The sequence below is a fragment of the Carboxylicivirga agarovorans genome, assembly GCF_050589845.1.
In the GTDB taxonomy this organism is placed as follows: Bacteria; Bacteroidota; Bacteroidia; order Bacteroidales; family Marinilabiliaceae; genus Carboxylicivirga; species Carboxylicivirga agarovorans.
Genome location: NZ_JBNGPA010000019.1, coordinates 1 through 115,343, shown reverse-complemented (window position 1 = coordinate 115,343; position 115,343 = coordinate 1). Strand labels below are relative to the sequence as shown.

The window sequence follows — 115,343 nt, the reverse complement described above, 5'->3', positions numbered from 1 at the left end:
ATTATCGTATCCCTTGTGTATCATACACTAAAGATACTAAATATAATTATACATATGAAATATTAAGGCGGTTTAATTTATTGAACTATAGTGCATTAACTAATTGCATTAGTCAAATATGTGTTTAACAATAATGCGTATAAAGAGTAGCTTTTTGTAAGGAGGAGAGCTGATTTACATGATGCATAGATCTATACGTTTTTAAAACTTCTTTTCGAACACAATTGGGCTCTGCCTTAAATTCAATTTAAAGGATAGACGACCATAGTTTGCAATTACCACAAAACACAGCAAAGGCAAAATAAATGAAGCATTTACTGCTGGTAAATACCCCACGCTTTCAAGGTCGATTATCATCGCCTGCAGCACAGGCATTATAGCGCCACCTACAATAGCCATTATAAGACCAGCTGAACCCATGCTAGTATCTTTACCAACGTTACCCAAGGCTATACCATAAATTGTTGGGAACATTAATGACATGAATATTGATGTTGCCACCAAGAAATATAAACCAGGAAAACCAACAATAAATATTGCCCCAGCTGTTGTTACAATACCTCCTAAAGCAAACCACATCAATAATTTACTTGCATTAACATATTTCAAAATCAGGGTACTTGCCAAACGACTCGCGATAAAAAGACCCATGGCCCACATATTGTGGTACTGACCAGATTCTTTTGATAAGCCAAGGTTTTCAGCGTATTGAATGATAAATGTCCAACACATAATTTGGGCAGCCACATAAGCAACCTGAGCGATCACACCATTTCGGTATACCTTGTTTTTAAGCAAACGTTTTATTGACTGCCAGGGGTGTAATTCCTTCTGATGAGCGGTATCCGGCATTTTAGCAACTGCGATGATCACTAACATTATTAATACAACAATACCCAATACCACATAAGGATCGCGAATAACGGCCAAGTCGTGCAGGCGATCAGCAGCCTTGGTCATTTCATCTAAAGTAGTAAACTCTACCCCATGCTTATCTGCCTCCAAATTTGCCAACACAACTTTTGCTGCCACAATCATTCCAATAAATGATCCCATCGGGTTAAAGGATTGTGCCAGGTTTAGTCGTCGCGTCGCTGTACTGGCAGAACCTATGGAAAGTATAAACGGATTAGCTGTGGTTTCTAAGAAGGCCAGACCAAAAGTTAATATATACAAGGAGCCTACAAAGAAGCCAAACATTTGATATTCGGCTGCCGGGTAAAATAATAATGCTCCGGTAGCATATAAACCCAGCCCTAATAATATTCCTTTTTTATAGCTATACTTTTGCGCAAACAATGCTGCCGGTATAGCCATGGTTGCGTAACCGCCATAAAAAGCAAATTGAATAAGAGTTGCTTTGGTATGTGTCAACTCCATTACCGTTTTAAAAGCTGCCACCATCGGGTTGGTAATGTCATTGGCAAATCCCCATAAGGCAAATAAACTTGTTATAAGGATAAAGGGAACCAGGTATTTTTTTTCAACTATTTTTGGATTTTTAGTCATGTTCAGGTTATTAATAATTAACTCACAGGCGTTACTCCTTTTTTGAGTATAATATTTCCATATTTGGCTGTTTTGCCGGTCATTACCACGGCAAATGCATTGCGGGCTTTTTCATAGAATTCAAATCGGCCAATACGTTCAATGGGCGCTATGTCAGGATTGGTTTTACGGATGGCTTTCAAGTACGCTTCTTCCACCGCCGGATCTAACTGATCGCCCTCAACCGCAGCCATCATTGTCAAAGGAGCAGGCACATAGGCATCCAACTCAAACAATGGCAAAACAGCTTCCAACAGATCGGCTACCTTAAGGCCGTCTGCCCTTATTACCCTTTCATTAAGACTTTCGCCCGGGAAGTGGGCATCTGCGAAAATTATCTCGTCTCCGTGTCCCATTCGTGCCATAGCCTCAAGCAGCTGAGGACTTATAAGTGGTGATATTCCTTTTAACATCTCTGATCATTCTTTTTTAACATACTTGACTGTTACATCTTCTTATTTGCAAGATACTTTTTATAAATTGATTCATAAATAATTGTTTTGCCTGAAGGGTAATTCACTTTTTTATTATAGTTGATGTGATCAAACACATTGAAAGTCATCTGACTGATGATTTAAGTAACCCTCAACTGGCTGAAGATGCCAATATGGCTACCAATGCCTTTACCCGACTATTTGCCCGGGAAACCTGCTTGCCACCTCAGAAATATGTCAAAAAGAAACACATTGACAAAGCCTGCATCCTGCTTCACCACTCAACATTATCAATAGAAGAAATAGCAACGGCCTGTGGTTTTGCCGACCGTTATCATTTTACACACATCTTTAGCCAGGTTACCGCATACTCGCCAGCTAAATACAAGAAAGATTTCAGGATCAAATAAGGAAGCTGAGTGTGGTTTATTACTAAGCTCTGAACAGGAGTAACAAAGCTTATGCATACATTGCAATATTCAGTACGTAAGGAGCAAATCTTCCGTACGTAAAGAAAAAAAATTCCGTACCTAAGGAAAATTATTTCCTTGCGTATGGAATTTTCATAGCCTGAGGCACGCGAACACAACCCAGCCTAAACACTCAATACCAGCTAATTACCAACTCATCCGTTTAGCTGTACAACATTACACGCCCTGGTTCTTTAGAACCTTATTTAGAATCAGCTTTAACCAGGTGGTTTTTGTGGCATAGTGGTACTTGGCATAAAGCAAATAGAACAGCAGAAAGAGGTTGAATATATAATTAAAATATAACGGAATGTGATAAATGCCTGTAACAATATCTCCGTACAAGATATAGGTCAATGTGAATACTTCACCCAGGAACCAAAGCCACAGAAACAACTCACTTAAATCATCAGATTTCTTAGTTCTGTAGGTATGTATCGCTTGAGGAAGGGCGCAAACAGCAAATAAAATACTGCCCAGCCAACCAATCATTTCATTATAAACCATTGACCTTTATTTCTTGTTATCGTTCTGCTTAAACGATCGCGAAAATAAGCTAATGTGTTGAATTAATTTCCTTTTATTACGATTTTCTGCACGCTCGCAATTATCATTTTCTCTTTGAAAATATTGACTGACATTCACAGCTTAGCTCAACTATGCGTACCTTACAAAGACCAACAATCTAGAGTGGTATAGAAAAAAAACAGAGACTCACCAGGTAAACCAACTGCAAGGTCTTTAATTGACATTCGTAACACTTTTAAGGTATTCAATTGGCGACAAGCGATCTTGCTAGATTTTATACACAAAACTAAACAGGTAAAACTGATTCAATGTGGGGCTATAGGATTCAGAAATGGAGAATTCATCCACGCTTCTTCTTAATTCATCCTGGTTATTGGTCATGTCATAGGCTGTGAGTATGATCTCTCCCTTATTACTTTTAAAGAGCTTTGAACTGATGGCCAGGTTGAGGTTCAGGCGGCTGTTGCTGTCTAAGTTGCCCGAGGCGCCTGTATAGTTATAGTTGGTATTGGTTTTAAAAATAAACTTCCTGTAAAAATTATAATACAGGTTGAGCCCACTGCTTTGTGTAAAGTAGTTGGATTGAGAACTGGCACCGCCACGGTTATCAACCATTGAATAATTGCTGGATGTGCGGATGGTAAAATCAATCTTTTCACTGATATTGGAACTTAACACAAAGCTTTGGGTCAGGTTTAAGCGCTTGGAATGATCCACTACCCCATTGATAAGGTTTGGCATACGGGTATAATTGGTAGCTGTGCTAATATTAAGTTTAGACTTCAGTTTATTAACCGGCAGCCCTGCTGTAAAATTGAGTCCCAGGCGATAATTACCATCAAGGTTAACCGGTTGGCTAAATTGTCCGCCGGCAGGCAAAAAGTATTCCTCCAGGACAACTGTATCGTTTTGCGCCACCACACGGTTTTGTGCGACCATATCATTGGTTAGACTGGCATTGAAATTCAAGGAGGTAAAGAGGCCTTTCTCAGGGTTTGAGCGACGCATGGATACCTTGGCCCGGTGTTGGCTCGATGATTTCAGCTTAGGGTTACCTGTGGAAATATTTAAGGGGTTACTGATATCGACCACATCCTGCAGGCTTCGCAAGGAGGGGTTACGGCTCGACATGCCATAACTGGCCTGCCAATTGATCTTCTTACTCTGTTTAAAGGAATATTTAAGCTGCGGTTCGATAAAGCGAAAGGTTTCCTTGAGTTGCTCTGTTTCAGGGAAGACCTCTTCACTTTGCAGGGTATTTTGCGAGAGTGACAGCCCCAGGTAAAGCTTTGTCTTCTCTCCCCCCGTTTTAAAAGCCAGGCGTGCCCGCTGTGATGTACTGATATTGTTGAAATCACTTGACGTTAAGCTATCTAAGCGACTGTAGCTCTCTGTATCTTCGTCGTATTCGAAGCTTTGCTTTTGCGATTGCCCATTGCGCTGGCTAATGGTGTAACCAATATTTACATGGCTGTATTCGCCTATTGCATGGTTATAGGTCAGACCGGCATTTATAGTATTGCCTTCACCCTTGCTCCTGGACTGCTGGTTGATGGCCTGCACCTGTTCTCCGTCACTATTGATGGTCTCTGACCATTGGGTGCCCAGACCTGTATTCTCAGATACATTAGCCCTGACATTGGCCGATAAGGCACTGCCTTTTTCATTTAAGCGATGAATCAGATTGACCTGTCCGCCAAAGCTGTTTGATTCACCCGCATTAGTATTGACACCGGTGTTCTTATTCAGTAAGGTACCATCCATGTAGGTCTCAGCTGTGCTAAGACCTTTACTCTCCGTTGTATTTTGAGCCATATTGGCCGATACGCTGATTTTAAAGACCTCACTGGCCTCTTTAGACCAGCTCAGTCCGGCATTATGCCCTTTGTTATCGCTGTTGCTGCGGCGCTCGTTACTGTTATATTGACCGGCAAGTGCACCGGCCACATATTCGCGTGAATTACTGCTGTAGTTCTCGCTTTGGTTATTGGTAAAATTATAGCGTGCATTAATATCATGCCGGCCTGTATAGCCATAATTAGTCCCCAGCCGGGTCTGTTGAATGTCATTACCCGATATGGTCCCCCCGGCACCTCCCCGGTTGATCTTCACCGGAGCATTCACATTGTTATGGCGACCATTCAGGTTAAAGCGGTGCGTCTCACTGTAGCGGTTGAGTTTACCCTCACCCACATAGCGGTCGTCTTTACCGTAACCGGCAGCTACTTCGCCCACCAGCATGGAATTCTTTTGGTTTTTGGTAATGATATTGATCGTTTGCCCGCCATTCATATCTTCAAAGCCCGAGTACTTAGCCTCATCGCTTTTGTACTGGAACACATCAATCTTTTTGATCATATCGGGTGGGATATTTTCCAGTGCCTCTTTCACATTATTGCCAAAAAAGCGTTTACCATCCACCAATATTTCTTTAATGGTATCACCCATGGCCATCATCTTATCACCATCGGTATAAAAACCCGGCATCTTCAACAAAAGATCGCTGGTGGTGGCATCCAGGCTTACTTTGTAGGCTTCGGGGTTATAAACGAGGGTATCGCCCCGTTGAAAGGTGGGTGCCAGGTTACTTACCACCTGTATTTCATCCAGCATCTCATGGTCTTCAATTAAGATGATGGTTGGCAGTTGCAGAACTGAATCCTTTACTTCGATGGTCTTCTTATAGGGTCTGAAACCCATAAAAGATACCTGCAAAGCATGGGTTCCGTGTGTCACCTCCAGGTTATACAAACCATCCATGGAAGTAATGGTACCCTGGGGTGGCAGCGAATCATTGAGGGCTTGTAACAATACTGTAGCTCCGGGTAAGGGCAAACGCTCTTTGGCATCGATTACCAAGCCACTGACCTGAGATGATTGGGCCATGGTCATTTGCCAGGTGAGTACCAGGCTCAATATGGTGATGATTCGCTTCATTTTTGATGTATTTAAATTGAAATGACAAGCGGCACTTCCTTTGAAGTGCCGCTCGTTCACAACCTAACCAAACTTTAGTTTGAATAACCAACTATTTGCATTTCCGGCGACAAACTAAAGTTATACTCAAACCAAAATCTATCTTTTTATCACTTTCGTGTACTGTACCATTTCAGCTCCGCTTAAGAACTGAACCACATACATACCTGCCGGTAAGTCATCAGTTGAAACAGTAGCCTCTGTACCTCTTAATTCAACAGTACGTACCACAGCACCAGTGATGCTGTAAATAACCGCACGGTCAACATCTTGTGTATTGCTGAAAGTCAATGACCTTGTAAATGGATTTGGTGAAACAGTCACAATTTGTGCTGGTTCTGCCATTTCGTCTTCAATATCAGTAGCTGTTTCATCATAATAATAAGACCATGCAGTACCTACTCCTGTATAAATTGCATTATCTGCTTTTTCTCCAACTAATAAATAGTCTCCATCTAAAGCAACGCTATACCCAAAATGGTTACTTGCTGCTAAAGTTGGAGAAACTAGCTTCCATGTTTCAGTATTGGAAGCTAACCAGCCTCCAACAGGCTCTTCGAATATATATACAGATCCTGCTTGTGTAGTTCCATTTTCAGTTGACCAGTGGTCGCCGATGACAATTCTACCTGATGAGGCATCAATGGCTTTATCTCCAAATGCAGCGGGTGTATTTGATGCAGATGGTTTAAAAACAATATTGCTAACGATCTCACCAGTCCAACCACCTACAGGCATTTCAAACAGGTATACTTCTTGTTTGTCATTGCTAAGGAGTATTTGCTCCCCTTCCAATTCAAGACCTTGACCTAAGTAAACATTGTGAGCCTCAGGGGTAGGTCCTGCTAACACGGCTGATTCAGAAGAATTAGCAGTTGACCATGAAACATCTGACTTTGTAAACACAAATCCTGCTCCAGATCTTACCCAATTATCTACTGTATTTTCAATACTATGTCTAGCAGACGCTGCGACTATAACGTTGCCTTCTATTTCAACTCCATAGCGACCTAGCTCTTCACCTGCAGCTACTGGCGTATGGTATAATTCATTTACCTGAGTCCATGCATTACTTTCTTTCTCAAAAACATAGATAGCTCCATTATCTGTATACTCTGTGGTTTCAATAGTAATGTGCTTATCATATGCAGCAACAGCTATTGCTATTCCATCGGTAGCTACCTGAACACCGAATTGGTCATTGGCAGCACCATTGCTTGCAGTTAAAATAGCTGTTTCATTAGCATTGGACCAAGTACCATTTTTTTCATATACAAAGGCTGCACCCACTTTATCACCCGAAGCGTTTACATAAGAGGAAGCACCAACAACAATAACATCACCCTTAATAGCAACAGAATTACCAAAACCATAATTACCAGCAGCAGCAGCACTAGGTGTAAGGGCGGCAATCTTAGCCCAGTCATCTCCAGTTCGTTCCAGTACATAAACCGTTTCTGGATTTCCAGGTGCACCTACAACTGCAAATGAGCCATCGATATCCATTGAATAACCATAGTTTTCATTCATATTGGTAATGGTAACATCTGATATGGCACTAGCAGTTGGTGTATTATTATCGACCCATGTACCGGTTCCTGGTTTAGCATATGAAAATGTTTTTCCAATCTTTAGAACACCCGAATCATCTGTATCATCAAAGTCAGGAGCACCAACTACAATGGTATTACCATCAAATCCAGTAGAAGCACCAAATTTAGCCGTTGAAGCTAATCCATCAACAGACAAAGTCGCACTTACTGTTTCATGTGAAGTTGTCCAGGCACCATCAACTGGTCCCTCAAAAATATAAGCAGAATTTAAAGAGGAAACACCAACAACCACAACATCTCCTTTAACATCAAATTTTGTCGCAAATTTTTGTCCAGAAACAGGCGTAGGAGCAGTTAGAATGGCTGTTTCATAAGTATATTTATCCGTTTCGCTGGTAGCATCATTAAATACAGCATCAGTTCCATAAACTAGGATAGCTCCCTCATTATCTGTACCATCAAGTGGATTTGGATCTATGTTATAATTCATAGCTCCCACATAAATGACACCATTTGAAATCGCAACAAACGACCCCAGATTATTATAGTCATCAATAACTGTATTCCGTAAAATATGATTGGCACCTGCCATATCAGTCCACGTGTCACCAGTACGTTTGAAAACAAATGCTTCACCAGCCTTTCCTTCTGTTGCTCCGTCTACAGTCACATTTGACCTTTGCGCTCCCACAACAATAATATCGTCTTCAATGGCTACCGCTGAACCAAATTGACTTGTAACTGAACTCGTTTCAGTCAAAGTTACTGGCACGATAGACGTCGATGCCCATGAATCAGATACGCTCTTTTGATAAACAGATACCGCACCATTTTGATTCTGCCAAGCACCTTGTGCACCAATAACTAAAACTTCATCTGTTAATGCTACGGAAGATCCAAAGTAATTGTTATTAGTATTTTTAAACACTACTGTTGCTTCAGCCATATCAGACCATTCTGCACCTTGCTTTTCATAAATTAGCACCGCACCAGCATTGGAATTCATTGCCATATCCGCAATAGCAATAACATCTCCGTTAATTGCTACAGCATTTGCAAAACCGGAGCTGCTTGGCGTTTCAGAAGTGGATAACTGTGCAATAGTTGACCATACCCCCGATTCGTACTTTTGTACATATACTTCTTTTAAAGCAGTAACCACTACAGCGTAGTTACCGTCAACAGCAATAGCAGTACCAAATTTTGTATTTACTACAGGTATTGCTGTATCCCAGGTATCAGGTACAGTGTTACCATTATCAACCCAGCCCTGAGCATTTACGCCGGCAAAAGTAGCCAGCATCATTAATAAGATTAGTAGATTTCTTTTCATAATTTAATATTTAAATATTTCTAATACCCCGGCCGGCCCATTGCCAGCCGGGGATCTATTTAGTTCACATAAGGTTCAATTGAATTGATCAGGTAAGTATAATGCTGTGTGGCTTTCGTGTCAAGACCTGGCTTTTTAACGGCCTTGGTCAGTAATTTATAAGCCTTGTTTAACTGTGCCATAAATACCACGCGCATTTCAATCTTATCAAAGGTATCGCCTACACTACCCAGTGCCATGGCGTATCGTTCCTCTTCCTTGAATAAGCCTGCTGAACAGGATGAGCACGAACAGGTTGATGTATTATTTACATCAGCGAACCATGCTGTTTCTTCATCAATGGACGCGAAAGACTTTTTGCCTGCTTTTTTACTACCACCATTGTTAAAATTACCATAGGATAATATGCTGCGCAGATAGAAATTCTGAAGCGTTCTGTCGGTCTGCGTTAATGTTTTATTATTGTTAAGGGTTGATTCCCAAACATAGCCAAAGATATCATCCATGTATTCTTCCATTGAATAGCCATCGTCATTATAGCGGTTGGCTACCCATACACGCTGACTCATATAAATGGTTTTATCGATAATTGCACGTTGCTGGTATTGCACTGGATCTTCAGCACCCGGCTTTTTCAGATTCAAAATATCCTTTGGCATCAGCCACGACTCCATTTCACGAACCTGCTTGTAAAGAAATGCCAGAGCCTCTTTTTGCTTTTCCTTACTAACTGTAATGGTCTCTGTTTTGTTATCGCCATAAACAGGATCATACAGGTTTAAACCACCAATGAGCGGGTATATATGCCCAATGTATGTATTGTATTGAGCGCAAAGAAAACGATAACGGTAGTGTACCGGTCTGTAATTTTCATTTTCAACGGCTGTCCACTCCAACAGGTTATCCATGATCACCTTAAGGTTCTCAATGCCATATTCAGACGATTTAACCAGGTCATTACCCAGGTCACCATCCTGAGCGGCCGGATCGGTAATAAGCCCTACCTGCTTCATTTCCTGCGGACCGTGAATGTAGAATGGATCATCATTCTTCTCAGTGATCCAGCCATTGATAATATGGTATTGCTCCTTCCATGTTGTTTTTTCAAGTATTGGCTGATAAGCCCACTTAATGGATTCAATATCATATTTACCCATTACCGGTGGTACCATATCAACACCCTCATCACCAGGCTGTGCCACGTAGTTATAGCGTGTATAATCCATGATTGAAGCTGTAATACCATTCTCAGCTGTATAAGATGCCGAGCGCAAAGAATCGGTAGGAATGGCATATGAGCCCCTGAAGTTATGCATCAACCCAAGTGTATGACCTATTTCATGGGCGGCGATATTTCGAATTAATTCACCTAATACTTCTTCGCTGTATTCTTTCTTACGTGCTTCGGGATCAACCGCTGCCGTCATGGCAAAACGCATATCTTTAGCCAGCTTTAAGATCATATGACTAAAATAAACCTGTGCTCCAAGCATCTCACCAGTACGTGGATCGGCCCAGCTGGCACCCATGGCATTTCCTACGATTGAGGGTATGTAAGTAAAGCAGTTTTTATTAACGTCTGAAGGACTAAAGTCAGGATCATTCTTTGGATAGTCTTTTACAACCATTACATCTTTAAAGCCTATGTTTTCAAAGGCCACATTCCAATCCAGAATACCCAGTTTGATATACTTTTTCCAACTTTCAGGAAAAGCATCATCCACATACCATACAATTTGTTTTTCAGGAGTGACCAGTTCACCTTTCTTATAGTTTGCCTGATCCTCTTCATTAACTGTTAATCTCCATTTATTAACATATGCATACTGTAAGGGTCCTTCCTGATCTGTATCGCTGTATAAGCCTTGCTTTGAATAAAAGTAATTCATCCTGCGGTCGTAAATACGTCTTTCCATAGGCTCTTCAGGCAATAACGTGATATTGCGTTGCATAAAGGCCGTGACAGGTTGCTTGTTCGCATTGGTGAATCCAAAGCGACATTCAACTGCAATATTGGACTCAAAAGATCTAAACTCAACGATCTTTGATAATTTAGCATTAGGCGACAGCGAACCGACCGGTTTTTGATTCCACAGTGCTTTCTTAGGCATACCCATTGGCGCAGCTGTTGAAAGCATAAATTTAGACACCTCTATCAAATATGAATTGTCTTTTTCGTTAGTGGCCGCAATCGGGAACACTTCAATCGTAGCATCTGAAAAGTTATTATTGAAGCCCTTAGCAATAGAATTTGACTCATCTGCAGTGAAATCCAACTGAATCTCATTCATAAAGATATTATCGTCTTCCTTTTGAAAACGGATTCGTCGAAGCAAAGTCATCTGACCAATTCGACCAACTTTATCATTACTGAGCTTATTGAGGTGTGATGTAAATAACAGATCCTTACCCAGTAAATCTTCTGTGATTTCAAAGTATAGCTTTGAATCTACTTTGTGCATTTGGATAAGACCTTCAGATGAACTCACTGCATCTTTAAGGGTCTTCTCGTAGCTACTTGTTTTTTCATCTTTTGACTTTTCATCCTTTTCTTCTGCGAGATTATTAGCATTAGCTGCCAACATTCCAACTGTAAGGAAGATCAATATTAATATCTTATTAACCATTTTCTTTGTATTATTTTAGTTGCCTTTCGTTTTCCTCTGCAATAATGAAACAGCTTCATCTGATTTTAGGGGTACACTGATTGTTTATTTTTTTTTATCAATTATTCTCTAATTGAAGTAAACCGTCATTTAAAGTCTTATTTCAAAAGACTTCATCACGTTTTTTTTTTAACACATTAATATCACCTTGTTATCTGCCACATACAGAAACAAAGCATTGGTAAGAACAGGAAAACGAAGACAGTTTAATTCAGTACACTTTATTTGCGATACTCTCTAAATAATATATATCAGTGAGCGTTTATATTACAATATTAATGATGCGTTTTTCAGCTCACTCAACTAACCCCATCGTATAAAAGCTCTTTGCTTTTTAATGAATAACTGTTCAAGAAAATAATCGTCGCTATTTTCATTCAGCCAGGAGCAGATGTCCTGGCTGGATTATCATTTTATATGCCCTCAAGCTTATTTAAATAACTTTTCAATACCTCAGGCTTATCCGCTCTTAGCATATGAGCATCATATATTCTTCCATTGGGATCTAAAAGAATAAAGCGCGGTTGTGCCAATACCTCAAAAAACGTATCAAAATCTTTGTTTCGACCAATGTACCACTGTTCACCGTGTATATTGATCTTCTCCAAATAATTTGTAAATTGACCAAACTTCATATCCGTATTCAAACCCAAAAATACAATGTTCTTATCCTTGTATTCCTCATTCAGCTTTTCCAGATATGGGAATTGTTCTATACACTTGCTACACCAGGTAGCCCATAGATCGATGTAAACATATTGACCGCTGAATTCGCTAAATCGTCTTGTATTTCCATTAACATCCGTTAGTTTAAATTCAGGCACCTCACTCCCTTTCGATATTTTTTTAAAAGCATTAAACTTCGTCTTGAATTTATCCAATAAGGCTTGATCATCTACATAATCATTAAATAATTTAAATAGTTCACCCCCTTTGTCGATTCCGTTGTACTGGATATAAGTTTCAATGGCTGCATACATAAAATGCTGCTTGATGAAAGTATCCTGTATATTGTCATTCAACCACTTTAGTTTTACCTTTGTACCTTCATACCATTCATATGATCGATAACCGGGCTCATCCTGTTCATATAATAGGTTTATTGCTCTATCCACAACTGATAAAACGTTTGTAAAGCGCATGCTTGCCACACTTTGTTCACGCACAAAACGCAAGATTTCAGCTATCTCGTTGTCAGACTTCACTTTCTTGTTCCTGATATATTTTAGTATCGCTCCATTCCATCTTTTATAGTCGTCGTTTTGTTTGATCAGGGAAGCAGCTTTCTTCAATTCAGTTTGAGAATCAACCAACTTGCCATAGGTATCTTTCGAACGCTTATACTCCAATAGAAATTCGGCGTAAGGCAATTGATAGCTTTCTGAGGCAATATCCCATTTAATGCGTTCATTTATAAAAGTATTCACCTTTGATTGATCACCTTCAAAAATAATATCACGACGATTCTCCAGGTTTATTTTAACAGAGCTACCAGGCTCTAAATAGATGTCCTGTTGGATACCTCCTACCTCAACCTTTGCAAAACAGGGCTCTTTGATCACATCCAGTTCTGCAACTGCGATACCTGTTGTGTCTTTATATAAATCAAAGCGTTGATTAAGTACATTAACATATATGCGGCTCTTATCTTCCCCAACATTAATTTCAACTGTTGTTATTTTTGGTGCATTATTGCAACTGTATAGTCCTATAAGTGCAATTAGCAGGACGAGTATATTTAATTTTTTCATGTGACTTTTTTTATTTTTTAATGGTTGTCTCCTGCCCGATGCAGGTAATAATAAGTAAACAAAGACTAGCTGTAAACCTCAGAATTCCATCCAATTCAGATGTGTAAGCTTATAGTAAAGTCCACGACAATAACAAGCTACTATACATTGCAGACTTTGCTATGAATATCTTTATCTATACAAACTCAGTCTTTGCTTAAATACCTTCCAGTTGATCCAAATAGCTTGTAATTTCATCCATTTGATCGGCTCTTGGCATATAAGGATCGTATATTTTACCTTCGCGGTCCAGCAGAATAAAACGCGGTTGACCAACGATGTTAAAGAACTCGTTAAACTCATCATTCTGTCCTACATACCATTGCTCTCCATGTACATTTTTCCTTTTGACGTAGTCAGACATTATGGCATGTGTTTTATCATTATTGAGACCAACAAACGCAATATTATTGCTCTTATATTTCTCCTTAAGATCCTCTAAATGTGGAAATTGCTCCACACACTTACCACACCATGTAGCCCATAAATCAATATAGATATATTTACCCTTAAACTCATTAAAATTTCTTGGTTCACAATTCACATCAAGGTATTTGAAGTCGGGGCAAACTCTTCCTTTTTGAATTTTATTTAACTCATCAAACACTGCATTAAACTTAACGAGATACACTTGTTTAGTAACTGTTTCACGATAATACTTATAAAATTCTTCCCCTTTATCAACGCCATTATAAGTCAGGTAGGTAGAGATAATACTGTGTGCAAAGTGTTGCTTTATGTCATTATCAGTAATGTTCTTATCCAGCCAATTAAGTTTACTTTCAGTGCCTTCATCCCATTTAAGGTCTTTTACCGATTTTGGCATACCATCCTGCTCTAACAGTAAAATTCCTCTGTTGATAGCATCCATTGATTGTCTATAGTTAAATGCTGCTGCATTTTGCTCTTGTAAAAACTGAAGAACAAAGGCCTTCTCCTCCTTCGACATAGCCTTTTTTCTACTTTTATACTTGATTATAGCTACACGCCATATCACATACCTACGCTCCTGTATCAAAACCGGTGCAGCGTCATTTAATTCCGGTTTTGAGGCAATTACATTTGCATAGCCTTTTATCGCCTTATCAAAAGCTTTCTTAAAATCAGCCAGGGAAGCATCATAATCCTCTGGATTGATACCCATTGGCACGCGCTCTAAAAGGAAGCTGTTCACTTCTGCCTGATCTCCTTCGTAACTAAATTCTCTCTTCTCAGAGATATTAACTATGATATGATCTCCAGGCTCAATATAGATGACCTTATCGCGAGAACCCAGGTGCACAGAAGCCAAACATGGTTCTGTGATAAGATCGAGACTTGCTATGGCTATGCCATTTGCATCTTTTTCCAGATCAATGCTTGTATTTAAAATCTGGATTTGTAACAGACCTTTATTTTCACCGGCACGAACCTCGATTAGGGTTTGCTTTGGTGCCATGTTACAGCTATAGATTCCAAAAACAGCCAGTAACAATACTACTATTTTTATGTTTTTCATTTTTCTAATGTTTGATTGTGTAATAACCAAGGACTACAATAGAGTCTTGAACAGGTCCTTTAGCTTTGGATCAGATGGACGTGGTGCATTTGAATCCACTATATTTCCATCGGCATCAATTAAGATAAAGCGTGGAATGGATTTGGAATCATAGGCTTGAGGAAAATCCCTGTTACCATCAAAATTCAATTGAACACCACCCATCTTTTGGCTTTCCAACATCTTTTTCCAGGCCTTCTTGTCTTTATCCAATGAGATGCTGACAAAGACAATATTTTCACCTTCCAACTCGTGCTCCAGGGCTTTGATATATGGTATCTCTGCACAGCAAGGGCCACACCAGGTTGCCCATAGGTCTATGTATACAGCTTTACCTTTAAAGTCATTTAAGCTTATCATATTACCATCCACATCCGGATAGTTGAAAACTGGTGAAGGCTGCCCCTTGCCCAATCGTGATTTTTCGTCAACCAATGCAGCAAACTTTTCTTTTAAGGCTTCATCGGTCACCTTTTCATTATAAAATTCAATAAGTTCCGCCCCATTGCTCACACTATAGTTTTGAATATAGTCGCTGGCAAAATAGTCGATCATGCCATTGATCAGTTTTTCATTGGTAAAATGCTCGGTCACATAATGAACGCTTTGAACTACATTATTATGCACATCAACTTCTTTCCCATTGGTGGCGAATATTTTAGAAGAAGCAATGGCCATGGTTTTGTATTCATCTAAGAAGCAAAACTTCTCATTGGACTGTAAATTACCAAGCATGTAATCCTCCATGTGAGAAGTATAGACCATTTCAGGATTCTTATACTTTAAGTATTTATTAAAAGCCAAAAAATTCCACAGTGCAGTAAAACGAATGCGCTGTGATTCTACCACTGTAAAGACCTTAGTGAAATTCATGGCTTCTAATTCGGCAGTGCGCTCAGCAATATAAGCATCTAATCCCTCTGTGAACTCCTGTTCTGTAAATTCATAATAATTTTTAAATCGATAATGAGGGCGGGCATTTAGATAAGTATTTATTTCAGCATTATCACCCTCAGCCATAAGCCTTGTGCTTGGCTCCTTTGATGTTGCTGCCTTGAAATTTGGTTTAACAGTCATTACATCACCCGGGGTAATAAATAATTCACGGGAACGATTCTTGATTTTAACCTGCACGTAATTAGGGTAAGCAACAGCGTGTAATGTTACAGAAAGCGCGCCTTGTTCATTTTCCTCAAACATGTATTCGTCACCCTGATATACAATGCAGGCCTGTTCTGTTCCACATTCACTGGGGTCTAAAGTAATGCTAACATCAGCCGCTCTGTGGCATGCACATAAAAGCGGCAATAGTAGTACAATTAAATATTTAACTGTCTTCATTGGATTAGTTTTTTAGCAGATTTTCTAGTAAAGTGCGCGTTTTAGGATCGGATGGTCTTGTGCACTTTGCATCAATTATCTCCCCGTTCTTACCGATCAATACAAAATGAGGAATACCCTTTACATTAAGAAATTGAGCAAACTCTTTGTCGCCTCCATCAATCAGGTGAATACCTTTTAAATTATCGCCCAGCACCTTCTTTTTCCATTTGTCCATATTCTCATCAGACGAAATGCTGACAAACACGATATCCTGTCCATGAAACTCCTTCTCCAGCTCCTGCACATAGGGGATTTCCTTCACACACGGCGTACACCAGGTGGCCCACATATCGATGTACACATATTTACCTTCGAAGTCAGACAATGACACTTTGTTACCATTGATGTCGTCATAGCTGAAACTATGGGATTTCATTCCAGGCTCCAGATGTTCCCAGCTGGCGTATAAGGCCTTCAACTTATCAATTTCCGTTGGGTTGGTCATCTTAGATAGGGCCTTATCAATAATTGGTTTCATTCCATTGATACCACAATACTTGACATGTCTATGGATAGAATTGTTGACCATAACGTCCTTTCCACCATCCTTTTCAACAAGACGAAAGCTTAAATTAACAATTTGCTCACACCAGTCCAGGACAGTATCACCCTCTTTCCATGTTCTGCCTGCCAGAAACTCCAAGGCTCCTTTGGCATATGATTGATAAGTTGAGTTCATTACTCCTTTCTGACTCAACATTTCTTCGATAAAGCGAATGCCTGGGGAATCGTCGCTCAATTCTTTTGCATTTGGCAGAGTCTTCAGCCAGTTTAAGAACTTGATAGCACCCAGGTAGGTAAAATACGTTTCCTGATTAGTGGTGAAAACGTCATCCAGATTCTGTTTTTCCAGCCCGGCTATATTTATTTCAAACGTTTCTTTTACTTTGGCAATTGCGACAGTTTCACTATCTGTTTTTAACAATTCTACCCTGACTACCTCCCGGGTATTTAAATAATTAGCGTATTCGGCATTATCACCAGTATGAGTGGCACCGTCTTTCGAAATATTTATGACCTGTGCACTGCCTTCATTGACATAGGCATAATTCATTGAACGTCCTTCCGGGTAACGCACTAAAAATGGTGTTTCCAATTGTGTAATGTCCAGTGTAAATTCATTGTTCTCATTAAACTCCACCTTGATCTTCTCTTGTCCTGCCATAATGAAAGGTATGCTCACACCCTCGCCATTCTTAACTATTTTAAAGGAAGTTGGCTGAGAACTACATGCAGCACCTACCATTACCATTAAGGCAAGGATGATGACTTTATTTATTTGGGTTTGTAAAACACTCATATTATGTCTTTTATTTAAGTTTATTTTGTTTTGTAGAATACATTCGTTGGCTTATAGGCAATGCCGTCATATTGTTCGACCAATTGCATACTTTGGATATCATAGACATACAAACAGCCTGACATTTCGCCCAAGGCAGGGTTATTAACTCCTAAATACATTAAAGAATAATCGTCACTGTATTCCAGGCAGGTGATTTCTAATCCGGCGTCCAAGTCAATAACTGAATCATCTGGCATCGGCAAAGGTTCCTCTGCATTTTCAGTGGCATACCACTGGTACACTTTATTGTCATTGAAGTAATAGACGCGGTTATATTTTAAGTTATACTTTAGATCAGTATTTTCATCAATACTTAACGCCTCTGTCTGCTCATAGGTATAATAACCATTAATTTTGGACATATAACTGTATTGCAGCATAATGACATATACCTGGCTGCTATTGGCACCTTTGCCACGGCCAACTACAAATAAGTTATCATAACTCCCACCTGTATCCTTGCATACCATGTTTACAATATCAATACCCGCGTTTCCAAACAGGGCTCCAGAATTATTATATCCGGTATAACCAGATTCGGCAAGGTAATAGACCACATCATTTTCAGTATCGGCAGCATACAGTCGACAGTAATATGCCGGTTCCTTTTCCTGGCCAAAGAATATATTGTATTCATGTCCATGCACAATGGAGTAGTTAACGCTACTTTCGAGACGCACTGTTTCGAAAACCTCATTAAAACTGCTCGAATAACCATAAACTCTTCCATCAGATGACAGTATATAATTGTCATTCCACTGTCGATCGCCTATTGCTCCGTCTCTTATGTGCTCACGGCCTACCATTTTAAGGGGTGAGAATCCAGCGAACATGTTCGCATAGGCCTGTTCGTCAATAACCGTTAGGGTGCGACTATCGAGCATCCATATTGTACCGTTATCCCTGGTAGTGATACTGATACGTTCATCGGTAAAATCCATGTCTACCGCCTCTGATAAGGTATAAGCTGAATTAATTCTTGAGAAAACACCGGTTTCAAAAGCAGATTCCAATCCTTCCTCTTCCTCTTCAGGTGTCAATGTTTTGAGAAAAGACAAATCAGATTTACCTTGCTCATTGGTACTTAACACAATAAGTCCTTCCTGATAGGGTGTTACAACATTAACGGTATAGTTCTGTATGATACCTCCATCATTGTTGGTAATCTTTAAACGGATATGATGCGTACCTAAACCGATGAACTGGTAATTCAGCACCGCTTCTTCACTAATGACCTCCAACACATCATTATCTAACAGAGCCCACTCAAAGGTAAGCACCTGATCACCGAAGGTCTGGCTTGCCTGGGGATCAATGGTAACATAATCACCTATTCCAATATTAAATTCTGTTTTATCAGCATTCATTTCGATTAACGGCACTTCCTTATCAGCGAAGGTGGTATCGTCTTTAAAACAACCTGATATGATCAGGTTGATTCCGAATACAAACACTAATTGTTTTCCTATATTTTTAATCGTTTTCATTGATGTCATAATTGAATGATTAATCATTGGTGCAAAACAAAACTGTGCACTCATTAATTATCCCATGTATCCGGATGAGGAACCTCAATACCTTCGGTAGGATTATCCTGGTAGTATTGATAAAGATCAAGGAATACATAGTTTACAAATACTTTTTTATAGAACTTATAAAAAGGTTCCCCTGGATATATGTAATCACCATCAATATTATCCTCATCGATGTAATAGCCATAATCGCGGATTATGTCTGCATAAATGGCTGGAACTTTGTTTTCCATGGCACGGAATAATTCAAAGAATTTACCGAGCAAAGCAGGTGAATAGGGTCCAAAAATCCGTTCGGTCCAGAAATCGGGTTGCCCCACCAAGCCATAGAACGAAACCTTTAAAGTATCACTCATCATTGGACGGAAATACTCGTTTTCTTCAAGAATCAAAACCAAATTATAAATGGTATCGATCTCCTCCTGTCCGGGTGGCACCATAAAGCTAAGAGGTAATAGTGATTGAACCTGTCCCTCGGACATTATTGCTTCCCCAATGGTATAATTCAAGCCTTCCACCGCGGTTGATAAATCCTGATCAATACGAAATTGAATAGAGCGTTTTACAGACTTGGGCGTACCCAGAATTTGCAGAGGCAATGGAAAATCAAGAACAGTGCCTCCTTCAGGGCCAAATGTCGCATAAAGGCTATCGGGCATTTCTTCATCTAATGTATCAAAGTACACACCATCTTTCTGATTCACATCATAAAACTGTAAATCCTGTTCACAAGCCATGAATAACAAAGCGCTTGCCATTAATAGCCCCACAAAGGGTTGAAATATTTTGTGTCGTATCATGTTTAAACAATTAATAGTTATTAGCTATAAACCAATTACTTATTTAACGATAGAATAACTCTTCAAATGGAATTGGTAAAGTATAAATAGCATCGCCATTCACTTCACCAATGGGACTATTTATTAATTGATCATCGCGCTTCATGCTGAACCAATTGAGCCCTTCACCTATAAATTCTTTGGCATATTCAGTTTTGATGTCCTCCAGGCTCACATTCTGAACGGGCTCCATGTCGGCAAATTTTGTTAAACCGCGCGCTTCCAGTAAAGTATCAAAGTAGATCCTGGCCTGTTCGGGCTTGCTTTCAACTAAAGCCTCAGCCGCAATGAGTAACATTTCAGGATAGCGTAACATACTCAAACCCAGGTTAGGATAAGCCGGTAAATCCAGCTCATCATTGGACAGGTTACGATTCACCATCTTTTTTAACTGCACTTGTGATTCTGCAGGCTGAAACCAGGCGTCATTACGCACATCTTCAGCGATATATTGATCTTTAATGCCAGACTGCACAAACAAGCTGTTTGCTCCAAGATAGGTGGCACTAATATTTCTTTTAGAATAGATACCCCAGATACTTTCTGTACCATTTATACGACCAGCTACCAGGTCTTCCATTTCAAGGGGTGTGCTGACCAAAGAGAACTTACCTGAATTGATAACCTTTTCAGCATATAACAAGGCCTTATCCATGTCACCTTTCATCCAATATACCCTTGCCAAAGTGGCCTGAGCAGCATATAAATTAAAATGTGTTTCCCGGGCATACTGAAAACCTTCGCCACTGATAACAGATGCATCACGTGGGAAATCCACAAATATTTCTGCATCGTACTGTAACAGTTGTTCAGCTTCCAGTAAATCGCCTATTACTTTTTCGTATACCTCTTCTACCGGGTAGAACGGAATTTGATTGAGTGTATAATTTTCGGCATATGGTATGCCCTGGTTTTTCAATTCAGAAGCGGAATTGATGTGCACAGCGAAAAGACGCAACAGATCAAAGTGTATAAATGCACGTACGCCCAGGGCCTCGCCACGAACCAGATCATAATTGACATCATTAAACTCTGCATCGGCATTGTCTAAGATACTATTAACCTGTCCCAGCAAGGTATATGCATCAGACCACACCTTTAGTAACTGGCTTTGCACTCCTGCATCGGTGGAATACTCATAGGACATGAATTTTTCATATTCACCCCCAAACTCATAATACTGAGCCAATACATCTGGTACCACCTGCAGAAAACTTCCATATAAGAAAGGCTCATCCAACTGTGAATAAATACCGTACATGGCATCTTCAAAGCCTTCTACATCCTGAAATAATTCTTCGGCTGCGATCTCTGACTTTGGTGTTATATCCAATATGTCCTCACATGATGTGAACACCAGTACCGACACTAATATGATATATATATTTAACTTCATAATAATCTGTATTAAAATGTTGGACTAAAGGTGAAATCAAAGCTTCGGGCAAACGGGTAAGTCGTTCCTCGCTCGAACTTAACCGTTGAAAAACGGGCGATATCATTTAAACCAAAACCGAGGCGTAATTTCTTAAAGCCTATTTTGCTTAGAGCACCAGGCTTAAAATCATAGGCCAGATTGATCCTGGAGATATAGAGTTCATTCTTTGTTTGTACATACCTCGACGTATGATATTTTACATTATTGAACTCAGGAATACCTCTAAAGGCAGTCACATCTCCTGGTTGTTTCCAGCGCTCACTATAGGCGCGTCTGTCAACATTTTGACGGGGATCCACATATTCAACCTTATTGGCCAAAGTCACATTGTATATCTCTCCGCCAAAAGTATAAGAAGTAGCCACCATCAAGGTGAAACCTTTTAATTTAAAATTAGAAGTCATGGCACCTCTTAACAAAGGGTTAGTGTCGCCATAGGCTACTTTGTCCTGAGGATCATAATTAAAGGTGTAATCCCCATTTCGTGTTATAAATATTTCTTTCCCGGTGGCCGGATCAATACCTGCTGACATTACTGTATAAATGGCCGAGCTTGATTCTCCTTCATTGTAAAGGACAGCTGGCGCATCATCTCCGGTTGAGCTGGCGTTGGCACTCTCGTTCTGGCTGCGAAGGGCATCACTTATTTTGGTAATGGTATTGCCATTGTAGCCCCCATTAAAGGTTAATCGCCAGTTAACATCTTTTTTCCTGATAAGAACAGCAGACAGGGAGTATTCATAGCCCCAGTTCTTCATTTCACCCAGGTTAGTTTTGGCATTACGAATACCATTGGATGGTGGCAGACTTAAGGCGATCAACATATCCTTGGTGTGCTGTTCGTAATAATTGAACTGCAGCTCCAGACGATTCTTAAACAAAGAAGCGTTCATACCCACGTTGTAATCGTAAGTCGTTTGCCACGTCAGATCAGGATTCCCAAGTGTAATAGGGAGTGAACCCAGACTATAATGATAACTGTAACGGTTATTGTATTCATAGGTCGTTAATGACATATAGGATGGGAAGTTGACGCTACCTGTTACCCCCATTGATACGCGAAAACGCAGGAGATTGACCCATGACACATTGAACCAGTTCTCGTTATGCACATTATAACCACCACCAACAGACCAGAATGGTGCATAGCGGTTGTTTTTTCCAAATTGAGAAGAGCCACTCACCCTATAATTCACATCTGCAAAGTAGCGGTTGCGGAAACTGTAGTTCAAATTACCAAACCAACCTATGGTCACATCCTTGCTATCCTCTCCAACAGGTTGTCCTCCCTCGGGATATTCAGAAGCGAAACCTATATCATTCAAACGATCTTTGGCAAATCCTACACCCACAACTCCAAATCCGCGATCTGAATTAGAATTATAATTGGCACCTCCACGTATTGATAGAATGGTACCCTTTGAGCCAAACCTGAAATTATAGTTACCAACGATCTGACCTCCTATGGTAGTTGATTCACCACCACTGATCGAATAGCGACCTCTTGGCTCCCCATAGGCCTGATCCAGAAAAACAACTGAGTTGGGTGATGTAAAACTATCGCTTCGGGAATCGCCTACAGTATAATTAATATTACCTGTTACGAAGAAGTTTTTATTAACTGTCCATCGTCCCGCCAGGGAGTTTTGTATATTCTTACTTTTTGATTTTCCAAAAGAACTGGTGTTCATGGCATCATACAAAGGATTGATCATCTCACCCTGCATTTCACCATTGTCATAAAAATAGATGTAGGGCTCATACTCCCCCTGCTCATTGGTAAAGGGCGTATAGGGATTCATCTGCACATAGTTTGAAAACCGGCCATAAGGCGACTCCTTACTATTGGTCTGCATAATGTTGGTTCGCCAGTTCAGACTTAACTTTTCGCTTAAGCGGTAATTGAAGTTAAAACCCAAACCGTAATTGTAACGGTAGTCACCTTTCATCACCCCGTATTGCTGATTAAAGTTACCATTAATACCGTAAAACATTTTTTCGCCACCACCTGTAACAGCAAGGGAATGAGTAAATGAATAGGAATTACGAATGGGCTGGGCCATCCAGTCATAATCACCACCTTTTCGAACAGTCTGCAGCTTATTCAGGTAAGTCTGATCGTATCGTCCATCCTCTGAATCATATAAACCCGCCAGACGCTCAAACTCAAGCTTCTCTTCAGCATTGGTAAAATCAAAGGAAGTTAAGTCGGCAAATTGCATTTTAGGCACAAAATTGTATCGCGCCCTTACCTCCTTGGCAGTTACCTTTTTGCGTTGAATAACAATGACTCCGTTGGCGGCGCGCTCACCATATAAAGCGGTTGCAGATGCATCTTTTAATATATCGGCCCGCTCAATGTCATTGATATCCATATCGTATAATTGCTGCATGCTGGCCTCTACCCCGTCAATCACAATTAATGGAGCATTTAAGCCTTGTTCTCCATCGGTAGCCAGTGAAGTGGTACCACGAATAACCAATTCAGGAATATGGTTTGGGTTAGAACCCATGGCCGGTTGCTCAACCATATACATACCAGGTGTTAAGGTCGTTAAAGCATCAAACACATTCGTATTGGACACTTCCAGCAGATCCTCACTCTTTATACTTGTTACAGAACCTGTGTTACTGCTTTTGCTTTGCTCAAAAAAACCATTGACCACCACCTCGTCCAGGCCCTCGTTCTTCATTTCAAGGTAGATGGTCACCTTTTTCGAAAATTCAGTAATATCTACTTCTTTGGTGTTATAACCGATAAAGGAAAAAACAATTTTTGTGGCCGAACCTGATACCGGTATTTCAAAATTACCATCAAAATCACTGATCCCACCGCCAAAGGTCCCTTTAGCATATATATTAACTCCCGGTATTACCTCATTTGTTAAGGCATCCAGAACAGTTCCTTTAATTGTCACCTTACCAGGTTCTTGCTTTTCTTCCTGTGAAATGATAACATAGTTATCTTCAAACTTAAAAGCTAAAGACTGATTACTTAAGGCCATATCGAGAACCGCCTGCACTGTCTTATTCTCTACATTTAAAGTAACAGGCTTTGTATCGCTTAACAGATCATCATTATATACAAAGTACACACCTGTTTGCTCCTTTATAGATTGAAAGATGTTTTTAAGCAATTCATTTTCGACGCTTAATGTTACTTTCTTTTCCCACGCATTCTGGGCAGAGACATGACAAACTAAAAACAAACTGCATAATATAATTGCAATCGCTTTTTGTTTGTATGAATTTGACCTTGAGGAAAAATTTAACAATTTTCTCAACTTCATAATTTATACAATAGATTTTATTTCAATGAAAAATAGCTTGAACTATCTTATTAATTCAATCGCGTTTGACCGTAATTTCAGAACCTGAAACTTCAAAATAAACACCGCAGGTTCGCTCTATTCTGCTTAATATTACCTCGATATCATCCTTACTTTCAACAGCTCCGGTAAAACGAAGTTCTTTAAGTACCACATAATCATAGTTAACAGACACATCGTACCATCGTGACAATTTTCTAAGGATGTAATCCAGCCTTTGATTATCGAATTCAAACATCCCTTTGGTCCAGCTAACATAGTATTCAGGATCAACCTTTTGACTGACAATATGTTTATCAGCATCATAAATAAGTGACTGATCACCAGGCGCCATCACTATAGCATCCTTATTATTAGTGACTTTCACAACTCCCCCCACCAGTGTAACAGCACTAAAGTCATCATCATAATAATCAGATATATTAAACTCTGTTCCCAACACTTCCACTACACCTTTGGATGTATAAACCTTAAACGGACTCGCCTCATTTTTGGCTACTTCAAAATAACCCTCTCCGTACAAATGAACTTCGCGTGATTCTTTGCCGAATTGCACCGGAAATTTCAATGAACTCTTTGAATTTAACCAAACCTGCGTTCCATCGGCTAAAACAATACTATAGCGACTGCCCACCGGTACCTTAAGTGTATTGTAAATCAATTCTTCTGCACTGCTTTCGGTATTGTTATAGGCCAATACATCACCTTTTCGGTTTTCAATTTTAACACCGTTGCGTTCTGTAATGGTATCTTGCTGCAACTCATTAATATCAACCTGGGTACCATCGGCTAAAGTCAACAGAACTGTTTCTTTCTGATCTTCAAGGACTTCAACTTTTGAAGTTAGCTCAGATTGACCTGCTTCATTTTTATTCAATAAAACGATCGCCGTGGTTACCAATATAGGTAAAGCAATTGCCGCGGCGTATTTGACGAATTGAAGCGGGTAAAAGCGACGAATCCTGGTCTTTAATTTAGGCTCAATATGTTCCCATTGAGATTGTGCATCATATTGACCGTACCTGTCGAATGACTTTTGAATGTTATCTTCATCAACGATCTCATCATACAGTTTCTGATTTGCTTCAGGCCCGGCAAGCCACTCAGAGAATTCATCAACTTCTTTCTCCGTAGCTTTTCCCGATTGATTTCTACCAATCAGTTTGCCAATTTTTAACGCTTCTATTATCTCAATATTTCTCATCTCTGTTAATAAAACAGCCTTAAAACATTTTTAGGGGACACCTAATTTTAAATTATTTTGCCTTTTTATGATGACACCCTTATTTACCTCCTCATAATCAGCCTTTATTAATTTGAATAATAAGGAGACCTTTCTCTATATTATTCAAAAAACATGTTCTGTCAGGTTATCTGTTTTTTCATAGATGCTTAGTGCTTTTATACGTAGTAATTAATTACAGGTTCTTAGTAATTACTTCATATAAAAATGCGGTAATCTCTATTTTTCAAATGTGGTTTACCACAATAAACTCACACTAACAATATGATTATACAGACATTACATTATTATTAACAGTTAGGTTGTGTTGATTCCCAAGCCCCGCTTCTTGATCAGTCAACTATATATTTAAGAAACTTACGATCATGCGAATATCTTTCAATCTTGAGCGTAGGATTTTATATGCTCTCTTTTTATGCGTTTTAACGGTTTCAGCTCCTATTTCCAGCTGACTTGCTATTTCATCATTTTTTAAACCCTGAAGACTTAGATAGAGCACCTGTTTTGCTTTATTTCCGAGTTTTTCAATCTCCTCATAAAGCTCGGTATGAACTTCTTCTTTGATAATTTTATCGAGGAAAAACTCATGCGAATTCACCTCTTTTAACTTCGTATCAACATGCTTTAGTTTAACCAGCCGATGTTTTATATGATTGATACTCTGATTTCTTATTGTGCTGTATAAGAAACCTTTGATCATTTCAACCGAAGAGAATTGGTCATATCTCTCCCAATACTTAATAAAAGCTTCCTGAACTATGTCATCCAATATGTCAGAACTAAGCTCAAAATTATCGGCAAACGAGCGAAATTGCGCATAGTATTTTAAGTAAAATACCTTAAAAGCTTTTTTATTCCCTTTTTGTATTTCCCCAATGATATGTGATTCATTGTATTGACTCATCAATAAAATCAGATTACTTCCCTTATTACATCCAATGCTTAACTTATAAGCCGCAAATTAGACAAAATATCAATTAAAAAGAATTTATAATTGACTTTTGATCTTTATAATAAACCACAAAACTCTGATTTTATTACATTTACATTTTAATATTTTAAATCTAATACATCCTCTGATATTACATCGCAACAAGGAATAATTACAAATAAGCTGCCTGATGCCCAACTCCTCTTCCTTCAAACCATGAAACAAAGGCACTTTTACTTAGCCTTCAAAAAACGTAGCTATCCACAGTTCGCACTATCAATTACACACTTATTTAAGCTCTTTTTCAGACATCCTTTTACATAAGTATACTACTTGCACTTACTATGTAAAACGACCATCGCTTAGCCAGCCTGTTCGATTCATATTATATTACAGGGCAATAGTGCTTAATGTCGAATAGCTCAAGCCCGTTTGGGTGTTTTCCAATTCAAGTTGATACAAGCCATCATCGCCAATGGCGATTAAGGTATTACCCCTGATAATTACATCAAAAGCCTCTATATTGATCGAGTTAATCAATTTAGATTCATTAGGATCGCTTATATCAAATATTTTGACCTCATCATCACAAACGATCAGGTAATTGCCATAAAGCCCAAGACCTTTGGGTGAGATAAGGTTTCTTGAACTGACTAGAACAGGTTCTGTTATTTTACTGATATCATATATTTCGAGCAGATTAATATTATTACCACACATGGTGTTACTGTGCAGGGTAACAAAAGCATGTGTATCATTGGCAATTACAGGGTCACATGCTGTAAAATGCTGAACGCCCGATAGCATCTCAGGAAATTCGGGGTTCGACAGGCTGTATATAAACATGCCATTGCGCGAACCGATGTATAAGTAATCCTTAAAACTGAACAGTGTTTCGATATTGAATCCTACCGGTACTTTATTGACCAACACCGGTTCTTCAACTTTAGATACGCTAAATACATTTAGATCAAACTCATCAACAACATATAAATACTCCCCTTTCAGGGTGAAGGTCGCCAAAGAACCTCCCTGACCATCAGTATTTGAGCTATCGGGATTACTGCTATCTTCTGAACATGAAAGAACTGTTAAGGCAATACATATCGTTATAATTACTTGCTTCATCATGACTACTTTTTAGGAATCCATTTAACAACAACACCAGCTTCCGGAATATCATACGCCACAAATCCATCAGGGGATCTTAACTCCGGGAATGTGTTTTCAATGCGCTTTGTAATCTTGATCGCTTCACTAGCCAGATCAAACTGAATGGCTACCAGATCGGTTGCCTGGTTGATATACATGACATTATTGCGAATGGCCAGATCACTTGCTCCGGGCACCTGAAGAAAAAACATCTTTTCAGGATGTTTAGGGTCTGAATTATCAAATATGTGAAAACCTTCACGTTCTTCACCAACAAACAACAGGTCTCCGATGACATAGATCTTACCGGAATTAGAGATACCCTGCGGCGTTCTTAACTGAATGAACTGGTCAAGCTCTGATTTGAATAAATAAACCGGCTCATAATCACTGCCGTTTTTATAATCCTCTTCTTCAAAGCAAAACAAACAGCAGCCCTGAAAGACAATACAACTTAACAGAAAAAATACGCAATGTTTCAACATAGTTAGCCACTATTTTTATAACAACTTAATATAAAACAAACTACAATCACACTACTAAAATGAATATTAATTATATATTAAACAACCACTTTAGTAATTCTTTTCTTGTTCATCTGTTTATTGAAACCCGGAAATAGTATAAACTTAAACCTGTTCTTGGTTGATTAACTATCCCCTTTCTTTCCGCATGCTTGCCTTAATGGATTCACGATGCTGTTCCCCCCAGTAATACAACGCTTTTATTACGGGGGTAACAGATTTACCATATTCTGTGATTTGATACCTGACTGTTACAGGTCGTGTTTCCGACACCTGGCGAGTGACCATCAAGTTGATCTCCAATTCCTTTAATTCTTTCGACAACATCTTAGGAGTAATACCCTTAACATTATCCTGGAGTTGCTTGAAACCACACTCCTCATAATAAATCAACACACTGATTATTTGAATTTTCCATTTACCTTTCAGCACATCCAATGCATCTTGTACAGGTAATAATTTCTCCAGGCATTCCTTTGGTGTCTTGTTCTCTTTCTGCATAGCCAGTCTTTTCAAGAGGTATACTTTTGTATAGCGCTATATTTTGTATATCTGCTTTCAAAAGTAAATGACCCTCTTTAGATTTGCAAGCATATCAGACAAAAATTAAATGCAATGAAGACAATAACAAAATTAACAACTCCCGAATCTGCTTTTACTAAGCTTAAAGATTATCCATTTTCTGCAAATTATATGGATCTGGATGGTTTGCGCATGCATTACCTGGATGAAGGACAGGGCAACAGAAAAACCATTTTCCTGCTTCACGGGCAGCCATCGTGGAGCTACCTCTATCGTCATATGATTCCTCTTTTAGTTAAAGCGGATTACAGGGTCATAGCTCCCGACCTGATAGGCTTCGGAAAATCAGATAAACCGGTCGATCCTATGGAACATACCTTCACGGCCCATGTCGGTTGGATGGAACAATTTATTAACAAACTGGGCATCAAACATGCTGCAGCTTTTATGCAGGACTGGGGTGGCATGATAGGCATGCGTGTACTGGCTCGTCAGCCAGAGTGGTTAGACCGTTTGGTTGTGGCCAACACCGCACTGGCCGAAGCAAAAGGAATGGAAAGACTGGTTTTACCCAATGTTCTTAAATTACTGGCTGCCATCAGTGGTAAGCCTTCTGTGGAGAAATTTGAAAAGAAGCAAAACTATGGTAATTGGGCCGGATATTTTAAACATGCCCACAAGCTGGACATTGGCAAAATGATGCAAGTACTTACCACAAAAGAGTTATCACCTGATGAAATGGCTGCTTATAATGCTCCGTTTCCAGACAAAGAGTATTATGCCGGTCCTCGTCGCATGCCACAGATCGTTGCATCTGATCTGTCAGAGGTATTGAAAGATTGGAAAAGCCTGAAGAAATGGGATAAACCCGTGCTGACTTTATTCAGTGATAAAGACCCCTTTCTTGCTGGTCAAGGATATGATACTCTTCTGCAAACCAATTTCACAGGTGCGCAAAACCAACCTCACATTACAGTGACTGATGCTTCACATTTTCTGCAGGAAGACCAATCTGTCATGTTAGCAGGCAAGGTCATTGACTGGTTAGATCAGACCAATTTTTAATTATACAACTTTTTGAAAACCATTTATAAATTAAAATCATGAAAATATTAGTAGTAGGAGGAACCGGAATCATAGGTCGTGAAATTGTTGACTTGTTAAGTAAAGATCACGAAGTAATTGCAATAGGTCGAAATGGTGGAGACTACCAGGTCAATATTGAGGATATGAGCTCCATTGATAAAATGTTTGAGGATCTTAAAGATGTCGATGGTATCATATCTGCCGCCGGAGACGCGAATCTGGTACCACTTGCCCAACTCACGGAAAAAGACCTGGATCTGGCCATTAATAGCAAACTGAAAGGACAGATCAACTTAATAAGAGCGGCTTTGAATCACGTGAAAGAAAATGGCTTTATCACCGTAACAACCGGCATGGCTGTTTTCTCACCCTTCCCCGGTTCCTCAGCTATCACCATGGCGTGTGCCGGTTTGGAAGGCTTTGTTAAGGTTGTTGAGTTAGAGAAAGAGAGAAACATTCGGATCAATGTGGTACGTCCCGCCCTGGTAACAGAATCTGCTGAATTGTTTGGTTTAAGCATGCCCAATACTGTTTCTGCCTCAGATACCGCTAAAGTTTACAAGATAGTGACTGAATCGGAAGCTTCTGGTCAGATGATATTTGTTCCGGAATGTTTAAACAGTATCGAAGAGAAGTAGCAGTTTATTTCTCTGGTTGACATGCCTGACATTTCAAAATAAAGAGGATGTCCAAAATGTAGGATATTGCTCGCAAAGAACGCAAACAAAGAAAAACGCAGAGCACGCAAGGTGTTGAAAAATAACATCATATACTTTGTTGTCTTGGCGTAATTCTTAGCGGCCTTAGCGTGAACCTATAAATTTGGACACCCTCTTCGTGTATTCGCATTTATTCTTAATAAATGATGATCTATTATTCTCAAGGAGATTGCTTGAGAAATATTTGGGTTGATTTTCTGAAACTAAGTGCATTTGGGTAATATGGCATCTCAAATTCATTGACAAAGCCCACTGAGTAATTTGGTTTTTCAGGTCGTTATTTCTCAATGGATATTTTCAACGCCCCTACCAACTTTCAATGTTTAACTCAATACTATTTTTCCTTATGTATCATTTACTAAAAAGATGACATCTACCGTCTTCACATGCCGTTCATCCAAGTTCCACCCCGGAGGTAAAAAGGATTAAATAGGATGAAGCTTTTTGATGTGCTGCCACTTTTACCAATAGCATTCCCATTCATATCACCGGCAGAATCTTTCATCGTCACCAATAAACAGTTCATTTTTTTTAGTTCCTATGTCACCCCAAAGAGGAAAAATGACGTCTTGCATTCAGCAATCATTAAATAAAATGAATATCAACAACATATAAAACCAAGATCATGAAACAAAACCATTGGAATGCATTAATCGGATTATTTCTTTTTATTGGGCTATCTGCAATACTTAAGTTTTACTTTAAATCCTCAAATGCCCTTATTCTTTTTACAGCAGTAATGGGTCTGCTTGCAGGTCTTACAAGAATTATAGTGTTTGGTTATAGTAATCCACCGGTTTGGTTATACCGGATTCGCCATTTCTTTTTGGGGATTTTTAGCGGGACATTCATTGGCATTGTACTTTTCGGAATGGATTCCATTGAGGAAAACACCTTTATAATTCATGACTTATTAAAATACATTATAGTTGGTATAGCAATAGGCGGATTGTTTACCAGTTCTATGCTGATCAATAAATTCATCCGATTAAAAAGTCAAAAGGGCATCCTTCAGGCTAAAAGAACGCTATTAAAGGATTTTGCCCAACTGACAAGTCATAATGGGAAAAGCGTTTATGGACAACTAATTCTAACCAATGACCATTTAACGTTCATAGCAAAAAAAGAAACCTTTTTAGAGAAAGATATCAGAGCAATCAGTCCGGATATTAATAAGATGAAATTCACTGCAGTACCAAACGGTTTCAGAATTGAAGAAGATAACATTTTACTGAAAGTTCCCTTCCCCTATTATTGGCTAAAGATAATTGACAAAAGACAAAAGTTAATATGCTTACACGGTGGTTGATAACTCTATCCTGCATTTCATTGACGCATGAACTGTTTGTTAGTTTCTTTTGGGCAAATGAGTAAGCAAGAAGTGTACTATTAATAATTACCACAACATGGTATGCAGGCATACCAAGGCATGGTATGTATGCTTACCAAGGCATGGTCATTAAACCAGCAGTTTGTTCATGGTCATAAAGTGGTCGCATATGCCTGCAACAGAGATGAGAGATCGTAGACCGGGGATGAAAAAGAGAAGTGAGTATTGAGACGCCGGTCACAATGCGTTGTGCACTACTGAGAGCAATTCACTTGCTTACAATACAAGCTCCTTTATTAACTCTTTCAATGCCCTTTCACTGCAAGGCAGCTCTATTCCTTCGGCAAGCCGTATCATTTTATCGTTACGTGAAAACCCGCTTACATGAACCTTGTTGATCAAATAGCTTCGATGACTTCTTAAAAACTTTCCAGCACATAACTTCTTCTCAAATCTATTGAGTGGTTTGCTGGCAACAAGAACCTCGCCATTTAGCAAATGCACCTTACAATAGCTACGATCGGCCTGTAAATACAAGATATCTTTCGGCTCAACCAATCGATACTGCCCTTTGGCCAATAACAGGTCTAATTTCTTAAAGTAACAAACTTGGTTTCCTTGCTTACATTCTTTTATCACGACAGCTAATTTCAAATTAAAAAAGGTGAAGGTTAGGTTGGGTTAGGTTTGGTTAAAAGCCACTGTTCTTTTTACAAACCCAAGGTGCTTAGTATCCCAATCATACTAAATGGATCGCCTGTTGGGTCCAGAACAGGATCTTCTTCGTCATTCTGGGTTTCGTCATTCTGAGTTTGCGTAGTGCTTGTTGTTCCATCGTTTTTGTTTGATGTCTCTTCTGCATGAACTTGCAAACCTGCACTTACCAGCAAAAACATTAAGGCAATAAAAAGACGCCCTAAACGCAATGTCTTCATATGTGTGTTCATTAACAATTAAAATGAACCACAAAAGAATAGCTTGATCTATGGGAATATCCATAAGTACCGTGGCAAACAACGTGGCATTTACCATCTCACTCAATATCTGATCTTTACAGCTACAGCCCTAACTTAGCCATAAGTCCTTCTTTCGGTGAATCGCTGCTTGAGAATCCTGATTTATAAAACGAAAATTCAGGGTACAGCTATCTTTTTTCTTAGTTTTGTATGCTAATTCACAACAACTGGTATTAAGGAAATTTACAACAAGTTTGAGAGGCTGAAGGATGAGAATAGCATTTTGTATAGTACCACTATTATTTATTTATTCGTTTTTAGAGTTATCGGCACAAAATACCATCGCCGAAAAAATTTCTGATATAGAAAGACTGCTTTACTACTATCCCAAACAGGCTGAAAAGAAGCTTTTGAAACTCAACCAACATTTATCGCTTAATGAAAAAAGCCAATATAAGAATGATATTCAACTCCTTGAGGCTTTTCTATTTTACCAGCAAGGAGAGCCTGATTCAGCTCTTATCACCATACAACAAACCTTAAGCCGATTTATCACTGACAATAACATCGAAGGGCAGGCAAAATGTCATTTGATAATGGCTTGGGTATCTGAAGGGTTAGGCTATTGGGATCAGGCAATCATCAATTACTACAAATGCACTGATCTGTTAAACAACCAATCAAGTATTTATACCGGTATTGCCAATATTGGAGTTGCCAGGTGCAACCGTTATTCCAGGAGAGATTACACGAAAACATTAACTAAAGGCATTCAACAACTAAAGGAAAAAGGGAGTTACCCACATCAGCTTTTCGCTGATTTCTCCTATTGGTCAATCCTGCAGCCAAACCATTCTGAGACCATTGGTAAACTGGAAAACATAGCCAACAAATACCTTGAATTAAACCTTAATAACAAAGCTGCCAATTCGTACAGAGGCATTGCCTATATTCTAAAACAAAGAGGGCAGATCGATTCAGCTGAAGTATACGTCGACAAAGGCTTATCCATATTAAATGACAGCAGTTATCCCGGTATAAGTAAAATGCCGGTGCTATTACAATTCAAAGGGACCTTGCGCTATATGAAAAAAGATTATCACAATGCAGAGCAATACCTTTACCAATCAATAGCTGCCTATGATAAGTACAATATAGATGAAAGAAAGCACTACCCCTATTTGCTTCTTTGCAGGATTGACACAATCAATAACAATTATCAGCTCGCTTTTGAGCATTTAAGCAAAGCCACTAAATATCAAAACCGAGCCATTTCCAAACAAAAACAACGCTTAGCGCTGGTACTGGAAATATCAGCTGAAGTAGACAATTTAAAGGCTGACATTAAAGACCTGAAATGGCAACGCACCATTGTAACTCTAATTGCAATCATTGGTTTTCTTCTTTTTACTTTATTGGTTTATTACCTCATCAACCTGTATAAAAAACGTCAAAGAAGAATCCGCGCCAAAAACAGGGAGCTTCATAACCTTATTGTGGGTATGAACGAAAAAATCCTATTACAAAAACGCCTTGGGGTCAATACCGAAACAATACCTGCCGGTAACATCACTATACAAACATTATCCGATCATTTCGACATTTGCTACCATGAAACGTACCAGACACTACTTACTGATTACCCTCAACTTTCAAGAGCCGATAGTCGTTATGCCTTAATGTTTTCACTGGGGATGTCTACCGATGCCATCTGTCAGATTCAGAGCGTTCAGAAATCAACCGTACGCAAAGCAAAATTCAGGATCAGAGAAAAGCTTGACCTTGATGCAACAACTGACCTGGAGCAATTCTTTAAACCAGCCTTTGAAAAAAGCATGGCATTCTACCAGGATGCATCAGACAATGGAATACCATTCTAAAGCATAAAAAAATTCCTGTTCTGTCAATAAGCAGAACAGGAATACTATACATGATATAAGGTGTGGGAAACACTTTATCAGCTTACTCTTCCATAATTATCTATCCATCTTTCTTTACATTACAACCCTTAGGCGTATATGCCTCAGTGTGTACCGTCAACAGATCTTCTTCCTCAGCTTTCCGGCTATACTCATTAATATTAAAATGAGCATGAATATGCGTTGCTCCTTTCTTAATGGCATGCGATCTGTGAACAACATCTTGCACTCTCTCCTGTAATATACCCTCTCCTATATAGACAGCATCCCAACCAGTAGGTGTTCGTCTCGCAAAAATATAATTGCCTCTTGCACCAGCGGGAAATATTACATCCAAATCAAATATCTCAAATTCATATTGTTTACCATATGCTCCGGGCCAACTAATTATCTTCTTCTCCATGCCGGTACTTATTTCATTAAACTGAACCGTGAAAATACAAGTCAAAGACGGAGTATCATAAGTCAATTAACCGACATTTGAATGAGATTGACAAAATAACCTCCCAACAAAGAGGTATTATTTCCAAATCCTATAAATTCACTTCCGTTAACAGAAGGGTATGCCATGTCATGAAACGCCAGCAACAATCATCATGCAATTACCCAATAATTAGGTCACACATCCTGCTGCCACTCCAAGTCAGGTTTCAGCTTTCAGACAGATGGAATGACATAAATTCATCTTATGCAGTTACTCTTTAATACATCATAATTGATTAATTATTTCTTCGTTGTTAATCCAATTTTAATCGAATGAACATTAAACGAACATTGAACGAACATTGAACGAACATTGAAGGAACATTGAAGGAACATTGAAGGAACATCGAGCTAAATTAAAGCATGTTCAACATTAATTATACGACCCTGTATAAAACCTCATTACGCCAAAACCTTATAAGGTGTATTTGGTGAACATGTATTGCCGCATTTAGATACAAACCATATATTGAGTAAGATCAGCCTATGTTTTTGCCGAATTAAGGAGTTTTATATCTCAATTAAAATTCGTTTTAATTCATTATTTTTTCCCTTTTGTGTAGGCTTTGATCAACAACTTGGATTTTCCCTGTAATTTAATGGTTCAAATCCAAATTGATAGAAGATGCAATCTAAAGCTGTAACTATTTGCGCATGTACATCGCGTACATTTATGGATAAAAAAAAGGTGGTCAGTTTAGCTGCTACTTTAAGGAACAATGGCTACCAGGTTAATATCAAAGATGACCTATGCCGTCTCGTTGCCGACGATCCCGATCAAATTACAAAGGCCAAAGAAGGTACCATTATCGCCTGTCATACCAGGGTTGTTAATAATCACATGAACTGGCTGGGTATCACACCCGGTAACATTATTGAAGCCAGGAAGAATAGTACTGAAGAAATATTATCGGAATTCGGATTGGAGGAAGACACAAGTTCTCAAATGACCGATGACATAAATAAAGAAATAGAAGCCCTCCCCTTATCTAAAGATCAGGACGCCTGGTACCCCGTGCTCGACAAATCAAAATGCACCGAATGCGGCAAATGCCATGATTTCTGCTTGTTTGGTGTTTACACAGTCGTAAACAAACAAGTTAAAGTCACTAATCCACACAACTGCAAAAATAATTGTCCGGCATGCGCACGCATGTGCCCGAGTCAGGCTATTATATTTCCCAAATACGACAAATCACCAATTAACGGGGGTACAGAAATAGAGGAAGTATTCAGCGAAGAAGTCAAGGCTGAAATGTACCAGAAGCGTTTACAGTATCGCTTACAACAAAACAGGAATCGTTTTTCGATGCTTAAAAGAGATAAATCCTAATGACAGTAAGAGAATATACGGCCAATTTCAAAACCATGCTGCGTGTGCCAATGGAGGTATCGCCCCGGCTGGTCTGGAAAATCCTATACAATTTTGCCTGGCGTAACCTCAGTAACATGCGGCAATTTGAAAAGCGACAGGCAAAAGGAGAGCCTTTTTTTCCCGCCTTTGTGATGATTTCAGTAACAGAAAGCTGCAACCTTACATGCAGTGGTTGCTGGGTATCGGCAGGTGGTAAAAAATCACTTAGCAAAGAACAGTTGGACGGCATCATAACAGAAAGTAAAAAACGTGGCTCCTACTTCTTTGGTATCTTAGGTGGTGAACCCTTATTGTACAAAGGCTTGTTCGACATCATTGAGAAACATTCCGACTGCTATTTTCAGCTCTTTACCAATGGTATGCTCATCACCGATGAAGTTGCTACACGTATGAAAAAGCTTGGTAACATCACCCCGCTTATCAGTATAGAGGGTCTGAAAGAAGAAAGTGAAAAACGCAGGGGAAGTGATGATGTTTACGATCGATCACTTGCAGGTGTAAGGGCCTGTAAAAAAGCCAGGTTAATGTTTGGTGCCGCTGCCAGTATATGCAGGGACAATTACGATGATCTTGTCAATAGAAAATACATTGACTTACTGGCTAAGGAAGGCGTGCATTACCTGTGGTACTACATTTACCGTCCGGTTGGTGCAAATCCAAATCCTGACAACGCCCTTAACGAAGATCAGATTCTTGATCTGCGTAAATTCATAGTGAAACAACGCCGGGATGCCCCTCTTTTTCTTATCGACACCTACTGGGATGCCCAGGGTAAAGCACTTTGTCCGGCAGCCACAGGTATGAGCCACCATATTTCACCAGGTGGAGCAGTGGAATTTTGTCCCCCCATTCAAATGGCCCGGGATTTCATTAATGCAGACGGTAGTAATCTACGTACCTTATTCGAAGAATCAGAGTTTCTGGCAGGATTAAGACAGTTGACAGTTGACGGTTCCAGGGGATGCATCCTTTTGGAAGATCCTCACAAACTGGCAGCTTTTGTCGAACAAAATAAAGCACAGGATTCCTCATCACGACAAACGGTGCTGCAGGAGTACAGAAGCATGACACCGGTAGCCGGCCACGATTTGCAAGGCCGTGAAATACCTGAAGAGAATGTATTATATAAGATCATGAAGAAAAAATACTTCTTTGGTTTTGGCGCATATGGTTAAAAGAGCTAGGCAGAATGGAAAAGACGCGATTTAAATACGAAATTCCGGGCACGAAGGAAGAACGTCTGGTATTACGAAATGCCATCCGTACGTTTGTGAATAAGCAAAACCTGACACCGCCTGTTTCAATGGATCTGCTTTCAGACATGGCACTGCAGCTGATCAGCGAAAGACAACTTAATGAGGCAGCAAAAGGTTGGCTAATGGTGGAACTGCATAACGCCGTATGGTTCGATACGGTCGCTTCCATTCCGCATAACAAGCGCATCTTGCTACTTCCGAAATGCCTGAGCAATTCAACATCCTGCAAGGCAGACATTGATGAGCTTGGCCTGCTTTGCAACTTATGCTCGCAGTGTAACATTCCCGATCTGCAAACACGCGCCGAAGAATTGGGGATGATGAGTCTGGTGGCCGAAGGTTTTACATCAGTGGTTGGCCTGGTTGAAAGTGGTGTTGTCGATGCGGTGATTGGCGTCAGTTGCCTGGATTCACTGGAGAAAGCGTTTCCGCTGTTGATCAACAATGCCGTACCGGGATTAGCCATTCCCCTGAATGAAGAAGGGTGCAAGGACACTACGGTAGACGAAAACTACGTGAACCATATCATGGAAATGAAGTCAGAACAGACCGCCAGCCTGCTCAATTATGACCTTCTTAAGTCGACCATCAAAACCTGGTTTCAACCCGAAAACCTGAGTCAGGTTCTTTCGCCGCTTGATGACCAGACATCTGTTATTGCCCGGCAGTGGATGGGTGGTGACGGAAAACGCTGGCGTCCGTACCTGCTGGCAGCCACTTACATGGCCCTGAGCGGAAAAAACGAAATACCGGAAAAAGTAAAGCGTGCGGCCATCGCCATCGAGTGCTTTCACAAAGCCTCACTGGTGCATGATGATATAGAGGACGAAGACATGATACGCTATGGCAAGGAAACAGTCAATGCCACACATGGTGTTCCAATTGCCATTAATGTGGGTGACATGTACCTGGGTGAAGGTTATCGCCTCCTTGCTCAATGTGACCACATGGGCTTAATAAAGGTGGCCTCTGATGCACACATCGCCCTGTGCAAGGGACAAGGTATGGAATTGGAATGGAGTAAAGAACCACAGCCTTTAAGCATGGATTATATACTCGACATTTTTAAACACAAGACGGTGCCGGCCTTTGAAGTATCACTGTTAATAGGTTCGCTTTGTGTTGATGACCATGAAAAAACACGTCAGGTACTTAGCCGATACTCCAATGCATTGGGTATTGCCTACCAGCTAAAGGATGACATTGAGGATTTCGATACAGACGACCCTCTGGTCATCCGTCCTTCAGCGGTTATTGCTGCCATTTGCGAAGATACCAATGATGAACTGCTTGTACATTCCTTGCTGCACACCGAAGATCTGAAAGGTTTTCTAAGTTCAGCTGATCATGTACACCTGCTCGAACATGCCATTTCACGTGTTCAGGCAATGGTTGACAGCTATCGCAAAGAAGCACTGGCAGCCCTGAACGAGATAACAAATACAGAACTAAAACGTCTGCTCTTCAGAGTTACAGGGCGCATTTTAAAATAATATGCAGAGTATTTCAGCCAACATATTGGATACACTAAAGTCAGGCAAGGATCAACTTGGAAGTGAAGCCATTGATCACTTATCTGCATTCGTGCAATCTCAATTGCTGCAGGATCACTCATTCATGAATAAAAGCGGTGAATCAGACCTGTACTATACTTCGTTTGGCTGGATGTTATGCCTGGTGCTGGGAATTCATCTGGACACAGATAAAATGACAGGGTATCTGTCGTGCCAGCATGAACACGATCTGGATTTAATACACTATGCAGCCTTTAAAAGGTGTGAACTAATACTTTACATGCACAAAAAAGGTCGTGCATTAACCTGGTTGAAAACCCGAAGTAAACAACACGTAAAGGACCTGAATGATTTTAAGCAAGTGCCGCACCAGGACACCAGGGCCCCTTATACGCAGTTTATCTGGACTTCTTTATTGGAAGATACCGGCAATAAACTTACGGAGAAAAGCAAAATTGAAAAGGACCTGGAGCAATACCGCCATGAAACAGGAGGTTTCATGAATGTCTCAGATGGTCATACCGCTACAACCAATGCCACCACAGCGGCTTTAGCTGTATTAGGGCAGATAAGCCAGGTGAAGCAAGAGAAAGCAATCTCCTACCTCAATTCGATGCAGGATGCCACAGGCGGATATAAAGCTGCGCCTTCGGCACCAGTACCCGATTTGTTATCAACTGCCACCGCGCTGTTTGCATTAAAGTCCTGCAATGAAAAGCCCGACTACCCCGCACTTGAATTCATTGAAGCCCATTGGGCAGAATCCGGTGGTTTTATCGCCACCTTGCTGGATGAGAAAAGCGATGTGGAATATTGTTTTTACGGACTATTAGCCTTAGGCTCTGCCTTATCAATTAGTTAAAAAAGACAAGATGCAGGAAGAGAAAATACATACGATGATTGATTACCTGAGCGGAGAGCTGCTTGACAAACGCCCGGAAGACGGCAGTTTGTGGAGTGGTTACCTGTCGTCCAGTGCGATTTCGACATCGGTTGCTGTATTTGCTCTTTTTATGTCTGACAAGGATAAATACCAGTCACACATTGTAAATGGTGTGGCCTGGTTAAAAAAGACCATGCTTGAAGACGGCTCCTGGGGTGATAGTCCGGAGAGTCCCTCGAACATGACCGCCACACTGCTGACCTTTGCCACCTTAAGCGCTGTGGGTGAAATGCCCGATCAAACAAAAGCATTTCTGACCAATAATTTTGGTGGCATCAGTGATACCCATATTATCGAAGGTGTATTGAAGTATTACGGAAAAGACCTCACCTTTTCCGCCCCCATACTAGTTATGTGTGCACTGGCCGGAGTTATTTCTTCCTGGAAAAACATTCCGCAATTACCATTTGAGCTGTCGGTTCTGCCGCAGAAACTATTTCGCTTCCTACGTCTGCCGGTAGTGAGTTATGCCATACCGGCATTAATAGCCGTGGGCATTCTTCGCTATAAAAAAGGAAATAAAAACCTGCTGAGGGAACAATTTATACAAGGGTCCTTAAAAGTACTGAGCAGGCTTCAGCCGGAACATGGCGGCTTTTTGGAGGCAGCTCCACTGACCAGCTTTGTTTCCATGTGCATGTGTGGGGCCGGATACAGTGATCACAAAGCAGTGCAAAAAGGCATCGGCTTCCTGACCGACACTGTGCGTGAAGACGGCTCCTGGCCAATTGACACCAACCTGGCGGCCTGGGTCACTTCACTAAGCGTGAGGGCAATGGGTGAAAATATCCCCGACCCCTTACACCTCGCCAATGAAATTAAGCAGAACGCCTTTAAATATCAGCACCCCTTTACTGGTGCAAAAGAAGGTGGCTGGGGATGGACCAACCTGCCGGGCGCGGCACCCGATGCTGATGATACCTCCGGCGCCCTGGTAGCACTGCACGCTTTGTGCAATGGTGAGAGTAGTGCGGAGATTGAAAAAGGCCTTGAGTGGCTGCTATCCCTGCAAAATGCTGATGGCGGCATACCGACTTTCTGTAAGGGCTGGGGTAAGTTGCCCTTCGACCGGAGCAGTCCGGATATTACAGCACATGCCCTGTTGGCCTTTAGTTTGTGGCGTGATCACTTACCTGATGCGCTAAAAAGGAAATGTGACAATAGCGCCGCGCGGATGTTACGCTGGATGAAAAAGGAACAAAGTGCTGAGGGTTGCTGGTACCCGCTTTGGTTTGGCGACCAGGATGCTCAGGATGAACGCTCGCCGGTATATGGTACCGCATTATCTGTGGAATATCTTTCCGGCTATGACCATCCGCTTGCACAAGAAATGGTTGCTAAAGGGGCATCATTCCTTTTAAGTGCCCAAAATGCAGATGGTGGATGGGGCGGTGCCACGGGTGTGCGCTCAAAGGTCACACTCACTGCCAGGGCGTTAAGTGCCTTAAGCACAATAGACAATGTAGAAGAGAGCATACTGAATAATGCTTTCGACTTTCTATATTCAAAATATGAATCAAAGGATATTCTGAAACCGGAGCCAATAGGACTGTACTTTGCAAGGCTTTGGTATTCTGAAGACATGTACAATATCACCTTTGTTTTGAATGCATTGAATGCTTACAAGCAGAAATTATCACAGACAAAAATAATGGATTTAACTAACAAAAACTTACTCAGATGAGACATGGACTAATCGCATGCATGTTACTGATTGTATTTGGTTTGAATGCACAGGACAATATTCAGTGGCGCGGTAGCGACCGAACAGGTATCTATCAGGAAAAAGGATTACTAAAGGAATGGCCTGCCAACGGCCCTGAATTGAAATGGCACTTTGACGGACTGGGAGAAGGACATTCTTCAGTTGCCATTGATGACAATAAGATTTACCTGACCGGTATGATTGAAGAAACCGGTTATTTATATGTACTTGATCTGTCCGGAAAACTTTTAAATAAGGTAGAGTATGGCAAAGAATGGTCAAAGAACTATGTTGGACCACGCGGAACTGTTACAATCAATGAAGGCAGGCTGTATATTATGAGTGGTCTTGGAGAATTGTTCTGCTTCAAACAAAAAGACCTTAGCCTGATCTGGAAGAAGAATGTTTTGGATGAATATGAAGCTTCAAACATCACCTGGGGAATTAATGAAGCACCGCTGATCGTGGACGATATGGTGATAGCCACACCGGGTGGTGAAAAAAATAACCTGATTGCTTTAAACAAAAAAACCGGTAAAACAGTCTGGACCACTCCCGGCGAAGGCGACCTGTCGGCATATTGTTCACCTATGTACATTGAGGAACATGGAATTATCGTGACCATGACCGCTAACCATATCATTGGTGTTGATGCCAAATCAGGCGTGAAATTATGGTCATACGAGCAGACCAATCGTTGGTCGGTTCACGCTAACACACCAATATACAGCAACAACATGTTACTATGTACCAGTGGTTATGGTAAAGGTTCGGTGATGCTGAAACTGACTGCAGGTGGCAAGGCTGTAGAAAAGGTATGGTTCGCAGAAAAGTTAGACAATCGCATGGGCGCCATGGTTAAAATTGGTGATTATGCCTACGGATCAGGCGACAAAAACCGCTATTGGTATTGTGTGGACTGGAATACAGGAGAGATCAAATACGAAGCCAAAGGCATGGCCATGGGTAACATCATCTATAACGATGGCTTGCTTTATATGTACACCGATCGTGGTGAAATGGTGCTGGCCAGAGAAAATCCCGAAAAGCTGGATGTCATAAGCCGCTTCAATATCACCATGGGTACCGCTCAACACTGGGCTCACCCTGTTATTTATAATGGATTATTATACGTTCGTCATGGCGACACTTTAATGGCCTATAACCTTAAGTAAACGTGAAGCAAAACAAGATCATCCAAATCATTACGCTGTCAACCGTATTACTATATGCAGGTCTGATTCTTGGGTGGCACCTGATGCCACCCAAAACAGACTTCAGCATACAGGCACCTGGCGCTGATAACCGTCCTGAAGGACTTACACGCTCAGCCAACGATGTGAAGATCGGTGAATTTTTCATGCGTTATGAGGAGGCAGCTTCCTCCCTCACAGGAAAATGGACAAGCTTTAGAGGCTCATCCAATACGAATATCATTGAAACACCGGAAACCATTAATGGGGCTGCTGGTGACTATCCTGAAATGTGGCGGGTAGAGACTGGCGAAGGTCATGCCTCACCGGTCATATACAACGGGAAAGTGTATTTCCTGGATTACGATGAACAGTTGAGCTCTGATGCTTTGCGCTGTTTTGACCTGGATACGGGTAAGGAGCTCTGGCGTCGATGGTACCGCGTTCCCATTAAGCGTAACCACGGTTTTTCAAGATCGATACCGGTTATTACGGATGACTACATTATCACTATCGGACCGGAAGGACATGTGATGTGCTGCGATCCGGAAAGCGGTGATATGCTCTGGTCAGTAGATATGCAAAAAGAATACGAAACGGAAGTGCCGTTTTGGTATACCGGGCAATGTCCGTTGGTGGATGGAGATGTTTTGATACTGGCACCTGCAGGCAAAAAAGCCTTAATGACCGGACTGGATTGCCGAAGCGGTGAAACACTTTGGACAACAGAAAATACACCTGCATATAAAATGTCGCATTCATCCGTTATGCCAATGACTTTAAGCGGTGTAAAGACATATGTATATGTGGGTATAGGTGGCATCTGCGGTGTATCTGCTGAAGGTGAAAATCAAGGTAGCCTGCTATGGCACACCAATCAATGGCAACCTTCGGTGGTGGCGCCCTCGCCCGTGCAGGTGGCGAAGAACCGTTTTTTCATGACGGCCGGGTATGGTTCGGGAGGTGTACTTCTCGAAGTGAATAAAGCCGGTGGTAACTGGAGTACGAAGGTACTGGATCAATACAAGCCCAATAAGGGTTTATCAAGTGAGCAGCAGTCGCCCATATTCTATGACAATATGCTTATCAGTGTCATGCCCAAAGATGGTGGACGTCTCAGAGGAAAGCTGGTTTGCTATTCACCTGATGATCTGCATACGCCCATATGGACTTCTGCCGCTGATGAAAAGTTCGGACTTGGTCCCTACCTCATTATCAACAAGCGCCTCTTTGCCTTTAAGGATGACGGCGAACTGTATGTATATGACATTGAGGGCAAAGGAATGACCCTTTTGAAGAAACAACGCATCATGGACGGACGGGATGCCTGGGGACCTATGGCTTATGCCGACGGGATGCTGATTATACGTGATGCACACACCATTGTATGCCTTAAAATCATTTAATTATGGACAAATCAATAAAGGTGGCTGTCAACATTGTGATATTCCTGATTGTGGTTGGGTTTATCATCTATGTGCTGCGACCAGGTGGTGATGAGAAGCAAGTACTGATACAAAACCCTGCAACGCAAACATTTGAAAGTGACTACCAACTGCGGGCCAGCATTGATTTAAAGGATAGCGTAGTGGCTTTCGAGTTACACGGAACACGTCTCTATGTGGCCGGTAAAGAATCTGTCAGCATCTATAATTTGCCTGGTGAACAGGTGTCATCGTTTAAGATTAAAGCCAATGTGAGGGATATTGCCATCAGTCATAAAAGTCTGTTTGTTCTCTACCCTGCCTGCATCGAAAACTATTCGCTGAATGGCGATTCCCTGAATGCGTGGGATGCCTGCAGTGAGTTATCTGATTACTCCTCATTTACAATAGCGGATGATTTCGTATTTGTTAGTGATGTAGGCCATAAGAACATCTGCAAATACACACGAGAGGGTAATTTTGTGCAGTTCATTGAGAGCCCGGATAAATTTATTACCCCAAGTCATTTCTTTGACATCACCCACAAAAACGACACTATTTATTGTGCCAACCCGGGGAGGCATCGTGTGGAATCCTATACCCTGAACGGGGAGTTTATTGCCGCTTTTGGACGTGCCGGAAGCGATGCCGGTGCTTTTGCCGGTTGCTGTAATCCGTCCTATATCCATTTCGACAAACAAGGGCGCCTGCTCACTTCTGAGAAAGGGAATCCACGGATCAGTCACTATGATCAGTCCGGCACCTTTAACCAGGTTCTGCTTGATCAGAGCATGCTGGGAGGAGGTCACCTCCCCTATCAGATTAAAACCCTGGGCAACAAACTGGTGACGGCGGCAAATCGTCAGATTAAGGTCTTTGAGCTAAAGAATAAATAAACCATGCATACAAGAAAAATAAGCAGACAAAAGTTTTTTCAACTCAGCGGTACTCTTCTGGCAGGTGCAGGCATCATAGGTACAAGTGCTTACCTTTTGCTCAACAGAGGCCAGGAAGGGGTTCAGTGCTCGAGCACTCCAGCCGATGCTAAATGCGACAAATGCAAAGTTAAAAACTGTCCTTTGCGTAAGGGACTGACAATTTAAAGGAAATGAAAAAAGAGACCACACATAAAAGCCCGATTGAACGCCGGAAATTTGTAAGGATGCTCGGATCAGCCGTAGCCGGCGGCACCATACTGGCTACCACGGGTGTCCTGTTCTCAAAATTCAGAACCGGCGAAGAAACACATTACTGGCAGATTGATCCTCAGAAATGCACACACTGTGGGAAATGTGAAACGGATTGCGTGCTGACAATATCGGCTGTAAAGTGCTTTCACGCCAATAAAATATGTGGCTATTGCGATTTATGCGGTGGCTATTACCGTTCCAATGTCAAGGACCTGAATACCGCTGCAGAAAATATGATGTGTCCCACCGGTGCCATTCAGCGCAAATTTGTGGAAGACCCCTACTTCGAGTATAAAATTGATGAGGACTTGTGTAATGGATGTGCAAAATGTGTAAAAGGCTGCACCTCATTTGGCAACGGCTCTCTATACCTGCAAATAAAACGCGACCTGTGCGTCGATTGTAATGAATGTCAGATCGCAAAGGTTTGTCCATCCAACGCCATCACAAGGGTACCACTCGCACAAGCATATAAACTGAAAGGATAAATGAAGCGAATAAACACCATATTAGTTACTCTGCTCCTCGCCGCCATATCAGGCGCGCAGAATCTGAACCGGTTCCCAAAACCGGATTTCGAATCGGGTTATCAATACCCGGATACGCATTATGCTCTGCCCAATGAACAACTGTGGCTCTTCATCGACATCTTCCTGTTAGTAGCGCTTATGAGCTTTGTGGCCTGGGCCATACTAAAAAAACAAAGGCGTAAGCCAATTATCTGGGTATCCGTTATATCGGTCGCCTATTTTGGCTTTTTTCGCAGCGGGTGCGTATGTAGCATCGGATCCATCCAGAATGTGGCATTGGCCTTTGCTGATTCCTCTTATATAATTCCCGTTTCGGTATTCCTGTTTTTTATTCTGCCCATTGCCTTCGCCTTCTTATTTGGGCGTGTATTTTGTGCAGGTGTATGTCCCTTCGGGGCTTTGCAGGAGTTGGTAAACATACGCAACTACAGGCTGTCTAAATCAGTCACGGCCGTACTTGGGGTCATCCCATGGTTATACCTGATTTTCGCCATCTTATATGCCGTAACACGTACCAGTTTCATCATCTGCCTTTACGATCCCTTTATTGGCATATTCAGGTTAGGTGGTGACTTTGGGTTGATTGTGTTCGGATCACTGCTCTTGATTGCATCCATATTCACAGGCCGCCCTTTCTGTCGCTTCCTGTGCCCCTATGGCGCATTGCTGAGCTTATTCTCAAAAGTATCGATCTGGAAGATTCAGATCACGAAGAAAGAGTGTATCAATTGTGATCTGTGCCACAATGCCTGTCCTGTTGATGCCATTAGAAGCCCTTATGAAAACAAGGTGAAAGAAGAGCGCATGCAGGGCGTTAAACGCCTGTTGATGTATTTTCTTTTCCTGCCACTGATCGTAGCTACTTCGGCATATGTATTACGCCAATTCAGCCCGGAACTTAGCAAATCACATAAAGACCTGAAGCTTTACGAGATGGTCATGGAACAGGAACGTGATCCGCAGGATATGATATCCGTTGAGCTGGAGGCCTTTTACATTGACGGCGGTAACGTCGAAGCACTTGAGGAAAAGGTAAACGCAGTGAAGCAGGAGTTTAAATTTTTCGGGACCATCGCCGGTGCTTTAATCGGGCTGGTACTCGGATTAACCCTCATCAATTTATCATTAAAGCGTTCCAGAAAAACATACGAAATAGAACATGGTGATTGCGTAGCATGTGGAAGATGCTTCAGCTATTGTCCGCAAAATGACTTCCTGAATCTCAAATACACAGGTAAATGAAACAGAAAATCTACAGAAATATAGCCATTGTATCGGCCATTTTTATTATTACCCTGGCAATCATGCTGATCACAAATTATTTCCAGGTTAAAGAAGTATCGCCACTGCAATCGCAGGTAGTGGAGACTTTAAAACAACTAAATGATCAGAATGCCGGTAATACCGAGTTGCAGGAGCAGATCCGACAGCTCGATCTGATGGCGCGTAAGGCCTATTTTATCAGCATGGATCACCTGATGAACGGCGTGTATCTCCTGTTGGGTATGCTGGCCGTGTTCATTGTATGTACACGCCAGTATTATACACATTTTAAGGACGTGCCGGATAAAGAGCTGGATCCGATCGATGAGTGGGCGGTAAAGAGCAAGGCTCGCCAATATGTCAATTACGGCGCTGCGGGCGTGGTAGTGGTGGCTGTGGTGTTTATCATCTTCAGCATGCCATTTATGAAAAAGGCATCTCCGGATCCTAAGGAAGAAATGGTGGCTCAGGTTGTTGAAGCAGAGAGTTCCGAGAAACAAGAAGTAATTGAGCCTGCAGAAGGTGTTGAATCTGCCGCGGAAAATGAAAGCACTATCACTGAACAAACAGGTGATGTAAACGAAGAAGTAGTGAATGCCACTGACGAAATAAGCAGTGATGCAAACGATGTGAGTGCACCGGCAGATGAAGCTAAGGTGGCTGACCTTGCATCCGGCACAGTATCGACTAAAGAACGTCCTGCTTCGGACCAGAAAGCCACAGAAGAAACTGTGAAGACAGAAGAAGCTGAAACTACAGAGGCAGAGAAAGCTGTGCCTATCAATAAAATCAACAGCCCTGCTTTCAGGGGTAACAAGTCAAGTGGCATCTCAAGGGCCAAAAACCTGCCGATGAAATGGGACCTGGCCAATGGCACTAACATCGCGTGGCAGACAAAAATTAACGGGAAAGGTCAGAGTTCACCGGTCATATACGGTAATAAGATATTCATCACCTGTGGTGACGAAAAAGCCCGTGAGTTATTCTGTTACGATCTGAATACTGGCGAAAACCTGTGGACCTATAATGTCACAGGCATACCCGGATCGCCCGCCCAGGTTCCTGAAACGACAGATGATACCGGATTGGCGTCTGCCAGTGTAGCCACCAATGGCCAGCAGGTTTGTGCAGTTTTCGGCACAGGCGACCTGGTTTGTACTGATATGGAGGGTAATAAACTTTGGGCCAAAAACCTGGGGGTGCCCGATAACCACTATGGCTATGCCTCTTCACTGCTGATATACGATAACAAACTGTTTATCCAGTACGACAATAACAACGTCCAGAAGGTAATGGCCCTTAACCCGGCTACCGGGGATGTGATCTGGAGCAAAAACCGTAAAGAAAGAATTACCTGGAGTTCGCCAATGATTGCCGATGTCAATGGAAGTCCTCAACTGGTTCTAATGGGCAATCCCGGCATTACGGGTTATAATCCTTCTACCGGCGATGAGCTGTGGCGCGTGGAATGCCTGATGGGTGAAGTGGGTGCCAGTGCCTGCAGCATGGATGGTGTAATATTTGGCGCCAGTGAATATGCCAAAATGGTGGCCATCAATGGTAACGATGGCTCCGTATTGTGGGAATCAATGGACTACCTGCCGGAAGTGGCAAGTCCCGTGGCCAACAAAACCAACATATACATCGCAACAAGCTATGGTGTTGTAGCCTCTTTTGATCCAAAAACCGGTGAACTGAAGAAAGAACACGAAACCAATGGAGAGTTCTACTCCTCACCTATTCTCGCAGAAGGAAAAATATACATCATCAGTAACGACGGCACCATGCACATTTTCAAAGCTGATGATGAATTTGCCCTGCTTGATTCATTCGCCACGGGTGAAAACACATACGCCACACCAGCATTCACCGATGGGCGTATAGTGGTAAGAACGGACAATAGTATTTACTGTGTAAAGGTCAACTAGCATGAGTCAATGTACGTGTGAAAATAACGACCAACTGAGTCACGACGAAGTGATGGCTAAAATGGATACCATCATTGATCGCGTTGGTACCTCGCGCAAGGTGATTATTCCCTTATTGCAGGCCATACAGGATGAATTCAATTACCTGCCCGGTGAAGCGATTGAACGGATATATGAAAAAACGGAGATTGACCGGGCACAGCTTATCAGCGTCTCCACCTTTTATTCCCAGTTCCGTCATATTCCTTATGGCAAACACCTGATCAAGGTATGTGCCGGAACAGCTTGCCATGTTAAAGGCGCCAATAATGTATACGATTCATTTGTCAGGGAATTAAAAATAAAGGCTGACAGCATCACCACGGATGACGAGCTTTTCTCCATTGAGAAGGTAGCCTGCCTAGGCTGTTGCACGCTTGCTCCAGTGGTTCAGATTGATGATAAGATATACGGGCATGTGGCACCCGGGAAAGTAGGCGAGGTTATTTCGGAGTTTATAGAAACCACAGAAGCCAAAGCAGAAAAGACCGGCAAGGTAAAAGAATACAAGGTATCCGGTGAAGTGCGTCTGGGCATGGGTTCCTGCTGCCAGGCCAGCGGTTCCTCAGATATTTACAATGAGCTTGTTAAAAAATCAAATGAACTGGGCATCAAAGTGGATATTAAATCCGTGGGCTGTGTGGGTGTTTGTAACCAGGTGCCCTTGATCGATGTGGTGCTTGAAGATGGCTCTGTGAAACGCTACCCCAATGTGCTTGCTTCGGAAATTAAAGAGATCCTGCACCACCACTTTAAATCGGGCAGCCTGTTCAAGCGTGTCAAAAACAGCATTATCAACCGGGTGGATACCTACCATACCGATACTACGTGGGACAATGTGGTGTGGAAATCTGAAACGGAACGTACAGGACTGATAGACAGTTTTCTGTCAGAACAAAAGCACATTTCCACTGAGGGCTATGGTTTTCTTGCGCCGTTAGACCTGGATGAATACATTCACCACCAAGGCTTTGAGTCACTCAAAAAAGTAATCTCTGAAAACAAGCCGCACCAGGTTGTTCAGGATGTCCTGACAAGTGGTATTCGTGGCCGTGGAGGTGGAGGTTTTCGGACTGGCGAAAAAATGAAGATTGTGGCCTCCTCCGATAAAGAGGATAAATACCTGATATGCAATGGTGACGAAGGTGATCCGGGAGCCTTTATGGATCGGATGATTTTGGAATCCTATCCCTATCGTGTGATTGAAGGCATGGTGATAGAAGCCTTTGCCACAGGGGCCAACAGGGGCATCTTTTATATCCGTGCTGAGTATCCGCTGGCTGTTCAGCGCATCAATCGTGCATTGGAACTCTGCCAGGAGCGAAACCTGGTCGGCAGGAACATTCTCGGCAGTGATTTTTCTTTTGAAATTACTGTCTTTGAAGGAGCCGGAGCCTTTGTATGTGGCGAAGAAACCGCATTAATCGCTTCCATTGAAGGCGACAGAGGTTTCCCCAAACAAAAACCACCATTCCCGGCCGTTGAGGGCCTGAATGGCATGCCCACTCTTGTTAATAATGTTGAAACGCTCAGCCAGATCCCCTACATAATCAGAAACGGAGCGGTCCAATACGCTGAAACAGGTACCGAGAACAGTAAAGGCACCAAAGTATTTGCCCTGGCAGGTAAAATTAAAAACGGCGGTTTGATCGAAGTACCAATGGGCATCAGCCTTAACCAGATCATTGAAGAGATTGGCGGAGGTGTGGAAGGTGGTGAGAAACTGAAAGCTGTTCAGATTGGCGGCCCGTCCGGCGGTTGTATCCCTGCCCACCTCTGTGATGTACCAGTGGACTTTGACTCATTCAACCAAATGGGTGCCATGATGGGCTCCGGCGGTTTGGTGGTATTGAGCGAAAGCGACTGCATGGTGGATGTGGCACGCTATTTTTTAAGTTTTACCTGTGAGGAATCATGTGGCAAATGTACTTTCTGCCGTGTGGGTATTCGTCGCATGCTCGACATACTGGATCGCATCTGCAGTGGCACAGCCAAAATGGAAGAAATTGACAAGCTGGAAGAACTGGCACTGAATGTTAAGAAATCATCGCTTTGTGGCCTTGGAAAGACAGCACCTAACCCGGTGCTGACCACCTTAAAGTATTTCCGTGAAGAATACGAGGAACACATCAACGGCCTTTGTAAAACCGGTAAGTGCAAGGATATGATGCAGTTTGTCATTACCGATGATTGCACCGGTTGTACAAAATGTGCCAAGGCCTGTCCGGTGGATGCCATTGCCTATGAACCATATGAGGTGCACAATATCGATCAGGAAGCCTGTGTAAAATGCGGCTTGTGCGTTGACGAATGTGAATTCAACACCATTATTAAAATGCCGGTTAAAGAAGAAGTGTATGCAAATAACAATTAATAATAAAATCATAGAAGTACAGTCTCAGGATACCTTGCTGGAGATAGCACGGCGCGAAGGATTCGAGATACCGTCTCTCTGCTGGTCGAAAGACGCGAAGCATAAATCATCGTGCATGGTATGTGCGGTAAAGGATTTGTCGCGCGGCCAGATCATTCCGTCGTGTACGAGCAAACCGGTGGAAGGCATGCAAATTGATACACAAAGTAAAGAGGTGCTGCAGGTTCGCAGCATGTCACTGGAGCTTTTGCTTAGCGACCACCGGGCCGATTGTGAAGCTCCCTGCTCCCTGGTGTGCCCGGCTAAACTGGACATAGAGCAGATGCTTGATTACTATGATAAGGGACAAAAGGAAAAGGCATATGGCCTGATCAAGCATGCTTTTGACCTGCCCAAACTGGCCTGTGAAGCCTGTAAAGCACCCTGTGAGAAAGCATGCAGAAGAGGGAACATTGATGCTCCTGTGCCGATTCGTGAGATAATTAAGGAATTAACTGAGGTAGTTGATGGTGCTATTGTGGATGAAATTGAAAATGTGGCGATCGATAAAAAACTGTTTCAATCACGCCTGGGTCGTTTCAGTGACAGGGAAAAAATACGATTAAAGGACACGGTTTCTACACTTTCCAATTGTCTGCATTGTGCCTGTGCAGGTAAATCTGATTGCCAGTTAAGAACCCATGCGACAGCTCATAAAATTAAACGCCCCGGCTATGATATGAGCAGTGAGTTGCAGGTGATGTTAAAAACAAAGGTGAACGACACGATGTATTTTGAGCCATCCAAATGCATCCGTTGCGGCCTTTGTGTTTACAATAGTGACAATGGCTTTACCTTTAAACACCGTGGTTTTGAGATGGAGGTAGAACTGCCTGAAGAGAATAAGAAAAACATCCGCGTTGAGCTGGCTTCGCTATGCCCGACCGGTGCGCTGTATATAGTGGAGAATTAAAACTGAGTAATATGAACCGTTTAATCTGTATCGGACTGATCCTGATCACTTTCCTGGCCTGTAAGCACCAGCCCGAAGGTGAGGCATCGGTGGATGACCTGAACTGGAAACTCTTCAGAGGTAATCCCCGATTGAATGGATATGTGGAGAAATACCTGCCGGAAAAACCTGCGTTACTATGGACATACAAGGGTGGTAAACGAACAGTTTCATCTCCGGTAATTGATAATGGCACCACCTACTGGTGCGACCGGAAAGGACAGATCAACGGAGTGGATATCAACGGCAAGCTGAGCTTCTCCTATGCCTTGAATACCCCGGTGGAAGCTACTCCAATGATCCATGATTCGATCTTATACATCGGTCGTATCGACGGCTATTTAACGGCGCTGTCACTGGCTGATAAAGATACGGTATGGAACTATGAAACACTTGGGCAGATCTCAGCCTCGCCCAACATGGCCCGGTTTAAGAATAAGTCAAACATATGCTTTGGCAGCTACGACAATTATTTCTATTGCCTGGATCACGAAAACGGTCAGCTTATCAATAAATTTGAATCGGGTTACTACATTAACGGAGCTGCTGCAGTGAAAGGCAAGCATGTCCTGTTTGGAGGCTGTGATGCCTGGTTGCGAATAATGAATTGCCAGACAGGAATCCCCAGTGACTCACTGCTGCTGGATGCTTACCTTCCCACCTCACCGGCCATCATGGGCAAATACGCCTACGTAGGTGATTATACCGGAAATGTTTATGAAATTATACTGTCGGATGGTAAGATCGAAGGATCCAAAAAGATCAGAGAACCAGAGACGGATAACGAATCTTTTGTGTCCATACCTGCCGTAAGTTGTAAAAGTGTTTATGTATACGCGGGTGATCGTCACCTCTTATCCATCGATAGGGAAACGGGTAAAACCAATTTCAAGTACATGCTGAAAGGTAATGTGGGTGATAGTGCCCCGGTGGTTTGCCGCAATAAACTGATTGTTTGCACCAAAGATGGTATTGTATCAATCCTGGATAATAAAACAGGTGAACTCCTTTGGGAATATGACACCGGGGAACAGATCGTGGCTTCACCTGCCGTCATATCTGATCATTTTATGATATTAACCACCAAAGGCACACTATTTTGCTTTGGTGCACAATAAAAAGACCTTAAGACAATGAGCATATTAAAATTAACCAAGATATATAAAAGCTACCAGGACGGTGACAGCAGTCTAAATGAGGTTTTGAAAGGCCTGGACCTGGAAGTGAACAAAGGTGACTTCACAGCAGTAAAAGGCGCCTCCGGCTCCGGGAAAACGACTTTGCTTTCTATTCTGGGCACCCTGCTGAAGGCTGATAAAGGGTCATATATACTGGATGGTCAGGAGATAAACCCTCACACCGACCTGCATAAGCTGCGCAATGAGAAAATCGGCTTTGTATTTCAGGATCATCGCCTACTGCCCCAGTATTCAGCAATTGAGAATATCCTCCTGCCTGTATTGGCCTATCAATCAGAAGCACCGCAATCCTATATTGACTATGCCAGGACACTTATGAAGCTCACACGTATTGAGCAAGTAGCCAACCAATACCCTGCCCATCTTTCGGGCGGTGAATCGAGCCGGGTAGCTGTTTGCCGTGCTTTAATTATGAAACCGGCAATTCTGCTGGCAGACGAGCCCACCGGACAGCTGGACATGGAAAATGCCCTTAACATAGTGGCCTTATTGTCTGAAATCAACCAGACACTGAATACCACCATCCTGATGGTAACGCATTCGGAAGAAATGGCTAAATCAGCTAAACAGATTGTCACACTTAAAAACGGAATACTAAATTGAAAACCAGTGAGCTCATAAAAAAGAATATCGGTTTCTTTGCCCGTTATTTTAAACTGGTGGGTTTGGCCGTGCTTATATCAGTGGCAGTGATAGCCGGAAGTCTGGTTACAGGCGATTCAGTGCGGAGCAGTCTTCTAAATCAGGTCTCTGAACGTCTGGGTGATACAGAAACAGTGATCTTTGCCAACAATAGTTACCTGGAAGCATCTTTTACCCAAGACCCCGTATTTAATTCATCTGCCAGGGGCATCCTGATAAGCAATGGATTTATCGCGCGAAACGGAACACTTATTCCGGTAATGGTATGGGGAGTGGATGATCTGAACCTGGATAAAGGCCAGGCATTGATCAACCCGGCCTTAGCAGACGAGGTCAAGGTAAACCTGGATGAATCGCTGGTGCTGCGTTTACCTGCATCAGGGCTTGTACCATCGGGCTCCTTATTTGTAACAGACACGTATACCACAAGTTTGAGGCTTGAGTATAAAGGTATCCTTGAAACAGAGTCGGGTGGGAATATCAGTTTACTCAATGAGCAGCGACTCCCGCTCAATATCTTTGTGAACCGCCATGAGTTGGCAAGAACGATGGAAGTGCCCGGAAAGGTCAACCTCATCATGTCGGAAAAATTAATCGAAACGGAAGAAATCAATGCTGCCTGGCACCATGAGCTGTCAGGACTATCAGTACACGCAGAAAAGGGATATACCGAATTAAGTTCAGACCGGGTGTTTTTACAATACGAGGTATTGGAGGCACTTAGCGAGACCAACTCCGAAATCAACCGGTTGTATTCATACCTGAGCAATTCCATCAGCCTGGATGGGAAATCTATCCCCTACTCTTTTGTCACAGCGATGGATCAATACCAGGGACAAAAGTTGCAGTCTGATGAAGTGATCTTATCGGATTATTCAGCAAAACGATTAAACGCGGATGTGGGCGATGAAGTCACTATCAGTTTTTTTACTTCCAGGGATTTTAAAACACTGGTGAGCGATTCGTTACTTTTAAAGATCAGGCAGATTGTACCCCTTACTGATTTGTTAAAGGATAGCACTTTAAGCGCTGACTTTCCTGGCATTTCAGATGTGGAATCCTGTACAGCCTGGGACAGCGACCTGCCCATTGATATGGACCTGGTTACCGAAGAGGATGAAAAGTACTGGGAGCTTTACCACTCAACGCCAAAAGCTATTTTACCCTACGAGGCTGTTGAAGATTTATGGGGCAATACCTATGGTTATGCCACGGGCGTTCGAATCAATGGAGAAACACCTGATCTATCAGCCCTGGATGCCGCTATGTTTGGTGTACAAGTGGTTCATCCGAGGGAGTCAGGTATTTATGCAGCCAGTAATGGTGTTGATTTCGCCGGCTTATTTTTAGCACTGGGCTTCTTCATTATCGTCGGGGCCGTTCTGCTCATGATAGTGCCATTGTCTGAAATGATATTCAAGCGAAAACCAGAACTTGAATTATTGCAAGCTCTTGGCTACACAACCAAACGCATACGCTACCTCCTATGGATGGAAACGGCGCCGGTGACTGTGTTTTCTTCCATCATCGGTGTTCTGACAGGTTTATTATACACCACTCTTATCATCTGGCTTTTAAATACATTCTGGTCCGGTGCAACCCATACAAGCGGCCTTTCTGTCTATTCAAATGTATTTACCCTTGTAATGGCCTTTGCTGTTGGCATTGTCCTCTCGCTGTTCGTGTTACGCCGTGTTATTTCCAGACACCTAAAAGAAAAGGTATCTGCAGCCAAAACCCAGGCTTCATCCTTAAGGATTAAAAAAACACTGTTGATCCTTGTGTTTGCAATGACTTTAGCCGTTGCCGTTTACAACCTGTTCTTCGTAAGTTCAGTTGCACTCTTCGCTCTAACAGGAGTCATGCTGATGCTCACATTTGCTTTATGGGGTGAATATCACATTTGTAAAAAAGGTGGGGCAACAAGTAAGGGTTTTAAACAGAAGAAGCTGACCTGGCGAACGCTTATGGCCAACAAAAAACAAGCTGTGCTATCGTACCTTTCACTGGCCATCGGTGTATTTATTGTATTCTCTGTGGGTCTAAACCGGCAGGACTTTAACAAGCCATCAAAGCTTACCCAGGCTACCGGAGGTTATGACCTATGGTGTGAAAGCTCAATTCCGGTGTACCATAACATGAATACGACAGAAGGTAAAGAAAAACTGAATTTATCAGGCTTGTCCGGTAATCCTGAAGTTCTCCAGTGCCTCCGATACAAGTCCGATGAAGCCAGCTGCCTGAACCTGAATAAAGTGAGTACCCCCACGGTATTGGGAGTCGATATGCATCAGTTGTTTGAAAGTGAGCTTGGCCTTGGCAGTAACATGTATGAGACGGATAAAGACGGACTGTTAAAACACTTATTACAGGCAAACAATAATGTATACCCCATATTGGTTGATGCTACTGTACTGCAATGGAGCTTGGTTAAAAGCCTGGGCGATACCATATATTACACAGGTAATAATGGTCAGAAAGTGGCCGCTCAACTTGTGGGCACCTTGCCAAATACCATATTCCAGGGACATGTTTTGATGGATAAAGCGCTCTTTTCCCAGATCTGGCCGGATATTACCGGAAGTGAAGTCTTTCTCTTAAACACACAGCAGGATGCTATCAGTCAAACTAAAACAACCCTGTCGCAGGCTATGTATGAGTATGGCGTAAGGATCAATACAACCAATGAAAGGCTGGCGGAATTTAATACAGTTACCGATACCTATCTTACGATCTTCATGACATTAGGTGGGATTGGGCTGTTAATTGGTATCATGGGCTTCATAATCGTTATCCGTAAAAACCTGAATGTGCGGCAGCACGAAATTGAAATGTACGCCCGACTGGGTTTCAGTAAACAAAAAACTGAAGCCATACTATACCGTGAGAATATCCCTGTGCCCCTTTATGCTATAGTGACGGGATTGATCAGTGCCGTGATCAGTATTGGCAGCAATTACACCAATGTCAGCCTAGCAGTCTGGATGACAGCCCTGATACTGACAGGTCTGTTTATGCTCTTAACGCTTATATTCATAAGTCGTGTGGTTAAACATGAAGTTCAACGAAATTACAAGTAATATGAAGGTTGTCTTTATTATTCCGGGAGTTGGTGATTCGTTTTATTGCGGCAATTGCATGCGCGATAACCTGCATGCTTCCGCCCTGCAAAAAAAGGGACATGAGGTGATCGTTATTCCTCTGTACCTGCCCCTGAACAAGCATGCTTTTCATACGAAAAGTCCGATCTTCTTCCCGGCTACAACCTATTACCTCGCACAGAAATTATTCAAACGTATCTCCATGCCGAAGTGGCTGGAGCGATTCACAGGATCAGATTCCATGCTCAAAATGGCTTCTTCCATGTCGGGTACCACTTCGACCAAAGGCATGGAGGGGATGACCCTGTCGATGATACATGGTGAAGACCCGGTGTTTCAAAAAGAAGTAGAGCGTTTGATCACCTGGTTAAGCCAGGATGAAAAACCGCATATAATTCATTTGTCAAGCTCCTTACTCATTGGCATTGCTAAAGCGATCAAAGAAAAGATGGACACGCCTGTGGTTTGCTCACTGCAGGATGAGGAGGTGTGGATTGACAGTATGAAAGAAAAGTACGCGCGCCTGGCCTGGGATAGCATTAATAAGAACCTTCGTTTTGTAGATCGCCTGGTAACGACCAGTAAATTCTACAAGGGCATAGCAGAAGAAAGGTTGCCTGACGCCATAGATATTGAAGTAGCCTACCCGGGCATTAACCTCAGTAAATACAACGAATCAGAAGCCATCGGAGGCAAGGTGATCGGCTATTATTACCGCCTGAACCAGGAGAACGGACTCGATATTCTGGCCAGGGCTTTTGTAAGCCTGAAAAGGAAAAACAGCATACCAGGTCTCAGACTTAAGATCGGCGGCGGTTACACTGATCACGACAAGAAATTTGTGAAAGAGGTAAGGCAAATTCTGGCACCGGTGATGCGTGATGTGGAATTCCTGGATGATTATTCGATGGCCGATCATTCCACGTTTTACAGTTCTATCTCGCTTATCTCTGTACCCCTTACTTTTGATGAAGGTGTGGGCTTATACCTGTGTGAAGCCTTTGCCTCAGGTGTGCCTGCCGTGGCTCCTGCTACCGGCTCATTTCCTGAGATCATTGGAGAAGCAGGTCAGCTGTATCACCCCAACACTCCGGAGAAACTTTCTGATGCTTTGGAAAAGTTGCTTAGTGATGAAACACTTTATAAAAAGGCTGCACTTAAAGCAAAAGAGAAGGCCAGTGAGGTTTACAACGACCATATACTGGCCGGCAGACTACATGAAATCTACAAACAAACCTTTAATAATGATTAATTACAGACACTATGGAAACGCTTAACAAACTTAAGTTTACCCTTTTAGCATTGATGCTTTACTGCCTGGCACTGCCATCTGCAGAAGCACAAGAACAGCACGGCTGGCGGGGACCTGATCGTGACGGTTCCTATCCGGATACTGAATTATTGAAAGAGTGGGCTGCAGAAGGCCCTGAGTTAGTATGGGAAACCCTTGATGCCGGCAAAGGCTGGTCAAGCCCGGTTTTTGTAGGGGATCGTTTGTACCTGACCGGAATGAATGAAGATGAAAGCAAAGAGATTTTCTCAGCCTATACCACTAAAGGTGAAAAGATCTACTCCATTGAATACGGGAACGCATGGAACAAATCATACCCTGACACCAGGACCACACCTACCATTGTTGGTAAAAAAGCCTATGTTGTCAGTGGCATGGGAGAAGTGGTTTGCATCGACATAAAAAAAGGGGACATCGACTGGACAGTTGATGGAAGAGAGCAATTTGAAGTAAAAACAGGTCCCTGGGGTACTTCTGAATCTCCACTGTTTACTGATAATAAGGTGATCTTTTGCCCGGGAGGAGACCAAACGGCAATGGTGGCCTTAAATGCAAAAGACGGAGCGTTGATCTGGAAGAGCAAATCCATAGGTGAATTAAGCAGCTATGTTTCTCCTCTTCTGATCAATTACAATGGCATGATGCAAATAATAGGTATGTCGGGAGAAAGCATATTTGGCGTTGATCCTGAAACCGGTGAAATGCAATGGACATTTAGCGACTGGGGTGAAGATTTTGCGTTTAAGAACGCTGGTAAAATAGCATGTAACACCCCGCTTTTTAAAGATGGTAAACTATTCTTCTGTAATGGTTATGATCTTAATGCTTATATGTTGCAATTGGCCGAAGATGGAAAGTCAGTAACAAAACTATGGAAGAACTCAGATTTAGACACACACCACGGCGGATACGTATTGGTTGATGGCACCATTTACGGATCAAACTGGATCAACAACTCGAAAGGTAATTGGGTTGCCATAGATTGGAATACCGGTGATACCAAATACGATACAGCCTGGGAAGGAAAAGGGAAAGGTTCTATTATAACAGCTGACAATATGCTCTACTGTTATGATGAAAAAAGAGGCTTTGTTGGGCTGGTGCCCGCCACTCCTGAAAAATTTGATGTGATCAGTGAGTTCAAGATCACCAAAGGTGAAGGCCCTTTTTGGGCACACCCTGTTATTAACGAAGGAATTTTATATATCCGCCATGGCAATGCCCTGATGGCCTATTCAATACGTAAATAAAAAAAAAGCTATGAATCTACTAAAAACAAACATTATAGCTATTATCGTTTGCTGCATAAGTATTCAAACTACAGATGCACAAGACCAATATGGCTGGCGCGGTCCGAACCGCGATGGTGTCTATCCGGATACGGAATTACTAAAAGAGTGGTCTGCTGAAGGCCCCGAATTACTATGGGAAACACTGGATGCCGGTAAAGGCTGGTCAAGTCCGGTTATTGTAGGTGACCGTTTGTTCCTGACCGGAATGAATGAAGATGAGACCAAAGAGATCTTCTCGGCCTATACAATTGAAGGTGAAAAAATCTACTCCATTGAATACGGAAATCCCTGGAATAAATCCTACCCCGATACCAGGACCACCCCCACCATTGTGGGTAAAAAGGCCTATGTTATCAGTGGCATGGGTGAAGTGGTATGCATCGACACCAAAAAAGGGGACATCGACTGGAAAGTGGATGGAGTAACTGAATACGGGGCTAAACCAAACCGCTTTGGTATTGCAGAAGCACCACTTGTGCATGACGACAAGGTCATCTTCAGTCCGGGTGGTGAGCAGGCTGCCATGATCGCCCTTAACCGCAAGAACGGTAAGCTGATCTGGAAGAGTGAAGCACTTACCGGAACCACCAACTATGTATCACCTTTATTGATCGAATACAAAGGCATTCAACAAATCATTGGCTTCGTAGGAGTAAGCATTTTTGGTGTGAACCCGGAAACCGGCGAAATGATGTGGTCGTTTGAAGATTGGGGGCTGAACAGTAAAACCAGGGGTCCGGGAAAAACTGCCACCAATACGCCCTTGTACAAAAATGGTCAGATCTTCTATTGCAATGGCTATAACCTGAACGCCTATAAACTGCAATTAAGTGATGACTGTAAGTCGGTAAGCAAACTTTGGGAAAATACTGATCTTGATACCCATCACGGTGGATTTGTGATGGTTGATGAAACCATTTACGGCTCTAACTGGCTGAGTAATGCCACAGGCAACTGGGTGGCTGTTGACTGGAACAGTGGTGAAACACAATACGAAACCACCTGGGAAGGAAAAAGCAAGGGTTCCATTATTACGGCTGACGGCATGCTGTATTGCCTGGATGAGAAAAGAGGATTTGTGGGACTGGTGCCGGCTACTCCTGAGAAATTCGAGGTGAAGAGTGAATTTAAGATCACCAAAGGAGAAGGACCCTTCTGGGCCCACCCGGTTATTCATAACGGCATTTTATACATCCGCCATGGCAATGCTTTAATGGCCTATTCAATACGCTAGCTAAATATAAAACTATGAACAGACTTAAAATAAACCTTATAGCAATTATTGTTTGCTGTTTAAGCATTCAAACCACACATGCACAAGACCAACACGGCTGGCGCGGCCCTAACCGTGACGGGATCTATCCGGACACAGACCTTCTTAAAGAGTGGGGAAGCGAAGGCCCGAAACTACTCTGGGAATCGATGGATGCCGGTAAAGGCTGGTCCAGTCCGGTTATTGCAGACGGGCGCCTGTACATCACGGGTATGAATGAGGACGAAACAAAGGAGATCTTTTCGGCCTATACCTTAGAGGGTGAAAAGATTTACGAAGTAGAATACGGTAATCCTTGGAACAAATCATACCCTGATACCCGAACCACACCAACTATTGTGGGCAACAAAGCCTATGTTGTCAGCGGACTGTGTGAAGTGGTATGCATCGGCACTAAGAAAGGGGACATCCTTTGGAGCGTCGACGGGAAGGAAATCTACGGTGCCAAACCACACCGCTTTGGATTTGCCGAATCCCCACTGGTTTATAAAGACAAAGTAATCTTCTGCCCGGGTGGTCAGCAAGCCTCCATGGTGGCTCTCAACCGTAAAAACGGCGAACTGATATGGCAATGCGACACCGTGGGAACGACCACTAACTATGCCTCTACTTTATTAATCGAACACAATGGCAGCAAACAGATCATCGGCATCGTGGGTGGCAGCATCTTTGGTGTGAATCCGGACAATGGTGAAATGATATGGTCTTATGAAGAATGGTCGGAACATGGCGCTTCAGCTGAATTCGGAAAAGGAGCCTGCAACACACCTGTATTCATTAACGGACAGATATTTTTCAGTAACGGTTACGACCTGAATGCCTATAAGCTACAGTTAAGTGATGACGGCAAATCGGTGAGTAAGCTATGGCAAAACAACGATCTGGATACACAACAAGGCGGCTATGTTGTCGTAGAAGGTACCATTTACGGATCAAACTGGCTAAGCAATGCCAAAGGTAACTGGGTGGCCGTTGACTGGGAAAGTGGTGAAACCAGGTATGAAACCACCTGGGAAGGAAAAAGTAAAGGCACAATCATTAGTGCCGACAACATGCTGTACTGCTTCGATGATAAGAAGGGCTATGTTGGTCTTGTCGCTGCAAATCCTGAAAAATTCGAAGTGATCAGTGAATTTAAAATAACCAAAGGTGAAGGGCCTTTCTGGGCACATCCGACCATTCACAACGGTATTTTATATATTCGCCACGGTAACGCCCTGATGGCTTATTCAATCCATAATTAAATAAACATTAAGCGTCTTCCAACTATGAACTTTTTACAAAAATACAGTCCTTATAAACTGATCCTGATCAGTCTGCTTGGAGCACTGCTCATCACCTACCCCAACATTACACAGCTTCCCTGGAAGCTGAGTTACCTGGAAGGGATAGAACGTGCCAAGCATATCAATTTCTCGATCATTCGCTTTGTATTTTTCACGATTCTGGCTGGTATTCTCTTTCATATTAACCTGAAAAAGATACCTACCTCCATATTTAGAAGACGCTTAATGCTAAACATGGCCATTTGCGTTGTGGCCTATCTAAGCTATGTGCTGATCTCTTATTCTTATTGTACTTTCGTAGATTGCTTTGGAAGCATCCTTATTTTCCAATTCTTTTTCATCTGCCTCATGGCTGCCTTTATCGGCCATGTTTATCACATGAATAAAGATCAGCGCCAAAAAGAACAGGAGATCGAGCAATTAAAGATTGAGAATCTGGAAAGCCGCTGCAATGCCTTATCCAATCAGATCAATCCACACTTCTTCTTTAATTCACTGAATAGTGTCACGGCCCTGGTACGTAAAGGAAATGATGAGAAAACAATTGAGTTTGTGAATAAGCTCTCAGACATGTTCAGGTACATATTAAACAGTGAGAATAAAGGGCTTGTAACATTGGGAGAAGAACTGGAATTTGTGGCCTCATTCCGCTATTTAATGGAAGTTCGCTTTGCGAATAAGCTTGATTTTCAAATTGATATAAAAGAAGATCAAAGGGGTTTAAAGCTGCCTAGCTTATCCATTTTACCGCTTATTGATAATGTGGTTGCACATAATACGATTGATAGCGAACACAAAATGGAAGTTATGATCAGGTTGAATGAAAACGATGAGTTGGAGATCCACAATCCAATATTCCCAAAACTCTCACCTGATAAAACCAACGGCACCGGCCTTAAAAACCTGGAGAACCGCTTTCAGATCATGATGAATAAAAAGATAAGGGTAAATGATGATGGTCAGACATTTATTGTAATTTTACCTTTAAAGCAGTAAAGAATGAAAGTACTAATTGTGGAGGATGAAACGGTAGCCTTTGAAAACCTCTCAGGGATACTAAAAAGCATTGATTCATCCATTGAAATTCTTGGCAATACAGAAAGCATCAGGCAAACCATCACCTGGTTGAATACCAGGGAGGCTCCTGATTTGATCATGATGGATATACACCTGTCAGACGGCAATGCTTTTACCATTTTCCAGCATATAACCATTGAAATACCAATCATCTTTACCACTGCTTATGATGATTATGCCATTGATGCGTTTAAAGTAAACAGCATTGATTATTTGCTGAAGCCTATCAAGGTGGTGGAGCTTGCACGTGCCATTGAAAAGTTTAAAAAATTAAGCCCTGGTGATGAACTAAAATATCTGAGCAATCAACAGGAGCTTACACCGCCCAATACCTATATAGGAAAGATGCTGGTCCGCGATAATAATAAGCTGATTCCAATTGATATTAGTGAAGTAAGTTGCTTTTATACCACGGATAAGGTGACCGAGATCTACCTGAATAACGGGGTTCATTACCCCTATTCAAAAACCCTGGAACAGATTCTTCATGATCTCAATCCCAAAGACTTCATAAGGGCCAATAAGCAATACATTCTGTCGCGTGACAGTATTGAAGAAATGCTGATTCGCTATGATAACCGCCTACAGGTGCAACTTAAAATAGAGACTCCTGAAAAAATCTTTGTCAGTAAAAATAAGTCGGCTGAGTTTAAGAGTTGGTTTACACAGCTTATATAGTTATTGACTATATGAGAAGAGAGGGGTGGTTACTTGCCGATACAGAATTTTCTAAATACTGATATTTAATTATTTACAGCGTTTGCGTTGTAAATGTTGTGTAAATAATATTAGTCAGTGATTTTCGCTAGAAACACTGCTATTACGGCATAATATGGTAATTCTCACTTTCTTTTAAAGCTTTAGCAATTTTAGAAAAAACAGAGGGTATTTGCAATGCTTATTCTTCTTATGAGTGGCTAATTCTATCATCAAAAGAACTATATGAAAAGTTGTAAAAATTGTAAATGATAATTTTAGAATTACTGAATGGGTTATCATCTGTGTTAATTTAGCCGGTTATTTATCCAAACGTGGATTTGATGAAACTGATTATTCTTACCAATAAACTTCTTTAAAGAGCTAAATGTTATCTACATATATTTTATAAGAAAAGGTCACTGCACTTTTACCTGCAGCAACCTTTCTAACATGTATTAAATCCGGGTAATTTTAATCTTGTACAAAATCAGCCTCAAACAGGTAATTTAAGCCCATATTAATGCTAATAAATGGATGAAAGTTAAATTGCTCAATTTCGAATACGTTGTATTTTAAACCAGACTGTTCAGCATATTGAAAGAGCTGTTCAAAATCGGTTTTACCACTTTTGCTTAACTCGGCATCATCTTTAGTATGCCATGAAAAAAAGCGACCAGGATATTTCTCAAAATAGTCAATCGCATTCTGCTTAGCTTCTCTTATCCAATACAAGTCTACTTGAAAGCTGACAAATTGTGGATTTGTATTCTGCAGCAAATAATCATAGATAACATGACCGTCAACCCTTCCAAACTCTTCGGTATGATTATGAATGGCGAATTGTATATCTTTTGCGGCACACAACTCTCCAATAGTATTGTAATAATCACATAAACGTTTTAAATCATATTCACTTTTTAATTCATGCACTCTGTTGTTTGAAGTGGTGATAAACTCCACTCCAGCCTCTTGATGTTTATTAATACAATTCTGCCACCATTCCATAGTTGCATTCATCTCTTTTACAGGAGGCAAATCTTTAAACACCATTGAGCCTTTAAACTGCAGTCCACATTCCTCAACCAGATTCTTAAAAGCCAGAGGGCTCATTCCATAAAAGCCATTACCATCAAAAACAAAGGTTTCAACATAGCTAAAGCCCATCCTGCCTAGAATATTTAACGTTTCTTTTAGATTCTCAAGCATTAGTTCACGCACAGAAACGAGCTGAATACCAATTTCTTTGATGGGATTATTTTGCTTGATGTACTTTATTTCCCAATCATGAGTCGATGTATCCAAAGCTTTGCCTTTCAGTATTACTTCGGTTGGATTTATAAAGTTAAAGTCAACTTCCATTATAGGCTTACCATCTATGTTTTTATCCAACATTGTTAAACGATGACGATTTTGAAACTTCCCTTTACCAATAAAGCTTTGTCCTTCGTCATTTTGTCCCAAAGCAATTATTTGTTCAGACACAGTATCATAGACCAGCAACTCCGACAAAATACCTTGCTTCTGCCCATCTTTTATTGAAAAAACATCAACTTGCATTGCTTTAGCATCCATGTGCGGCTTAGCAATGACTTCAATACAGTTGTGTTCATCAATCATGTCGCTATTAACAGACGCGGTGCTTAACCATCGGCCATAATACTGACTCAACCAAGCTTGTTGTTCGGGCATCAATTCCTGAGACATTACATCTAAAGTTGAGCTAAATACTAACACTAAAATAACGAAGCAACGAATACTATCGAGTACCTTCAATCGTGATAATTTTTCCATCTTTATCATATTCCAATTCAACTACTTTCATGCTGCGCAACCAAGTTTTTCCTCCCGATGGCACACAATCGTGATGAAATAAGTACCACTTGCCTTTGAATTCGCAAATTGAGTGATGCGTAGTCCAACCAACCACTGGCGTAAGAATAACTCCCTGGTAAGTATAAGGACCATACAAGTTATCACTTACTGCATAGCATAACTTGTGCGTATTTCCGGTTGAGTAAGAGAAGTAGAACTTTCCATTGTACTTGTGCACCCACGAAGCTTCAAAGAAACGACGATCGTGATCGCCCGCTTTCAATGGTTCCCCGTTTTCATCCAGAATCAATAAGTCTTTTGGCTCTTCGGCAAATTCCAGCATATCAACGCTTAGTCGGGCAATTTTCGGGCAAAGCGACGGTTCATTATCAGCAGGTTCACCACCACATTCAATTGCCTTATTATCTCGATAGCGCTGTAGCTGTCCGCCCCAAATACCTCCCCACAATATGTAATGCTCCTTTTCTTCACTTTGATACACGCATGGGTCAATACTATAACTTCCCATCATCGGGTGCTTCATAGGAATAAACGGCCCTTCTGGCTTGGCGCTTACAGCAACGCCAATATGAAACACATCATTTTTATCCTTCGCTGAAAAATAGAGATAGTATTTTCCATTTTTATGTGCAACATCAGAGTCCCACATCTGGCGGCTCGCCCATGGCACATCGTCTACATCCAAAATGACGCCATGGTCGGTAACTTCGCCTGTGATATCATTCATAGAATAAGCATGGTAATCACGCATATTAAAATGGTCGCCATTATCATTTTCGGCTACGCCACTTTCAAAGTCATGTGATGGATAAATGAATAATTTCCCGTCAAATACATGTGCCGATGGGTCGGCTGTGTATAAATCCTCTACTAAGTATCTTGGTGTCTTCATTCTCTTCTAATAATTCGTTATCTCTTTAATTTTATTAAAAAAAGCACGTTTTCGTTCCGAGGATATTGTCCAATTTACAGGCACGCTCTGAAAGCCATTTTCAAAACTTTCCCCCTGATGGCGGTAATCGAAATACCCCCACGATGCATAACTTTCAACTGCGGCTTTTAAATTGTAATTATCCTGGTCAAAACCAAAATGGTCGTCTTCATTAAAAACAATTGGTTGCCCTGAATACTCAGGCATATTCTTCACTTTATTCACCATATATGTAATGCCTTCAGGCTTTTCAACCGCATTACCATGTAGCAAGATATAATCAGACTGTTTCACAACTCGTGAATGTGGGATTACTCCACCACTGAAGCTTGCAGAACACAATAAACCATGTTTCTGTACACGTGCTATTAATTCCACTATTCGTTCAGGTTTCAATATCTCGTGATCATAAAAAATATCGCACTCATTGGCCACTTCAATAAGCACATTGCGATAATTGTTATTACTTATCCAGCAGGCAATTTCATCCACTGCTTGAATTACAGCCTGCTCATCCATTAAATATTCATCTTGGCCAAAGTAAAACAGGCCTAAAATAACGACCATATCCAGCCGTTTAGCTTCATCCATTATTAAGGCCAGGCGCTGTGTATACGCCTCATCTAAAGAACCATCGGGATTAAAGGCTGAGTTAATCCAACCCTTATTACCATAACCAAGCGGACTACCGCCTTGCAGATTTAAGGTAAACGACAATAGACCGTGTTTTTTCCAGTCCTCCATGGCCGCGACAAATTCTCTTGTATTTCTTTGTGCATCCCATTGTTTGGTATCCGGATAGATGAAACTCTCGAGAGTAGCAGGATTTAAATCATCGAAAATTCCCTGTACCATTCTCGAATTAAAGAGCAAGCCTTCAATCTGATGCCCGTTCCACGATACGCCCTTGTAAGTTGGTTCGCTATTAAAATAGAATTGGTTTCCTTCAATGCTCACCCCTTTCTGTGTTGACGATAAGCAAGACAGTAATGATAATCCAATAATTAAGGTTAATAGATAAAATACTTTCATCGATTTACTTTTGGGATTGGGCAGTTTTTATAACTGCGTCAAAAGCTGGTTTAACTTCATTATTTCTGTCAAACAATAATGGATAATCCGTACGTCCTTGAATAGGCCAGTAGTTGCGCCATGTTTGGTCATCGTTGACGCCCCAAAAAGTGATGCGACTAATCTTGTCACTTTGGCGCTTGTATATTTCAAAAAGGTTCTGATAGTAACTGGCTAATTGCGTTTGAACAGAATCAGGCAAAGCAGTCACATATGGGTTGTATTCAGGCTTCATGGCATAGTTCTGGCTCACTTCGGCTGTTAACTCTTCTGTAGGAAAAGGCAGAACGGATACGTCCAATTCGGTAATCATCACTTTTAATCCATTGTCAGAAAATGAATTGATGCTAGCTTCTATTTCGTCAAAAATATCCATGTGCAAACCATAATGTGCCTGCATACCAATACCATCAATTCGAATACCTTTGTTTTTTAAAGTTTTTGCCAACTTGATAGCTCCCTGGCTTTTTTCTAGCTTATACATGTTGTAGTCGTTGTAATACAACTCAGCATCTGGGTCGGCTTCGTTAGCAAACTGAAAAGCCAATTCGATAAATTCTTCGCCAATGATTTTGTAATATGGACTTTGGCGAAAACTACCATCTTCCAATAATGCCTCATTAACCACATCCCAACCGTGTACTCGTCCTTTGTAACGTCCTACAACCGTATGAATATGTGTTCTCATGCGCTCTATTAAAGTATCACGAGCGACAGGCGCTCCGTTTTCATCGACAAACATCCAAGGAGCAGTTTGCGAATGCCAAATCAGAGTGTGCCCCACCATAAATGCATTGCTTTTTGCCGCCAATTCAACAATCTGGTCGGCCAGACGAAAATCGAATTCGCCTTCATTGGGCTGTAGCACTTCGCTTTTCATGCAGTTTTCTGCTACTATGGAATTGAAATGGTGCTGCACGATGTTTAGTGCTACAGTATCTTTTCCTTCGGTTTGCGGAGAATTCAGCGCCGTCCCCATCATAAACCGTCCTTTGAAAGCGTCTGCGAGTGACGGTGCTAATGCTTCCTTTTTTGCTTTTGGTTGACAAGCAATTAACAAACTAAAAAGTATTGCGTATGTAAATAGTTTCATTGGTTTTATTATTTGTTTTTAAGATGCTCTGCGAGCTTTTAAATCATTTTCGATGGTTACTTCCATCTTCTTATTTATCTCGTAGAAGAACAAGCAAGCCATGCCAATTAAAAAGGTAATGGTTGGAAAAACACTTACCGATAGCTTTATACCACTAACTGTTGTAGAAGATTGTGTAATCAACTGTTCATCGTAGCCATATGCTGCCAAAATTCCGGCAACCAACGAGCCACCAATACTTAACCCGGCTTTTAAGCCAAATATCATGGCCGAAAAAATGATGGCCGTTGCTCTTCTATTGTTTTTCCACTCCGAATAATCAGCCACATCGGCAATCATCGCCCACAGCAATGGAATGGTGATGCCATAGAAAAAACCATGCAGTATTTGACTGATAAATGCCATAGCTACCCCCTCGGGTGGAAAAAACCAGAAGACAAGCACACACAATGTTGCTACAAGCAAAGCTGCTCCAAATACATCGCGCTTACCAAAGCGGTCGGCCAAAGGTTTTGAAAAACCAATACCTAGAATCATAAATATGATGCCACCTGCATTAAACAAGCTAAAGGCAGAAGTTACCGCATCATCGGGCCAATCAAATCCGGGAAGGGATGCTTTTAAATTGGCTATCATGGGCGTAAATCGAATCGTCTCAAGAAAGGCTGATAAGTGAGCCTCGCTCATGTAATTATCGAAATAATAAACATACATGCCACCTTTGAGAGCCAGCGTAATGAAGATAAAAATAGTCAAGACTAGCATGGCAATCCATGGTTTGTTCTTAAACAAATCCTTTAAATCTTCTTTTATCGACGATTTTTGTTCTTCGGATGGTGTTATTCGCTCCTTTGTTGTTAAAAACGTGATTAAAAAGAAAATAACACCAACAATTGAGAAGGTCGTCATCACACGTTCAAAACCCAATGTTTTATCACCATCGCCAAAAATTAAGACCAAAGGCAAAAGCAGTCCCTGAATGGTAAACTGCGCTACCATTACCGCTACAAAACGGTAGGATGAAATACTGTTTCGTTCAGCCATGTCGCCTGTGATAACGCCACTTAATGTGGCATAAGGCAAGTTGTTGGCCGAATAAATAAGTACCAGTAAAATATAAGTTACCAAGGCATAAATAATTTTACCAGACGGACTAAATTGAGGTGTACTAAAAGCCAAAATGGCGAATGCCCCAAAAGGAATGGCAGTCCATAAAATCCACGGTCGAAACTTGCCCCAGCGCGTATTTGTGCGGTCGGCAATGGCTCCCATAATCGGATTAAAAAAAGCACCAATCATTCCGCCTGCAAAAATGATGGCTGAAGCACTGGCAGGTGGAATTTTGTAGACATCGGTATAGAAAAATGCCAGAAATGTCATCAGCGTCTGAAAAATCAAGTTAGCTGCCAGGTCGCCCAAGCTATAACCAATTTTTTCGATGACTGATATTTTATTGTTTGTGTTCATGTTGTGAGTTTCAAGATAGAAGACCTAATATTCAATAATAATTACAGGATGTAATAAATAACCTTGTTCAATTCGTCTATTTCATCAGCCCTTCTAAAAAACCGTAATAAGCATCCTTTTCGTCGAAATTGCTATCATAAAGTAGAGGCCAGTCAATGTGTCCCCAGAAATCGAGTAACCACGACTCATTGTCTTTCATGCCCCAAATGGTTAAAGCATACTTGTTGTCATTTGGAATAGCCGTATAAACTTCAGCTATTTCTTTATATTTGGCTTTTAGTTCCAAAGACCGAGCAGAACTAAGCGATGTTAAATCATTATTTGGATTAGCGCGAATATCTAACTCTGAAAAATGCAATTTTAGTTTGCGATCCACCACTTTTTGAGCGGCAGCCTCAATATCGCTACGATCTGGCCAGTTATACGATATGTGCATTTGAAAGCCAAGACCGTTTATCGGCACATTACCTGTAGTTAAACCATCAATCATATTTAATACAGCTGTGAGTTTATTTCCGTTGTCGCATAGGTTGTAATCGTTGTAAAACAACAGAACATCTTCATCAGCTTCGCGTGCCCATTTAAAACACTTAGCAATGTAATCGGCTCCCATGCGCTGGTAAAAAACACTGTTGCGATAATCGCCTGAACCATCTTCAATGGCTTCATTAACCACATCCCATGATTTTACTTTGCCTTTATAACGCGTAACGACCGTTTTCACGTAGTCTTCAAGCATCGCTTCAAACTCGGCATCGGTACCTGTGTAGTTTTCAATCCAATCAGGTGTAGAATTATGCCAAATTAAGGCATGGCCGTGCAGATTCAGATTGTTGGTAACCGCAAAATCAACAATCGCATCAGAGCGTGTCCAATCGTAGGCTCCTTCATACGGATACATAATGTTCATCTTCATTTCGTATTCGGCCGTGATGCTACTATACTCACGATTTAAAATTTCTTTGTGTGTGCCAGTCATGCGGTTCGATTGCACCACATTTCCAATAAAAAAGCTTTGAGCAGCTTCTTTCAATGGAACATCTTCCGGAATGGTTGTTCTAGTAGTTATGGTCATTGAATTGGCAGAAAGAGTTTCACCATTCACAGCCCTTACGCGATAAAAATAATCGGTATTAGCATCTAAACTACTTACTTCTAATTTTACGTCACTAACACTTTTAGCCTCGAAGCCGTCGACAAAAGAACTGAAGTTATTGGCTGTTGAAACATCAATCTGATAAGACTTTGCATTGGCTACGCCTACCCATTTAGCCGTAAAAGAGTTTTGCGTAATATCGGTTGCATTTAAAGCCAATGGCGCATCCAACGTTGGTGCAGTGGCATCGCCCGAACCACAGGCCAATGTCACCATGGCTATTAAAATCAGCAGTAGAATATTGTTAAGTTGTTTCATTGCAGGAAGTTTTCAAAAGAAATGAGAGAAGAGAGGTGAAAATTGAGCAACTTATTTAATACTCTACTCTCACTACTCTCCTCTTTTAATCTAAATTTTAGTAATACCCATGGAATCGCATGTTATCAACTCGGATAACAGTAGGCGCAACGCCTGTCCAATTTGGAATAGCTAATTTGATTTTAGAGATATCCTGAAGTCCCATATCGTGACTGGCAGAACCGCCTCCATAGCCAGATACGAAATCGTATGTGCTGAATTCAAGTGTTACCCACTTGCCTACTTCATCGGCGGTAAATTGGTGCGATAAAGCCCAAACGGTGATGCCATCATCAATCTGGATTTCCAAAGCAGCACCTTCAGACTGAACGCAGTAAGCTTCACAAACGAAGATTACATCAGCCGTATTGGTTTCGGCAATACCAGGATTAGCACCGCTACTTGGCTCGGCATTACCCCAACCATTGGCCGTAGAACCATCCCAGGTAATCTCTACATAGTTGCCACTGTAACCATCTACATCGCTGAACTTAGCAGGAATGATTGACATATCACCATTTGACCACCAATCATTTATTGGATATAAACCTCCTCCATCAAAATCATTAACCAAATACACATTATAACCAATGTCAACATCTAAATGTGCAGATACACTACCAATATTAGTTGTCACAACAACTTCAGCAGGCTCAGCTTTTTCAGGAACATGCATCAAAATTTCGGTTGATGATAATTGCTCATACTCTACCGATTCGCCATCGAAAGTCACGTCTTCTAATCCCTGAAACCAAAGACCATTAATTACAGTCGTTTCTCCTGCTTTAGGACGTGCTGGCTCAAAAATTCGAATGACAGGCTCTGGCTGAAGAATTTCAAAAGGCTGAGTTACTTCAACACCATTTTTATTTGTAAAAACAATGTTCTGATTTCCCATTTTGCTTCCTAAATCTTCCTTCCAGGGCACATTAAACATCACAGCCACCGATGAATTTAGTACAGGATTAAAAACTACCTCAACCGTGTCATCAGCAGTTGCAAAGCCAATGCTTTTCATTTTATCCAATTGCACACCTTCGGCAATTATTAAATCATTCGGAAAGCCTTGCGAAGGCCCAGTCACATCTTCATTAGTCGAGTTAATAACTGAGAACTCCGGGTTGAAGGTTTCCTCGTCATCACACGATGTTGTCGTAACTATTAAACTTGCTACAAGCGCTACGACTATATTGTATTTTAAAAATCGTTTCATAATTAATGTGTTAGTACCAAGATGTAAGCATCAAGTACGAAGATTATTTATAACTCACTAATAACCTTAGGTCTAGCATCTTGAGTCTTTTATTAATTAAATTCATAAGCCACCGGCTCTTCCTTCAACAATGGATTGATATCAGTTTCAACCTGTGGTAATGGTAATAAGAAGTCGCTCTCAGAGGGAACAACAAAGCGTCCGCCACCTTCGCTACCACCTTCCGGGTCTTCACGGTCGGCCAAATAAGCACGGTCGGTATTTGAAAGAATATCAATGGCTTTGCTTCTGTCAATACGCGCTAAATCGTACCAGCGGTCGCCACTTTCAATTGGAAGCTCCATACGACGCTCTTGCAAGATATCGTCCAAAGTAATTACATCTTTAGCTTCCAAACCAGCTCTTTCACGCACATCATTAAAGTCGCCAAGTGCCGTCGCATCGGTTGTAGATGCCGATGTACCTAAAATAGCTTCGGCTCTGATTAATAATACTTCTGCGTAACGCAAGATGTGCGTATTTACATCGGTATTCATAAAGTTAACCGTTGGCCACTCTTCTGCAGAACCAACCACATACTTGCGATAGCCAGCGTAGTTGTTAGTCATGGCATTCTCAACTAGAAAGCCACCTTCTTTGGTCACCAACTCTGGATAAAAATTACCTTTCTCCATAATGGTTGGCATACGACGTAAATCGCCATCCTCATAAGCACGAATAAAGTCATTTGAAGGAATAAATGTTCCCCAACCATCGCCAGTTGCTGTTAATTTACCAGCGGCAGCTAAATAAGCTTGGTGCGTATTGGTGTAATACCAGTGTTCGCCTTGTGGAGGTGATACCCATTGCAATTCAAAAATGGATTCTTTATTATTATCGCAGGTAACGCCACCTTTAGGTTGGAAGTTATCCGAATAGTTAGGCATTAGAGAATATACCCCACTTCCAATCACTTTATCAGCACGTAATTTAGCATTGGCATAGTCTTTACGTGTTAAATAAACTTCGGCAAGCATACCATTAGCAGCTCCTTTAGTTGCTCGTCCGGCTTGCGACTCAGGCCATGCTAAAGGCAATAACTCAGCTGCTTCGGCTAAATCGCGTTCGATTAAGGTGTATACATCCTCTACACGATGACGATAAACGGGCACATCAGTACCATATTGGTTGATATCTTCCAAAATTGGCACTGGTCCCCAGGTACGCACCAAGTAATAATAAGCCACCGCCCGCATAAACAAACCTTCTCCTCGAGACCATTCTTTAGCCTGGTCACTAACTTGAGGGCCAACTTTATTTTCCACGATGTCCAATAAACTATTGGCATATGCAACAACCGAATATAAGGATTGATACCCTTCGGTCAAGAACTGATTAGCCGAGAAAACAGCAAATTTGTTAAACTGAACGATATCGGCATAGTCACCAGAAGTATTACCTGCATACACATCCATGCAAAGGATAAACTTCTCGTTGAAATAGAACCATGGACGATTATAAAGTGCTGCTCCTCCTGTATATAGCTGCTCGTCGTTGTTGTAGTAATTATCGATGGTTAATCGGTCTTCTGGCGTGATTTCAAGGAAATCATCGGAACATCCGGCCATGAAGCCCAATAAAACTAATATTCCTAATATTTTATATAAGTTCATATCTATGATTTTTTCAATTTACAAGTCCTTAAAAATCAAGTTTCAAACCAAATGTGTACGTGCGAGGTACCGGATAACGTCCGTTATCAACACCCGATAACATGGCATTGTTACTGTGTCCACCAATATCCGGGTCGTAGCCGCTATAGTCGGTGAATGTGTACAAGTTCTGAACGGTGAAATAAGCACGAACGTTAGTAAATATACCAGTGCGTTCCAATAATCCTTTTGGCACTGTGTAGCCTAATGTTACATTCTGAATGCGAACAAATGAACCATCTTCAACATAGCGGTCTGATACACGGGCATTGGCATTTGGGTCACCCGACACGTAACGCGGCATGTCAGTATCTGTATTGGTTGGTGTCCATCGGTCGGCTACTTTTACTGACTGGTTTGCATATGAATCAGTCATACCTTCGGTTACTTTGCGTGTCCAGTTAAGTATATCATTACCATATGAGCCATAGAAGGTAAATGCGAAATCCCAGTTTTTATAGTTGAGATTATTGCTCAAACTAAAGGTAAAATCAGGATTAGGGTCACCAATAATTGTACGGTCATCGTCGTTAATAACACCATCGTTATTAATGTCTTTGAACTTATAATCACCCAACCAGGTTCCATTGTGTTCGTCTATTGTTCCTTGCGATGGTGCACTGTTCAACTCATCTTCACTCTGGAAGATACCATCAACCACATAGCCGTAGAACTGACCAACAGGATTTCCAACAGAAGTTTGGGTAACTGTTTGGTTAAACTGAATAATCTGTGTAATGGTCGAATTTTCATCAGCTAACTCAGTTACTTCATTTTTGTAAGTTGAAGCCACTAAGCTTGATGTCCAACGAAAATCTTGTTTATCGATATTAACCGTATTCAATGTAAAGTCGATACCTTTATTTGTCATCTCTCCTAAGTTGACTGTCGGAGGGCTTAGTGCTTCGCGACCATAGTAGTAAGGCATTGGCAGTACAAACAGGAAGTCTTTTGATTTCTTAATGTAGAAATCAGCATCCATGTTGATACGATTATTAATAAAGCCCAATTCAATACCAACGTTAGTTGATGTTGTGGTTTCCCATTTTACATCAGGATTGGCAATATTACCTGGCAAGAAAGCAGGTCCATAAGCCGAAGTAATCGTATTTAAAGCCTGACCATATGTATATGGCGATATATTTTGGTTACCTACTTCTCCGTATCCTGCACGTAGCTTCACCCAGTCCAAAGTTCCCTTTAATGATTCCATAAACGGCTCTTCACTTACAACCCAACCTCCAGAGAATGAAGGGAAGTATCCCCACTTATTATTCGGACCGAAATTAGATGAAGCATCGGCACGGAAAGTAGCCGTTAGCAAGTACTTATTGTTGAAGCCATAGTTGGCACGTGCAAAAGCAGATTGCATAGCCCATTGATTTTGCATACTGGTTGCGCCTGCAGTTTCTGAATCTCCAAGCGCTAAGGCTGTTAGTTCATTTTGGATAAAACCACCACGGCTAGCTTGTATTTGTTCCCATGTTGAATGTTGTGCTTCGTGACCAGCCATAACAGTCAGGTTGTGTAAACCAAACATCTTGGTATAAGTCAGATAGTTTTTCACAATCCAATAGAAACTATGCGTATTATATTTGAACGAAGTACCAGTATCATTTACCTGGTCTCCAATTTCATAAGATGGATTAAACGAAGACATTTTATTGAAGTTAAAGTCATAACCCAGCTCAGTGCGTAGTTTTAAGTCTTTAAAGAAATCTATTTCAGCATAAACGGTTCCTATCAACTTATTCCGTTCTAATTGCGATGAACGAATCGTTGACCAGGCTACCGGGTTATAACCGCCACCTGAACCAACGTTATCTTCAGCACTTGGTCCACCCCAACTTCCATCTGAGTAATAAACTGGCACCTCAGGTGATTGACGAAGAGCGCCCATAATAACGCCATCTTCAGAATCATTATATGCAATGTTTTCTTTTGAATTACTGGCTGTCAAAGTATTTCCAAATTTGAACCAGTCATTTACTTTATGCTCCATGTTTAAGCGCAACGAGAAACGTTCATAATCGGTATTGATTAAGATACCTTGTTGGTCGTAATAACCCAATGACGTATAAACTGTTGTTTTATCGTTACCTCCTGATACAGAAAGCTGGTGACTGGTTACCGGAGCAATACGGAAGATTTCTTCTTGCCAATCGGTACCGTTGCCAAGCAATTCAGGACGTAAGAATGAGTCTTTAGGCTTTTGGCCATTTTGCACCGAAATTTCGTTAACATACTGCGCATATTCAGGCAGATTCATAACGTCTAAGTACTTAGTTAACTCTTGTACACCATAGTAACCATCATAAGTCACTTTTGATTGACCCTTTTTACCGCTTTTGGTTGTAATTAAGATGACACCATTAGAAGCACGAGAACCATAAATAGCCGCAGCTGAAGCATCTTTTAACACTTCAATTGAAACAATATCAGAGGGGTTAATTGTAGAAAGTGCACTAACTTTAGTCTGGCCGCTTTCGCCTCCCATTGTACTAAAGCTAAAGCTATCGTTGTTTGAGTTACCATCTAAAGGCACACCATCAACTACGTACAGCGGTTCGTTACTGCCTGTTAATGAGGTAATACCACGCACTCGAACTGAGATGCCTCCACCTGGCGCACCTGAGTTTTGTGAAATACTTACACCTGAGACTTTTCCTTGCAAGGCCTGGTCAATTGAAACGACCGCTTTATCTTGCAGTTCTTCTGCCTTTACAGAGCTTACAGCACCGGTCAAGTCGCGAGCTTTAGTTGTTCCATAACCAACTACCACCACTTCATCTAAGTCTTGGAAATCTTCTTGAAGAACTACATCAATTGTAGTTTGGCCGCTTATATCAATCGTTTGTGATACAAAACCAATAAAGCTAAAGTGTAATTGACCATCAGCAGGCACATCCATTGTATAAGTACCATTACCAGCCGAAATTGTTCCAATAGTTGTACCTGGAATAGAAACATTTACACCTGGCATTGGCGCACCATTTGCTTCCGATATTGTTCCGCTTACTTTTATATTTTGTGCAAATACACTGATTTGTAAGCAAGCCAAAAAGGATAGCAAAACTGCTTTTTTAAATACTTGATTCCTTTCTTTCATAAAAATTTGATTTGTTATTAGACTGTTCTTGTTTTGATGAGTTTTCACTCGTTCCTGTTTGTTAATTAGAGCTTAACTGCTTCTTGTCATTTGATTTAGTTTAGTAATTAGTTTTCAATTAAATAAGGTTCATTATTTATCAGATTTACTTGTACATTTCCTTGTGCCAATTGCTTTTGTTCAATTGCTTTTTCATTTGCCTGCTGCCCGCCAACAGATATGTTTACTTGCCCTTGAAGGAGTTCATACTTCATCTCATCGTTTAGAATGGCAATGTCTTTAGGCGATAGTTGAAAGTTGACATATTGGCTTTCACCAGCATTTAGGTGAATGCGCTGAAAACCTTTTAAGCTTCTAATGGCCTTCTTCCCTTCATAATCGGGATGAGAAACATATAGCTGAACGACTTCATCACTATCAAACTTGCCTGAATTGCTTACTTTAACTGACACATCCAGATTTTCGCCACCTGAGATGCTCGACTGCATTATCAATTCAGAATATTCGAAACTTGTGTAACTCAAGCCGTAGCCAAATGGATAAAGTGGCTCACCTGTAAAGTAACGATAGGTTCTGTTATCCATGCGGTAGTCATCAAATGATGGCAGCTGATTAACCGATTTATAAAAAGTTAATGGCAAACGTCCTGATGGGTTGTAATCGCCAAAAATAACATCGGCGATAGCTTGTCCACCTGCTTGTCCAGGGTACCAGGCTTCTATAATGGCTGGCAGATTTTCTGCTTCCCAATTAAATGCTAAAGCGCTTCCGTTAAGTAGCACCAATACAGTAGGCTTACCTAATGCATGAATGGCTTTAATCAGCTCTTTCTGAGTTTGTGGGAGTTGAATATGGTCGCGGTCGCCACCGGAAAAGCCATCAACTTTCACCTTCATTTCCTCGCCTTCAAGCAACGGACTTAAACCCATGCACATTACCACCAAATCAGATTGAGCAGCTAATTCCAAAGCTTCCTTTTTTAAGTTTTTGTTTGGCATTTCCCACAATAGATGCGCACTGGCATATTCTGTTCGCGTTTGAAAGTACTCAACACATACTTCGTAAGTTTTGTCTTTCTCAAACTGTAAGAATTCATATTGTTTCTGTGGATGATGTTCGTTTTTATAACTAATCAATTCTTCACCGTTCACCATTAATTTCACAAACGGGAATCCTTCAATTCCAATCGCATATTTTCCACTTAAAGGCGCTTTTATAAAACCACTCCAACGGACACTAAATGTATCAACATCAACACTGCTATCCGGCGATTGATTCCACCACTTAAAATCAATTTGCTTATCTATTCGACTCAGAACAGGCTCACCTTTACAACTGTCATTATTAAAATATTCAGCTTTTAATCCATTTGTCTTAAGCTCATTATCTGCAAATAAAGCTTCTGTAGGAATCGCTGTTAATAACGGTAAGCCTTCAGCCAAGTGACAACCAGCAGCGTAATTGACCTGGGCATTGGGCAACTTGTTTTTAATACCGGCAAATGGTGTTATTGGATTAGATGCATATCCGTGGTAATTCCCTAACAAAACATCTACATCATTGGCATTTGGACCGATAACAGCCACATTTTTTACTTCTTTTGAAAACGGAAGTGTTTGTTGCTTGTTTTCGAGTAAAACCATTGACTGACGTGCTGCATTTAGTGCCAATTCCTGATGTTTGTGTGAGTTTACCACCTCATATGGAATAGATGCAAAGGGTACATCCTTTTCATCGTCGAACATACCCAATTTCATACGAGCTAATAAAAGGCGTTTCAACGATACATCTATTTCTTTTTCAGTGATGTATCCCAACTTTACAGCCTCAGTAAGTGCTGGATAAGAATCTCCACAATTTAAATCAGTTCCGGCTTTAACGGCAATAGCAGCAGCTTCAGCTTTAGTATTCACTACCTCGTGGGCATTTTGCTCGTAGAAATCTCGAACGGCCCAACAATCTGAAACAATGTAACCATCAAACCCCCAATTATCGCGAAGAAGATTTGACAGCTCAACGCTACCACAACAAGGTTCACCTTTGTAGCGATTATACGCACACATAACTGAATAAACATTAGCTTCATCAACTGCCATTTTAAACTGAGGCGCATACGTTTCAATAAAATCGTATGAAGATGGAGTCACATCAAAGCTATGGCGAGAAACCTCGGGGCCACTGTGAACAGCGAAGTGTTTGGCAGTTGCAATTAATTTGTAATATTTGGAATCATTCCCTTGTAGACCTTTTATATACGATACACCAAGTTTACCTGATAAGAATGGATCTTCACCATAGGTTTCCATTCCTCGCCCCCAACGTGGATCACGGAAGATGTTAATGTTAGGCGTCCAAAACGTTAATCCCTGATAAATACCTCTCTTGTTTTGCCTTACAAAATCATGATGCTTGGCGCGAGCTTCATCAGAAACTGCATTGGCAATATTAAACATAGCGCTGTCATTCCACATTGCAGCCATTCCTATAGCCTGTGGGAATACTGTAGAAATTCCAGCTCGTCCAACGCCATGTAAGCATTCGTTCCACCAATTGTATTCAGGAATATTTAAATGAGGAATGGCTTTGGAAGTATAGCTCAGTTGTGAAACCTTTTCTTCTAATGTCATTCTTGAAACCAAATCATTGACGCGTTCCTCAAAAGACAATGAAGTATCCTTATAAGCATCTTGCTTTTTACATTGTGAAAAACCTAAGAGTATTAAAAATAAAAATGCGGCTACAAAAGTGCTTTTTGAAAGTGGTATTTTATTCAACATAGATAGATGGATTTTGACCTTTAAAACTTGTTGAACAAATGTATAAGCGAATGATTTTTTCTCTGTTTTTAGGCGTTACGCAAACTTTAAAACTCGTTACATCGCTTTCATATTCGTTACATATCTTTTATTTGTGGTAACATATCATCCTATTGTTAAATGTTTTAGATTTTTCACAACTCCAATTCACTCAATTTTCCTATTTTCGAAAATATAACTGAAACAAGTCTGAAATGCTCCAATATATTAAGCCACTTTTGCTAACGACACTTCTCTGTATTTCATTAAAAATAGACGCCCAGAACAAGCGTTTTTTTGATTATAACGAAGGCCTTTCAAATAGCTTAATTAATAAAGTATATCAAGACCAGTTGGGATTTATTTGGGTGGCTACCGAAGATGGTTTAAATCGATTCGATGGCATTCACTTCAAAACATTCACGCAAAAAAGCAACCAACTTAAAGCCAATTATATTACTACCATTACAGAATCTAAAGATGGTACATTGTGGTTTGGATTAATTAATGGACTGGTAAAATACAGTCATTCAACCGATACATTTGAGGAGATAAAAGTTTACGTTAACGACAAACAAGTTCATCCGTTTGTATCAGGATTGACCGAGTCAAGCAATGGAGATATTTGGGTGTCAACCTTTGGTTATGGCTTGGTTCGAATAGATAAAATCACCGGTCGTGCCAGGTACTCAACGAAACTGAACAAGCAATTCTGCAGTATTCATATCAGGGCTTTGTTTCAAGATAGTGAAGGCTTACTTTGGTTAGGTTCGGATAGTGAAGGCGTAGATATTTACAATCCGCATAGCGGAGAAATTAAAAACTATTCTTATAGCTCAGGTAGCACCATTCAGCTGCCATTTAATGATATTGCAACAATATGTGAAGATAACAACGGCCATATTTATTTGGGAAGTTTAAAAAGTGGGCTGTGCATGATAAACAAAGCTGATTCGTCGGTTATCCAAATTCAACCTCAAAAAAAGGGCGAAGCAGCATTACCTGTCAAAGATTTATTTTTAGACTCAAAAAACCGTTTATGGATAGGAACAGATGGTTCAGGTCTTAAGCGGCTTAATACAAGTACAAAGCAATTAGAAGATTATTCACCACCGAGTTCTTCATTTGATTTTTCGAAAAGTAAAATTCATTCTATCATTGAAGACCGAATGAGAAATATTTGGGTGGGAATTTTCCAAAAAGGTTTGTTTCTTTTTCCAGAATCCCAAGAACTATTTAACAACTATGGCTATAAGGCTTTTGGTGAAAACAGCATTGGCTCTAGCTCAATTACCGCTATATCGGGCGATAAAAATATAATCTGGATTGGTACTGATGGCGATGGATTGTACAGATACAATAAAGAAGAAAAGAGTGTGGAGCATATTCCTTTAAAGGACCAAGCAGTAAATAAAAAAGGAAATAGTGTTTTCAGCTTTAACAATTCGGATGCTGATTATTTATGGATAGGTACCTACTCTAACGGACTAATTCGTTACCACAAGAAAAGTGGTGCGGCCAAACATTACAGGCACAATCCAGACAACCCCAATAGCTTACCTGCTGATATTATTACGAGTATTAAAAACGGCGCTAACAATAATTATTGGTTGTCAACCTACGGCGCTGGTGTTATTCAATTTGACCCTATTTCAGAGCAATTTAATAAACTTCCTCTACCTGATTCGATTAACAACTTAATTCCCAAATGGGTTAATGATGTATATATCGATGAACAACGTAACTTCTGGATTGGCTCATTTGATGGCTTGTGGCACATCAACACAAAAAAGCAAGAGATTACAATTTACGACATCGACAGTGGTCATATGCCGAGCAATGTCGTGTATTGTATTAGAACAGATTACTGGGGCAACATGTGGGTTGGGACCTATGAAGGATTAGTGAGAATAGATACGGCCACTAAGACTTTTACAACTTTAGATGAACACAATGGCTTGGCTAGCGAAGTTATTTGTGCCATTGAAGAAGATGAATTTCATCAGATATGGTTGAGTACTCATGAAGGTTTGAGTCGTTACAACCCTGTTAACAATGTATTCACCAACTACTATGCATCTGATGGATTGCAGTCGAACGAATTTTCGCGAAACGCTGTTTATAAAACTGCCGATAATAGGATTTTATTTGGCGGAATAAACGGGATAACTGAAATAAGAAAGGATTACAATAGTTTCTCGCGTAATGCGCCAGAAGTCATGTTAACAAATTTTTCTAAGTTTAATCAAGAAATAAAATTGGGCGATGCCTCAGGTAAGCACCAGATACTTAATAAACCAATCGTTCTAGCAGATACGATACATCTAGTTGAACGCGACAATGTGTTTTCTATTAACTTCACTTCAAAGCAATTGGCCAATCAATCACGAATTAGTTACGAATATAAAATAGAAGGCTTTGATAATGGTTGGAATCAAAGTTTACCATCAAACCGAACGGCTACATATACCAACTTACCACACGGAACATATATTTTTAAAGTGCGAGGAATTGATAAGGATAAGTTCTCAGAACCTCGCGAATTAACCATTATCATTCATCCACCTTGGTACAAAACAGTGTGGGCCAAAACACTTTGGTTCATCCTATCGGTTGTGCTTGTTTACATTGTGGTGCAAATGTATAAAGAGAAGTTCAGGCGCATAGAGGTAGAAAAGCTCAATGAAAAGAAAATGCAATTCTTCATTAATATTTCGCACGAGATTCGTACGCCATTAAGCTTAATTATTGATCCACTTGATAAGTTACTATCACTGAAGGTTGATGCCGAAACCAAACGCCTGTATAGCATAATGCAGCAAAACTCTAACCGCATTTTTCGACTAATTAACCAATTACTCGATATTCGCAAAATTGATAAAGGCCAAATGTTAGTTAAGTATCAAAAAACCAACCTTTATGAGTTAATTAATGAAGTTGCCTCTTCATATCAATACATGGCTTCGAGTCGGAATATTGAGTTTAACTTTGAAACGACAAACAAAGACCTTGAGGTATGGATTGACCCTCTTAATTTTGAGAAGGTGGTCATAAACCTATTATCCAATGCCTTTAAGTTTACGCCGCAAGGAGGTAAAATTGATGTTAAAATGTATCTGATTGACAAAGAATCAGCGGCTAACAAATGGGTTGAAATTACAGTAACTGATAATGGTATTGGTATAAAAAAGGCTGATCTTGAACGCATTTTCGAACGCTTTTACCAGGTAGAATCTTCTGAAACACGCAATAAAACAGGTACCGGAATTGGCCTGCATCTTTCCCGTTCACTAGTAGAACTGCACAAAGGTTACCTATATGCAGAAAATGCTTATGAAGGTCCGGGTTCTAAATTTGTTATTCAGTTACCATTAGGCAATAAACACCTGCCTGTTAATGATTTGGTAATTGATGCAAACAGATTACCTGCGCCAGTTAGCATTCAAAGAGGTAAGCCAGATTTTATTGAAAAGAAAAAAATCGATAAACCAGCCAATACTAACATTCGCATTATGATTGTTGAAGATGAACTGGAAATTCGTAATTATCTCATTGATGAATTATCCGCCAAATATAAGGTAAGTGCATATGAGAATGGACAATTGGCATTGGCTGAAGTGATGAATGACCAACCTGACATAATCATTAGCGACATAATGATGCCAGTGATGGATGGAATTACATTTTGCAAACGTGTTAAAAACAATATAGAAACCAGTCACATTCCTCTCATCTTACTAACGGCACTATCAAAAGAAGAAGACAAGGCAGAAGGAATTGAAACAGGTGCAGATATGTATTTGGTTAAGCCCTTTAACACTTCTTTTTTGCACAAATCGATTTCTAACCTTCTTGAAAACAGGCGAAAAGTAGCTGCTAAACTCGAAAACACTGCTGAAAAATATAGTGTGGAACCTATTGAGATAAAATCGCACGATGAATTGATGCTGCAAAAAGTAATGTCAATAATCAAAGATAATCTGTCGAATACCGAATTGAATGTGGAAATGTTGGCTGATGGTGTTGGCATTAGCCGTGTTCATATGCACCGCAAACTGAAAGAACTCACCAATCAATCGGCACGTGACTTAATCAAAAACATTCGCATGAAACAAGCAGCCTACATACTGGTCAATAAAAAAATGAATATCAGCGAAGTTGCTTATGCAGTTGGCTATTCGAGTCTTTCTCACTTTTCAACAAGCTTTAAAGGCTACTATGGAGTTTCCCCTAAAGAGTATGTTGAGAAGCAAAGTTGCAAATAAAGTATATTATCCAATTTATAAAAAAGTGATTTAGCGATACTTTACTGTCTTATCCATCAAACTGATTTCTGATAGGTAACCATGCATAACCGATTTTCATAACTGTTTCTTATAATGTCAAACGTGAAACTATTTTTTAAGACGAGTTTATATGACTGTCAAAGGCAATGCGGATTATGGAAGAGAAATTAGCCTCCCTAAGCGGTGGTTCTGAAAACTAATCTAATGAATCAGTTTAAAAATATTCCCTAAGAAAACATCATCAAACTACACAACCCCCTTTCATTCTATTGATTAACAATTTCACAAACTAAACAAACACCTCTTTACCCTCTGATTATCATTTACTTAACATCACTTACCGATACAGAATTTTCTAAACTCTGATTAGCAATCCCTTACAGCGTTTGCGTTGTAAATATTGCGTAAAGAATGGAAATCCGTGTTTTTTACTAGAATCATTGCTATTAAAGCTTTATGTGGCAATTCTCACCAACTTTTAAGGTTTTAACAATTTTAGAAAAAACAGAGGGTATTTGCAATGCTTTTTCTTCTTATGAGTGACTAATTCTATCATCAAAAGAACTAGATGAAAAGTTGTAAAAAGTGTAAATAATAATTTAACAATTTCTGAATGGATTGTCATCTGTGTTAATTTAGCCAGTTATATATCCAAACGTGGATTTTGTGGGACTTTTTGACGATCAGAATTATGTAGTACACTTATATGGTGCACTTATATTTAAGCAATATTAAACAAATTTAATCAGCTATTTAACTATTTTGTATCTATTCAAAATACCAATGTGATATTATCTATCTACATTTGATAACACAGAACTTAGTGGGGATCTTATTGAACAGAAAATAGTTTAGCAAATAATTGATGCATTATAAAATAAAAACTCCTGGTTGAATACTCAACCAGGAGTTTTATTGATTACATTCATGCCCAAATTCTATTTACAACTTATACAATCACTTTACCATCATCATCAAACTTCAATTTGATTTTATTATCACCGAGTTTCAATATTGTCAAATAATAACTTTGTTTCTTATTATCTATAACATACTGTACCTGTGAAACTTCTGCATCTTCATAATGATCCATGATATACTCCATTGCAGCATCAGGTAAGTCTATTTCATCAACCATTGTTGCGGTTTTTAACCATTTTCCTGCTTTTGAGAAATAGGCAAGTCGCTTTGTTTCATATGTAAATTGAGCCTGATAGGTATCATTCTTCAATTTCCAAACCACTTTACCAGCATCAGGGTATTTGGCTTCAAAAGCGTCTAAAATGTTATCAGGCACATTAATACCCTGTCCAAAAACCACACAAAGAGTAAAAAGCAACGGAAGAAGTACGATTAGTTTTTTCATTTTATTCAAGTTTAAAGTTTTAATAATACCTATTAGACCATGACAATTCCCGTTGGTCACATCGATGATGCCATTATCGTATACGCTTCTTGATATTAGCCTAAAAAGCCATAAAGATATTTAAGCCGATTAACAGGAATTTATCTGTCAGTCAATCTCTGAAAACTGAACATACATATTGTGCTTAATCCAGAATTTCATACCTTAATGATGTTTAATTGCTTAAGTATATGTTTTTATTATCTGCTAATATTGACCCTGTCGTATCCAAATTTGTGCTTTTATCGGCTATCATTATCATTGTTGGTTTTGTGCTACGTTTGATTAAGCAGCCTTCCATAGTAACCTATATGGTTGTTGGGGTGATGGTTGGCCCCTTAGGGTTTGGTGTTATAACTGATGAGATTTTAATAACCAATCTTGGTTCCCTGGGTTTGGTTTTATTATTATTCTTTATCGGTATGGAGATTCACTTGCCAAATTTAATCGCTAGCTGGCGGGTGTCGATACTTGGAACAGCATTACAGGTAATTATTAGTATAGCTATCATATGGGCATTAGGAAGCTATCTTAACTGGAAAATGAACCAGATTATAATGATTGGTTTTGTGATCAGTCTAAGCAGTACGGCTGTTATTCTTAAACTTTTGCAAGAACAGGATCAGTTGCAAACAAAACTTGGTCAGAATGTTTTAGGCATTCTATTGGCGCAAGATATTTTGATTGTTCCAATGTTAATTATTCTTGGTTATTTAGGAGGTAAGCAACCCACATCAATTGAATCAATTAAACAGATTACTGGTGGCATTATAATCATTAGCATCATCATTTATATTCTAAAGAATAAAGAAATCAGGCTGCCTTTTAGAAAGACCATTGCAAAAGATCACGAAATGCAGGTATTCGTAGCTTTTACACTTTGTTTCGGTTTTGCATTGTTTACTGCTTACCTGGAGTTATCGGCTGCCTTGGGTGCATTTGTTGGCGGCATTGTTTTATCATCTGCCAAATCAACCCAATGGGTGCACGATAGTTTGTCTGCTTTTAAAGTGTTTTTTGTGGCCCTGTTTTTTGTCTCCATTGGTATGCTCATTGACCTTCAGTTTATACATAACAATTTACTCACCATTGGTATTTTAGTGACATTGGTTCTTATTGTTAATAGTGGTATTAATGCTTTGGTGATGAAACCCTTTTCAGAGAATTGGAAAACAAGCATCTATGCCGGTGCCATGCTTTCTCAGATTGGTGAATTTAGTTTTATCTTAGGTCTAATTGGTTATCAGTCGGGTATCATTCACGACTATGCCTATCAGATTATTATTAGCACCATTAGCCTTACACTCTTGCTAAGTCCGCTTTGGATCAGCGTTGTTAAAAGGCTCCTGTTTCGTAGCTAAAACTCACATGATGGTTGTGACCATTGAGAGGGATTTTAGTCTAATTAGAAACAAACATTTGATTTATGCCGTCACAAAAAATAGCCGTCTTACTTAATTCTTCGAAAGATAATACAGCACTGCTTGAGTATGCCGGTTGTTATGCTAAAAAAACAAATGCCAAACTATGTATCATTAGTAACAGCCACAAAACCAATGAGCAATATGGTTTGAATGGGATAAAACATAAGCTTCGTTTAATCGAAACCGTTAATAATATATTCAAATCACAATCATTATCTTTTGAAATTATCGTTACCATAGCTCAAAGTGCCGTTAGCCTGGCAAGTTTATTTATAGAGTATGCTTTTAGTCATATCATTATTAATGATACTAATAAAGAACTAGTAGAAATGTTAGTCGTGCATCATCACCTTCCTATTGTCATATATACTGAAGACAAGGCCATTAGCAAATACACCAAACCATTTTTCAATAAGGCATAAAAAAGCTGGCAGTTTATCCGATTAACTACCAGCTAAGATGAGCAATTTATCCACAATGGCTCCCAGCAAATAAGTTATGCAACCTATTCTCTTTCGGCCTCTCTTAAAAAATGAAAGCGCACATTTGTTTTAGAACCTTTATCTTTTCTAGGCATCTTAACAATTTTCTTCTGTGCAAACTCACGTTTTAATGTTTTTGACATAGCAAAAAATAATAACAATTAACCTAAACCTTTTCTTAATAAAAGCAATGCTTCTTCAAGCCTGTCGACTACTATTTATTTTTTAGACTCATTATTTAAAAGAGGTCACTTTCAATTGACGTAATTTTATTAAAATTTCTAACTTCATGCCATGAAGACTCAGAGCATTCAAAGCTTACTAGATTCTATTGATGAAGGTGTTTTGTGCATCAATTATGCAGGACAGGTAATCGCCAGTAATGGTCGGATTGAAGCACTGTTAGGTTTATGCGATGAAGAACTTTTCAAGAACTCGCACATGCAGTATTTGCAACAAGAACTTGAAGCACATCGGCAACAAAATATCACGCATTTTGAGGTTGCTATTACGAAAGAAGACCACACACTGCATATTTTTAAATGCATTATTAATGCTTATGAAGTACTGGTACTTTATAAACCTACTGAAACGATTGAAGCCGATTCCTTAAGTGCCATCCTCGAAGGACAGGAAAACGAGCGACGTCGACTTGGGCGTGAGATTCATGACAGCATTGGCCCGTTGATGTCATTCATTCGGTTAAACCTGGATGCTGTTATTGAAAAAATACATGATAATACCGTTATGCAACACCCCGAGTTGATTGAGAGCATTAGTGAAACGGTTGATAGTGTTACATCCGATTTACGTGCCTTATCTCATCGACTTGTGCCTCGTACTCTGGATGAATTTGGTCTATACTCAGCCTTCAATAGTTTGGCTTATAAGCTCAACCATTCAAAGCGTGTAAATATAGAATTTTATTCAAACATGGATGTTGATGTTCGTTTTGACAATGAACTTGAACTTAACCTGTATCGCTGCGGTCAAGAGCTGCTGTATAACGCAATCAGACATGCCAGAGCTAAGCAGATTTTAATACAAATTATTCGACATAAAGAAAGTATCATCTTAATGGTAGAAGATGATGGTGTAGGCTTTAGCAAAGAAGTTAAAGATGCAAATCACGGTATTGGTCTCACCAATATAGAAACACGCACTAAATTATTAAATGGTGTTTTTTCGCTCGATAGTGTGCCTGAAAAAGGAACTGTGGCCAGCATTGAGATACCGCTTAATTAAACAATAATGAAGAAAATAAATATACTACTTGCCGACGACCATAAAATTTTCAGAGAAGGTATTAAGGAATTGTTGATTAAAGAAAAAGAAATCAATAGCATCATGGAAGCCTCCAGTGGTTCAGAGGTTTTAAGCATAGCTGAACAACAATCTTTCGATGTCATTATATTGGATATTGATATGGGAAGTCCTAATGGTATTGAGGTAACTGAGCAACTTATAGAACAGAAGCCTGAGGTTAATATTTTGATTTTATCGATGCTCAGTATCCCCGATTTTATACTTCAAGCACTGGAATCGGGTGCAAAAGGGTATATAATTAAAAGTGCGGGTAAAGACGAATTGTTAACAGCCATTCGATGTGTTTCCAATGGCGATAGCTATTTTAGTAAAGAGGTGTCAATCAGCTTAATGGAACAAATACAGAAGAATAAGACCACAAAGAAAAAAAAATCGGATATTCCATTATCAAAACGTGAAATTGAGATACTCAAATTAATTAGCCAAGAGTATAGCAATCAGGAAATAGCAGATAAACTATTTATAAGCACACGAACAGTTGATACACACAGACGCAATCTATTAGAAAAACTTGAGATAAAAAATAATGTTGGCCTTGTGAAGTATGCCATTTCGAAAGGCTTATTATAACTAAGCCGGGAATCGTTTAAATCCCCGGTCTTAAAAGAGAACAGACTTGATTATAATACCTTATTTCAGTTTATAGATATGAATCCTAGAGCATTCCCAGTTCAAGGGGGCTATTGTCCCAAAACAAGCGATTATTCTGAATAAAACTAAAATTAAAGAACGATGCATGATGCAAGTCTATTAGCTTTCCGTTTTTCGCAACAACTTGAACCGAACGCTTTTTCGTGTTTAGCTTATTGAGTAAACCGCCAGGGTTAAGTCTTGTTGCCAAACTTTTATGCTCAAAAACCCAATTGCTATAAGTATCAATATATGGCTTTAAAGATGCTTCATTATTAACAAATCGGATTTCAACTTTATTGTTGATATCATTAGACTGAGCATCATTACTGGATAAATATTTATAGCGTTGCTTAAATAATTCCAGCAAATCTTTTTCTAAAACGTACAATGGGGAAGACATACTACCATAATCACCAAAATACAACGATGTTTTATTGTAAATTATCATAACAGTTAATTTGGCAGCATCCCTATTCGCTAAATCAAATGCAGAAAAAAGAGCTTTGCTACTAATGTGGCAGATATCGCATACCAATACATAATTTTTACTCATAACTACAGTTTTAATTTTTATAGAATATCAACTTTATTTGCACTTTCGTAGGATTTACCTACTTTTTGACGGGCTCGCATAAGCCTCATTTTAACAGCACTTTTAGATAGGTTTAATTCAGATTGAATCTCTTTTACTGAAAAGTTAGATAAGTATTTTAGTTCCAGTATTTTTTTATCCTGATAAGGAATTCCATTCAAAATTTTCAGTAACTCCTGCTCCTTGTTTTCAAGTGCCCATTGGTCTTCATTATCTTCGAGTATACTCATTTCAACACCCCAAACAGATTTCTCTTCCAACGATTCATATTGCACCTGTTTATCTTTCTTCAGAGAAGTAACACAATGGTTGTATGTGATAGTATACAACCAGGTTGAAAACTTTGAATGACCTTTAAAAGAGCTTAATGCCGCAAAGGTTTTCATAAAAACATCCTGGCACAAATCAAAAGCATCATCTGTATTGTGGACAAATGAATAACATTTATTAAACACCTTTAAATAATAACGGCTATACAATTGCTCATAGGCAGCGCTGTTGCCATGCTTTAAGTCTTTAATTAAGGCTTCGTCAGTTTTTTTGTTGATGTCCAATTTTTTCATCTTTCATTACATCTAATCGTTTTATTGATGATGTAAATGTAAGAGGTTAGGAAAGTGAAAAACAGAGTAAAAAAACGGATTTTTTATCTAAGCTGAATACTTAGCTTATAGTAAAATATATGAGTAAACCTAAGAGAATCTCGTAGGTTTACGACCATTATTCAATTGCTTGTTTGCTTGAAGCTGTGACAAAAAGAATATCTCCCAAATCCTCGTAACCAGTAAAAACTTCGCTACCACTGTGCTTGGTTTGTTCTTCCATAAAACCGATAATGGTTAATCCTGCCCGCATCGAATGCTCATGTATCATCTTTTTCACCGACACATCCTCATTTGACGGCAAAATTTCTATATTAGACATGGTAATGGGTAATCGGCCATTTTGTACCAATGTTTTGATTTGCTGTCGAGTCAATTCAACCTCATTTTTTTTACATACACTATAAATCTTGACATAACTCTTCCTCCAGTCGGGATGTGACATAATGATAAAGCCCAACAAAATCATCAGGTTTGCATTTAGCACATCGGTTGGTTTAATCCATATATGGATACCATTCTTGAAATGTGTATTAGTATCGGAATCGGAAAACACACAGATATCGAGGTTGCCAGCATGTGTTAAGCTAATATTATCAAGGATATCACTAATGGCTTCACTATCTTTACGTTTGTAATCAAATACCACCATATTGTTTTCCATACCACTAATGCTGGGGCTCTGGATAGCTTGCGCAATAGCACTTGTATAAGATGGCGATATCATACAATCGAGGTAAAGCGAGCTTTTGTTGTCGCTTTGGTCTTCAATTAATTGCTTCACAATCGTTTTAGCTTCTTCGTTTGTGGCTTTTGAGTAATAGCCTTTTAAAAAATGGAAATAGGTGCCAAAACCATGCTTGTATGAAATCCATTTTAATAAATCGAACACCTTACTGCGCGCAAAAGAATTGGTTGAAATACAAATGACTGATGGTCGCCACTCTTCAGCGTCAGCTGATTTGTTTTTATTTTTTTGCAGATACAACTGTATTCGTCGACTCAATTGAAACAATGCTCCTGAAAAGATATTCTGTAATCCGCCTCTTTCTTTATGTACCGAATTCAGATACAAATAAGTCATTATAATAACAATACACGCCAGCAATGCAAACAAAGCACTGATTTTAAACATTATCCATAGGGACAATACAAACCCACCTAAAGAAATCAGCCAATGGGATTTAAACTGAGGCCGATAGGATGGCGAAGCGCCAAAGTGATTAAGAAATGATATGAGACACAAGGAACCATAGGTAATCATAAAAAACATGGATATGATTTGTGCTACAAAATCAACTTCACCTAAGAGAACAAAAAAGAAAGCAATGCTCATGGTCACAAAGGTGGCGTTATAGGGCTCGCTGGTATCACCTTTGCCTCTGGCCAGCCATTTGTTCAGTTTATTGGCTGGCAGACAACGGTCAACTGACAACGCCTGCAATGTGCGCGGTGCTACTAAAACAGAACCAATCGCCGACGAAATAGTAGAAGCTCCTAAACCCAGTGGAATAATCAAGCCTCCTAATAAGGCCACATTAGCCATCGACAACTGGTTTGAACTCATCTCTTCGGACGACAAGGAAATGGAGAACTTATAAATGATGGCAATATAGATGAGCATGCCAATGATGGTGCCTAATAATGTTCCTCTAGGAATTGACTTCTTTGGATTTTTTAAATCACCACTTAAACCTACGCCGGCAGTCATCCCGGTAAAAGCCGGGAAACAGATGGCGAACCAAACGAAGAATTGATCTTGGTTACTGAACACAAAATTAGTTCCACTGCCAGCCTCCACGATAGATGGTTCGCCTGCAAAAAAAAGTGCCAAAGAAATAAATAACACTGCAACAACAATATATAAAGTTTTCACTCCTATGTCGGCCCCCTTTTTAAGAATGAGAACTCCCAACAGCAAAAGTGCTGGTATGCTGATAACCTGTCGAGGTAATGCAATATCATAACTGTTTTTTATCCAGCTAAAAAAAGGCTCAAAAGCTTCGGTAAAGGCAATGACATAAAAAGCGACACTAATGGCTTGTGAAAAATATAGGGCAATACCAATAGTAGCACCAATGTTTAATCCAAAAGAACGCGAAATGATAAAATATTCTCCACCACCTTCAACTCTTGTATTGGTAGCAATCTCGGAAATGGCCAAGGCGGTTGGAATGGTTATTAAATGCCCTAATAATATGATAGCAAGTGTTCCAAAAAAACCGAGATTACCTACGGCCATGCCGAAACGAAGAAACAGAATAGCTCCCAGTATTGTTGATATGGCGGTTAAAAAAACCGGTGCTGTTCCAAACCCTTTTTTCTTCATTGTATTATTGTGCTGGTGTTTATTATTGTATTGTTTAAATAATTAGAACCACTTTTTTCGTTTGAAATAAGCCAGCATCCCTCCTGCAATAAGTACCATCACAAAAATCATCGCCGGATAACTATATTTATAGCCCAACTCAGGAATAAACTCAAAATTGGTTCCATAGATACCAGCAATAAATGTTAAGGGAATAAAAACAACAGAGAAGATGGTTAAGACTCGCATTATATCATTTAATCGACTACTTACTTGCGTGTGATAAATACTTAACTGACCGGTTAATATCTCCTTGTAATTATTTAACGAGTCAATAGTTTGTTGAATATTATTTTGTAACTCGCGGAAGAAAAACTCTTTTTCCTCCTCAATGTATTCGGATTCAGACTTTATCAGATTAAGAATCATTTCTTTACATGGAACGATCGACTTGTGTAAATAAATCAGCTCAATCTTATAACGGTTAATATCGGCCAACATAGAATTATCAACTACACCAAGAATCTTTTCATCCAATGTTTCCACTAACTCTCCAAAACGACTAATAACGTAGCTATAATTATCAATAATGACATCTAACAAAGCAAACAACAAATAATCAGAACCCATCTGTCGGATTTTCTTTTTTGGATTCTTCATTCGTTCCCTCACCGGATTAAAGACATCACCAATGCGTTCCTGAAAAGTTATTAACTGCTTATCTTTCAATATAAAAACGATATTCTCTGTAGTGATATTCAAATCTTCTTCATTGAGTAGCCTAATTAATTTAACGGAAACAAATAAGCAGTTGTCGTATTCTACCACGCGTGGTCGGCTATGAGTGTTTAATATTTCAGAAATAACAATTGGTTCTATTTCCAATATCTCTGAAATTTTTTTCATAACAATTGTATCATGCAGACCATATACATTAATCCAGGAATTTCCTTTAGTTATAAGAGTTGACAGCTTTTCGACTTCCTCAAAATTATCTTCGGTAAGAGAGATGCCATCATAGTTATACAGTTGAATCGAAACCGTTTCGATTTTTTTCTCCCCTCTAAATTGAATACTATCAGGTGATAAACCAATAAATTCCTTTTTACTTTTTAGAAAACGGGCCATATCTGATTACTCATTTAAGATTCCACACATTTTTAGAAAGTTACGCACCATTAGCATTCCCTCTTCACCCGATACCTCAGGATGCGACTGGAATCCGTAAATAGGTTTTGACTTATGTCGGATAATTTCGGTGCTGCAGGTTTCGGAAGTCGCCAGACTTTCAAAGGTATCAGGTAATTCTGACACAAAAAAGGAATGACGCTTAACCAGGAACACCTCACTTTTGTTAAGTCCTTCAAAAATGGGGTCTTCTGGTTTTGTAATTTCTATTAGTTCCTTTTTACCATGATAGTCGGGCATTTTTTTAATACGCCCACGATACGCTACAGCAATAATCTCATGCCCCAGGCAAAAACCTAAAACGGGAACGTTAAAATTTTGCATTGCCACAAAGTTGGAGGTAAGATTGAGTGGTTCGTAAGGGTTACCTTTACCTCCTGACAAAATAATTCCTTTTATTTTTGTTTTAGCCGACAAGGTAATGGGCTGGTTATGGTCGAAGAATACATAATCAAAATCCTGCTCGGCCAGGTATTGGCGCTTAAATTTTTTAATAAAAGCACTTTGGTTATCAATAATTAAAAGCATAATTAAAAAACAATTAGGTTTCTGAATAGTTTTCGTTCTCCGACAGGTATTCAACTTCGCCATGTTTTGAGGCATATGTCTCCTGAACTTTCGGTTTTAAATTATAATCACTGTCAAAATCGTCATCTTCATCCATAATTTCAAGTGCCATGTCAACAGACATTCGTAACAGATACACTCTTTCGTCTGTTTCAAACCTAAGTGCTGAAATACGTTGACCAATATTATCATTAAACCAAATTAAATATTCATGAAATCCATCGGGATAAACAAGTTTTAACTGTTCCTTTAATACTATTGGTAATTTGTGGTAGTCCATAATTACCTTTGGCTTACTAATAATCATTTTCATCTTTTTAATACATTACCAATTTAACAGGTAGGCAAAGACTAAAGGTGCCACTATTGAAGCATCTGATTCAATAATAAACTTTGGGGTACTTACATTTAACTTACCCCAGGTTATTTTTTCATTAGGTACAGCTCCTGAATAAGATCCGTAACTTGTTGTTGAATCTGAAATTTGGCAAAAATACGACCAAAACTTAGTCTTTGATTGGTTCAAATCCTGGGCAAGCATTGGCACTACACAAATTGGGAAATCCCCGGCAATACCCCCTCCAATCTGAAAAAAGCCAATACCATTATTTTTAGTATTATTTTCATACCAAGATGCAAGGTATGTCATGTATTCGATACCACTTTTAGCCACTTTAGGATCCAACTGACCTTTAATACAATATGAGGCAAAAATGTTTCCCAGAGTAGAATCTTCCCAGCCGGGAACAACAATAGGTATGTTTTTTTCGGCTGCAGCCAGCATCCAGCTATTAACCGGGTCAATCTCATAATATTTCTCCAAGTCGCCCGAAAGCAGAAGTTGATACAAATATTCATGAGGATAGAAACGCTGATTGGTTTCGTAAGCATCGCGCCAAATATTAAAAATATGTTTTTGAATCCGCCTAAATGCTTCTTCCTCGGGAATGCAGGTATCTGTAACCCTGTTATAGCCGTTTTCCAATAATTCCCATTCCTTATTAGGAGATAAATCACGATAGTTGGGAATACGTTTGTATGAATTGTGTGCTACCAGGTTCATCACATCTTCTTCCAAATTAGCACCGGTGCAAGATATAATGTGTACCTTATCCTGGCGAATCATTTCTGCTAAGCTTCGTCCCAGTTCAGCTGTACTCATGGCTCCAGCCAAAGAAACCAGCATTTTATTGCCTTTATTTAACTGCGCTTCATATGCAACAGCAGCATCCACCAAACTGGCGGCATTAAAATGCTTGTAGTGCTCAAGCATGAAGTTGGATACAGAGCCTTTATTTGTCATTGTATTTAAATTTATAAGAAAGTAGTTTGTAATAGAGTTTTGCTGTCAAAAAATCGGGTGCTTTGTCGTTAATATTGGGTGCTAATTCAACCATATCGAAACCAAGTACCTTACGTTCAGAAAAAACTTTTTTCAAGAATTTTAATGTAGGGTACCAAAGTAAACCACCAGGTTCCGGCGTTCCTGTTGATGGCATAATAGATGGGTCAAACACATCTAAATCAATGGATAGGTAAACATTGTCGCCCATTTGCTTAATAGCCTTGTCCATCCATTCATCATTATCCACTATATCCTGTGCATAAAAGCATTTTCCGCGATTAATGTATTTTAATTCAGAAGCATCCAAACTACGAATGCCCACCTGAATCAGGTTAGTATTTTTGGAAGCTTCATGCATGGCGCAAGCGTGATTGTATTTAGAACCCAAATAGTGAGGTCGTAAATCAGCATGCGCATCCAATTGCAGCACTGTCAGATTGGGATATTGCTCAGAAAAAGCCTTTATTATGCCAATGCTTATTGAGTGCTCACCACCAAAAAATGTCAGAAAACGCTCTAAGCCCAACTGGTATTGCACCGATTTGTAAATGCTGTTAAACATTTTATCTGGTGTTTCTTCATCTACAATTGAAGGTAAAATATGGATACCCTCTTTGTAGACACAAGAGTTTGTTTCAATGTCGTACAATTCCATATTATGAGAAGCTTCCAGAAAAGCTCTAAAACCATTATCAGCACCTTTCCCCCAAGTACTGGTTCTGTCATATGGAATTGGTTGTAGCAACACCTTAGCATTCGGGAAGGACGCATACCTTTTTTCAATATCAGCAAATGTCTTCATTTAATTTTCACCAACTAATTATTAAACTTGTGCAGGGGCCTGATAACCTAGTATTTTGAACATCTCCTGGGCAGACTGCTCCTCGCGATACACATAATGTTTGTAATTACCTTTGTCGTCACGGTCAATAATTACATGCTTCGGAGATGGTATCAGGCAATGCTTAATACCGCCATAGCCACTGATTGAGTCCTGGTAAGCTCCCGTGTGGAAAAAACCCAGGTACAGTGGTTCTTTGTCTTTGTCACCATACTGAGGCAAGAGAATCTCCTGGTTTAAATCTTCTGAGTTATAATAATCGGAATGGTCACAACTTATACCACCAATATTTATACGTTGATACTGATTACTCCATTTGTTAATGGGCAGCAGAATAAACTTTTCATGTATAGACCAGGCATCTGGTATGGTATTCATCAGGCTATTATTGATGATGTACCATGTTTCAGAATCGTTCTGCTTTTTCTGCTCTAACACCTCAAAAATGATGGCACCAGCTTCACCCACTGTATATTTGCCAAACTCAGTATAAATATCAGGTTCAGGAATACTCTCTTTTGTACAAGCTTCCTTGATGTTTTTTATGATTTCGTTTATCATATACTCGTAATTGTATTCGAAACCCAAATGATTACGTATAGGGAAGCCACCTCCTAGATTGAACGTATCTAAAGATTCACATTCTTTTTTGAGCTCAACGTACAGGCTTAGCGCATTCTGAAATTGCCCCCAGTAATACAGTGTGTCTTTAATGCCCGAATCGACAAAAAAGTGCAGCATCTTCAATTCGATATTTGGATTGTTTTTGATGCTTTTCTTAAAGAAGTCCAATAGTTCATTGTGTGGTATGCCCAGCCTAGAAGTATAATAAGCCGATTGCATCTCCTCATTAATGGCCATACGAATACCCACCTTAATCTTTGTTTTTAGTTTTAGCTTTTTCAACCGCTCTAACTCGGTGATGCTATCCAGTATTAATATGGAATTGTGAAAACCATCAGCTTGCAATGCTACAATTTTAGCCAGATACTCTTGTGTTTTGTACCCATTATGAATAATCTTACGATTTTTATCGAGCTTATTTAAATATGCCAGATGACGAATTAAATCAATATCGTAAGCAGAGGAGGTTTCCAGATTGACATCGTGCTTCAATGCCTCATTAATTACGTGATAAAAATGGTTACACTTTGTACAGTAACAATATTCATATTTACCTGTATAGCCCTGATTTTTAATGGCACGATTGAAAAGATTACGGGCTTTTTTAATCTGGTCGCCAATTTTTGGCAGATAAATCAGTTTAAAAGGCGTTCCATACTTTTCGATTAAGTGTTTCAACGACACACCATGAAAAGTCAAAGAATTATCTCTTAAGTCAAATCCTTCCTGAGGAAAGTAGTAGCTCTGCTCGATTAATTCGAAATAGGTATTCTTCATTTTAGTTATAACCTTTCTTAAATAGTTGTTTTTGATAACTTGTAGATGTCTTTTCTCCGGTCATTTAAATTTGTGACACTGCCATAACGGTGAATATCTCTCAGTAAGTCCAAATCCAAATCAGCAATTAATATCATCTCGGTATTTGGTGTTGCCTCGGCTTTCACACCATTAGTAGGAAACTGAAAATCACAAGGGGTAAATACCATTGATTGTGCATATTGAACATCCATATTGTGAACATTTGGTAAATTCCCTACGCTACCAGCAATCACCACATAACATTCGTTTTCAATGGCACGAGCTTGCGCGCAATTACGAACTCTTGAATACCCGTTTTGCGTATCGGTTAAGAACGGTACGAATAATATTTCCATTCCTTCATCGGCCAGTAGCCTTGATAACTCGGGAAATTCAATGTCGTAACAAATTAGAATCCCGACCTTTCCACAATCGGTATCAAAAGTCTTAATTCCACTTCCTCCCTGAAGCGCCCATACTTTTTTTTCATCGGGTGTTACATGTAATTTTTCGAAACGCTCAATACCGCCATCACGTTTACACAAATAACCCACATTATACAGCATACTGTCCACCATCTCAGGCATACTGCCTGTGATGATATTGATGTTATAACTAATAGCCAGCTGTGACATTGCCTGCGTTACACGCTTGGTGTATTTAGCTAACTCTCTTATAGCATCGGCTTCGCTCAAATGATTAAAAGCTGCCATTAGAGGTGCATTAAAAAATTCGGGAAACAAGGCAAAATCGCTTTTATAGCCGCTTAAGGCGTCTACAAAATACTCTGCTTGCTGAAGTAGCTCCTCAATGCTCTTATAAGGTCGCATTTGCCATTGAACTAAACCCGCCCGAATTATCTTTTTCTGAATTGACGCTTTCTTTTGTGGCTTTTCGTAAAATACATTATCCCAACGCAGTAACACAGCATATTCTTCTGATTCAACATCACCTTTTAAATAATTTTTTAATAATCGAATTGGGTGAAAATCGTTTGATAATTGAAAATTTAGAACAGGATCGTGAATTTCCTTTGTTCTAACTCCTTCTATATACTCTTTAGCTGTTATTGTATCAGAGTATTTATGATAATTGGGAATTCTGCCTCCAAACAAAATACCTTTCAAGTTAAGCTTTTCACACAACTCCTTTCGGTAATCATACAAGCGCCTTCCAAGTCGCAAACCTCTAAAGTCAGGTTTAACAAACACATCAATGCCATATAACGTGTCACCATTATTTGAATGTGTATCAAAGGTATAATTACTTGTTATATCCGTATATGTATGATAATCATCTAACTCCGATGAACTCACTATTATTGATAAAGCACACCCTGCAATTTCGTTATCAACCTTAATCACTACCTGTCCTTCGGGAAATATTTCAATCAACTTTGCTATTTTATCTGATGACCAATAGGCGTTGTCTAAGGCATGATAAGAGCTAATCATTACCTGCTTTAATTCAGAATAATCGTCGATGTTTAGGTAACTTAATTGTATGTTACGTATCTCTTTATTCATTTTTTATCTACTGAGAATATTTTGCTTAAAACTTTCTCTTTAGACTCGGAAATGTGATTAGGTAACAGGTTGTGAAAAGAATATTCTTCAAAAGGGATTTATTTTTAACAACACATATCTAAAACATTAGCATTAAACCTTTTTCAGTAAACATTGCTATAGTATTAATAACTTACCTGAAGACTATAAATAGTGTTTATAAAAAACAGGATGCCATTATGAATTTTATTGACAAACAATTACTAACCGATCAAATGCTTCAATTTCAGAATTGGCTAATATCGGAATTACCAATCATCATCTTATTGTTAATCATAGTTGTACTTGCTTTAAAAGTCTTGAAGCTGACAATAAACCGCCTAAAAAAGACGCTGATTAGACGTGCGGAAAAAAGCAAACTAACGGACACACAAGAAGCAGAAAAACGCATCAATACCTTAACAGGAATTCTATACGGTACTGTTAAAATTATTCTTATCACCATCGTTGTGATGTTGATACTTCAAAAAATAGGTATTAACATAGCGCCTATCCTTGCCAGTGCAGGCATCATTGGTCTGGCTGTTGGTTTTGGAGCTCAGGAACTGGTGCGAGATGTCATTTCGGGCTTCTTTATTTTACTCGAAAATCAAATTAGAACCGGAGATGTAGGAGTTATTAATGGAACCGGCGGACTGGTTGAGAAAATTGAATTGCGTACCATTACTTTGCGCGATTTCTCTGGTGTGGTTCATGTTTTCCAAAATGGAAAAATCAACACCTTATCAAACATGACCAAAGAATGGTCGGCCATGGTATTTGATATAGGAGTGGCATATAAGGAAGATGTTACTATGGTAATGAATATTATGCGTGAAACTGGCAGAGAATTACAGGATGATGATGAGTTTAAAACACATATAATTGAACCTATTGAAATACTTGGTCTTGATCAGTTTGCTGACAGTGCTTTGATTATTAAAGCCCGTCTAAAAACGAAACCGATTATGCAGTGGCATATTGGCCGTGAGTACCGTAAACGTCTTAAAATAGCATTTGATAAAAACAATATTGAGATACCTTTCCCACATACTACCGTATACTGGGGAGAAAAAATCAACCCATTGGAACTTAACCTAAAGAAAGACTGACAGTACAATAGGCTACCTACTCATAGACCTTAATAATATCTTGATCCGGAATTAAATTTTCCCTGGTTAAACCTTTTTCATCGTAAGGCAAAAGATTAAGCAAATAACGCATGGCCTCTTTACGGGCGAGTTTCTTTTTATTGCCTTTAATAATGACCCATGGAGCAAAGTTAGATGATGTCTTTTCAAACATCTTCGTTTTGTAATGGGTATAATCATGCCATTTTAATTGCGCCTGCATATCAACCGTACTCAGCTTCCATTGAATCAAAGGATTAACCTTACGCTCTTCCAAACGTCTTTTTTGCTCTTGTTCATCAATACTAAACCAATACTTAATAATTGTAATACCATCTTCGACAAGCATTTTTTCAAGCATCACAACTTGTTCTATAAATGTATGATATTGTGCCTGACTGCAAAACCCCATTACAGGTTCCACAACAGCTCTGTTGTACCAGCTCCTGTCAAAAAATACGATTTCACCGGGATTGGGTAATTTTTCTATATAGCGCTGAAAATACCATTGCCCTTCTTCAACTTCAGTTGGTTTACCCAAAGCTACTATCCGATAATGTCTGGGATTAATAAAGCGGATAAAACGCATAATAGCACCACCTTTTCCGGCAGCATCACGTCCTTCAAAAATAACAAGAACCCTTTTTCTGTTAGTTGTAATCCACTTTTGTAACTTAATCATCTCGGATTGAAGATTAATGTATTCAGGATCGTGCTCCATTGCATGAAGTGGCATATTAGTATAATTTTAAGATTGCTATTAGTACTTTGCTTTTATTTATTTTAGTATTGACTGGTTTCCTAATATCCCTCTTCGGTATTTAGGAAACCAGTTAGTTCAGCATTCTACATTTTTTCATTCAGTAATAACGCAAGCAACAAAGCCCGGTCGGTTACACTACTTCTATATATAAACTCGGCCCATTTATTGTCGTAACCACCCATTGGTCCTAAGCCATCAACCTTGGCACATTTTTTAACAATATTACATATGTTTGATGAACTCCATCGATGTTCTTTTGTCAGGCTTATATCAGTCAGTTTAGATAATTTTTTAATGAGCTCATAGACGTGTTGACTCTCCTCTGATTCAGGCATTGGCAAACGAGAGATACCGCCGTGCAGCTGGCAATTAATCAGCTTAGACTGTTGTTTTGACAGGGCAACAAACTTATTCACTTTTTTATCAATTGTATCGTATTCTTCTTTATTATTAAATCGAACACTAATTTTAGAAGAGCCACTTGCAAATCCTTTAAAAATATTAGTCTTAAAGCTTGTATTATAAGGTGCTAAAACCACATCCGGATTGTTTTTGGAAATGTCAACAATAGAAGCCAAAGTCTTATAAAACAATGAAGAAACCATCGGCACATTATCAGGAGTATTCTTCACCAGTTTAATGTCATAGGTATAATTCGCAGATCCTGAGCGACTGGTAATAACACTGCCTTCTTCATTACCACCATGGAGAGCTAAAATATGACTTGCCAATTCAGCTTTTGTATTTAATATCTCTTTCGAGAATTTACCACCAATCGTTGTGTCAGGCACTACTATTATACCAATTTTCAGTTTTTTTATTAAACGACTAAAACGAAGAGCTTGCAGGGCCAGAATAGTTGTAACAATTCCCCCTTTATTTTCCCAGATCCCAGTTCCATAAAGCTTGTGTTCTGTTGCATAATATGATTCCTGGTCGTCAAGCTTCTGCTGATCATCAATCGATAATACCAACAACCAATCCAGTTTTTCATCATATGAATTTGAAAAATAAGTGACGTTACCTACTTCCAGGTTAGGCAATACCTCCTGCGTAAATCCAAGTGATGCCAGTTCGGTTTTAATTAAGTTAGTGGCCTGGTTAATACCACTCACATTTCGTACATGCGTATTAATGTTAACCAATTTTTCCAATAAGGCTTCTGCCTGGTCATTGCGGCTTCTTATAAAAGTACGCAATCTACTGTGTAAGGGCAGTTTTTTCGAATCAGCATTTCCTTCAATAGGTTGCAAAGCTCCAAAATACCTAATGGCAGCCACATCCAGCATTCGATTAACTAACTTTTGATAGTCATAACCAGCCACCTTAGCTGCATGTGGATAAGAGCCTGAAACGCCAAGACTTGCCATCGAATTGATCTCCAACAGGTAAATATTATCATTCTCATCCAGCCGTATATCAACCCTTGCAAAATCTCTAAGACCAAGTGCCTTAAAAGCATCGATACTGAACTTCTGCATCTTTTCAGTTAACTCTGGTGAAATATTGGCCGGGCATACTTTCTGGCGCGGTTTTTCCTTTTTATCACTAACTGTTTGAATAGCATCCGGATCGCCTTCAAGGTCGATTTCGAGGACAGGAAAAGCCTCTACCGGGTTATTTCCCAACAGTCCTACGCAAAATTCCCTTCCTCTGATGAATTGTTCGACCAAAGCTTGTTGTTGAAACTCAGATACAATAAAATTGACAGCTTCTCTTAAATCTTCCTGGTTGTAAACTACCTTTAAACCAAAGGACACACTCTCCATTTTGGGTTTAACAATAACAGGATAATGAACTGTTGACAAATCATCTTCAGCGCTATTGAACACCCAAAAATCTGGCGTTGGCAACTGATGGTTCTGCCAAACAATCTTTGTCATTACTTTATCTAAAGCAAGAGCATGACCAGCTGGCGTAGAACCAACATAAGGAATACCTAACATCTCAAGCATTGATGGAATATGTGTATAACGACTTTCTCCCTGAATACCATAAGCCATATTGAAAACCATGCCCATTTGTTCGCCATCAATTACCCTTGGCATAAAATGTTGCAATCGTTCAATAATGTACATATTACCATCAAGGATATGCACATTATGCCCTGCTTTCTCAAGGCTTTCTGCTACTCTTTTAACATTAGCCTCTGAATAAAACTCTTTATTCTGCATACCCAGCGTATTAATAACGCCAGTCAGGTCTTTGTTGTAAATAATTGCAATTTTCATCTTAGTTGGTCTATAGAATCATTGTGTTGATTTGATTTAACATGAAGATCCAGTTGAGGAAAAGGTATTATTATATGGTTTTCTGCCAATCGGCGATAAATAATCTTACGGATATCACTTTTTACTTTTTCTATTTCAAAAATATTTTCAGAGTAAAACAACACTTGAAAATCTAAAGACGATGAGCCAAAATCAAGCAAACGTGCTTCAATCAAATGTTTGTGATGAATATCAGGATGTTCAAAAACACTCTTCTCCAGTGTGTCGCAAACGACATGTATATCACTGCCATAACTAACACCCACATTAATTCTGAAACGGGTATTCTTTGATTGATGGCTCCAGTTTATCACTTTATTGGTCGTAATAAGTGAATTGGGGATGATTACAGTTATATCATCTCTGTTAAGCCCTTTTGATGTCCGCAAACCAATTTCCTGCACCTTGACTACATCTCCATCAATTTGAAGGATATCGCCTAATTTGATGGATCGTTCAGACAAAAGAATAATACCCGAAATAATATCGTTAAATGTTTGTTGCAAACCTAAGCCTACTCCGACCAGCAGAGCTGCTGAACCTGCTATCAGAATGGTTACTTTCACCCCAAGTGTTTCTAAGAAGAAAGCAACTGCAAAAGTCCAGATTATATATTTAATTATCTGCAGCAAAGCATACGCTGTCCCATCATCTAGTTTTTTAAATAAACGTTGTTGAATAAGTGCCTTCTTTAGTAACCACAATACTAGTTTAATTAAAATGGCAACTACAACGATTAAAATGACACTATAAACCTTTATGTGATAATCCCCGAAACTAATTAAATCAAAATCAAGTGTACTTTTTATTTCTTCCATTATAGATATCCATTTATTTATTAATCACCACATTTCTGTATGGATAAGGTATTACAATGTCTTCTTCCTTAAATCTAGACATGATAATCTGAATTAGGTCACATGAAATAATAAATGCATCATCATTATTTTGTGCCCAAACATATGCTCTAATTTTTACAGAAAATTCAAGAATTGCAATGGCGCGAACCAGAACTTTTGGAGAACCCTTTTCTATCTGTTCATCAGATCGATTATCCAGAGTCAATGGGTGCTTCTCGGCTTCTTCTCTGATTATACTTATAGCCTTATCAATATCAGAATTAAAGTCGATATTAAACTCGATATGTTTTTTAATCTTTGCATCAGATATTGAACTGTTTACAATCGTCTCATCACTAATAATACCATTAGGTATGATTATACGTCGATTCTCATAATCACGAATAATTATATGACGCAGGGTAATCTCCTCAACAATGCCCTTATATTGAACGCCTATGTAAATAACATCACCTACCCTAAACGGGCGAAAGATTAAAATGAAAATACCACCAATTATATTGGCAAATGCTTTTTGGGCAGCAAAACCAATAATGGCAGCAAAAATTCCTGCACTGGCAAATAGTGCTGTCTTGATATTGTTTAATCCAGGTATTTGTTGAATAACATATATGGCAACAGCTGTGAAAATGATAAAACCAGCAGAGTTTTTTAAGAACGAAAATGATGTTGCATCTGCGGAAACTTTCTTAGCAAATTTGGTCATGAAAAATTTTATCAGTTTCCTAACTATTAAGTTGATTATAAAGGCACATACAATAGCAACAATTATCTTTACATAGGGGTAATTTATCTCCATATTTTGTCAACATTTAATTGTTCTGATAAGTTACAAAGAATCGGAAACATATTACTCTTATGACACATAAAAACGAAAATGGTAACAACCAGGAAGCGGAAAATGTTATCAAAACCAATAAAAAGGAGACTATTGATTTTTGATACAATGTTATTATAGGAAGCAATTGCACTTAATTTGAAAGATAATACTATTGGTTCTGAGAATAAGTTAATTATGAAGCTTAGCGTAGCAATTACGACTTTATCGGGATTAAAGGTCTTAATTGATGAGTTAATACTTCGACAACCAGCAAACGAGAGATTCTCTATGGTAAAGGTAAATAGATATAGTAACTATAAGGACACCAGGCTATTTCCTTTCCTGGAATAGTATTACTAATCTTATAATCGTTTACTTTTAATAATGCAATTATTTTATTCCTTATCAAAGCTATCGACGACAATAGCACCCATAGATGCCGGAAATGAAATAATAATTACCCGTTTTAAAGCTATATCAAAATCTGAAAGTATAGGTAATTTGTTAAGCGCAAACAGAACCACTATTACAACACAAAAAGTAATTAAATAATCAAAAAGTACTCTAAAGATATAAGTCGGTATTCTATTTTTTATCTGCCCCTGATAAATTCCTCGATATGCATAAATACTGATAAAACATAGACTTAACAGGACAATTACAATCAGGTTAAATGTTGGTAAAGTTCTGCTCATATTCCATGCTTCTTCAGCAAAAGCAATTGGTACTGATAATACAGACGCTCCAATTATAAGTTGGCTTAAATCCTCTAAATCCAGTTTCTTTATCATGTAACAAATGTACAGAATAAAGCTATTTATCAAGTTTTTATTTGATGGCTATATAATGAATATTGAAAACTGTATCATTAAAATATCTCCAAAAACTGAAAATTATGTACTTCAGTGGATTTGATATTTTTATCTGTCTGATTTATTAAAGTCGAATCTGCAGTTTGAATTTCAATCTTGTTTTAAATTGATTCAACCTTTTCCTTGGAGTCAGTTACAAAGTCTCCTAATTTATCACATCCGGCAAATATCATTACCAGAAGAAATAGCAATTATACTATCCGTTTCACAACAAGATTCATTATTAATTTGAAAACAGGGCAGACATTTGCCTGCCCTTTATGAATTACATTATCTCAATTTGTTTTGCAGGTTTAGGCTTAACTTCTTCACGCTTAGGAAGTGTAATGTGAAGGATGCCATTCTCGTAATTAGCTCCAATTTTTTCTGCATCAACTACATTCTCTGAAACAGTAAATGAACGTTGGAAAGACTGGTAACTAAACTCACGTCTTGTGATTTTCTCACCATCTTTTTCCTCAAGACGATTTTTCTTTTCAGACGAAATAGTCAGGCGCCCATTGTCATAGTTTACTTTGAAATCTTCTTTGGTTAAACCTGGTGCAGCAACATCGATTAAAAATTCATTGTCATTTTCTTTAACATTAACTGCTGGCAAGGTAGTGTCAGTACTAGAATAGTTAGTTCTATTCCAATCCATCAATTCTCCATCAAAAAATCTATCGAAGATTGAAGGGGCTGATGGAAACCAGTTGTTTGATAATTTTGCAAGTGTCATAACTTTATCCTCCAAAAAATTAGTTCAACAAATTTTAGTAATCTCATTAAGACTTTTTCAAACTAAATGCCAATTTCGAGGGCGTTATCCATTAAGATTTATTTTTTATTGATTTTCAAATAAATAGATTTTGTGATATAAAAAGCAGTATTTACTCAAGAGTCATAATGACAGTTGACACCACTATATCAATGTCATTATGACCACATTAACTGTCAAACATTCCGAAAAGTAAGTGCAATATCATTACATTGAATTAAAGATAACCTGACTTGTTGAAACTATAATAATAACTAGATATTTCCATTATGCTTGCGTCATTCTTCTCCATTTTCACCAAAGCAATATACCAGTAAAAAGTTGCTCGACTTATATTTACGCTTTGAAGAATATCATGGATGGTTCTGGATTTATCTTGCCAAAGCTGGTAATAAGTATAAGCCGTTTTCTTCGCCTCAAGAGTTAAGCCTTTCCTTCTACCACCAATTCGTCCTCTTAATCTGGCAGCCTCATGACCAGCAAGTGTTCGTTCATGAATCAACTCCCTTTCGAACTCTGCAAAACTTGCAAAAATATTAAAGGTCAAACGACCTTATTCAGTAGTAGTGTCAATACTATCATTCAAACTAATAAATTCAACTCCCTTGTCGCGAAAACCAGATACCATATCGATAAGGCGCTTTAAAGAACGTCCCAACCTATCTAATTTCCAAACAGCTACTACATCACCTTCTCTAGTATGTTCTAACACCTTTTCTAGTTCTGGCCTTTCTTATACTGCACTGCAGGTTTCCTGAAAGATTTTAGTACAACCATTTCTTCCCAACGCCACAATTTGCATCTCCAAATTCTGTTCTTGGTAGATAACCTTGTATAACCGATTTTCATAACTGTTTCTTTCAAGGTTAAACCGTGAAACTCTTTTTTAAAACCAGTTTATGAGACTACCAATGCAATTGGATGTTGGGTAGGGTAAAACCGCCTCTCAGAACGGTGGTTTTGTGAGCCTTGGCTATTTCGGTTCGGTTTGTGCCAGCATTATCGGCCTTATTGTGCCAGTAATCTCGGTTCAAATTGTGCCACTTTTGGTAAGTCTAAGGCTTTAATAGATGGTTATTTTTTCAAAATTTCAATGTCATCACCAATTTTAATACAATTACCATCTATATCTTGAATTATAAAGAATTCGTTATTATTTTCATCTTTAAATACTGACAGATATTGACGTATGTATTTATTTGATGCTTTTAAAACTGCATCTTTAACTTTTGTTTTTAGGTTAAAACCATTTGCTATTCTGATCGCTCCATTCCTAATATTTTCTACTTTTTCTTTCAACGGTAAATCAGAAGAGTATTTTATGATTGTATCAAATATATCATGAAGTAACCTTTCTGTTTTAACTTCATCTTTTTTGAAAGCATTGGAAATCTCTTTCTTAAGGTTTGACTCGATCAGTTTTGACCTACCACGAATCTTTCTGAATTCAATATCAATGGTGTCATCTAGCGAGACTATAATTTGGGCTCCATTATACCTGTCATTATTCATGGTTTTGTGCATGTGTAACCCTTGTCCCCACTTGGATTCAATATTATTACCACGGTGATGTATGTCGAATCTTATTGATTGTCCTTGAATTAATGATTTCATATTAAATGTTTTAGCCTGCTATTTTTGCTCGTCTTTAAGACTATCAAGTTCTGATTGAAGTATACTTAGAATCTTATCATTAACGTTTTTAAACTGTTCAAGTTGATATATCTTATTTTTTAAATCTTCCACAATGAACTCTTCGGCCATTTTTTCATCGAGACCTTCAGGATCAAATTTAGGGTGCCGGTCTAGTAATATTTTAATTGTAGACAAATCATGATCGTTTTTGGGGTCAATAGTGTTTTTAATCCATTCATCTACCTTTTCACATTCAACTCCTTGTATAGCCTGGTTTAAACTGTACTCTATCAGAATCCTTGCTACCTTATCAATTTTACTAACAACTTGTAGCCATTCAGAGGTTGTTTTTGGATCTGTAGATTCATTTAACACGAGGGAAGAATCTGATTCACTAATCTTGTTAAAATAAAATGGATTAGGAGTTTTGTAGTTTAATTGCGTTAGAAAATCAAAAACTTCCTCGTAATGCCGTAATGGTCTACTGTTGGGCGGCAGCTGCCACCTGTGTTGCCACAAATTTATAATTAAATCGTGGCATTCTTTTTCTACATCGCACCTCTCTGAACCTGTCAGTTGTTCTGCTTCTTTTATTTTTTTTGCAATATAATGTGCCATCCACCTAGAAAGTGTATCTACACTATTGTCTAAGCCAAGTTCTTTAACAAGAAGCTTACCTAATTTGATAATATCCTTTGTTATTTCTGATTGATCCATCTGGTGATAATAAGAAGATTTTATATGTTGGTTTTGTGTATTCATGTTTGTCACTTCTGTACTTATAGGTAATATCGCGTTTAATACTAACCTTAAATATTACTTCACAATTAAGTCTTTTGCAGAGGATTTGAAGGAAAGATAATGAAGCTTTTAATTTTATTCCTTTTTGTGGAGGTTCATCCTCATTATATGCTTTGTAGCTACTCCATATATCGCAAATTAATACAGTCTTTTCTAATGCCTTCGAAAACCAAATTTTCCCCTCATCACATGGGTGTAATGAATACATATTCTTCAAATTGTCACTAATGTCGTAAGGGGGATAATAGATTTCGTTAGCATGTGGATCCATATCGTCTAATCGCTTAGATATTTCACAATTTTTAATCCATCCTTTTAATTTAAAAGAGCCGAAATCAACTTCTGCTCTTTCTTCATTATAATATGGAAGTTTGTAGTCATAAGGATCCTTGCAGGTACTTAAAGCATTTAATAATGAATCTGAAGTTTCTTGTGAAACTAATGCTGTATTAATGTAATAATTTTCAGTTCGTTCGTTATCAATCTCATGCCATCCTCCATGAATATTAATCCAATTTTCTTCTTGATTCTTATCAATTAGAATTCGCATAAAGTCATCTTCGGTAATGTCAGACTTCCACGATTCAGAATTGTTTTGGTTTATCCATTCAGGTCGTTGAAGAGGTACAGCACCTCTGGCATCTGCCAACCACTTATCATCAGACCTGGTAAGTATATGTCTATTGAGCCATTCCTTCCACACATCTTCATACCAATCATTACGTTGAATAATTGGCATTTTACTAAGTAACTTAGCAGCAACTGCCATCATAGAATGGTAAGAATAATAGAAATCTAAATTATCAGATTTTGGATAGCCGCCATGACTATGATATGTATCATTTTGTCTTGTAGATCGATTCCATAGATTGACCCGTGGATCATTATTATAACCGCCAGTTGTTTTAATATTCCATTCGGTTAATAAAACTTTAGTTGCCAGTTCTTGAACTTGTTCACTTGATATTCCGAATACTTCACCCAAAGGCTCAAACCAGTAATGATCAAAATCCCATGAAAAGTGAAATTCTAACTCTTGGTTAACTACTCCTTTTTTATGCCAATAGCTCTTTGTTTTATAAAAATGCTCTCTGTCTTCAATTGGAAATTGACTCTTGCCTACCTTTTTAACTTCTAATAAGTTTTCATTATTAATTAAGGATGGAAATGAGTTGCTAAGATTAATAATTATTTTCGCAGCGTAAATATTGATAAGCAAATGTTCTTTATTAAGCGCTAAGTCAATTATGATATCCTTGTAGTCCTTTAATATATTTGGTTTTGTAATAGATATCCTTGCCAATGCTATAAGGAGGTATACCTTAGCATGTAAATGGTAAAATGGGTATTCTTTGTATCCAAATGCACCAGCATCTTCACTAATTAACCAATTCATTAAAGAGTCGATGATCTGGCAACAATTTAGCTCGGATAATTTTCTAACACAATGAGCTGCACACCACCTCTCATTGGCTCTAGGAGAACCTAAACTAGACCAAATAAAACCTGCAATATTTTTATCTAGGTCATTATCTACGAACAACGATCTATTCCATATTCCATCTCCAAAGCTATCATCTATATGAAGTTTAACTCGTTCTAAGGAATATTTAAGTACTTCATAGGATTCCTCAGGATTAAGTAATGCTGTAGAGGTTTCTATAAAACCAAACAGAAGATTTGGATCATTAATATCTCCATAATTCGCTAAACCATTTATTATTCCCTCCAATAGTTTTAATTTGTTAGTCTTATCAACTTTAGCTTCTTTAAGAAAGCGGTTGAGGGAATATGAGTTAGCCAGATTTGTTGCATATGAACACCCAATTTTCAGTAATAAAGAAGGTAACTTTCTTTTATAACTTACTTTTCTAGTCCATTCAGTAGGCAGCACAGAAAAGAACTTTGTTAACTCGTAATAATCAATAGATTCGCTACTAATAATATTTTCAATAAACTTATAAATATCATTCTCAGGAACTCTGATTGTTGCTTCTTTCCAAAAAGAATTACTCAGGTTTAGCTTACCTTCATTGTAGGAGTCGTCAAATCTTTTAACGGCTTTTTTAAGATGGTATGGACAGGTTAGATCCAAGTTATTGAATATATCATCCCAATGTCTTTTATTATTAGTTCTATTGTTTTCAATAAACAGTGCTGGTTCTTCTTCCTCTGATGATTCTGGAATTAAATCTGTATTCTTAATTAATGTCTGATTGAAGAGATTGTTGTGAGCCGCTAATTCTCTCAGTTTTCGCCATCTTGTATTTTCTGCACCTTCATTTTCTAAATTGAATACTGAATCCTTTAGAATACAATCCTTAGTTGATTGGATATTTGATTTATTAATGCAAATTGACGCTAGCTTAACTATGTCATGATCTTTAAAAAATGGAGTAAATGTCCATCCTTGTTCAGGACTAATAGTACCTGACTCAACTAAGTCAATAATTAGATAAAACAATTGTCCATCAAACCAACCGATATCTCTTTCTCGCCATCTGCTTAACGCAGATATTGCTATGTTGGGATTAAGCTTCCCACAGATTTGAACAGCCTCGTTTCTATTCCAGTATTTTTCTCGTGCGACATATTCACCAACGACTTCAGCGGTTCTAATGAAATCATAAGCTATGTGTCCTTCAGTGTTGCCAGCTTTTGATGTGTGATCTGCTAATGCTGCAATAGCTTCCCACCGTTGTACAAGTTCATCTCCAAACTTTAGAGTAATATTTACTGCCTCTTCGAAATATACACTTGCATCATCAACTGATGTAACTATAATAGCTCTTGCCAAAGAAAGATACCTGTCGGCTATTTCAGTGGAGCCTTCATTGTTATTATCTTTAATAAATTGAAAGATCTTTGCTTCAACTTCATGTTTTATGAAAAATAAATGAGGAAGTCTATTGGCAGCCCGAAGAAGACGTATTCTGTCATTGAACCAAAATTTATTGTTACTATCTAACTTTGAACAGATTTGATAGATTTCATCTTTTGTTCCTACCTTAAAAAAAGTTATTATGGAGACAATTAGCGATGAAACTTCATATGGAATTGGATTGTAATGAAAGTATACACTATAGTGGTCCTTTCCGGAGTCTTCTAGAAGTTTTAAAAGTTTGCTATAAAAATGTTGATTTGAATTAGAATTAACAATAAAATCAAGATGTAGTTTATGCCATGGCAAGAGATTATTGATAACACTTTCAATTTTTTTTATCTCCTGATCATTTTTGTGTTTTTTGTTTTTTTCTAGCCAAACTTCTGGTAATATATCCTCAATTTGCACTTGTTCATTAAAATATGTCTTCAGTGCAACTGCTCTTAAGAACTTACTTCTTTCTTCATTATGATGCGCACTGGCAACTACAGGTGTTGCTCTCTTTGATATATAATGGTTTAATATTCTTAAAATTTGCTTTGGTGGTAATGAATGAGATGTACATGCTTCAAGGAATGATAGAATGGCGGGGGTAATATTATCATTATGTGTATATTCTGCTCTCTTTAATCTGTATCTTGAATGTGTTAGTAGAAGTGTAGGTCTTCAGCTTAATTTGGACAGATTGGTATAAAAGTTAAGAGATGAATTCTTAATTTATCAACCAATAAAAGTTCAATAATGAAACAGAAGAAGCAAAGTGCCGAATCAAAGATTAAGGA

At 39.6% G+C, this 115,343-nt stretch carries 86 protein-coding genes and 1 pseudogene; 33 read left to right on the top strand and 54 right to left on the bottom strand.

Annotated elements, in window-relative coordinates; all coding sequences use genetic code 11:
• Nucleotides 1–201: 201 nt before the first annotated feature.
• Together fucP and fucU are read right to left on the bottom strand one after the other, a co-directional pair.
• The gene (fucP, locus tag ACRD69_RS17310; protein ID WP_430816381.1) at nucleotides 202–1,509 is read right to left on the bottom strand and encodes an L-fucose:H+ symporter permease; all 1,308 of its coding nucleotides are present in this window, start codon (nucleotides 1,507–1,509) and stop codon (nucleotides 202–204) included.
• Between the two features lie 17 nt (nucleotides 1,510–1,526).
• Complete coding sequence (gene fucU, locus ACRD69_RS17305) at nucleotides 1,527–1,961, bottom strand: L-fucose mutarotase (RefSeq protein WP_430816380.1); 435 nt, start codon at nucleotides 1,959–1,961, stop codon at nucleotides 1,527–1,529.
• A 125-nt stretch (nucleotides 1,962–2,086) separates the two neighbouring features.
• Here fucU and ACRD69_RS17300 point away from each other — a divergent pair, with 125 nt between their 5' ends.
• A complete protein-coding gene (locus ACRD69_RS17300) occupies nucleotides 2,087–2,392 on the top strand; it encodes a helix-turn-helix domain-containing protein (protein ID WP_430816379.1) in 306 nt (101 codons plus the stop codon).
• Nucleotides 2,393–2,629: 237 nt separating this feature from the next.
• Here ACRD69_RS17300 and ACRD69_RS17295 read toward each other — a convergent pair whose 3' ends face one another.
• From ACRD69_RS17295 to ACRD69_RS17215, 17 genes are all read right to left on the bottom strand, one after another.
• On the bottom strand, nucleotides 2,630–2,959 hold the full coding sequence (locus ACRD69_RS17295) for a PQ-loop repeat-containing protein (protein WP_430816378.1): 330 nt from the start codon (nucleotides 2,957–2,959) through the stop codon (nucleotides 2,630–2,632).
• Nucleotides 2,960–3,247: 288 nt separating this feature from the next.
• Nucleotides 3,248–5,917: an outer membrane beta-barrel protein gene (locus ACRD69_RS17290; RefSeq protein ID WP_430816377.1), complete on the bottom strand. Its 2,670-nt coding sequence runs from the start codon at nucleotides 5,915–5,917 to the stop codon at nucleotides 3,248–3,250.
• Nucleotides 5,918–6,055: 138 nt separating this feature from the next.
• Nucleotides 6,056–8,842 carry a T9SS type A sorting domain-containing protein gene (locus ACRD69_RS17285; RefSeq protein ID WP_430816376.1) on the bottom strand — a complete coding sequence of 929 codons (2,787 nt, stop codon included), beginning with the start codon at nucleotides 8,840–8,842 and terminating at the stop codon, nucleotides 6,056–6,058.
• 59 nt (nucleotides 8,843–8,901) lie between these two features.
• Nucleotides 8,902–11,469 (bottom strand): zinc-dependent metalloprotease, encoded by a 2,568-nt coding sequence (locus ACRD69_RS17280; protein ID WP_430816375.1) that lies wholly within the window; start codon nucleotides 11,467–11,469, stop codon nucleotides 8,902–8,904.
• A gap of 452 nt (nucleotides 11,470–11,921) precedes the next feature.
• On the bottom strand, nucleotides 11,922–13,259 hold the full coding sequence (locus tag ACRD69_RS17275; protein WP_430816374.1) for a TlpA family protein disulfide reductase: 1,338 nt from the start codon (nucleotides 13,257–13,259) through the stop codon (nucleotides 11,922–11,924).
• Nucleotides 13,260–13,455: 196 nt separating this feature from the next.
• Nucleotides 13,456–14,796 (bottom strand): TlpA family protein disulfide reductase, encoded by a 1,341-nt coding sequence (locus tag ACRD69_RS17270; RefSeq protein WP_430816373.1) that lies wholly within the window; start codon nucleotides 14,794–14,796, stop codon nucleotides 13,456–13,458.
• Nucleotides 14,797–14,829: 33 nt separating this feature from the next.
• Nucleotides 14,830–16,176 (bottom strand): TlpA family protein disulfide reductase, encoded by a 1,347-nt coding sequence (locus ACRD69_RS17265; RefSeq protein WP_430816372.1) that lies wholly within the window; start codon nucleotides 16,174–16,176, stop codon nucleotides 14,830–14,832.
• A gap of 4 nt (nucleotides 16,177–16,180) precedes the next feature.
• Nucleotides 16,181–17,518, bottom strand: a complete 1,338-nt coding sequence (locus ACRD69_RS17260; RefSeq protein WP_430816371.1) for a TlpA family protein disulfide reductase — start codon at nucleotides 17,516–17,518, stop codon at nucleotides 16,181–16,183.
• A gap of 20 nt (nucleotides 17,519–17,538) precedes the next feature.
• Nucleotides 17,539–19,047 (bottom strand): hypothetical protein, encoded by a 1,509-nt coding sequence (locus ACRD69_RS17255; protein WP_430816370.1) that lies wholly within the window; start codon nucleotides 19,045–19,047, stop codon nucleotides 17,539–17,541.
• Nucleotides 19,048–19,100: 53 nt separating this feature from the next.
• Nucleotides 19,101–19,892: a DUF4843 domain-containing protein gene (locus tag ACRD69_RS17250; protein ID WP_430816369.1), complete on the bottom strand. Its 792-nt coding sequence runs from the start codon at nucleotides 19,890–19,892 to the stop codon at nucleotides 19,101–19,103.
• Between the two features lie 43 nt (nucleotides 19,893–19,935).
• On the bottom strand, nucleotides 19,936–21,327 hold the full coding sequence (locus ACRD69_RS17245) for a RagB/SusD family nutrient uptake outer membrane protein (RefSeq protein WP_430816368.1): 1,392 nt from the start codon (nucleotides 21,325–21,327) through the stop codon (nucleotides 19,936–19,938).
• A gap of 11 nt (nucleotides 21,328–21,338) precedes the next feature.
• On the bottom strand, nucleotides 21,339–24,578 hold the full coding sequence (locus ACRD69_RS17240) for a SusC/RagA family TonB-linked outer membrane protein (protein ID WP_430816367.1): 3,240 nt from the start codon (nucleotides 24,576–24,578) through the stop codon (nucleotides 21,339–21,341).
• 136 nt (nucleotides 24,579–24,714) lie between these two features.
• Complete coding sequence (locus ACRD69_RS17235; RefSeq protein WP_430816366.1) at nucleotides 24,715–25,902, bottom strand: FecR family protein; 1,188 nt, start codon at nucleotides 25,900–25,902, stop codon at nucleotides 24,715–24,717.
• Nucleotides 25,903–26,281: 379 nt separating this feature from the next.
• The gene (locus tag ACRD69_RS17230) at nucleotides 26,282–26,845 is read right to left on the bottom strand and encodes an RNA polymerase sigma factor (protein WP_430816365.1); all 564 of its coding nucleotides are present in this window, start codon (nucleotides 26,843–26,845) and stop codon (nucleotides 26,282–26,284) included.
• 417 nt (nucleotides 26,846–27,262) lie between these two features.
• Nucleotides 27,263–28,000 (bottom strand): LVIVD repeat-containing protein, encoded by a 738-nt coding sequence (locus ACRD69_RS17225; protein WP_430816364.1) that lies wholly within the window; start codon nucleotides 27,998–28,000, stop codon nucleotides 27,263–27,265.
• A gap of 5 nt (nucleotides 28,001–28,005) precedes the next feature.
• Complete coding sequence (locus tag ACRD69_RS17220) at nucleotides 28,006–28,509, bottom strand: hypothetical protein (RefSeq protein WP_430816363.1); 504 nt, start codon at nucleotides 28,507–28,509, stop codon at nucleotides 28,006–28,008.
• Between the two features lie 168 nt (nucleotides 28,510–28,677).
• Nucleotides 28,678–29,049, bottom strand: coding sequence for a winged helix-turn-helix transcriptional regulator (locus tag ACRD69_RS17215; protein ID WP_430816362.1), 372 nt, complete (start codon nucleotides 29,047–29,049; stop codon nucleotides 28,678–28,680).
• Nucleotides 29,050–29,163: 114 nt separating this feature from the next.
• Here ACRD69_RS17215 and ACRD69_RS17210 point away from each other — a divergent pair, with 114 nt between their 5' ends.
• Nucleotides 29,164–30,135: a haloalkane dehalogenase gene (locus tag ACRD69_RS17210; protein ID WP_430816361.1), complete on the top strand. Its 972-nt coding sequence runs from the start codon at nucleotides 29,164–29,166 to the stop codon at nucleotides 30,133–30,135.
• A gap of 38 nt (nucleotides 30,136–30,173) precedes the next feature.
• Nucleotides 30,174–30,794, top strand: coding sequence for a short chain dehydrogenase (locus ACRD69_RS17205; RefSeq protein WP_430816360.1), 621 nt, complete (start codon nucleotides 30,174–30,176; stop codon nucleotides 30,792–30,794).
• A gap of 463 nt (nucleotides 30,795–31,257) precedes the next feature.
• On the opposite strand, the gene ACRD69_RS17200 is transcribed toward ACRD69_RS17205, so the two are convergent.
• Nucleotides 31,258–31,401 (bottom strand): hypothetical protein, encoded by a 144-nt coding sequence (locus tag ACRD69_RS17200; protein ID WP_430816359.1) that lies wholly within the window; start codon nucleotides 31,399–31,401, stop codon nucleotides 31,258–31,260.
• A 99-nt stretch (nucleotides 31,402–31,500) separates the two neighbouring features.
• On the opposite strand from ACRD69_RS17200, the gene ACRD69_RS17195 reads away from it, so the two are divergent.
• Entirely contained in the window at nucleotides 31,501–32,184 is a 684-nt protein-coding gene (locus tag ACRD69_RS17195) for a hypothetical protein (protein WP_430816358.1), read from the top strand.
• Nucleotides 32,185–32,481: 297 nt separating this feature from the next.
• Here ACRD69_RS17195 and ACRD69_RS17190 read toward each other — a convergent pair whose 3' ends face one another.
• Together ACRD69_RS17190 and ACRD69_RS17185 are read right to left on the bottom strand one after the other, a co-directional pair.
• Nucleotides 32,482–32,844 (bottom strand): LytR/AlgR family response regulator transcription factor, encoded by a 363-nt coding sequence (locus ACRD69_RS17190; protein ID WP_430816357.1) that lies wholly within the window; start codon nucleotides 32,842–32,844, stop codon nucleotides 32,482–32,484.
• A 71-nt stretch (nucleotides 32,845–32,915) separates the two neighbouring features.
• Nucleotides 32,916–33,140: a hypothetical protein gene (locus tag ACRD69_RS17185; protein ID WP_430816356.1), complete on the bottom strand. Its 225-nt coding sequence runs from the start codon at nucleotides 33,138–33,140 to the stop codon at nucleotides 32,916–32,918.
• 290 nt (nucleotides 33,141–33,430) lie between these two features.
• Here ACRD69_RS17185 and ACRD69_RS17180 point away from each other — a divergent pair, with 290 nt between their 5' ends.
• Entirely contained in the window at nucleotides 33,431–35,041 is a 1,611-nt protein-coding gene (locus ACRD69_RS17180) for a hypothetical protein (RefSeq protein ID WP_430816355.1), read from the top strand.
• A 100-nt stretch (nucleotides 35,042–35,141) separates the two neighbouring features.
• Here ACRD69_RS17180 and ACRD69_RS17175 read toward each other — a convergent pair whose 3' ends face one another.
• Nucleotides 35,142–35,483: a hypothetical protein gene (locus ACRD69_RS17175; RefSeq protein ID WP_430816354.1), complete on the bottom strand. Its 342-nt coding sequence runs from the start codon at nucleotides 35,481–35,483 to the stop codon at nucleotides 35,142–35,144.
• Between the two features lie 705 nt (nucleotides 35,484–36,188).
• Between ACRD69_RS17175 and ACRD69_RS17170 the strand changes: the two genes are divergently transcribed.
• The 22 genes from ACRD69_RS17170 (at nucleotide 36,189) to ACRD69_RS17065 (ending at nucleotide 65,127) form a co-directional block, all read left to right on the top strand.
• Nucleotides 36,189–36,896 carry an ATP-binding protein gene (locus ACRD69_RS17170; protein ID WP_430816353.1) on the top strand — a complete coding sequence of 236 codons (708 nt, stop codon included), beginning with the start codon at nucleotides 36,189–36,191 and terminating at the stop codon, nucleotides 36,894–36,896.
• Complete coding sequence (locus ACRD69_RS17165; RefSeq protein WP_430816352.1) at nucleotides 36,896–38,113, top strand: radical SAM/SPASM domain-containing protein; 1,218 nt, start codon at nucleotides 36,896–36,898, stop codon at nucleotides 38,111–38,113. The genes ACRD69_RS17170 and ACRD69_RS17165 overlap by 1 nt, the downstream gene beginning before the upstream one ends.
• 14 nt (nucleotides 38,114–38,127) lie before the next feature.
• Nucleotides 38,128–39,687 carry a polyprenyl synthetase family protein gene (locus ACRD69_RS17160; protein WP_430816351.1) on the top strand — a complete coding sequence of 520 codons (1,560 nt, stop codon included), beginning with the start codon at nucleotides 38,128–38,130 and terminating at the stop codon, nucleotides 39,685–39,687.
• Nucleotide 39,688: 1 nt separating this feature from the next.
• Entirely contained in the window at nucleotides 39,689–40,570 is an 882-nt protein-coding gene (locus ACRD69_RS17155; protein WP_430816350.1) for a prenyltransferase/squalene oxidase repeat-containing protein, read from the top strand.
• 10 nt (nucleotides 40,571–40,580) lie between these two features.
• Nucleotides 40,581–42,335, top strand: coding sequence for a prenyltransferase/squalene oxidase repeat-containing protein (locus ACRD69_RS17150; RefSeq protein ID WP_430816349.1), 1,755 nt, complete (start codon nucleotides 40,581–40,583; stop codon nucleotides 42,333–42,335).
• Nucleotides 42,332–43,531 (top strand): outer membrane protein assembly factor BamB family protein, encoded by a 1,200-nt coding sequence (locus tag ACRD69_RS17145; protein ID WP_430816348.1) that lies wholly within the window; start codon nucleotides 42,332–42,334, stop codon nucleotides 43,529–43,531. Before ACRD69_RS17150 ends, ACRD69_RS17145 begins: the two co-directional genes overlap by 4 nt.
• A gap of 2 nt (nucleotides 43,532–43,533) precedes the next feature.
• Nucleotides 43,534–44,955: an outer membrane protein assembly factor BamB family protein gene (locus tag ACRD69_RS17140; RefSeq protein ID WP_430816347.1), complete on the top strand. Its 1,422-nt coding sequence runs from the start codon at nucleotides 43,534–43,536 to the stop codon at nucleotides 44,953–44,955.
• Nucleotides 44,956–44,957: 2 nt separating this feature from the next.
• Entirely contained in the window at nucleotides 44,958–45,869 is a 912-nt protein-coding gene (locus tag ACRD69_RS17135; RefSeq protein ID WP_430816346.1) for an NHL repeat-containing protein, read from the top strand.
• Between the two features lie 212 nt (nucleotides 45,870–46,081).
• Nucleotides 46,082–46,651 carry a 4Fe-4S dicluster domain-containing protein gene (locus ACRD69_RS17130; RefSeq protein WP_430816345.1) on the top strand — a complete coding sequence of 190 codons (570 nt, stop codon included), beginning with the start codon at nucleotides 46,082–46,084 and terminating at the stop codon, nucleotides 46,649–46,651.
• Nucleotides 46,652–47,935: a 4Fe-4S binding protein gene (locus ACRD69_RS17125; protein WP_430816344.1), complete on the top strand. Its 1,284-nt coding sequence runs from the start codon at nucleotides 46,652–46,654 to the stop codon at nucleotides 47,933–47,935.
• Complete coding sequence (locus tag ACRD69_RS17120; RefSeq protein WP_430816343.1) at nucleotides 47,932–49,884, top strand: outer membrane protein assembly factor BamB family protein; 1,953 nt, start codon at nucleotides 47,932–47,934, stop codon at nucleotides 49,882–49,884. The genes ACRD69_RS17125 and ACRD69_RS17120 overlap by 4 nt, the downstream gene beginning before the upstream one ends.
• Before the next feature lies 1 nt (nucleotide 49,885).
• Complete coding sequence (locus ACRD69_RS17115) at nucleotides 49,886–52,297, top strand: NAD(P)H-dependent oxidoreductase subunit E (protein ID WP_430816342.1); 2,412 nt, start codon at nucleotides 49,886–49,888, stop codon at nucleotides 52,295–52,297.
• Nucleotides 52,281–53,249 carry a 2Fe-2S iron-sulfur cluster-binding protein gene (locus ACRD69_RS17110; RefSeq protein ID WP_430816341.1) on the top strand — a complete coding sequence of 323 codons (969 nt, stop codon included), beginning with the start codon at nucleotides 52,281–52,283 and terminating at the stop codon, nucleotides 53,247–53,249. The genes ACRD69_RS17115 and ACRD69_RS17110 overlap by 17 nt, the downstream gene beginning before the upstream one ends.
• An 11-nt stretch (nucleotides 53,250–53,260) precedes the next feature.
• Nucleotides 53,261–54,406 (top strand): outer membrane protein assembly factor BamB family protein, encoded by a 1,146-nt coding sequence (locus ACRD69_RS17105; protein ID WP_430816340.1) that lies wholly within the window; start codon nucleotides 53,261–53,263, stop codon nucleotides 54,404–54,406.
• A gap of 15 nt (nucleotides 54,407–54,421) precedes the next feature.
• On the top strand, nucleotides 54,422–55,090 hold the full coding sequence (locus ACRD69_RS17100; protein ID WP_430816339.1) for an ABC transporter ATP-binding protein: 669 nt from the start codon (nucleotides 54,422–54,424) through the stop codon (nucleotides 55,088–55,090).
• Nucleotides 55,087–58,209, top strand: coding sequence for an ABC transporter permease (locus ACRD69_RS17095; RefSeq protein WP_430816338.1), 3,123 nt, complete (start codon nucleotides 55,087–55,089; stop codon nucleotides 58,207–58,209). The genes ACRD69_RS17100 and ACRD69_RS17095 overlap by 4 nt, the downstream gene beginning before the upstream one ends.
• On the top strand, nucleotides 58,184–59,482 hold the full coding sequence (locus ACRD69_RS17090; RefSeq protein WP_430816337.1) for a glycosyltransferase family 4 protein: 1,299 nt from the start codon (nucleotides 58,184–58,186) through the stop codon (nucleotides 59,480–59,482). Before ACRD69_RS17095 ends, ACRD69_RS17090 begins: the two co-directional genes overlap by 26 nt.
• A gap of 11 nt (nucleotides 59,483–59,493) precedes the next feature.
• Nucleotides 59,494–60,771 carry an outer membrane protein assembly factor BamB family protein gene (locus tag ACRD69_RS17085; protein WP_430816336.1) on the top strand — a complete coding sequence of 426 codons (1,278 nt, stop codon included), beginning with the start codon at nucleotides 59,494–59,496 and terminating at the stop codon, nucleotides 60,769–60,771.
• 10 nt (nucleotides 60,772–60,781) lie between these two features.
• Nucleotides 60,782–62,047 (top strand): outer membrane protein assembly factor BamB family protein, encoded by a 1,266-nt coding sequence (locus ACRD69_RS17080; RefSeq protein ID WP_430816335.1) that lies wholly within the window; start codon nucleotides 60,782–60,784, stop codon nucleotides 62,045–62,047.
• Nucleotides 62,048–62,061: 14 nt separating this feature from the next.
• Nucleotides 62,062–63,330, top strand: coding sequence for an outer membrane protein assembly factor BamB family protein (locus tag ACRD69_RS17075; protein WP_430816334.1), 1,269 nt, complete (start codon nucleotides 62,062–62,064; stop codon nucleotides 63,328–63,330).
• A gap of 24 nt (nucleotides 63,331–63,354) precedes the next feature.
• On the top strand, nucleotides 63,355–64,368 hold the full coding sequence (locus tag ACRD69_RS17070; RefSeq protein ID WP_430816333.1) for a sensor histidine kinase: 1,014 nt from the start codon (nucleotides 63,355–63,357) through the stop codon (nucleotides 64,366–64,368).
• Between the two features lie 3 nt (nucleotides 64,369–64,371).
• Nucleotides 64,372–65,127 (top strand): LytR/AlgR family response regulator transcription factor, encoded by a 756-nt coding sequence (locus ACRD69_RS17065; protein WP_430816332.1) that lies wholly within the window; start codon nucleotides 64,372–64,374, stop codon nucleotides 65,125–65,127.
• 492 nt (nucleotides 65,128–65,619) lie between these two features.
• Here ACRD69_RS17065 and ACRD69_RS17060 read toward each other — a convergent pair whose 3' ends face one another.
• The 10 genes from ACRD69_RS17060 to ACRD69_RS17015 form a co-directional block, all read right to left on the bottom strand.
• On the bottom strand, nucleotides 65,620–66,939 hold the full coding sequence (locus ACRD69_RS17060) for a sugar phosphate isomerase/epimerase family protein (RefSeq protein ID WP_430816331.1): 1,320 nt from the start codon (nucleotides 66,937–66,939) through the stop codon (nucleotides 65,620–65,622).
• Complete coding sequence (locus ACRD69_RS17055) at nucleotides 66,905–67,873, bottom strand: glycoside hydrolase family 43 protein (RefSeq protein WP_430816330.1); 969 nt, start codon at nucleotides 67,871–67,873, stop codon at nucleotides 66,905–66,907. Before ACRD69_RS17055 ends, ACRD69_RS17060 begins: the two co-directional genes overlap by 35 nt.
• Before the next feature lie 6 nt (nucleotides 67,874–67,879).
• Entirely contained in the window at nucleotides 67,880–68,944 is a 1,065-nt protein-coding gene (locus ACRD69_RS17050) for a hypothetical protein (RefSeq protein ID WP_430816329.1), read from the bottom strand.
• Between the two features lie 4 nt (nucleotides 68,945–68,948).
• The gene (locus ACRD69_RS17045) at nucleotides 68,949–70,076 is read right to left on the bottom strand and encodes an endo-1,4-beta-xylanase (RefSeq protein ID WP_430816328.1); all 1,128 of its coding nucleotides are present in this window, start codon (nucleotides 70,074–70,076) and stop codon (nucleotides 68,949–68,951) included.
• A gap of 18 nt (nucleotides 70,077–70,094) precedes the next feature.
• Nucleotides 70,095–71,543: an MFS transporter gene (locus tag ACRD69_RS17040; protein WP_430816327.1), complete on the bottom strand. Its 1,449-nt coding sequence runs from the start codon at nucleotides 71,541–71,543 to the stop codon at nucleotides 70,095–70,097.
• Between the two features lie 76 nt (nucleotides 71,544–71,619).
• Nucleotides 71,620–72,957: an endo-1,4-beta-xylanase gene (locus ACRD69_RS17035; RefSeq protein ID WP_430816326.1), complete on the bottom strand. Its 1,338-nt coding sequence runs from the start codon at nucleotides 72,955–72,957 to the stop codon at nucleotides 71,620–71,622.
• Nucleotides 72,958–73,054: 97 nt separating this feature from the next.
• Nucleotides 73,055–74,209 carry a hypothetical protein gene (locus ACRD69_RS17030; RefSeq protein ID WP_430816325.1) on the bottom strand — a complete coding sequence of 385 codons (1,155 nt, stop codon included), beginning with the start codon at nucleotides 74,207–74,209 and terminating at the stop codon, nucleotides 73,055–73,057.
• A gap of 92 nt (nucleotides 74,210–74,301) precedes the next feature.
• Nucleotides 74,302–75,861 carry a RagB/SusD family nutrient uptake outer membrane protein gene (locus tag ACRD69_RS17025; RefSeq protein ID WP_430816324.1) on the bottom strand — a complete coding sequence of 520 codons (1,560 nt, stop codon included), beginning with the start codon at nucleotides 75,859–75,861 and terminating at the stop codon, nucleotides 74,302–74,304.
• Between the two features lie 28 nt (nucleotides 75,862–75,889).
• Nucleotides 75,890–79,009 carry a SusC/RagA family TonB-linked outer membrane protein gene (locus tag ACRD69_RS17020; protein ID WP_430816323.1) on the bottom strand — a complete coding sequence of 1,040 codons (3,120 nt, stop codon included), beginning with the start codon at nucleotides 79,007–79,009 and terminating at the stop codon, nucleotides 75,890–75,892.
• Between the two features lie 107 nt (nucleotides 79,010–79,116).
• Nucleotides 79,117–81,786: a glycoside hydrolase family 3 protein gene (locus ACRD69_RS17015; protein ID WP_430816322.1), complete on the bottom strand. Its 2,670-nt coding sequence runs from the start codon at nucleotides 81,784–81,786 to the stop codon at nucleotides 79,117–79,119.
• Nucleotides 81,787–82,019: 233 nt separating this feature from the next.
• Here ACRD69_RS17015 and ACRD69_RS17010 point away from each other — a divergent pair, with 233 nt between their 5' ends.
• A complete protein-coding gene (locus ACRD69_RS17010; protein ID WP_430816321.1) occupies nucleotides 82,020–86,069 on the top strand; it encodes a hybrid sensor histidine kinase/response regulator in 4,050 nt (1,349 codons plus the stop codon).
• 970 nt (nucleotides 86,070–87,039) lie between these two features.
• Here ACRD69_RS17010 and ACRD69_RS17005 read toward each other — a convergent pair.
• Nucleotides 87,040–87,456: a PepSY-like domain-containing protein gene (locus ACRD69_RS17005; RefSeq protein WP_430816320.1), complete on the bottom strand. Its 417-nt coding sequence runs from the start codon at nucleotides 87,454–87,456 to the stop codon at nucleotides 87,040–87,042.
• A 230-nt stretch (nucleotides 87,457–87,686) separates the two neighbouring features.
• Here ACRD69_RS17005 and ACRD69_RS17000 point away from each other — a divergent pair, with 230 nt between their 5' ends.
• From ACRD69_RS17000 to ACRD69_RS16985, 4 genes are all read left to right on the top strand, one after another.
• Nucleotides 87,687–88,856, top strand: a complete 1,170-nt coding sequence (locus ACRD69_RS17000; protein ID WP_430816319.1) for a cation:proton antiporter domain-containing protein — start codon at nucleotides 87,687–87,689, stop codon at nucleotides 88,854–88,856.
• Between the two features lie 65 nt (nucleotides 88,857–88,921).
• Nucleotides 88,922–89,341 (top strand): hypothetical protein, encoded by a 420-nt coding sequence (locus tag ACRD69_RS16995; protein WP_430816318.1) that lies wholly within the window; start codon nucleotides 88,922–88,924, stop codon nucleotides 89,339–89,341.
• Between the two features lie 354 nt (nucleotides 89,342–89,695).
• Nucleotides 89,696–90,646, top strand: coding sequence for a sensor histidine kinase (locus ACRD69_RS16990; protein ID WP_430816317.1), 951 nt, complete (start codon nucleotides 89,696–89,698; stop codon nucleotides 90,644–90,646).
• A 6-nt stretch (nucleotides 90,647–90,652) separates the two neighbouring features.
• On the top strand, nucleotides 90,653–91,297 hold the full coding sequence (locus ACRD69_RS16985) for a response regulator (protein WP_430816316.1): 645 nt from the start codon (nucleotides 90,653–90,655) through the stop codon (nucleotides 91,295–91,297).
• An 85-nt stretch (nucleotides 91,298–91,382) separates the two neighbouring features.
• Here the strand turns inward: ACRD69_RS16985 and ACRD69_RS16980 are convergent, their stop codons facing one another.
• The 10 genes from ACRD69_RS16980 to ACRD69_RS16935 all read right to left on the bottom strand — a co-directional run bounded on the left by ACRD69_RS16980 (nucleotide 91,383) and on the right by ACRD69_RS16935 (nucleotide 101,751).
• Nucleotides 91,383–91,913 carry a hypothetical protein gene (locus tag ACRD69_RS16980; protein WP_430816315.1) on the bottom strand — a complete coding sequence of 177 codons (531 nt, stop codon included), beginning with the start codon at nucleotides 91,911–91,913 and terminating at the stop codon, nucleotides 91,383–91,385.
• A gap of 17 nt (nucleotides 91,914–91,930) precedes the next feature.
• Entirely contained in the window at nucleotides 91,931–92,515 is a 585-nt protein-coding gene (locus ACRD69_RS16975; protein WP_430816314.1) for an RNA polymerase sigma factor, read from the bottom strand.
• 157 nt (nucleotides 92,516–92,672) lie between these two features.
• Nucleotides 92,673–94,883: an APC family permease gene (locus tag ACRD69_RS16970; RefSeq protein WP_430816313.1), complete on the bottom strand. Its 2,211-nt coding sequence runs from the start codon at nucleotides 94,881–94,883 to the stop codon at nucleotides 92,673–92,675.
• 42 nt (nucleotides 94,884–94,925) lie between these two features.
• The gene (corA, locus tag ACRD69_RS16965) at nucleotides 94,926–95,990 is read right to left on the bottom strand and encodes a magnesium/cobalt transporter CorA (protein ID WP_430816312.1); all 1,065 of its coding nucleotides are present in this window, start codon (nucleotides 95,988–95,990) and stop codon (nucleotides 94,926–94,928) included.
• Nucleotides 95,991–95,996: 6 nt separating this feature from the next.
• Nucleotides 95,997–96,578 (bottom strand): glutamine amidotransferase-related protein, encoded by a 582-nt coding sequence (locus ACRD69_RS16960; protein ID WP_430816311.1) that lies wholly within the window; start codon nucleotides 96,576–96,578, stop codon nucleotides 95,997–95,999.
• A 13-nt stretch (nucleotides 96,579–96,591) separates the two neighbouring features.
• Entirely contained in the window at nucleotides 96,592–96,924 is a 333-nt protein-coding gene (locus tag ACRD69_RS16955; protein ID WP_430816310.1) for a hypothetical protein, read from the bottom strand.
• 18 nt (nucleotides 96,925–96,942) lie between these two features.
• A complete protein-coding gene (locus ACRD69_RS16950; protein WP_430816309.1) occupies nucleotides 96,943–97,920 on the bottom strand; it encodes a deoxyhypusine synthase family protein in 978 nt (325 codons plus the stop codon).
• Complete coding sequence (speB, locus tag ACRD69_RS16945; RefSeq protein WP_430816308.1) at nucleotides 97,910–98,764, bottom strand: agmatinase; 855 nt, start codon at nucleotides 98,762–98,764, stop codon at nucleotides 97,910–97,912. The genes ACRD69_RS16950 and speB overlap by 11 nt, the downstream gene beginning before the upstream one ends.
• A gap of 21 nt (nucleotides 98,765–98,785) precedes the next feature.
• Nucleotides 98,786–100,204 (bottom strand): type III PLP-dependent enzyme domain-containing protein, encoded by a 1,419-nt coding sequence (locus tag ACRD69_RS16940; protein WP_430816307.1) that lies wholly within the window; start codon nucleotides 100,202–100,204, stop codon nucleotides 98,786–98,788.
• 17 nt (nucleotides 100,205–100,221) lie between these two features.
• The gene (locus ACRD69_RS16935; protein WP_430816306.1) at nucleotides 100,222–101,751 is read right to left on the bottom strand and encodes a carbon-nitrogen hydrolase family protein; all 1,530 of its coding nucleotides are present in this window, start codon (nucleotides 101,749–101,751) and stop codon (nucleotides 100,222–100,224) included.
• A 218-nt stretch (nucleotides 101,752–101,969) separates the two neighbouring features.
• Between ACRD69_RS16935 and ACRD69_RS16930 the strand changes: the two genes are divergently transcribed.
• Nucleotides 101,970–102,881 (top strand): mechanosensitive ion channel family protein, encoded by a 912-nt coding sequence (locus ACRD69_RS16930; protein WP_430816305.1) that lies wholly within the window; start codon nucleotides 101,970–101,972, stop codon nucleotides 102,879–102,881.
• 16 nt (nucleotides 102,882–102,897) lie between these two features.
• Here the strand turns inward: ACRD69_RS16930 and ppk2 are convergent, their stop codons facing one another.
• The 10 genes and pseudogenes from ppk2 to ACRD69_RS16880 all read right to left on the bottom strand — a co-directional run bounded on the left by ppk2 (nucleotide 102,898) and on the right by ACRD69_RS16880 (nucleotide 114,969).
• Nucleotides 102,898–103,635 (bottom strand): polyphosphate kinase 2, encoded by a 738-nt coding sequence (gene ppk2, locus ACRD69_RS16925; RefSeq protein ID WP_430816304.1) that lies wholly within the window; start codon nucleotides 103,633–103,635, stop codon nucleotides 102,898–102,900.
• A gap of 110 nt (nucleotides 103,636–103,745) precedes the next feature.
• A complete protein-coding gene (locus tag ACRD69_RS16920) occupies nucleotides 103,746–105,893 on the bottom strand; it encodes an ATP-grasp domain-containing protein (RefSeq protein WP_430816303.1) in 2,148 nt (715 codons plus the stop codon).
• Nucleotides 105,890–106,750 carry a mechanosensitive ion channel family protein gene (locus ACRD69_RS16915; RefSeq protein ID WP_430816302.1) on the bottom strand — a complete coding sequence of 287 codons (861 nt, stop codon included), beginning with the start codon at nucleotides 106,748–106,750 and terminating at the stop codon, nucleotides 105,890–105,892. The genes ACRD69_RS16920 and ACRD69_RS16915 overlap by 4 nt, the downstream gene beginning before the upstream one ends.
• 13 nt (nucleotides 106,751–106,763) lie before the next feature.
• A complete protein-coding gene (locus ACRD69_RS16910; RefSeq protein ID WP_430816301.1) occupies nucleotides 106,764–107,498 on the bottom strand; it encodes a mechanosensitive ion channel family protein in 735 nt (244 codons plus the stop codon).
• 509 nt (nucleotides 107,499–108,007) lie between these two features.
• Nucleotides 108,008–108,403 (bottom strand): DUF2391 family protein, encoded by a 396-nt coding sequence (locus ACRD69_RS16905; protein ID WP_430816300.1) that lies wholly within the window; start codon nucleotides 108,401–108,403, stop codon nucleotides 108,008–108,010.
• A 346-nt stretch (nucleotides 108,404–108,749) separates the two neighbouring features.
• Nucleotides 108,750–109,217 (bottom strand): Hsp20/alpha crystallin family protein, encoded by a 468-nt coding sequence (locus tag ACRD69_RS16900; protein WP_430816299.1) that lies wholly within the window; start codon nucleotides 109,215–109,217, stop codon nucleotides 108,750–108,752.
• 241 nt (nucleotides 109,218–109,458) lie between these two features.
• Nucleotides 109,459–109,962 (bottom strand): annotated as a pseudogene (locus tag ACRD69_RS16895) (recombinase family protein); the annotation flags it as partial.
• Nucleotides 109,963–110,315: 353 nt separating this feature from the next.
• Nucleotides 110,316–110,855: a hypothetical protein gene (locus ACRD69_RS16890; RefSeq protein WP_430816298.1), complete on the bottom strand. Its 540-nt coding sequence runs from the start codon at nucleotides 110,853–110,855 to the stop codon at nucleotides 110,316–110,318.
• Nucleotides 110,856–110,873: 18 nt separating this feature from the next.
• Nucleotides 110,874–111,593 carry a hypothetical protein gene (locus ACRD69_RS16885; protein ID WP_430816297.1) on the bottom strand — a complete coding sequence of 240 codons (720 nt, stop codon included), beginning with the start codon at nucleotides 111,591–111,593 and terminating at the stop codon, nucleotides 110,874–110,876.
• Nucleotides 111,550–114,969 carry a hypothetical protein gene (locus tag ACRD69_RS16880; RefSeq protein ID WP_430816296.1) on the bottom strand — a complete coding sequence of 1,140 codons (3,420 nt, stop codon included), beginning with the start codon at nucleotides 114,967–114,969 and terminating at the stop codon, nucleotides 111,550–111,552. The genes ACRD69_RS16885 and ACRD69_RS16880 overlap by 44 nt, the downstream gene beginning before the upstream one ends.
• Between the last annotated feature and the right edge of the window lie 374 nt (nucleotides 114,970–115,343).

What these genes read in the sequence shown, in the direction of transcription:
- fucP (WP_430816381.1), bottom strand. Translation starts at nt 1,509, where the DNA reads ATGACTAAAAATCCAAAAATAGTTGAAAAAAAATACCTGGTTCCCTTT.
- fucU (WP_430816380.1), bottom strand. Translation starts at nt 1,961, where the DNA reads ATGTTAAAAGGAATATCACCACTTATAAGTCCTCAGCTGCTTGAGGCT.
- ACRD69_RS17295 (WP_430816378.1), bottom strand. Translation starts at nt 2,959, where the DNA reads ATGGTTTATAATGAAATGATTGGTTGGCTGGGCAGTATTTTATTTGCT.
- ACRD69_RS17290 (WP_430816377.1), bottom strand. Translation starts at nt 5,917, where the DNA reads ATGAAGCGAATCATCACCATATTGAGCCTGGTACTCACCTGGCAAATG.
- ACRD69_RS17285 (WP_430816376.1), bottom strand. Translation starts at nt 8,842, where the DNA reads ATGAAAAGAAATCTACTAATCTTATTAATGATGCTGGCTACTTTTGCC.
- ACRD69_RS17280 (WP_430816375.1), bottom strand. Translation starts at nt 11,469, where the DNA reads ATGGTTAATAAGATATTAATATTGATCTTCCTTACAGTTGGAATGTTG.
- ACRD69_RS17275 (WP_430816374.1), bottom strand. Translation starts at nt 13,259, where the DNA reads ATGAAAAAATTAAATATACTCGTCCTGCTAATTGCACTTATAGGACTA.
- ACRD69_RS17270 (WP_430816373.1), bottom strand. Translation starts at nt 14,796, where the DNA reads ATGAAAAACATAAAAATAGTAGTATTGTTACTGGCTGTTTTTGGAATC.
- ACRD69_RS17265 (WP_430816372.1), bottom strand. Translation starts at nt 16,176, where the DNA reads ATGAAGACAGTTAAATATTTAATTGTACTACTATTGCCGCTTTTATGT.
- ACRD69_RS17260 (WP_430816371.1), bottom strand. Translation starts at nt 17,518, where the DNA reads ATGAGTGTTTTACAAACCCAAATAAATAAAGTCATCATCCTTGCCTTA.
- ACRD69_RS17255 (WP_430816370.1), bottom strand. Translation starts at nt 19,047, where the DNA reads ATGAAAACGATTAAAAATATAGGAAAACAATTAGTGTTTGTATTCGGA.
- ACRD69_RS17250 (WP_430816369.1), bottom strand. Translation starts at nt 19,892, where the DNA reads ATGATACGACACAAAATATTTCAACCCTTTGTGGGGCTATTAATGGCA.
- ACRD69_RS17245 (WP_430816368.1), bottom strand. Translation starts at nt 21,327, where the DNA reads ATGAAGTTAAATATATATATCATATTAGTGTCGGTACTGGTGTTCACA.
- ACRD69_RS17235 (WP_430816366.1), bottom strand. Translation starts at nt 25,902, where the DNA reads ATGAGAAATATTGAGATAATAGAAGCGTTAAAAATTGGCAAACTGATT.
- ACRD69_RS17230 (WP_430816365.1), bottom strand. Translation starts at nt 26,845, where the DNA reads ATGAGTCAATACAATGAATCACATATCATTGGGGAAATACAAAAAGGG.
- ACRD69_RS17225 (WP_430816364.1), bottom strand. Translation starts at nt 28,000, where the DNA reads ATGAAGCAAGTAATTATAACGATATGTATTGCCTTAACAGTTCTTTCA.
- ACRD69_RS17220 (WP_430816363.1), bottom strand. Translation starts at nt 28,509, where the DNA reads ATGTTGAAACATTGCGTATTTTTTCTGTTAAGTTGTATTGTCTTTCAG.
- ACRD69_RS17215 (WP_430816362.1), bottom strand. Translation starts at nt 29,049, where the DNA reads ATGCAGAAAGAGAACAAGACACCAAAGGAATGCCTGGAGAAATTATTA.
- ACRD69_RS17210 (WP_430816361.1), top strand. Translation starts at nt 29,164, where the DNA reads ATGAAGACAATAACAAAATTAACAACTCCCGAATCTGCTTTTACTAAG.
- ACRD69_RS17205 (WP_430816360.1), top strand. Translation starts at nt 30,174, where the DNA reads ATGAAAATATTAGTAGTAGGAGGAACCGGAATCATAGGTCGTGAAATT.
- ACRD69_RS17200 (WP_430816359.1), bottom strand. Translation starts at nt 31,401, where the DNA reads ATGAACTGTTTATTGGTGACGATGAAAGATTCTGCCGGTGATATGAAT.
- ACRD69_RS17195 (WP_430816358.1), top strand. Translation starts at nt 31,501, where the DNA reads ATGAAACAAAACCATTGGAATGCATTAATCGGATTATTTCTTTTTATT.
- ACRD69_RS17185 (WP_430816356.1), bottom strand. Translation starts at nt 33,140, where the DNA reads ATGAAGACATTGCGTTTAGGGCGTCTTTTTATTGCCTTAATGTTTTTG.
- ACRD69_RS17180 (WP_430816355.1), top strand. Translation starts at nt 33,431, where the DNA reads ATGAGAATAGCATTTTGTATAGTACCACTATTATTTATTTATTCGTTT.
- ACRD69_RS17175 (WP_430816354.1), bottom strand. Translation starts at nt 35,483, where the DNA reads ATGGAGAAGAAGATAATTAGTTGGCCCGGAGCATATGGTAAACAATAT.
- ACRD69_RS17170 (WP_430816353.1), top strand. Translation starts at nt 36,189, where the DNA reads ATGCAATCTAAAGCTGTAACTATTTGCGCATGTACATCGCGTACATTT.
- ACRD69_RS17165 (WP_430816352.1), top strand. Translation starts at nt 36,896, where the DNA reads ATGACAGTAAGAGAATATACGGCCAATTTCAAAACCATGCTGCGTGTG.
- ACRD69_RS17160 (WP_430816351.1), top strand. Translation starts at nt 38,128, where the DNA reads ATGGAAAAGACGCGATTTAAATACGAAATTCCGGGCACGAAGGAAGAA.
- ACRD69_RS17155 (WP_430816350.1), top strand. Translation starts at nt 39,689, where the DNA reads ATGCAGAGTATTTCAGCCAACATATTGGATACACTAAAGTCAGGCAAG.
- ACRD69_RS17150 (WP_430816349.1), top strand. Translation starts at nt 40,581, where the DNA reads ATGCAGGAAGAGAAAATACATACGATGATTGATTACCTGAGCGGAGAG.
- ACRD69_RS17145 (WP_430816348.1), top strand. Translation starts at nt 42,332, where the DNA reads ATGAGACATGGACTAATCGCATGCATGTTACTGATTGTATTTGGTTTG.
- ACRD69_RS17135 (WP_430816346.1), top strand. Translation starts at nt 44,958, where the DNA reads ATGGACAAATCAATAAAGGTGGCTGTCAACATTGTGATATTCCTGATT.
- ACRD69_RS17130 (WP_430816345.1), top strand. Translation starts at nt 46,082, where the DNA reads ATGAAAAAAGAGACCACACATAAAAGCCCGATTGAACGCCGGAAATTT.
- ACRD69_RS17125 (WP_430816344.1), top strand. Translation starts at nt 46,652, where the DNA reads ATGAAGCGAATAAACACCATATTAGTTACTCTGCTCCTCGCCGCCATA.
- ACRD69_RS17120 (WP_430816343.1), top strand. Translation starts at nt 47,932, where the DNA reads ATGAAACAGAAAATCTACAGAAATATAGCCATTGTATCGGCCATTTTT.
- ACRD69_RS17115 (WP_430816342.1), top strand. Translation starts at nt 49,886, where the DNA reads ATGAGTCAATGTACGTGTGAAAATAACGACCAACTGAGTCACGACGAA.
- ACRD69_RS17110 (WP_430816341.1), top strand. Translation starts at nt 52,281, where the DNA reads ATGCAAATAACAATTAATAATAAAATCATAGAAGTACAGTCTCAGGAT.
- ACRD69_RS17105 (WP_430816340.1), top strand. Translation starts at nt 53,261, where the DNA reads ATGAACCGTTTAATCTGTATCGGACTGATCCTGATCACTTTCCTGGCC.
- ACRD69_RS17100 (WP_430816339.1), top strand. Translation starts at nt 54,422, where the DNA reads ATGAGCATATTAAAATTAACCAAGATATATAAAAGCTACCAGGACGGT.
- ACRD69_RS17090 (WP_430816337.1), top strand. Translation starts at nt 58,184, where the DNA reads ATGAAGTTCAACGAAATTACAAGTAATATGAAGGTTGTCTTTATTATT.
- ACRD69_RS17085 (WP_430816336.1), top strand. Translation starts at nt 59,494, where the DNA reads ATGGAAACGCTTAACAAACTTAAGTTTACCCTTTTAGCATTGATGCTT.
- ACRD69_RS17080 (WP_430816335.1), top strand. Translation starts at nt 60,782, where the DNA reads ATGAATCTACTAAAAACAAACATTATAGCTATTATCGTTTGCTGCATA.
- ACRD69_RS17075 (WP_430816334.1), top strand. Translation starts at nt 62,062, where the DNA reads ATGAACAGACTTAAAATAAACCTTATAGCAATTATTGTTTGCTGTTTA.
- ACRD69_RS17070 (WP_430816333.1), top strand. Translation starts at nt 63,355, where the DNA reads ATGAACTTTTTACAAAAATACAGTCCTTATAAACTGATCCTGATCAGT.
- ACRD69_RS17065 (WP_430816332.1), top strand. Translation starts at nt 64,372, where the DNA reads ATGAAAGTACTAATTGTGGAGGATGAAACGGTAGCCTTTGAAAACCTC.
- ACRD69_RS17060 (WP_430816331.1), bottom strand. Translation starts at nt 66,939, where the DNA reads ATGGAAAAATTATCACGATTGAAGGTACTCGATAGTATTCGTTGCTTC.
- ACRD69_RS17055 (WP_430816330.1), bottom strand. Translation starts at nt 67,873, where the DNA reads ATGAAGACACCAAGATACTTAGTAGAGGATTTATACACAGCCGACCCA.
- ACRD69_RS17050 (WP_430816329.1), bottom strand. Translation starts at nt 68,944, where the DNA reads ATGAAAGTATTTTATCTATTAACCTTAATTATTGGATTATCATTACTG.
- ACRD69_RS17045 (WP_430816328.1), bottom strand. Translation starts at nt 70,076, where the DNA reads ATGAAACTATTTACATACGCAATACTTTTTAGTTTGTTAATTGCTTGT.
- ACRD69_RS17040 (WP_430816327.1), bottom strand. Translation starts at nt 71,543, where the DNA reads ATGAACACAAACAATAAAATATCAGTCATCGAAAAAATTGGTTATAGC.
- ACRD69_RS17035 (WP_430816326.1), bottom strand. Translation starts at nt 72,957, where the DNA reads ATGAAACAACTTAACAATATTCTACTGCTGATTTTAATAGCCATGGTG.
- ACRD69_RS17030 (WP_430816325.1), bottom strand. Translation starts at nt 74,209, where the DNA reads ATGAAACGATTTTTAAAATACAATATAGTCGTAGCGCTTGTAGCAAGT.
- ACRD69_RS17025 (WP_430816324.1), bottom strand. Translation starts at nt 75,861, where the DNA reads ATGAACTTATATAAAATATTAGGAATATTAGTTTTATTGGGCTTCATG.
- ACRD69_RS17020 (WP_430816323.1), bottom strand. Translation starts at nt 79,009, where the DNA reads ATGAAAGAAAGGAATCAAGTATTTAAAAAAGCAGTTTTGCTATCCTTT.
- ACRD69_RS17015 (WP_430816322.1), bottom strand. Translation starts at nt 81,786, where the DNA reads ATGTTGAATAAAATACCACTTTCAAAAAGCACTTTTGTAGCCGCATTT.
- ACRD69_RS17010 (WP_430816321.1), top strand. Translation starts at nt 82,020, where the DNA reads ATGCTCCAATATATTAAGCCACTTTTGCTAACGACACTTCTCTGTATT.
- ACRD69_RS17005 (WP_430816320.1), bottom strand. Translation starts at nt 87,456, where the DNA reads ATGAAAAAACTAATCGTACTTCTTCCGTTGCTTTTTACTCTTTGTGTG.
- ACRD69_RS17000 (WP_430816319.1), top strand. Translation starts at nt 87,687, where the DNA reads ATGTTTTTATTATCTGCTAATATTGACCCTGTCGTATCCAAATTTGTG.
- ACRD69_RS16995 (WP_430816318.1), top strand. Translation starts at nt 88,922, where the DNA reads ATGCCGTCACAAAAAATAGCCGTCTTACTTAATTCTTCGAAAGATAAT.
- ACRD69_RS16990 (WP_430816317.1), top strand. Translation starts at nt 89,696, where the DNA reads ATGAAGACTCAGAGCATTCAAAGCTTACTAGATTCTATTGATGAAGGT.
- ACRD69_RS16985 (WP_430816316.1), top strand. Translation starts at nt 90,653, where the DNA reads ATGAAGAAAATAAATATACTACTTGCCGACGACCATAAAATTTTCAGA.
- ACRD69_RS16980 (WP_430816315.1), bottom strand. Translation starts at nt 91,913, where the DNA reads ATGAGTAAAAATTATGTATTGGTATGCGATATCTGCCACATTAGTAGC.
- ACRD69_RS16975 (WP_430816314.1), bottom strand. Translation starts at nt 92,515, where the DNA reads ATGAAAAAATTGGACATCAACAAAAAAACTGACGAAGCCTTAATTAAA.
- ACRD69_RS16970 (WP_430816313.1), bottom strand. Translation starts at nt 94,883, where the DNA reads ATGAAGAAAAAAGGGTTTGGAACAGCACCGGTTTTTTTAACCGCCATA.
- corA (WP_430816312.1), bottom strand. Translation starts at nt 95,990, where the DNA reads ATGGCCCGTTTTCTAAAAAGTAAAAAGGAATTTATTGGTTTATCACCT.
- ACRD69_RS16960 (WP_430816311.1), bottom strand. Translation starts at nt 96,578, where the DNA reads ATGCTTTTAATTATTGATAACCAAAGTGCTTTTATTAAAAAATTTAAG.
- ACRD69_RS16955 (WP_430816310.1), bottom strand. Translation starts at nt 96,924, where the DNA reads ATGATTATTAGTAAGCCAAAGGTAATTATGGACTACCACAAATTACCA.
- ACRD69_RS16950 (WP_430816309.1), bottom strand. Translation starts at nt 97,920, where the DNA reads ATGACAAATAAAGGCTCTGTATCCAACTTCATGCTTGAGCACTACAAG.
- speB (WP_430816308.1), bottom strand. Translation starts at nt 98,764, where the DNA reads ATGAAGACATTTGCTGATATTGAAAAAAGGTATGCGTCCTTCCCGAAT.
- ACRD69_RS16940 (WP_430816307.1), bottom strand. Translation starts at nt 100,204, where the DNA reads ATGAAGAATACCTATTTCGAATTAATCGAGCAGAGCTACTACTTTCCT.
- ACRD69_RS16935 (WP_430816306.1), bottom strand. Translation starts at nt 101,751, where the DNA reads ATGAATAAAGAGATACGTAACATACAATTAAGTTACCTAAACATCGAC.
- ACRD69_RS16930 (WP_430816305.1), top strand. Translation starts at nt 101,970, where the DNA reads ATGAATTTTATTGACAAACAATTACTAACCGATCAAATGCTTCAATTT.
- ppk2 (WP_430816304.1), bottom strand. Translation starts at nt 103,635, where the DNA reads ATGCCACTTCATGCAATGGAGCACGATCCTGAATACATTAATCTTCAA.
- ACRD69_RS16920 (WP_430816303.1), bottom strand. Translation starts at nt 105,893, where the DNA reads ATGAAAATTGCAATTATTTACAACAAAGACCTGACTGGCGTTATTAAT.
- ACRD69_RS16915 (WP_430816302.1), bottom strand. Translation starts at nt 106,750, where the DNA reads ATGGAAGAAATAAAAAGTACACTTGATTTTGATTTAATTAGTTTCGGG.
- ACRD69_RS16910 (WP_430816301.1), bottom strand. Translation starts at nt 107,498, where the DNA reads ATGACCAAATTTGCTAAGAAAGTTTCCGCAGATGCAACATCATTTTCG.
- ACRD69_RS16905 (WP_430816300.1), bottom strand. Translation starts at nt 108,403, where the DNA reads ATGATAAAGAAACTGGATTTAGAGGATTTAAGCCAACTTATAATTGGA.
- ACRD69_RS16890 (WP_430816298.1), bottom strand. Translation starts at nt 110,855, where the DNA reads ATGAAATCATTAATTCAAGGACAATCAATAAGATTCGACATACATCAC.
- ACRD69_RS16885 (WP_430816297.1), bottom strand. Translation starts at nt 111,593, where the DNA reads ATGGATCAATCAGAAATAACAAAGGATATTATCAAATTAGGTAAGCTT.